Here is a 91,274-nt window from a genome sequence, read left to right as displayed (position 1 = left end):
GGCCGTCCACGTGAAGCACGCCGCCACATCGCGCGTGCCCACGGCGCGCATGATCTCGCCCATGTCGCTCACGTCGACCGAGCCGAGCAGGCGCTCCGCCACCTCGAGCGTGACCTTCCCCTCGCCGAACGCGATGAGCTGCTCGAGCGAGGTGAGCGCGTTGCGCATGCCGCCGTCGGCCCGATAGGCCACCAGCTCCAGCGCATCGCCTTCGAACTCCACGCCCTCGGCCACGCAGATGGCGCCGAGGCGCGAGACGATGGCCTCGTTCGAGATGCGGCGGAAATCGAAGCGCTGGCAGCGCGAGTGGATGGTTTCGGGCACCTTCTGCGGATCGGTGGTGCACAGGATGAACACCACGTGGTCAGGCGGCTCTTCCAGCGTCTTGAGCAGCGCGTTGAACGCCGCCGTAGACAGCATGTGGACCTCGTCGATGATATAGATCTTGTAGCGGCCGCGCGTGGGGGCGTACTGCACGCGCCCGATGATCTCCTCACGGACGTTTTCCACGCCGGTGCGGCTTGCGGCGTCCATCTCGTTCACATCGGGGTGCGTCCCGTCGGCGATGGCCAGGCACTGCTCGCACGTGCCGTCGGGCGAGGGCGTGGGGCCATGGTCGCACAGCAGCGCCTTGGCAAGCAGGCGCGCCGTAGTGGTCTTGCCCGTGCCGCGCGGACCGCAGAACAGATACGCGTGGCTCACCTTATCCGACTCGATGGCGTTTTTGAGCGTGCGTTCAATGTGGGTTTGCCCCACCACATCTTCGAACGTCTGCGGACGATATTTCCTATACAAAGCCTCGGACATGCATGCCACCTTTTCTTGCGTGCTCACAAGCAGAGACGATGCGCCGCAGGACCGCACCCCGTAACGTGCAAGCCCCTGCACCCGCAGGCGCACGCGCGCGAATCGTCTTTCAGACTATCCTTGTCATGGTACCGCACTCTCGCCCAACCGCCGCGCGCATTCCGCCTCGAAGCAGGGTTATTCCATCGCGCCGCCAATGGACCCGTCCGCCGCCACATTCAACCCCTCATTGAATCTGCCCCACTTCGACGGAGCATCAGCGGTTGATACTATATACATTGCGACATGCAGACCATCCTCTCGCACGAAAGGACCCCCCCCCCATGGACATTCAGAGCATCATCGGACAGGTGACCGAATCGCTGGGCGCTGCGCCCGAAAAGGCCCAGGACTTCCTGGCCGACCCCAAGGCCGCCATCGAAGAGCTCACCGGCCAGACGCTGGGCGAAGGAGACATCGCCGAAATCGTCAGCGGCGTGAAGGACAAGATTGCCGGCGGCGACCTTGACCTGGGCAGCATCGCCGAAGGCCTCGACCTCGGTTCCATCACCGAGAACCTGGGCGGCGTGCTGGAAAACACTCCGCTCGGCGGTATCGCCGAGGGCCTGGGCGGCCTGTTCGGCAAGAAGTAGGACATCCCACTTCGACAATTCACAACTCGAAGCACGACACAGGCCCCGATTCGCGCAGACGCATACGAATCGGGGCCATTTCGCATCCTTTTCCGCACCGCCGATGCAACAAATCGCGATACGGTGCAGTTTTTCAAAAGGCGCGCAAGAAGACCAGCAACATGAGCTTCGTTTTACCAGGACAGAGCGGCCCACTATTCTTGCCTACTCTGTCCCCCTCTTAAAAACTGCACCGTATCGCAATCTATTTCCAGCCAATCCGAGCCAGTAGCTATCCCGGTCCAGGCAAATGACTCACAACCGTCGTTACAGCCCCAGGCTCTCCACCCACTTTGCCACCGCGGCATCACTTGCGCCGTTGAGTACTTTGCCGTCGATCCAGTTGACGTCGACGGACGTAAGAGCTTGCAGGTCAGACGTGGTGCCGCCCATAGAGCTTCCGCCCGATGTGGCAAACGTCACCACGGTCTTGCCGGAAAGCCCCGCCTGTTCGACAAACGCCCAGATGATATGCGGCGCGGTATACCACCAGATAGGAAAGCCGATAAACACCGTATCGTAGCTGGACACGTCGGGCAGCTCCGCAATCTCGGGGCGCGAGGCGCGGTCGTTCATCTCCACGCTGCTGCGGCTTTTCACGTCATGCCAGTTCAAATCGGCCGACGTGTAGGGCGCCGAAGGGTGAATCTCAAACAGGTCGCCGCCCGTCGCCTTCGCAACCTTCTCTGCCAAACGCTCCGTGGTTCCCGTAGCGGAGAAATATGCAACCAGCGCTTTACTCATAATCGTTCCTTTCATTTGAGGAATGCGGCTCAATCTGGCGTCGCACACTAAAACTTGCGCGGTGGCAACCATCGCCCGAGAGAGCCGCCCTTGCTATTCCGTAGCCTTCGCCGCTGCATCGATGCACGCGAGCCCGTTCAAGCTGCGAGGATACCCGATATACGGCAGAATCTGGTGAATCACGGCATACAGGAATTCCTTGCTGTTGCCCATGCTCAGATTGCCGCCCGCATGCGCCGTGGCCTGCGGGTCGCAGCCGCCCTGCGCCACCAGGTAACACAGCGTAATCATCTCGCGCTCAGCAAGCGTGAGCCCCTCGCGTGTGTAATAGTCGCCGAAGCAGTTGGCCGCCAGCCAGCGATTCACTGTCGCACGCTCGGCCGGGCCATTCTTCCAGCTTTCGCGCATACCTTCGCCGAAAATCTCGATCTGGCAGGCGTTGCCCTTTTCAAGCCGGTCATCGGTAGTCACGGTCGCCCTCTTTGCGCCGCGATCAAGCGGAATGTCCGCCGCGTCAAACGCCCCGTTCATCGCAGCCACGAACGGGGCCACACGTCCAAGTCCTAAGTAGTCGGTAGCCTGATAGACCACCTCTTCCACCTCGGCTGGCGTCACGCCATCAACAAGGGCGTCCGCAACTTCCGCGCGAAACGCATCCACGCCCTGGCACCCCAGAAGTGCCGCCATAATCGCAAGATGACGCGTGCGTTCAGGCAGCCTCACCGTTTCCTCTTCCTTCGCCTCGTTGAGAAAAGACTCGACGATCGCAACGTATTCGGGATTTGTCACTTTGAACTCATCCGTAATGGGCATACCGAAAGCTCCTCTCGCCCGTGTGCACCTCGCGCCTGTGCATCCTTCGTGCGCAAGAAGTGCAAGCGGTCGATTCCACCAAACTACGGGACGACCGGCGCATCCCTTGCGCGAGGCGCGCAAAGCGGGCCCGCGAGAATTCTTTCCGCGGGCCCGCGCTTTTATCTTGATTTATTCCAGCGCACCGTATTGCGCATCGTCCACCGGCTCCAGCCATTCGTTCGTGGCGCCCTCAACCGGTTCCGAGAACGCGATATGGCTGAACCAGCTGTCGGCGGCGGCACCGTGCCAATGCTTGACCTCGGGCGGAATGTTCACCACATCACCCGGCTTGAGCTCCTGCGCGGGCTTGCCCCACTCCTGGTACCAGCCGCGACCGCCCACCACGATGAGAATTTGGCCTGCACCATGATGCACGTGCCAATTGTTGCGGCAGCCCGGCTCGAACGTCACGTTGGACACGAACACGCGCTCAGTGGTCAGCGGCGCCAGATAGCTTTGCCCGATGAAATACTGCGCATACGCATCGTTCGGCTCACCGATGGGAAACACCATTGACTCACCCAGGCTCGTCTTCGCCTCGGCAATCTTCTTTTCGTCCATATTCGCCCTCTTTCGTCGACGCTTTCCCTTTACGAAAGAGAGCATACTCCCTTGAGTGAACTCTAACTCAAGCAAAAATTTTCCGCGCTATTCATTTTTGACACACGAACGCACAGCAAAACGTTACTGAAGCACAATATGGCTGAAAGCCTCTTCGATGGGCGCGCCGCTCACGTACCGCCCCAGGCTATGCGTCCCGTCTTTGGGAATAGAGAGGCTTCCCGGATTGAACGCCCACACGCCAGGATGCGTCGGGGCGGCCTCGTTCACCTTTATATGAGTATGACCGAACACCACGGCAGACCCCTCGGGCAGCATCGGAAGCGCATCAACGCTGTTGTGGAAACCTGCACCATGAACATGTCCATGCGTGAAAAACAGCGTGCGACCCGCGTCATCCACAAGCTGTGCGAAGTCGGCCATACAAGGAAAGTTCAACACCATCTGATCGACTTCGGCATCGCAGTTGCCGCGCACGGCCAGCAAACGCCCCGATGCCGCCAGCCCATTGAGAATCTCGGCCACGCGCATGGGGTCATAGCCCTGCGGCAACGCATTGCGCGGACCATGGTAGAGAAGATCACCCAAAAGAACGATGCGATCAGGCCGCAGACGCTCCGCCTCGTCAGCCAAGCGTTGCGCCCAAGAAGCGGAGCCATGAATGTCAGATGCGATAAGAACCTTCATGGTCTATTTTGCATGCTTCCCGCGCGGAGCATCCTCGGCAGAATCGCTCGCCTTGCTTTTACGCGAAGCCATGGCCGCCTTCACGGCGCCGATGACCGCAGGCGCCACCGACACCGCCACGATGCCCAACACGATGACCTCGAAATGCTCCTGCACGAACGGGATGCCGCCGAAGAAGTAGCCCACGAACACGAACAGGCTCACCCACGAGATACCGCCGATGGCGTTGAACAGCGTGAACTTGGCGAAGTTCATATGGCCCGTGCCGGCGATGAACGGGGCAAATGTGCGGAAGAACGGCATGAAGCGCGTGATGACGATGGTCAAGCCGCCGTACTTCTCAAAGAAGTGGTCCAGCTTGGCCATACGCTCGGGCGTGAGCGCCTTCACTTTGCCGGAGTCTATGATGCGGCTGCCGAACAAGCGCGCGATCCAATAGTTGGACGTGTTGCCCAAAATGGCGGCGGCCACGAACACGAGCCAGGTCACGCCAACATGCAGCCCGCCGCCGGGCGCCGAGAACACGCCCGCCGCGAACAGCAGCGAATCGCCCGGCAAGAACGGAAAGAACACCAGGCCCGTTTCCACGAACACGATGAGGAACAGCGGCGTGTACACCCAGATGGGGCCTAGCGTCATGATCCATCCCGCGATAGCACCGCGCGGGTCGGAAAGAAGGTCGACGAAGAACTGAATGATTTCCAAAGCGGGCCTTTCTCGCAGCCAACCTGCAGCCGAATTGCGTGCATATATGCAACGCGCCGGCCAAAACGGTCGGCGCGAAAATGCCTTGAGTGGGATTGGGCGCTCGTCAGAGGCCCCTTATGGCTGCTACCTCCCGGTCCTGACCAGGTTCGGAACGTGGCGCCGCCCAAGCCCACTCAAGGCATTGGTAAATTGCAGCGGAAAGTATAGCGGACGCACGCGCGCATACGTGCCCTCGACGCCATCCGTAACCAAAAGCACACACGGCCGTGGCGTTTTCCATTGACACCGCACCTCCCTGACTTTACTATTCTCGGTGGGGGAAATACGTGAGCGGCATTCTCGCTCAGCAATCGTTTGCATACGGAACGAATCCGTCATGGATTCGCGGGCTTTTATGCCCTGGAACCGTACGACGATGCAGAGATGAGGTCGCGCCATATGGCACAGCACGATTCAACCGACTTCTTGATCGACGACTCCGATCTGGAGTCCTTCGACCCCCTAGCTGACTTCGAGGCAGACGAGGAAATCGACGACATCCCTATCGAAAGCGGTCTGTTCGACCCGCAGGATGCCGGATTCCCCGATGCCAAAACCCTTGCCGAAGACACCGAGAAAGCACAGCTGCAGCCTGCCGAGGTGCGCACCGCCGACCTCATGGACGCCATGAAGAACCAGCGCAGCGTGCTTCTGGGCATTCTCGATTTCGTCCAAGAGCTCCGCACCGATGAAGACACGGTCGCGCTCATCACAGAGTTCAAGAAGGACAATTACTCGGTGTATTCCCCCGACAACTTCTGCCTCCTGCTGCGTCGCGCGGGCGCCATCGAGCGCGTGACCGCCGACGGCACGAGCTTCGAGGGCGTCGTGCTCGAGCCCAACCGCGTCGTCATCGACGGCGCCGAATTCTGGGAGCCCGCCGATCAGCCCGAGCTTTTCTGGTCCATTACCCCAGTAGGCCAGGCGGCGCTGGACAGCTTCCAACCGCGTACCCTCATCCGCCAGGCACTCGAGGCCGAGCCCGAATACCGCAGCATCTACCGCACGATCATCGAGCGCATCGACTGCGAAGAAGGCGCCGACCAGAAGGCCCTTTCCAAGATGTATGACAACAAGCCCGTGGTGGAAAAGCCTCGCCTCTTTGTCGAGCGCTTCATCAACCACCTCTCCGAAGCGGGCGCAATCGCGTGGAAGGACAAGGCATGGAGGCTCACCGAGCCCGGCCGCGAGGCGTATGCGGTGCTCGACGAGCTTGATAAAGCCGCTTCCGACGAATAGCGCACGACCCTGATTCCAATAGAGGAGGCCACCATGGCTGAAGATATCATCGCAAACGAAGCGCCCGAGCTCGAAGAGCCCCTGAGCGAGGAAGAGGCGCTCAAGCAGAACCTGATCAACCTGTGCGAAAACCGCAGCGCAACCTACGGATTCCTCTCGCGCCTGTATCGCGTGGAAATCGACCAGGCGCTGCTGGACACCATGCACGCCACGCGCTACCCCGCCGCCACCGGCAACCCCGACGCCGACGAGGGCTACTATCTGATCGCCAAGTCGCTCAGCAACCTGACGCCCAGCGCCCTGACCGAGCTGGCGGTCGACTATTCGCGCACGTTCATCGGCAACTCCAACGACATGAGCGGCGCGGCGTTTCCGTACGAGTCGTTCTACACCTCGGAGAAGCACCTGCTCATGCAGGCGGCGCGCGACGAGGTGCTGGCGATCTACCGCGCATACGGCTACGACAAGAGCGAAACCTGGGCGGAATCCGAGGACCACGCCGCCGTGGAGCTCGAGTTCATGCAGCTCATGAGCCATCGCGTGGCCAACGCCGTGCGCAAAGACCGCCTCGATGCGGCATACAAGATGCTTGCGGTGCAGCAGGGTTTCTTGAGCGAGCACATGCTCACCTGGATACCCATGCTCACCAGCGATATGCAGAAGTTCACCAAGACCATGATGTACAAGGGCCTCGCCCTTCTGACCATCGGGTTCTTGGAGACCGAGCGTGAATTCCTGGACGACGTGCTGGCCGACGCGAACAAGGACGAATAGCCCGACCAGCTGACCGTAGCGTGAGCAAGGTACCAAGAGGACGAAAAGAGCAGCCATGTCACACGAAGAGAAGCACGGAGCATCATCGGAGAAAACCTACGCCGGTATGACGCGCCGCACGCTGTGCCTGGGCGCAGGAGGCGCCGCCGTCATGCTTGCGATCGGAGGCGTGGGAGCGATTCCCGCCCAGGCGGTGGTGAGACCGCCCGGCGGACAGGACGAGGGCGATTTCATATCGAAGTGCATTCGCTGCAACGAGTGCGCCGAGGTGTGCCCTCACCACATTATCAGGCCCGCCCATCTCGAAAGCGGCATCCTGAACTTCCGCGCGCCCACGCTGAACTTCGACAACGCCTATTGCGACTGGTGCGCCGAGGACAACGGCGGCGTACCCCTGTGCGTGGAGATGTGCCCCACGCAGGCGCTCATCACGCCCGAAGGCGCGACGTTCGAGAACACCATCCTCGGCGTGGCCGAAATCAACACCACCACGTGCCTCGCCTACCGCCTGACCGGATGCCGCGACTGCGTGGATGCCTGCCCCCTCGAGGCCATCTCGCTTGATTCCGAGAACCGCCCCGTGGTCGACACCGCCCTGTGCAACGGCTGTGGCGCCTGCGAGGCCGCATGCGTGTCGCTCCAGGCCGGCTCGGTGGTGAGCTCCACCGACGAACGCGCCATCAAAGTCCGCCCCGTCGCGAAGGAGGCGTAGCATGTCGAAGAAATTGCGCATCGCCATCCCCATCATCGTCATGGCCATGCTCGCCGTGGCCTACGCGCTCCATCTGCCCCTGGGATCGCTTTCCAACTTCGGATGGGAAACCATCTCGGTGCTGTGCCCGCTTGGCGCCCTCACCACGATGCTCGCGTCCAAGACGCTTATCCCGCACGCGTTGATCTCGCTGGTCATCGCGGTCGTGGCCATTCTGCTTTTGGGCCGCGCGTTCTGCGGATGGATTTGCCCTACGCCCGTTCTTTCGCGCCTGCGCTATGCGTTCACCAGCAAATCCAAGCTCAAGGCAAAGGAGGAGGTAGCTGCCGCGCAAGACAACGCCGGCCAATCCTCCGATAAGATCGAGCTCACCGATGCCGACCGCGCCCTGCTGAAGAGCGCCTGCCGCGGCCACGGCTCCTGTGCCTCCAAAGGCACGCTCGATTCGCGCCACCTGGTGCTGGGCGGCACGCTGCTTTCCGCGGCCATCTTCGGATTCCCGGTATTCTGCCTCATCTGCCCCATCGGCCTGACGTTCGCGACCATCGTGCTGCTGATGCTGCTGTTCGGCGTGGGCGATTTGACCCTCGGCGTCATCGTCGCGCCCATCATCCTGCTCATCGAGGTCGTGTTCTTCCGCAAGTGGTGCTCGCACATCTGCCCGCTGTCGGCCATCATGAGCCTGGTGGGCAAGGCCAACCGCACCTTCGTGCCCACCATCGACGACTCCAAGTGCCTCGAGACCAGCAAGGGCGTCGCATGCGGCAAGTGCAGCCAAGTGTGCGAAGTGAAAATCGACCCGCGCCATCCTGAACTCGGCTCGCACATGAGCGAATGCATCAAGTGCCGCGCCTGCGTGGAGGCCTGCCCCGGCCACGCCATCTCGATGCCGCTGATCGCCCGCGCAAAGAAGCTCGAAGCGGGCGACGTAACTGAGCAATAGCCGCTACCCCGGCGACCTGACCACCACCTGTCGGAACCGCCTCCTCCCTCCCTTTGGGCGGTTCCGACTCCTGGTGGAAGCCGGCTCATGCCAGCCGTTTTCCACCAGGAGATTCTTCAGGCAAGCACGACAACGAAAGGAACCTCCACCGTGACATTCGATTTTCCTCAGACCCCTCAGGCACGCATGATCTGCGGCGGCCCTCGTACCGGCAAGACGCATCGACTGGTCGAGCACGCAGCCAAGCTCGTCAGCGACGGGGTCTCTCCGCGTGACATCATCGTATTCGCGGCCACGCCCGATGCGGTCGACGCCATGCGTCGCAGGCTCGCCCGTGCGAACGAAGCGCTCACAGACGTCGACGTCATGACGGTGCGCGAATTCGTCATGGGCGTGCTCTCATCTCCCGAAGCACGCGAGCTCACGGGGCGCGAGCCGCGCGTGCTGGACGGCTACGAGGTCAGCTTCCTTTTGGAGGACATGAAGCGCACGGGCATTCGCCCCAAGCGCATCAAGGGCATGCTAGGCTTTTTCTATCGGTGCTATACCGAGCTTGAAAACATCATCGACCCCGAATGGCTTGAGCTCAAGGAGGAGGTCGAGGCGCATACCCGTCTGACCATGCTGCTGGACAGCCAGAAAGCCTACCTTGAAGCCGAGCTGTCCAACGCCGCCTATCGCACGCTGTCAAGCGACGAGAGCGTTCTGGCGAGCTTCAAGAAAGCCCACGTCATCGTCGACGACTACCAGACGCTGAGCAAAGCCTCCCAGGTGGTGGCCAACCTCATCGCATCCGAATCCATCTGCATCGCGGGCGACCCGGGCCCATGCGTCCAGGCATTCGAATCGTACCCGTACGTTGCCGGCATAGGGGAATTCGCAAATGCCCTGCCCCATGCGTCGCGCGAGAATCTTGACGAAGCGCACATGGGCGCCGACAGGCTTTCCGCCATCCAGACGCTTTACGGCCATGCCGAGCTCGCCCTCGAGAAGGACGGAGCGAAAGCATACGCACCCACCACGGCGCAGGGGAACGACGCCTTCGAAATCCGTGAATGCCTGAACCCCGATGACGAACTGACCCAGGTACGTGATTGGATCTGCGCTCAGATTGACGAAGGAACTGACGCGCAAGACATCGCCGTAATCGTTCCCGGCACCATTTGGGAGCGCCGCGTCGCGAAGGCGCTGTGCGAGGCGAACATCGCCACGCGTCCTCAGAGTGCAGCGTTCGCCACGGGCGGCGACATCCGCTACGAAGACGCCTGCCGTCCGGCGCGCGTGCTCTGCCTGCTTTCCCTCGCCGCGAACCCCGATGACGAGGCATCGCTGCGCGCTTGGTGCGGGTTCGGGGAATACACGGTCAACGCCCAGGTGTTCGACGAGATTCGCGAGATTTGCGCACGCGAGGGAAGCACCCTCCGCGAGACGCTCACCGCCATGGCACACGGCATGGTCGGCGCCGATTCGTTCCAATTCGCAAGCGAGGCCGAAACCGTAGTGCGTGCCTATGAAGAGCTGGGGCATCATCTGGAAACGCTTGCTGGACTCAAAGGCAAGGCCCTCGTCACTCGCGTTTTGGGGCTTATCTACCAGGAGGAACGCCCAAGCCTTCCCCTAAGCCTCGCCCATGCCCTCTCGCTTGCCAACGAAGACGACGATGCCGCTTCGCTGTACGCCAAAATCGCCCGCATGCGTCTGTTCCCACGCCTCCCTGAAGGAGACGGCGTGCGCATCATGCGCGCAGACGCCTGCTGCGGCGTGGAGGCGAAGGCGGTTGCCGTCATGGGCGTCGTGAACGGATTCACGCCGCCGCACAAGGCCTTCGACACCGTCGCCGTAGCGCCCGACCGCGCCGAGGCCATGCGCTCCCGTGCAGCACGCGAACTCATCGTTTCCATGGGCCTGGCGAGCGATGCCACGCTTGTCACCTACTTCACCGAAGTGCCCTACCGCGAAGCCGAGAAGCTCGACCTGAAGGTGGAGCGCATCTTCATCAAAGACGGCCTGCGCAGGGCGCGCGTGGCAAAGAGCATCTTGCTCGACTGATGCACCAAGCCTGCGTGCGAACGCCCCAAGGCGCCCCGCACGCAGCATGAGCCCTGTGGCTGCCGCCTCATGCGGTCGCAGGGCACCCCTCCCGAGGGACAAAAAAACGTCCTTCGAGGATGCGATTCGCCGTTTGCATACGGGGGTTGGGGGAAACGAGTCGCATCCTCGAAGGACGTTTTTCTTTTGCCGCCCTCATGCGAGGCGGCGTCCTGCGCCGACATGCGCCGGCGCAGGACTTGCGTTCATTAGTAGAACATGAACAGGTGCACGCCGGAGATGTAGAACACAACGCGCAGGCACACGACGCCGATGACGGCGGCGATGAGCGCTACGGCGGCCCACATCTTCCAGTTGCCCTTCTTGGTGCCCATGAAGCAGGCAACAATCGGAACCAGAATTCCGATAACGATGACGCCAATCCACATGATCATGGCCGCGTCACCCGTGAACGGGTTGATGTTGACGGCGGCGATGGACTGCGTGGGATGGGTCAGGTCGTACCATGCGCCCACCTGCGACAGGCTGTTGCTGGCGAACGTCACCGACACGGCGGCGGCAATCGAGCACACCGCGTTGACGATGGAGCCGATGAAGGCGAATCCGCCAGGCGCCTTGACCTCGTCGTCGGACTCGCCGGTCAGCGTCATGACGACGGCAACGGTGGCGGGTCCAAGGATGCAGGCCTCGCCCAGAAGGGCGATGGGCCACAGGAACGTGTTCCAAGCGGGAACGGCTTCCATCTGGTACGAATGGCCCGAGATCAGGACCAGCAGGATGGAGGCAACGATGCCGAGGACGGCAATCCACTTGGGAACCTGATTGTCGTTGCGGCGCAGCAGCGCCAGATACACCACGGCGATGATGGCCAGGACCACGATGATGATGAACTCCTGGGTGATGCCGGAGGTGATGTGGCCGAAGCCGTTGAAGATGCGCGTCCAGTGCTGCAGGTGCAGGAACACGGCGATGCCGCCGATGACCAGCAGGACCGCGGAAGTGATCCAGCAGGCCATCTGGGATTTAGCAGCCTTGCCCTGGAATGCGAGCACGCACTGGGTCGCAAACGTGCCGGCGCACCACGCCATGAAAGTGGTGAAAAGAATCAGTGGCCATTGAAGTTCCATTATTCCCCACCCTTCCATTCTCTATCGCGCAGCACGTACACGAAGCTCGGGTCGTTGCCGGCGTTGGGCAGGTGATGGACCTCGGTGTTGGGGTCGTACTCCTTGCCGAGCTCGCCGAACGTGATGCGGTTGCCGGTATACAGTTGGTCGTAGGACGCCTCAGCGTTGTCGCGGTTGGGGTCGTACTCGATATTGGGGGCCTCGAACGTCTCGATGCCCTTGTCCAAATCGCCGAAGAAACGGGCGCGACCGCCGCACTGGGCGACGCACTGGGGCAGGCCGCCCTGAGACGTGACCTGCTCGCAGAGGGTGCACTTCTCCACGACGCGTTCCTCTTCGTTGAGGTAGCGCACGCCGTAGGGGCACGCCATGACGCAGAACTGGCAGCCGATGCACTTGGACTTGTCAATCTGCACGGTGCCGTCTTCGGTGATGTGCGATGCCTGGGTGGGGCACACCTTGACGCATTCGGGGTTCTCGCAATGCTGGCACTGCGTGGGCAGGTAGTACATCGTCACGTCATTGGGGGTCTGGTAGTCGGCCTTCTTGAAGGGACCGATGCGCAGGACCTTGATCCAGTAGTTGCCGATGGGCACGTTGTTGATGGCCTTGCAGGAGACCATGCACGACATGCAGCCGACGCAGCGGTTCAGATCGGTCAGAATCGCGTAATGGGTCATCGCCTATTCCTCCTCTCGAATGTCGTAGTCGGGCAGCCATTCCTTCAGGCGAGGATCGGTGCAATCCCAGATGATCTCGGTGCCGTCCTCGGTAGCGCACGGGATGGGGTTACCGTTGGGGCTGTTCTCGGGAGTGGCCTTGTAGATCTTGCAGCGCACGCCGCGCATGTGGGTGGACGAGATGAACTTGTCGCCGCCCTCGGGATCCCACAGGCACTCGGCGTTGACCAGGTCGAAGCCGTGCGTCGGAGCGGGCAGCTCGGGGAACCACCAGCCGTGCTCGGCGTTCGCCCAGCCAGGAGCGATGCCTTCGTAGATGTCCACGCACTCGCGGATGGGCTTGCAGTACTTCTTGCCCAGCTCGGAGTGGGGCTCGACCTCGATCCAGGCCCAGTCGCCCTGCTTGAGGCCCAAGGCCTCGGCGTCGGCGGGGTTGAGCTCCAGGCGAGGAACCGGCCACAGCTCGCGGCACCACGGCAGCTGGCGATGCTCGGAGTGGAAGTACACGGGGATACGGCGTCCGGTGGTCAGAATGATCGGGTAATTCTGCTTGGACTCCTCGGAATCCCACTCGCCGCCGGGGGCGGTGCGGCAGGGCTCGAAGTTGGGCATCATTTCCTTGACGACGTCAAACTTGCCGGGCTCGAACTCGTTGGCCTTGTCGATGCAGTAGGTCTCGAACATCATCGGCCAGAACTCCACCAGGCCCGAAGGCGTGGGGCAGCCGAAGTTGGCGTCGGTGGGCTGACCCTTTTCATCGACCGACCACGGGGCGGCCGTGCAGGCGTCCTTGCCCATGCGCATCCAGCCGGTCTCGAAACGACGATAGGTGCCCCAGCGATTGGGCTCGAGAACCTTGGCGTTCCACCAGCCATGCTCCTGGAAGTCGTTGTAGAAGTCCTCCCAGTGCTCCCACTTGCATCCGGGGTAACGGGTGTTGAAGCCGTTGACCTCGTTATGAGCCTGGAACCAATCCTCGAGGCGCTCATCGGAGCTGTAGGCGCCGGGGGCGTCGCCGGCGATGTTGGTCCAGGTGCCGTTGATGTTGCCTTCCTTCTCGAAGGCCTCGAACAGCAGGCGGTTCACGTCGTAGTCGAACTTGACGTCCTTCGGCGGATCGACCGCGCGGCACGTGCATCCGATGCCGCCGGAAGCGCCCTGCGACACGCGGATGTTGTTGATCTCCAGCCAGTGCGCCACAGGCAGGCAGATGTCGGCTACCTCGGTGGAGGGATGATGGAACATGTTCAGGTCAACCCAGAAGTCCAGCGTCTTCAGAGCCTCCCACGCGAAGTTGGCGTTGCCCTCGTTCATGAACGAGCCAGCCTCGTTGATGCCGACGCGAATCGGGTAGGGATCGCCGTCGAGAATCGCGTTGTAGGTGCTTACGACGTCGCTCCATTCGTTGTACACGGAGAGGAGCGGGTACTTGTCGTTGCCCACCATGTTGTTGTAGCACTCGTACTGATCGGGGATGTTCGTGGGGTCGATCTCCTCGTCCGGATAGTACGGAAGCGGCGTGCCCAGACCCTTGAGCTGCTTCTTGACGCTCTGGGGCATGTTGGAGCCGGGAGCGGCGGTCGCCTGCTCGTCAACGGGGGTGCGGGACAGGCCGCGGTTGCCGGCGGGGCCGTCGAAGTTGCCCGTAGTGTAGGACAGGTTCAGGACCGCGCGCACCGTCTGGGTGCAGTTGCCTTCCTGGTCGGGCGACAGGTTCAGGTGAATGCCGCCGTTGCCGTAGTTCTGGCCCTCAGGACGGGTGGCCCACACGAGGCAGGCTTCCTCGATCATCTGCGGGTCGAGCTTGGTGATCTCGGCGCACCAATCAATGGTGCAATCCTTGACGGAGTCGACCAGGTACGACCACACGGGGCGAACCGTGTGCTTGGTGCCGTCGGCCAGCGTGACCTCGTGGCTGCCGGTCATATCGAAGTCGATGTCGGCTTCTTCCAGCTCATGATAGGAAATCGGAGGCAGGTAGCCTTCCTGCGAGGTGCCTTCGTAGACGACTTCCATCTCATCGCGCGAGGGAGCGGTGTGATGGCAGCCTTCCCACTGAGTGGTATCGGTATCCCAATACACCAGGCCGCCCTTGCCGTTGTTGGCCTTCTTGTTCCACGCATAGAACCTGCGGCAGCTGCCGCCTTCCTTCATGTCGCTTTCCTTGAGCAGGCGGGTCTTGAGCTTGTCGCCCGTCAGGTCAGGAGCGGCGTTGACCGGCGTGGAAAGCGTGAAGTAACGGCCGCCCGTGGGCTCCATGTCCTCGCACACGAGGATGGGAGCGTTGGTCCAGCGCTTGACGAACTCCCAGTCGACCAGATCGTTGTCGATGATGATCTTCTGCCAGCACAGCGCCAGCGCGCAGTCGGTGCCGGGCTCCAGGTTCAGCCAGTAGTCGGCTTCCTTGCCCGAGCCGGACAGACGCGGGTCGATGCAGATGTGCACATCGGCGGAGGTCATCTTGTCGACGATGTTGCGGCACGAGTCGTCGTAGTTTGAGTTCTCAGGCGCGGTGCCCCACTGCACGTACACGCGCGGGCCATCGCGGAGAGCGAACCACGGCGCGCCGTCGATGGAGGTGATCCAACCCATCAGACGACGTGGACCCTTGCAGATGGACGATGCCACGCGAGCGTTGGGGCTGTCGAACAGCCACTTATAGAACGCGTAGGGGCCGTACACCCACTGGCGCGAGGTACCGCACATGCCGAAGCAGCCCTGGCCGCCGTACTGCTGGATGGACTCGTTGAACTTCTTGCCGATGGTGGACATCGCCTCGTCCCAGGTGATGCGCTGCCAACCGGGATCCTCTCCCTTAGGATTGGTGCGCTTGACCGGGTGGTAGATGCGCGCAGGATGGTAGCAAGCCTGCAGCGACGCCTGGCCCTTGGAGCAATGGTTACCCGACGACTGGAACGACGACTGGTCGCCTTCGGTCCTGATGACGCGGCCGTCTTGGACGGTTACCCAAACGCCGCATTCCATCTTGCCGCAGCCGCGGCAGCAGGAACGGATTCGCTTGACTTCGCCGGCCTGCGCTACGGCTTCGCTCGTATCGGTCTCGGTCAGCGTGGAGCAGCCCGTCACTGCGCTGCTGAGCGCGGCGGCGGCAAGCGTCACGGCAGACAGCTTCGCGAACGAGCGACGCGTCATGGTACGTTTACCCATCATTCCCCCTTCACTTGTCTTAGAGCTCCTCTACTTTCCGGAGACGGAACCTCGAAGACCGCACGCCGCCTAAACGCAGGCGTTTTGCCCAAGAGCGCCGCACGCGATGGGTGACATGCCGATCGACGCTCCGTATCCCCCTGCCGATTGCGCGCGAGCAATGCGCGTAATCCAACGGTTCGATTGTGGAGGAATCAAGGAGGCAATCCATCATGCAATGTCTATGAAAGTTGTCCCAGAAGCAGAAAACCCGCATCATGCAAGTTGCACGATGCGGGCGTTTTGCCTGATAGATAAACGTTGCTTGCTATTCCTTGGGTCCGCGATTGCTCTCGATCAGCGCGATGAGCTCAGGGCGGGAATGCTGCCCGGTTTTCTCATAAATGTGGCGCAGATGCGTGGAGAACGTGCCGCGCGAGATGGAAAGCTCGTCCTGGATCTGAGTGCCCGTGAGTCCCTTGGCGTAGAGCTTCATCACCTCGGTTTCACGCGGCGTGAGCTCGCACTCCTGCGCGATAACGTCGCATGCGTCCATGAAGCGCACCCTGTGCGACACGGCGGGGCTTTCCGCTGCATCGGCCACCAAGGCCTCGGCAGGCGTGATGATGCGCGCCAAGTCGCTTTCCTTGAACACGAACAGATAAGACAGAAGAATCAGGCCCACCGATCCCGCCGCCTCGAGCGAAAGCATCTGCGCGTCGAAGGGCTCGAACGACGTGAGCAGGCGCCCCACCAGCGACCCGATCAGCACACCGAGCGACACCATGCCCCAGCCGATGCCGAACGTGACCATGGAATTGAGCGAATGCTTGTGTGCCATCTCGGCAAGGATGAGCCAGATGAGCACGTTGAACGTGCCGTACCCCATAAGCGCGAGCGTGCAGCCCACCATCGTATAGCCCTCGAGGATGGGCAGCATCATGTAGAACACGGCCATGATGAGCACCACGATCTTATACACCTTGCGCAGACCGCCGTCGGGCGTGCGGCTCAGCGCGATGTAGATGATGAGCGTGGTGAGCACGCCGGCGATCACCAGCGGGAACTGATAGAAGTCATGCACCGAAATCTGGTAGTGCGAGATGTAGACCGCGCGCACGGCGCCGTCGGCCACGCCCACGGCCATGGCGCAGGCGCCAATCTTGAGGGCGAATCGCATGAGATCGATATGCGCGTTCGCATCGCGCGGCTTGTCGCGGTCGGCCTTGAACGCCTCAAGGCGCGACGCCAGAATCCAACCCGAAATCATAGGCAGGACCGAGCAGATAAACGCGGAAGCGTAGCGATCGAGCGACACCACGAACGCGAACACGACAGCCGCGATGAGGAACGCGAACGGAACTTCGAGATTCGTTTTGTCCGAGCTTTCAATCTTGTAGAGCTGGCCGTATCCGACTTCGATAAGCGCCGAGCCGATACCTGTGAGGGCACCGCCGGCAAAGCAGAACACGGGCGCCGGAACGCCGTCAATCACGCTCGCGGCGATGCACAGCGTGCCAACCGTGGCAAGGATGGGAGCGAAATACCGGGTAGTGCGCCCAATCGCCCATCGTTCCGCCTGAGGGCGGAACAGCGCGCACGCGAACAGCACAAGGCACAGAAACACCGTGGACACGATGTAGGAGTTCTGCAGCCATTGATTGTTGTTGCCGGTGAGGAACGTCGCCGTGATATCGAGGAAGAGCAGATAGACCCAGGCGCGCATGAGCGCGAACCCGATGCAGCGGGCGTTCATGAGCCCTTCAAGACGCGAGCAGACGCGCGAAAGACCACGTTGGGAACCATCCCCAACGCCGTTTTCTATCGGATTGCTCATTGCTTTCGAGTCGATCATCGACGCTTCTCGTCCCATCTTCCTGACGCACAGCGGTCAGATGTAAGTTTATCATTATGGCGCACCGGGGCAGCATAAAGTTCCAAACCGTCACCATGGTTCATGGGTTTCATTGAGGCTCGGCGCCTCTCGGGCGGATCATCACGCGCCCTGGCCGCTTCGACGAAAATCGTGCCCGCCCCTCTTTTCGTTGACACCGCATCGCGCCCTCCTATAATGAATCCTTGGGGGTTGGGGCGATGAACGTTCCTTGGACAGTGGAAAGGCGTTTCATGGCTCCATTAGACAGCATGTTCGGCATGCTCGACAAAATCAAAAGCGCCGATATCTCGGTATACCAACAGCGCTGCGTTGCCGTGCGCAACCGCAATGCGTCGTGCATGCGGTGTGCGCAAGCGTGCACGTCAGGCGCCATCTCCTATGACGACAATCAGCTTATCATCGAGCCCGACAAGTGCATCGGCTGCGGCACGTGCGCAACCATGTGCCCCACCTGCGCGCTTGAAGCCCATAGACCCAACGATGCCGAGCTCCAGCGCGCGGTGCTTGCCGCGGCGCAGAAAAACGGCGGAGTCGCGGTTATCGCCTGCCGCCAGATCGTGGATGCCGCAGGCAATATGCTCGACGCCTCCAAGGTGGTGGCGGTCGAATGCCTGGGCCGCATCGAGGAATCCCTGATAACGGCATGCGCCGTGGCGGGCGTGTCCAAGGTGATGTTGGTGCAGGGCGCTTGCGCGGAATGCGATCACGCCGTGGGTCTGGAGACGGCGCAAGCGGTGTGCGATACCGCCAACGAGCTTCTGCGCGTATGGGATTGCCCCATGAGGGCCAAGATCGCCGACCGGTTCCCGCGCGACGTGCGCGCCCCCGAAGGCCGCGCCTATGACGAGGTGCGCCGCAACTTCTTCTTCAAGGTGAAAGACGAGAGCAAGCGCATCGCCTCTACCGTGGTCGATGAGACCCTCAAGGAAGAGCTGGGTGAGAAGGAGCCCGAAGAGCCGCGGTTCATCAAGGTCATGGACGACGGCACGCTCCCCCACTTCATTCCCGACCGTCGCGAGCGTCTGCTGGACAACCTGGCGGCGCTGGGCGAACCGAGCGACGAACTCATCGACGTGCGTCTGTGGGGCCACGTGGTAATCGATCCTGACATCTGCAACTCTTGCCGCATGTGCGCAACGTTCTGCCCCACCGGGGCTTTGCGCAAGTTCGACGAGGAAGACGGCACGTTCGGCGTGGACCACTATCCCGGCGACTGCGTGAAATGCCGCTGCTGCGAAGACATCTGCCCCACCAAGGCCCTCAAGGTGTACGATGAGGTGCTGACCGTGGACATCCTCAACGGCGGGGTCGAGCGCAACGAGATGCGCAAACCTGACATCAATTATGAGAGCCCGAAGAAGGGCATGTTCGCCATGCGCAAGCTGCTCGGCTTCGACGAAGTGTACGAACGGTAAGGCGGGCTTCATGGATACATATTCGAACATCACCGTGGTGCACGGCGGCGCTTCATCGGGCAAGACCACGTTTCTCATCTCCCACGTAAAGGAGCTCATAGACACCGGCATGGCACCGGAGAACATCCTGGTGGTAACGCCGTCTCTCACGGCCTGCCGCGCGTTTTCGCTTCGCCTCGCGCAAGAGGCGCCCGAAGTCGCCGAACGTGTTGCAGCGCGCACGGCGCAGGACGTGTGCCTGGACACGATTGCACAGGGCGGCGGAACCAGAACGCGACGCGCGATGGCGGCGGAATGGACGTTCGTCCTTGCCGACCTCCGCTCCCCAGGCGTTGGCGGCGCCACGACGAGGTGCTGCCTGGGCGAAACGTTCGCGCGCTGGCGACGGGGCGACTTTTCCCTCCCCGATGAGGGTCCCCATCGTCACGTGCGGGAGCGGCTGGAGAAATTGCTGGCCCAATATGGGCTCTTAGCTCCCCAAGAGATTGCACCGCGTGCTGCATGTGAGAGTATCACGGCAACGCATGCAGCGGTACTCGTAGACGACGCCCAGAATCTAAGCCGCGCAACGCTTGTTGCGCTCGAGGCGAGTGCGGCGCATGAATTCGTCGTGGCATGGAACGACCAGGTTTCCCTTAAGGGATTCGACGAATGCGCCGGCGACATTTCGCTGCAAGAATTCCTGGAAAAACACGGCAGCGCCAAGGTGGTCAGCCTGCCAGCATTCCTGGACGCGGCAGCGGAAAACCCCGCCACCGCGCCCGCCGACACGCATATCAAAGCGTTCGCCCACGCGGTGGCACACGCCGATTGCGCCGCTTATGACCGCCTCTGCGACGCAGGAGCAATCGCATTCGACGACGAGAGCGTCGTCCTGCTGAAATGGCGCACGCCCGACGACGAGCCCAACGGCATCGCCAAATTGATCCGCTCGATGGTCGACGAAGGCACGGCCCTTCCCGGCGAAATCTATGTGGCGGTTCCCAACCGCACATGGGGCATCGCGATGCGACGCGCCCTCACGCGACGCTGGCTGGATGCGACCATGGCGCTCGACGACGAACCCGTGCGCGGCAACCCCGCCAAACCCGCTGCAGCGGCCGCGTATCTCGCCTATGCAAAAGCGGCGTTGCTCGCCGATGCTCATGACGTCATGGCATGGCGCATCTGGTGGGGTGCCGGACAGCCCGACCTCGGCACCGGCCTATGGCGTGCATTCGAGGAATGGAGCAAATCGGAGAGCCTTTCGCTCGCCGAGGCAATCGAACGCATTGCCCAGGACATGACAGCCATCCCGGCTTCGTTGGCGCCGTTTGCTGCTCGCGTGCAGGAGGGAATGTCCTTCATCGAAAGAAACAGCGGGCTCAAGGGCTTCTCGCTTACGCAGACGGTCTTCAGCGGCCTTGCCGACGACCCGTTCGATCTGGACGACGTCCTTAACGGCACCGAGGACGCCGCCCAGCTGGTCACGATAATCCGCGAAGCCTCGTATTCACGCACGTTCGACTTTGATCCGAATCATGTGCTCGTAGGCTCGTACCGGGGCGTTGCGGGGCTGTCGCCGCGCGTCGTGGTGATGACGGGCGCCATGGACGGCTTCATCCCCTCGACGACATGCTTCGATTCGAATGGGGCAATCATTGAGGGAAGTGCGCTCGACAACCAACGCGCGATTTTCGCTGCAGCGGCATCGAAGGCACGCGGCAAGCTGGTCGTATCCACATTCCAGCGCGCCGATCAGGACCTCGCCTGCAAGCTGGGCCTGCGCGAACGCAGGTCGCGCGTCGACGCGGGCAAGCGTGTTTCCATGCTCTCACGCTCTCACTTCATCGAAGATGCAGGCAACGCCGCCCCCGGATCCCAAAGCGGCGAGCAGTACGTCCAATAAACGCGTCGCAGACAAAGGAAGGCCCGCCAAAGACGGGCCTTCCTTAACACATACTATCAATCTTGCTGCCATACTGCAGACTCGTCAGAATACTGTTCCGCTCGTTTGCGCTGACAGGCTTCTCATGCACCGAGCGACAATCCTGCCACCCGCAGCAATCAGTTCCTATCGCACTACAAATTTTCCCGGCTTGCGGGGTGCGGTGCGCCGATAGGCAACCGAGGGATAGCCCGCGAGCATGCAGCAGGCCACAGGTGCATCGCCCAGGCCAAGCCAGTCCCGCAGCGCAGGACTCGCCGACAGGATGCGCTTCATGTACCCGCTGTGCAGCACGCCGGCACCGTGCGCTGCGGCCACTATCTCCATATTCGCAGCCGCCAAGCCGGCATCCCACATATTCTCGGTCGAAATAACCACGAACGCGGGCGCATTGAACAGCAGGTTGTCTTTGCCTGCTTCATACGCCTGGATGAAGCCCTCGAATTTCCTAGCATACGCCGGAACTTCCGCTTCAATTGCCCGCACCACATTGGGCATCTCGTGCCAAAGCAACTCCCGAAATTCGGGCATCTCCCGCTGGATAATCGTGAAGCTCGTGCCCTGGAGGTTGCGCGCCGTGGGCGTATAGCGCCCCGCCTCGAGCATGGCGTGCACCACGTCATCGGAAAGCGGACGATTCTGGAACTGGCGAATGCTGCGGCGCGCCTTAATCGCATGCAGAGCCCGCGCAGAATCAAGCACGGCACCGTCGCATGACTCGACCTCGCCCATATCGAGCCCCTCGATACGCACGGCGTCCTGCGGGCAGACTGCCACACAGTGACCGCACTCCAAACAGGGAACGAGGCACTCAGCCACCCCATCTGCATTCAGATGCATCGTGCCCGGAAAACAATCCTCCACGCACGCGCCGCACCCGATGCACGCCTGCACGTCCACGACAACCGTCGAACCCGCCATGCAATCCCCCTCTATAATCAATCGACCCGCCGCTCATGCGACGGGTCGATTCTAACGCATGACCCTCGAGCATTCCATGAAGCTGAGGGCTGGATGCCTTCAGTCGCCTATCCGATACCGCCGAAGAAGATACCCAGCACGATAACCGCGGCGGTGATACCCACGAACAGGTACTTGGTCATGGGCTCGAACCAACGACCAATCTCCTTCTCGCGCCCAAGCTGAGCCTGCGCCTTGGCAAAGCCCTTGGGGCATACCCAGAAGAACATGACGGCAGCCATAAGCGCACCCACCGGCATTGCGTAGATGGAAACGGCATCCATCCAGTTACTCACCGCATCGCCGCTCTCGATGAACACGCCCACGGCAAGCGCCACCACGGCGGTGATCAGCACGGCGGCCCAGCGCGGCAGATGAGCCTGCTCCTGCAGCGCCTCGATTGGCGGCTCGAACAGGTTCACCAGGCTGGTGATGGCCGCACACACCACAGCCAGAAAGAACAGGAAACAGAACACGCCGCCCATAGGCATCTGCTGGAACACCTGCGGCAGCGCGATGAACAGCAGCGGCGGGCCGGACTGCGTGTCGATGCCGAAAGCGAACACGGCGGGCACCACCACGAGCGCCGAGAGCAGCGCCGCGATGGTGGAGAACACCACCACGTTCTTGGCGGCCGACACCACGTCCACGTCCTTCTTCAGGTAGCTGCCATACACCAGCGTGCCGCCGCCTGCAAGTGAGAGCCCGAAGAACGCCTGACCCAGCGCATACACCCAGGTCTTGGGGTCGCTCAACGCCTCCCAGCGTGGCACCAGCAGGTACTCGTAGCCCGCGAACGCTCCCGGCAACGTAGCCACGCGGATGCCAATGATCACGATAAGCACGAAGAACAGCGGCATCATGACCTTGTTCAGACGCTCAATGCCCTTGGAGATGCCGGCAAGCATGACCGCCAGCGTGAGCGCGAGCGCCGCCACATGCCACCCGATGTTACCGAAGTCGGTGGCGAGCTCGCCGAAGTAGACGCCCACATCGGGCACGTTCAGCAGCGAGCCCGTGAGAGCGGCAACGGTATACTTTAGAAACCATCCAAGCACGACCGTATAGCCGATGGCGATGCCCAGCGCCGCCACCGTGGGCACGAAGCCGAGCACCTTGCCGATAGCGGAGCCGTGCTTCACGCCGCGCATCTCCAGCGCTTTGGCGAACGCTCCCATAGGGCCGGTGCCCATCGCGCGGCCGAACGCCATCTCGCCGATGACGCCGGTAAGCCCCAGCAGCACCACGAAAATCAGATACGGAATCAGATACGCCGCGCCGCCCATCTCGGACACGCGGTACGGGAACAGCCAGATGCCGCTTAAGCCCACCGCCGAGCCGATGCATGAAATAATGAAAGCGGTCTTGCCGGTAAACGTGTCACGGGCTTTTCCGCCCTGCCCGGCACCGCCCGAAGCGTTTTCTGCCATTGCTTCTCTCTTTCTATCTCAAAGCGCCCCAAAATCGCAGCGCTTTTCATTCAGCATGCCGCCCGCAAGCTGCGGGCTGGGCGCCCACGGAGGAGTCGGATTTGCGCATCTGCCACTTCCCATGCAGCCTCGCGCACCCGCTGCCTCGCGAGGGTCGGCTACCTCATTGGCACCCCGCGTCGCTTAGGCTCGCACGCGGTTGCGACTGGCAACAAAAAGGCCCTCGGTCGAAACCGAGAGCCATGTCAGCCTTGATTCAGGTGCGTGACGAAGCTCACGATCGACCGACCGCGTGCGAGCAACGCCACCACCAACCCCTAGCGGGGTTCGCGGAGATGCGTGTGAGGTTGATGCCCATCGCGATCGCCCTTTCGTCTTGCCCTCTTTGGCACCTTGCTTCTGCCCGACGCTTTTGTTTCAACCTTGCGTCGCACTTCAGTGCCCTGCCCCGAAGCCTCGCCGGCCCCAGGTTTCACGTGCGGAACACTTTACCATAGCGAAGTGCCCTCTGGATTCAGAAATTGCAGGACGAATCACGTTTCTCTTCGATTTTGATTTAGTCGGACAGTTCGCCCTTTCTTGACAGCCTTCACACCGAAACGCCCACCATCAGCATCAATCGCGGCCAGCATGTGCCAAAAGTTACAGAACGGTACTGAATTAGCACTCTCCCTTGCAGAGTGCTAAAAAGCTCCTATACTGCAAATCGTAAGCAAAAGAGTTGCGAGGGTTTGAGACAGAAGCAAAGACGAGGTTCCCGAAGCGCACCCCCTTCCGCCAAGGGTAGCCCGTTAAGCCTCCTCGAAAGTCCCGCACGAAGACAGGAGATGACAATGATGCTGGTACCTGCACGTCGTAATGATTTCTTTAGTGACTTCCTGAGCGATCCGTTTGACCTGGGCTTCTTCGGTGGTCGTCCGCAGAAGCAGCCGATTCCCGCAATGATGAAGACCGACATCAAGGAAACCGACAAGGCTTACGAGCTTGAGATCGACCTGCCGGGCTTCAAGAAGGAAAACGTCCACGCCGAGCTCAAGGATGGCTACCTGACCGTGAACGCCTCCACCGAAAGCTCGACCGAGGACAAGTCCGAGGACGGCACCTACCTGCGCAAGGAGCGCTTCACCGGCAGCTGCAGCCGTAGCTTCTATGTGGGCGACGAGATTTCCGAGGATGACATCCGCGCGAAGTTCGAGGACGGCATCCTGAAGATCACCGTCCCCAAGAAGGAGCTGCCCGCCCCGGAGGAGACCAAGAAGCTGATTTCCATCGAAGGGTAATTAGCCCCGCAACAGGAATTCTCATTCCCCTCATTCCATATCTCCTAAAGGAAAAGGCCCTGCGGGGCCTTTTCCTTTATATGCCCGCTGCTCTTGTGCGACGGGTTTCTGTATTGTGGGTATCGTCGGATTCTGCCATCCATACGATGAGCCCTGCTTCTATCGCGTGACGGGCTTTTTGGCCGCGGGAGCCTTCTTTGCCACAGACTTTTTCGCCGCCTCAGCCGTCGCAGGCTTTTTGGCCGCCGACCGGCCCTCAACCCTTGCCGAGCCGCCACCCAGCATGCGCTCGATCAGGAAACCTTCGCGCACACCGTTCTCGCACACGTGGAGGGTCTGCGCATCGAAGCGCTCGAAAATCTCCAGCAGCACGGCAAGGCCGCACGAGATGGTGTGCAGACGCTCAGGCGAGGTGTGCAGCACGGCATCGATGAACGCGCGACGATTCTCGGTCACATCCACCGCCAGCGCCTCGGCATCGGCGCGCGAGATGTCGCTGTACGACGCCTCGGGGCGCAGCAGCGCATTCGTCTCCGCGATGGCGCGAATGCTGCCGCCCACGCCGAAGAGCTTCTTCACGCGATGCTCCACGATGCCACTGGGCTCGGCATCCAGCAGCGCAGCGGTATCGCGCTTGATAGCCTCCGCCTCCTGCGGCGTAGGCAGAATGTCAGCCACATGCTTCTTGTACGAAGAAAGCGATCCGATGGGCAGGCTCGCACGCATCACGTCATTGCCCGCCGCCACCAGCGTGACCTCGGCCGATCCGCCGCCGATATCCACCAGCACACCGTTGTCCAGCACATCCTCGTGGCACGCGCCCACAAATCCCAGATGTGCCTCATCCTCGTCGGAGAGCAGCGCGATGCTGCAGCCGGCGCCCTTCTCCACCGCGGACACCGCCTCGGCGCTGTTGGAGATGTTGCGCAATACGGCGGTAGCGAACACGTCAACGCGCGCCACGTCGAGCAACGCCGCGCGCTTGAGGCAGCGGCGCACGCTTTCGATGGCAACTTCGATGCCCTTATCCGAAAGCGCTCCGCCTTCGACGTACGATGCCAAACCTGCCGTGATCTTGCGGTTCACGATGGTCTTGAACTTTTTGCCGTCAGCCGACACGTCGTACACGCACAGGCGCACCGTGTTCGATCCAACGTCGATGACTCCATATTTCATAGATGCAATCCGTCCGGTCCCCTGGGATATATTATGCGCCCTCAGCCCAGCGGCACAACGTGCTCCAGCAGCTCGCTCGGATAATCCCAAGCAGAGCCGTCAGCAGGCTGCGCGCCCCAGGTGAAGGCATACGTCAAGCAGTATAGCGCCGCCGGAAAACCCGTTTGTAAAGCCGGTGTCAAATTAGCCGGTAAGGCCACGCAGCAGCTCGATTTCAGCGCCGACGCGCTACGTCCCCGTACTACCGCTCTGCCAGACCGCGCAGCAGCTCGATCTCGGCCGCATAACCGGGCAGCTCGTTGGGCGTTTCCAGGATGAACGGCAAGTCGCGCAGCTGCGGATGGCGCACAATGCGACCGAACGCCTCCAGCCCAATGAACCCGTTGCCGATGGTCTCGTGGCGATCTTTATGCGCGCCGCACGGATTCCTGCTGTCGTTGATATGGATGGCACGCAGGCGCTCGATGCCGATCACGCGGTCGAACTCCTCCAGCACGCCATCCAGATTGTTCACGATGTCGTAGCCCGCGTCGTGCGCGTGGCAGGTGTCCAGGCACACGCCCACATGATCGGAAAGCTCCACGCGCTCGACGATGGCGGCCAACTCCTCGAAACGCCCGCCCACCTCGGTGCCTTTGCCGGCCATAGTCTCCAGCAGCACGGTGGTCGACTGCTCCGGCGCCAACACCTCGTTGAGCAGGCCGGCAATCATCTCGATGCCCACGTCTGCGCCCTGCTTCACATGGCTACCGGGGTGAAAGTTGTAATAGTTGCCGGGCAGATACTCCATGCGCACCAGGTCATCCGCCATGGCCTCGCGCGCAAATTGGCGCGCGTGCTCCTTGTCCGAACAGGGGTTGAGCGTGTACGGCGCGTGCGCCACCAGTTTGCCGAAGCCCTCGACCTGCAAGAACGAACGCAGCTCGGCCGCATCCTCGGGGTCGATAGCCTTGGCCGATCCGCCGCGCGGGTTACGCGTGAAGAACGCGAAGGTTGTGGCGCCGATAGACTGAGCGGTTTTGCCCATAGCAAGAAAGCCCTTGGACGAGGAAAGATGGCAGCCAATAGTAAGCATAAATGTGCCTTTCGTGCGTGTGCTCCGATGCATTATCCCAATTCACATTGGTGAAGCAGTATACGCCACCGCTCCGTCGTGAGCGTCAGATGCAAAAAACGCCCCTACATCACGGTTTTGCGCGGAGGTTCCGAATAGACCATGGGGGCAAGCTCGCGTTTTGCCAGTTCGCAGGTATGCGATGCGAACGTCTGCTCTGCGGGCGCCCGCAAAACCGTAACGTAGAGGCATTTTTTCGCGGAGCCCGCCTGTGACCCACTAGTAACGCCCCTATGTGCGACGCTTTCTTTGCTTCCGAGCGACAACTTTCCTGCGGGATTCGACCTCTTCAGCGGTATACACGCCCTCATCGATGCAACGCTGCACGAGCAGACCGCCATCGTGCGCTAACTCGTCCTCTACCTTATGACGCAGCTCAACCCATTGGCGCAGCGACCGAAGAACCTTCTCCCGTGCAACGCCACCTGCATCTTTCGGATAGCATGCACGCGCGACGTCCTCCACCGACTCACCTTCCAGGAACCGCCTGCGCAGGCGCTCGTTGGCCGACCGCTGCCGTTCGTTTTTCGCCTTGGTCTTGCACGCCTCGCTGCAGAACCTCTTCGGAATGCCGCGATGCCCCGAAAGGGAAAACGGCCGACCGCATTGCTGGCAATACCCCACGCGAACCTGACCGAGCTTGCGGGCGAAGTCGTACCACAGAAACGCAAGTGCCGAATTGAACGCCAAAAAGCCCGTCGTCTCGTCCGATCGAAACAGGTCGACCGTCGCCCCCTGAACATGCAGCGACACGATGCCTTGAACGAGGCGCGCCAGTTTCGGCCTATCGCCTTCGTCAATCTCCTCTTCGCGCACAAAAAGCTCGCCGCCGTTCGCAAGCAGGCCGAGCACATCGCCCGCATCCAGGAACGCCCCTGAAAGCGCACTCCCGTCGCGCAAGCTGCCCAAAACCGAGCGGGCCGCTTCCTCGCCATCGCAGTAACAGAGAAGCATGGCGGCAAAATCCTCAGGTGCTATCTCCCGGGTGAAAGACAGCAGCACAACCGACAGAAACGCTCTTCCGCCCTCGTGGTCAATATTGACGAAAAGATAGTCGAAGCAGCCTGAGCCGGAGAATTTCTTGAACCACGGAAGCCTGGGCAGCATGGCCACGTATCCGCCCGCCCGCTCCGCATCAACGGCGAACGAGACGGCATACATGAGAAACTCCTCACCCGTCAAAGCACTCTGTACGCTCGTTTTTCCCACCAGGCATGCGCCGGACTCATCGGGTCCGATTCCGGCCTTCAAGACGAGGGGCGGCTTTGAGCCGTTCGCCACTTCCTGCATCATGATTGCCGCCCTTGCGATATTCGCGGCGCTCTGCCAGTCGAGCACCGATTCACGGGCGGACGCGCCAAACAACGGCCCCGTGGTTTTGGCAACCGAAAGCAGGGTGTCGCGACCCACAAACGCAACATCCTCGAGAACCGCCCTCATACGCGCAAGAATCGGGTTGCCCGCGATATCCTGCGGATTGGCAAACGAGAATTCGAGGACGGGCAAGCCGCCTTCGCCTGGCGAGCCGCCTTTGCCCTCCCGCCCCTCAGAGTTTGGCACAAGCGCAACGTTGCGCACAGGAAGACGGCCTTGAGGCGTTTTGATTTGATCGAGAATATCCATCTTGCGTCCCGCTCCAATCCTTCTTTGAGCAGCCCAACAGGCATCCTGCTCATTCGAAATCAGTGCCTCACCTGCTCATTCCGGCACGGCATTGCCTTGCCCGGATTCCATTCGCCCGAGGGTGCCCCCCCCTTGGCCCGCGACGTCCTCCATCTTTTGGCGATTGTAACAATATAAATTTACCCGGTCAAAATACCTTTTATTGAGATGTGCCAATGACTATTATCGCAGTGTGAAACAGCAGCAAGGAGGTTGCCATGCAGTGCCCGACATGCGGACAGACATTGCCCGAAGAAGCCCAGTTCTGCTAGAATTGCGGGACAAACCTACACCAAGTCGCAGACGACGGAGCCCCCTATGAGCCCGGCCAGAAAATCGCCGAAGCCCTGGCGGCTCACGTTGCCTCTATCGGCGCATCGCAGCAGCTCGCTGCCCCGGCCGCCCCTTCCGCCCCAATAAGCTCCTCCGCCAACGCTCCGCGCCATACCCTCTTCCCCAAAACGCTCCCGCCGGCATGCCGGTTTCGCCATATGGTCAGCCAACATCGCAGCATGCCCAGCTCGCTAGCGCCATCGTTGCCGCGCAGCAGGCAAGCGACATCGCCAACTTCGCAGAGGCCAAATATCAGCGCCTGTTGCACACACGACGCACGTGCTTCATCTGGGCAATCGTCATCGCCGTGCTCGGATTCCAGGCTTTGCTGGGCATGTTCATCAGCGCGCACCAGTCAAACCCCGACACTTTCACGGATATGGGACAGATTATTGGGGTCTGCATCTTTCTGACCTGCTGCTTCTTCTTTGTCCCTTTCGGGTTTGCGCCGCTTAAGCACTTCATAGACAACCACGGCTTTTTTATCGTGTTCAACCTAGTGTTCCTTTGCATAGCGGCAATGATCGCCCTCATGTTCTCAATTATCGTAGGGCCGATCTACCTCATTTATCTGATGGCCAAAATTCCCCAGGCACGCGAAGACGCCCTTCTTGCACGCCAGCACGCCCAAAGCCTTGGCGTATAGTGAAGGGTAAAAGCCAGAGACACGAGAAACTTCTCAATCGTAGTGCCTGGACTCTCCAACGTGCGCCAGGCACACAACCGCCCGCTGACGCGTCACAGCATCGCCGTGGCGCACATCGTGAGCTTCAACCCGAAAGAGAGAATTGCTATGTATTGCATGTATTGCGGAACCAAATTGGCGGACGATGCCAACTTCTGCACGAAATGCGGCAAGCCCGTTGTGCGGGAAGCAAAGGAGCCGCTTCCCGAAGCGCCCGACGAGACTGCCGCTTTGGACAATCGCGAGGCGCTCTCATCCGACAACCCGTCAACGGCATCCTCCACAATGGCCCAATCGAATCAGGCGGGCAAAACAGTCCCCTTGGTGCAGCCTGAGCAGACAAGCCAGCTAGACCAAACGAATTGGCAGAACCAAGCAGACCCTCAAGGTGACCAAAGCAATCAAGCCCATCAGCATCCCTTTGGAACATCCCTCAAAAACGCGATGGAGCAAACCAAGCAACGCAGCCGGCGCCGCATGCCGCTTGTAGTCATCGTGGCCCTGGCGCTTGCGCTAGCAGCGGGAACGGCGTTTGCTGCGCATTACGTGTACACGACCTTCGTTGCGCCGCACAATCAGCCGGCGCAGGAGCAACCGACGCAAGACGCTCAGCCCGAAAACGGCGCATTCGAGCAGGAGCAGCCGTCCAGCCAGGAGCAGGAGGCACCTTCCGAGGAGGACACGTTGGCCGCTGCCCAAGCGGAAGCCGCGCAGACATATGAGAACGTCTTGGATTCCTACCGCACGTACATCAAAGACGTCCAGTCCGCCCCAGACGATGAAGCCATGCTCATGCTGAGCGGCGATATAGACAACATGGAATACCCCAATGTATATGTAGGCGACTTTCTCATTGGGATCGACCCCAGCTCGATCGCGCTCGAATACGCCTACCAGGATATCGACGGCGATTCCATCGACGAGCTTTTCATTCGCCAATCAATCGACGACCCTTCGTATGACACGCCTATCATCTGCGCCTTCGATTTTAACGACGAGGGCTACATGAAGCGATTTGGAGAGTCCATCGTGCGAGGTGGCTACTACATCACCGAAGACGGCCAGCTTATCAACCGCGGGTCGGGCGGGTTTGACACCAACGCTTCAACGCTTTGCTCCTGGAACGGCGACAAGCTGATTAAGGAGGCGAGCGTGGGCTACACCTATGTTTCCGATGCGGACCGTGGCAATCCGGACAGCCCCTACGAGTTGACCACTCTTAAGGACGGCCACGAGCTCGAAGAAACCGTCACCTACAGCGAAGCCACCGAGGCCCTGCAAACGTTCAACGAGGAGCACCCCATCGCGGATGACATCTCCTGGAAGAAGCTTTAGGCTTCGCCCGACACGCCCGACATTCTGATAGAGGAATCCCGTCTTTTTGACATGAAAATCCCCCGCTCCAGCGATTTTTAGCGTCAAAAAGACGGGATTTGTTGGATGGATCTGCAAGGCAATGCGGCGAAAGCCACCGAGCAGCGCGTTTCAAGCATCCGCCGTTAAGCAACCTGACGATTTGTTGACGGCGGCGTGACGGGCTGCCAACGATTGACGGATGCGGGCCTATTGCGCCGCGCCGTATGGGATAGTAGTCGCGCAGGAAAAGGCAGGCAGGCAAATCTGCACCTCGCAATGCATGCGTCGCAGAGCGCCGCCGCCTGCCTCATCCCAAACCGTCGCAGCAAAGCGCCATGGCAGCGCGTTTCCACGAAACGCCGCCCGCGCAAGCGGAAAGGCACATCATGAGCAGCACCAACGCAGAAGCATACGTCATCAACGACGACGGCACCAAAACCGCCATTCCCGTTAACTTTGTCAATGACGGAGGCGCGTCCTCCACCGGCGGAAATGTTGCGGCGGAGTGCGTTGAATCTTTCAAGCGCGGATTCGCTCGCGGCAACGCCGGAAGCGTTCGCACCGATGCGGGCGAAGCCTCCCGGGCCGCTCAGTCATATACACGTTGGTACGCCAAGCGTGCCGAATGCAGATGCGCCGGCACCGGGACGAATGCCCATGGCTATGCGCCGCAGAGCCCCTTCACCACCGTTGATGCCACTACGGCAGCGCCCAAGCGCTCGCTTCATCTGGGGCGACGCATCGCGGGGCTCGGTATCGCGGCCATCGGCGTGCCGCTGCTCATCCTCCCCGGCCCCGGCTTAGCGCTCATCGGCCTCGGCCTCCTCATGGTGGTCATGCCGTAGGACAACAGGTCCTGTTGCGCGCATCCCCGCCTCACCTAAGGCTTTACAAAACCTTTGCTGACGGCTGATATAGTGTGGTCGGAAACGCTCAAAAGCCAAGACCACTAAGGAGTATCCATGGATTTAGCCGTATGGATAGCTTTGGCAACCGTCATGTTCTGCGTCATCTTCGCCGCCAGAGGCAAAGGAGACTGAAGCCGCAGCAAAAGCCCGCAACGCAAAAGCGCCCGGAGCCGTCTGGACTCCGGGCGCTTTGCCTATGAAGCAGATTTTGTTGCACCGCGTTCGCGCTTTACAGCGTGCGCAGCGAGACTTCTTTGAGCTGGCGCGTGGTCACCTCGGAAGGGGCGCCGGTCATCGGGTCGGACGCGCTGCTGGTCTTGGGGAATGCGATAACGTCGCGGATGGACTGCTTGCCCGCGAGCAGCATGACCAGGCGGTCCAGACCCAGCGCGATGCCGCCATGCGGGGGCGCGCCCAGCTCAAGCGCGTGGATCAGATGGCCGAACTTCTCGTCGATCTCCTCGTCAGTCAGGCCGCATACGCGCAGGATGCGACGCTGCAGCTCGGCGTTGTGGATACGAATCGTGCCGCCGCCGGCCTCGAAGCCGTCCATGACCAGGTCGTACGAGTAGCTGCCGCACTCCAACGGCGCCTCTTCGATCAGATGCTGCTGGTCGGGCGGCACCATGGTGAAGGGATGGTGCTCGGCGGCGTACTTCTTCTCCTGCTCGTCGTAGCGGAACATGGGGAAGTTCACCACCCACAGAAGCGCGTGGCCCTCGCGCGGGATATTGAGCGCCTCGGCCATGTGCATACGCAGCGCGGAGAGCACCGCGTTCGCAACGTCAGCCTGGTCGGCCGCGAACAGCACCAGGTCGCCCGGCTCCACGTTCAGGGCTTCCTTCATCTTGGCATAGGTCTCATCGTCGAAGAACTTGATGATGGGGCTCTTCTCCTTGCCGTCAGAGGTGTAGGCGATCCATGCCATGCCCTTCGCGCCGTTGTCGGAAGCGATGTGGCCCAGCTTGTCGATCTCGCCGCGGCTCCAGTCGCCTGCGCCCTTGGCGTTGATGGCCTTGACCACGCCGCCGGCCTCGACAGCCTTGGAGAACACGCCGAAGCCGCAGCCGCGCACGATCTCGGTCAGGTTGACGAGCTTCATGTCGAAGCGGATGTCGGGACGGTCGCAACCGTAGTACTCCATGGCGTCGGCATACTGCATGCGCTGCAGCGGGAAGGGATGCTCAACCCCGGCAGCCTCCAGCACCTCCGCCATGACGCCTTCCATCATGTCGATGACGTCTTCACCGTCGACGAAGCTCATCTCGATGTCCACCTGCGTGAACTCGGGCTGACGGTCGGCGCGCAGGTCCTCGTCGCGGAAGCAGCGGGCAATCTGGTAGTAGCGCTCGATGCCGCCGCACATGCGCATCTGTTTGAACTGCTGCGGGCTCTGCGGCAGCGCGTAGAACTTGCCCGGGTTGGGGCGGCTGGGCACGATGTAGTCGCGCGCACCCTCGGGCGTGGAGTTGGCAAGAATGGGCGTTTCCACCTCGATGAAACCGCGCTTGTTGAGCGCGGCGCGCATAGCCTGAGCCACGGTGTGACGCAGCTTGATGGTCTGGAACATCTCAGGACGACGCAGATCCATGTAGCGCCACTTCATGCGCGTAATCTCGTCGGTCTCAATGCCGTCCTCGATGGAGAACGGAGGGGTGACGGAGGTGTTCAGCACCACGAAGGAGCTGGCCAGAACTTCGATCTCGCCGGTCTCCATGTTGGGATTGACGGCATCCTCGCCGCGCAGACGCACGGTGCCCTCGACCTTGACCACGTACTCGCGGTGCGAGTGCTCGGCGGCGGTGAATTCGTCAGCCGTCACGCAATCGGGGTCTACCACCACCTGCGTGTAGCCCTCGCGGTCGCGCAGGTCGATGAAGATCAGGCCACCGTGGTCGCGATGGTGCCACACCCAACCGGTGAGCGTCACTTTCGTGCCGGCATCAGCCGCACGCAGCTGGCCGCACGTGTGGTCGTGCATGCAATACTCGTTCAAATAATCCGTCATGATATCCAATGCTCCTTATCTTTAAACGAAGCCGCTGATCAGGCGGTTCGTCATATCAACGAGAATTACGCGGACGCAGGTGGCCGCTATAAGCAAGCAGGCGGCTCATTCATGCATCCACGCCCAAACGCGGCAGCGCAATGCGGCCGCAGCGCCTTCGATGCGCGGAAGGCGCAGGAGGCGGCGCCGACAGCGAAACGTGCGTCCGAACCCGCAAGGCCCTTCAGCGACGTTCGCGCCGACGCCTACAGATTCTCGGATGAGAACAGCTCGTCGAGGGATACGGGCGTACTCGCCGCACCCATGGGCTGTCCGCCGAAGTGCGCCAAAAGCTTGCGCGCCGCAGCGATATCCACCAGGCGCTCCTCGTGCGAAGCCATGTTGCGCACGCGCGCCTTGCCTTGGGCCAACTCGTCAGGACCCAGCACGAATACGTGGCGCGCGCCCAGCTTGTCAGCCATCTTGAACTGGCTCTTCAGGCTCTTGCCCTGGTGGTCCATCTCCACGGTGAGGCCTGCATCGCGCGCCGCGCACAGCAGGTCGAACGCGGTAGGACGTACGGAGTCATCCACGCAGGCGATATAGCCGTCCACACGCTTGGGCGTGTCGGAAAGCGCACCTGCCGCTTCAAGCGCCAGAACCATGCGTTCGAAGCCCAGCGCAAAACCCAGGCCCGGCGTAGGACGGCCGCCCACAGCCTCGGCCAGCTTGTCGTAACGGCCGCCGCCGCCGATGGCGCTCTGCGAACCCATACCCTCGGTCACCTGGACCTCGAACACGGTGCGCGTGTAGTAGTCAAGGCCGCGCACCAACGTGGGGTCTTCGATGTATTTAATGCCAGCGGCATCCAGCAGGCTCTTCACGGCCTCATAGTGCTCGCGGCAATCGTCGCACAGATGGTCGGTAATCTTGGGGGCGCCCGCCATCACATGCGCGCACGTCTCGTTCTTGCAGTCGAACGCACGCAGCGGATTGGTATCGGCGCGGCGACGGCACTCCTCGCACATCTCACCCTCGTGGTTCAGAATGTACTGGCGCACGCTCTCGCGATAGGCGGGGCGGCAGTGTTCATCGCCCATGGAGTTAATCAGCAGCTGCATGGATTTCGCCGGCACGCCCATGCGCTCGAAGAAACGCATCAGCATGATGATCATCTCGGCATCGGCCGTGGGCTCGGTGGAGCCCAGGCACTCGGCGCCGATCTGATGGAACTGACGCAAGCGACCCTTCTGCGGGCGCTCGGCGCGGAACATCGGTCCGGCATAGAACAGCTTGGCGGGGGCAGCACCCTGCTCCACCAGGTTATGCTGTACCACAGCGCGCACCACGCCCGCCGTGCCCTCGGGGCGGAGCGACAGCTTCTGCTTGGACTTCAGGCCCGAATCGTCGCCGGCGGCAAGCGCGCGCTTGTAGTTCTCGCCGCTGCGCACCACGAACATCTCCTTGCCCACCACGTCGGTGGCCTCGCCGATGCCGCGGGTGAATACCTCGGTCAGCTCGAAAAGAGGCGTGTCGATGGGCTCGTATCCATACGTAGAAAAGAGTTTGGCAGCCGTGTCGGTGGTCTGTCGCCACAGTCGTGCGGCGGCAGGCAGCATATCGGCGGTACCCTCGGGTGCGTTGTAAGGCATGTGCGTCCTTCGTTTCTAGCGCGCGAATCACGCGTGACATGGCGTTATACGTAACGCGGTATTTTAACACCATGAATGCAAATTCCCGCAAAACAACAGAGAAGGTGCAGGATACGCCGCCGAGACGCCGCCCGCTTCCCTACATCACCTTGGTGCTTTCCACCTTCTCCACGAATTTGCCCACCAGCTTGATAAGCGGGTTGCGCAGCACCAGCCCCAGCACGATGAACGGCAGGGTGAACAGTGCGAGCGTGCCCAGCTGCACCCAGAAATCGCCCTGGTATACGCCGAACTGCGCGGCACGCATGGCGTTCACCGCGTGCGTGATGGGCAGATACGGGCTCACGTCCTGCACGAACTGCGGCAGCAGCTGCAGCGGATAACTTCCGCCGCCGCCCGACACCTGGATGATCAGCAAAAACACCGAAAGCGCCTTGCCGAAGTTGGCGAACGACGCCACCAGCGTATAGATGATGAACGCGAACACCAGCCCCGCCACCCAGAAGATGAGCAGGTACAAAAGCGGCTCGTTAGCCTGCACGCGCAGGAAGAACAGGTTGCCCAGACACACGCACGTGCTCTGCATGAGCGAGATGACGGCCACCACGCCGAAGCGGCCGATGAACAGCTGGCGCGGCGTGGGATTGTCGAGCCCCTCCAGCGTGCGTTGCGACGGGTTCACCTTGAGCGCCACCATGATGAGCAGCGCGCCGATCCACAGCGCAAGCGTGGTATAGAGCGGCGCCATGGCTGAACCGAAGTTCTCCACCGGGTAGACCGCATGCCGATCGAGCTGCACCGGAGCCGAAAGCGCCGTCGCGAGCGCCGAAGGGTCGCTGCCTATCACCTTGCGCAGCGCCTCAGTGTCGTTGGACGCCAAGGCCTTCGAGATATCCTGCGAGAGCTCGGTGAGCTTGGCGCCCGATTCTTCCATTTGGTCGGCGGCGTCATCGAGCCCCTGCTGCGCAGCATCCACCTTGCCCGCCACGGAATCGGTCGCGCCCGTCAGGTCGGACGCCGCAGCATCAAGCTGCGACCCTATTGCCGCCAGCGACGTGCTCGCATCCCCCACGTCGCTGGCCAGCTGCTGCAGCGTAGGCTTGAGGTTGGAATCATAATCGGCCTTCGCGCCCGCCAGGCTTTCCTGCGCCTGCGCCGCCAGCTGCTTGACCTCATCGCGCTTTGCCTGCGTGTCCGAGCTGCCCGCCTCGATGGAATCGGCGGCCGAATTCAGCGAATCGCGCAGCTGTCCCTGAAGCTCGATGGACGAATTCAGGCGCGTAATCACGGCATCGACCGCCGCCTGGTCCTCTTCGGGCAGGTTGGCCTTGATGGTCTCCAACTGCGCCGCTAGATCTTGATAATTCGCGATCTGGCTGTCGATTGCAGATGCCTGGGAGCGCAGCTGATCGGCGGAATCCGACGCAAGCGCGCCCGCAGAATCGAACGCCGCATCAACGGAATCGGCCACAGCCCCATACCCCGCCGAGCTTTGCTCGATTGCCGACGAAAGAGCGCCGGCGGCATCGTCCAGCGCACCCGTCACCGTTCCTGCAGCATCTTTGGCCTCTCCGGCTTCCGATGCCACATCGCCCGCCGAAACGCGCGCCTGAGCGATCAGGTCGCCGGAATCTTCCACCAGTGCACCCGCCGTGCCCATTACCTGGGAATACGTGCGCAAAACCTGCGACGCCTGCGTCATCTGCTCGCCTACCGACCCCACGCGATCACCCAGCTTCGCGATGGCGCCGCTTGCGCCGGCAGAATCCAAATAGTCCATCAGCGATGACGAGATTCCCAACGCTGCCTCGGAAAGCGTTTCGGCGAACACACGATTCACCTGGGTAGATATCTGGTCGGCCCCCTGGTCGGTCACCTTGGGCGCGATGGCGTTCTTCTTCTCGTTGGTGTAGTACACGATGCTCGCATGCTGCGCGTCGCCGGTGTAGAACGTCATCATGTCGCGGCTGAAGCTCTTGGGGATGACCACCGCCGCGTAGTATTTACCCGATTTGGCGCCGTCAATCGCGTCCTCTTCGTCAGTGAACTCCCATTTCATCTGGTCGTTCGCACGCAGAGCCGACACCACCTGGTCGCCGATGTTCACGCGGATGGGCACCAGATCGCTCTGATAACCTTCGTCGGAATTGGCCACGGCTACTGTCAGGTTGCCCGTGTTGTTGAACACATTCCAGCACGCGATGATGTTGTACCACGAGAATATGGACGGCAGCGCCACCAGGCCCAACACGATGATGACCGTGACCACGTTGCTGCCCATGCGTTTGAGATCGCCTACGAAGAGGCGCCAGATATTTTTCATCGCACGCCTCCTTTCGGCGGATTCTTCTGCCCGGCGGCATGCTTGCCGCGGGGAATTACCGGGTTCACCGTAGGACGCGCCATCGGCGAACCCGGTGCGTGCGCAGCGTGATGGGCAACCTTGGCCTCGCTGTCGTGCCAGCGCTCCACCTTGCTGCGATCGACGTACAGCGACAGCACCTCATCGTCGGTCATCGAATCAAGCGCCGCCTGCCTGACCAGGCTATCGCGCACGTATTCGACCACGATCAAGAAGCCCACCAGCAGCACGAACCACGCCAGCAGCACCGTGAGCATGACCACCTTCTCGGCCTGCGTGACCGCGAGCACCGTCATGGCGGCAACGGGAACCGCCACGCCCAGCACGAGCGCACCCGCCTTGAGGCGCGGATACATCTTCATGAAGCGGGTCGCACGCGCTTTGATGGCGTCGCGATATTCATCGCGGTCGGACAGCACGCGGATAAGCTGTGCAAGGCGATAGCGCCGCTCAGGCAGCTGCACGGCTTCGCTGTTAATCAGGTCGCTTTCCTCGAGCTGTCGCGCGAACAGGCGGTTGAGATTGGCTACATACGGGCGCGCGGCAAGGCCGATAGCCATGAACGCGACGAAGAACGCCGCCAGCACGCCCATGTCGTGCAGCCATGCCCCGTCGTAGAACCCGCCGATGACCTCACGCATGGCGTTGATGCCGTACGTGAACGGGAACGCCGGGTACACCGCCTGGAAGAATCCCGTGGTCATCTCGATGGGGTACAGACCCGTAGCCGCAGGGATCTGAATGAACACCAGGATGATGCAAAGGCCCATGCCCACATGCTGCAATGTGCCGGAAAGCGCATATTGGATGCTCAGATAGGCAAGCGACGCGCCGATGGCGGTCAGATAGAACGCCGGAACGCTCGCGGTTTGCACGCCAATCGCGAGGCAACCCGTCACGCACACGATGGCTTGAAGCGCCACCATGAACGCAAGCAACAGCCAACGCCCCAGATAGCGTTGCCACGCTTTGATGCCCGGCACGCCTTCGCCGTCCACCTCGATGCGCATGATCACCATCAGCATGAACGCACCAATCCACAGCGTCAGGTTGATGAACAGCGGCGCCATGGCCGAGCCGTACGCATTCAGCGGATAGAGTTTTTCCGTCTGCACAGTGGTGGGTGACATCATGAAGTCGGCCACCTTCTGCGGATCGAGGTCGCCGTCGAAAAGCTCCTGGATGGCGTTCGACGATCCGAGCGCTTTGATGTCGGTTGCGGCGGTATCAAAATCGGATTGGATGCCCGCCAGCAGATCGTCCGTCTGGGTAAGCGCGTCGGCGGATAGCTGAAGGGTTGATTTGAGCTCGTCGAGCGCCGAGGACGTCTGGTCGATGAGCACGACCTGACCCGACACCGTGGACGAAAGCCCGTTGGCGGCGGTGCCTATCTGGCCCAAGCCAGCGCTCAGCGACGGCACCGTATCGTTGGTCAGGGATGCTCGGAATCCATCCACGCTCTCAATGGTGCCCTGTACGGCGGAATCGACCGACCCCGACGCGCCCGAAACAGACGTTGCCGTGCCGGCAATGTCGGAAGACAGCGCAGAAAGCCCGTCGAGGGTCTGCTGGGCCTGGTCGTTCGCCCCCTGCAGAGAAGCTACCGCCTGAGCAAGCGCATCCTTTCCCTCCCCTTCGGGCAAGCCCGCTACTATGGCATCAAGCGCCTCCGCCATCTGGGCGTTTTCCTGGACCACCGCATTCGCCCGCGAAATCGCGGCATCCACATCGCCTTGCGCCGCCACGATGCCCGACGCCGTTTGGCCGATGGCGGCATTCGTTTGCGCCGATGATTGGGACAACAGAAGCGAGCCTTGGTCAAGCACGCTGCCCATTGAAGTTGAAAAGCTGACGATTCCCGACGTAGCCTCGCCCGTTAGCGCCGATACGTCGCCCAACGCAGAAGAAAGCAGTACGGCCTGCGCTTTTGCGTCGGCGAGCGTCTGCTTGGCGTCATCCGCCTTGCCTTGCGCCTCTTCGGCGGATGCCGCCAGCTCATCAAGGGCATCACGCGCGTCGGAGACATCGCCGCTCGCCGCATCAAGGCGGTCGATGGCGCCACCCTGCGCGGTTTCCAGGTCGGTTTTGGAATCGCCCAGCCATTCGTCGATGCCCTTTGCCACCGCCTCGCTCGCGGTGGATACAAAAGTATCGTTCACCGTGGTGTCAAGCGTGGTTGCGCCCGTATCGGTGATCTTGGGCGCCACGGGGCCGGTTTTCTCATTGACGTAGTATTCGAGCTTCGGCGCAGTGAAATCGCCCGTCAGAATCGTAGCCATGTCGGAGCTGAAATTCTGCGGTATCACGAATGCCGCGTACGCATCGCCCGATTCCACCGCTTGCATAGCTTGGTCGCGATCGACGAAATCCCATCCGAGTTGATCGTTGTCTTTGAGCTGATCGACAATCTGGGAGCCCAAATCAAGGTCGCCCAGCACCTCGTCATGCGTACCCACGTCCTCGTTCACCACGCAGATGCGCAAATTGCCCGTATTCTCGTAGGGGTTCCAGAACCCTATCACATTGAACCACGCATAGAGCGACGGCAGCACGATGAGGAACAGCGCCACGAGCCACGCCGCCGGCACCTTTGCCACGCGCTTCACATCGCGCGCGAATACGCGAAACACGTTGCCCATGAGCGCCTCCTTTCTTGTCGCATTGTCGCACTAAAAACCACGCGCCACCATGGCAGATGGACTTGTTTCCGCTCACGTCTTTCCTGTTTCGTGGCCAATTCGTTACTCAAATGAATAATCTGATTATATGAGAGCCGGCTACGAATTGCATTGTGGCCACGATAAAGCAACCTCAAAGCGTGATATACAATAACAATGTTCTTAGGAGAATGCCCATGAAACCCCTGACACTCGCATTCTGGATTATTCTCGTGATCGCGCCATTTGCGATTTCGCTCGCATTCTTTGCCGCAGCGCCCGACGTGGTGGCGATGCATTTTGGATTTAACGGACAGGTTGATAGATACGGCAGCAGGTTCGAGCTTCTCATTACAGGTGGCTTCATGTCTACGTGTAATGCGCTTTTCTTCTTGTTCTATGCCTTTTCCGATAAGCTCCACGCATACGGCTTCATCAAAACGAAAACGCCGCAAAGCGGACGGGTAGCGCTCGTTATCGTCGCGGTCCTATTCATCATCGTCACAATTCTGCTCCTAGCGCTTTCTCTCGCTTTTGCTCCGTAAAGCCAGAAGCAATCTCGTTCGCAACACCTGCGCAAATTATCCACTGACAGGCACGAGCAAAGTATGGTATAAAGCCAATGGTGGCAAGTATTGCTACCTCCAAGCGCCGGGGGCTTATCCCCCGGCATTTTCATATTCGGGAGGCTATATTGGCAAAGTTGGCAAGGGAACTTTCGATATTCGCTGACGAATCGGGAGGCCGAGGTGGAACCTCTCGCTATTACCTCCTCACCCTTGTTTTCCATAATCAAGCTGATTCCATTGCTGAGAAAATATCCGCTTACGAACAGTCTCTTCTCGCGGCGAATTTGCCCAACATTCCCTTCCATTCGGAGCCGCTCCTTAATGGGCACGGCCCCTATGAGCACCTTCCGCTTGAAAGTCGCAAAAAACTGTTGTACGCATTCAATATCCTGACGCAGCGACTTCCTATCGCATATCGAACATTCGTATACCGACGTCGCGAGTACGACAACCCTCTCGCGCTCTCTGCAAAAATGAAGCGCGATGTATCTAACTTGATGTTCGACAATTTGGCATTCTTCCAGTCATTTGATGATGTGAAAGTCTATTACGACCATGGGCAAGACATCGTGAAGCGGGCACTCGACCAATCCATCGGGTTCGTACTCTCAAAAAATGCTGTTGAACAAAGGCATACCTCCATGTCAGACTATCGCTTGGAACAGGTAGCTGACTACCTCTGCACTATTGAGCTTGCCGCAGTAAAATATGCCGCCAAAGAAAACGGCGGCACGTACGATAAGTTTTTCGGCAGCATAGGCGCATTCAAGAAAAACTGGCTCAAGCAGGCACGACGCAAACAAATGAATACGGCCTCTTTGGGGTAATTTGACCCGCCCCTGTCGGCCCCTCATTGCTTCTATACAGAAGAGCTCGGGAAGAAGCCGCGATGTCATGATGCCGCGTGGATAAAACGGGACGGAAGCTTAGTGCTCCCGTCCCGTTTTGGATAGGCTTTCCCTTTTGCAGCAAACCTTACCTAGAACAACTCCGTGACCTCGAGATCGACCGATTTCGCGGCGGAAATCAACTCTTTGCTGCCGAACACGCATACGTGACCGCTCTTCGCCACAGCATCGAGCGTCGGCGCGAAGCCGCGCAGTACTTCGGGCGTTGCCGCAAGAATCTGCTCGCGCGTCTTTTCACGCCAATCCACAGGCTTGCCCGTGAAGTAGGCACCGTCCTGGCGAAGCGCCGCCGCCTTGGGCTTGACCGGCGCATCATGCGTCGCCACCGTAGAAACGATGTAGCCTTCCATCTCGTCGGCATCGGGCTCAAAGGCGGCAAGCCACTCCCCCGCCGCGTCGAAACGTTTGATGGTGGGGTCGACCGCCGGATCGCGGAACGAATAGTAGCGCGCGAGCCCCGCCGCCACACGGCGGAACCCAACGCCGTATGCGCCGCCTTTCACGCGCACTTCGTTCCACAGGTAATCGAACGAAAGCGCGTTAGACGCAACCGACCATGCGCCATCGAACGCACCCATGCCGGACACGTCGGCGCCTTTCGCCACATACACCACATCGCCGGACACGACGAACGCCTCGTCTTTAGCCTGCGGCTCGGGTATGGCGATGCGCGAGCGTTCGACATCCTCTGCCGCCGACTCAGCCCCCAGCACGCATGCCGGGCCCTCCGCGGCAAAGCCGAGCGTTCCCGCAAGCTCCCAGAACTTCGCGCAGTCCTCGCGCGAGCCCACAAAGCTCGCCGTCACGCGCTCGCCCGAGAACACGCGCGCCCTCATATCTTCGAGACGCGCCTTGAGCTCGTCGAACCGCTCGTCGAAGTGCTCGATCAAATCCTTCAGGAACAAGTAGAAATCCACGCCGCTCATCTGCTCGCGCAGCACGCACGACTTGAAGAAATACGAGGTCATACGGCTAATGGCACGCGTATGCCCCTCGTTCATGAACGCCTGTTCCATGGCGATGCGGCGCTGCACCAGTACATCGCGAATCTTACCCGCGTCGTCAAAGCGCGTGGTCTCCCATATCTCGCGCGGAATGCTTGCCAGATGCTCAAGCTCCTCAGACAGAGCGCTTGCCGACACCACCATCTTGAGCGACAGATCATCAGGCGCCCCGTCAGGAGCATACACGTTCGCCGCAAACCTCAAGTTCCCCAGATGCGAGCGGGCATAGGTGTCCAAATCAGCCGCCGTATGCTGCGCGGTATCCAAACGGCACAGCAGCATGGACAAAATGGTCACGTACGGCAAGTCATCCCAGTTGAGGTGGTCGATATCGATATATAGACGCAGATAGTCGATATGGCGCGTGGGCATATCGTAGTGCAGGCACGTAAGAGGCGCGCCCTCGAAGCGCCGCGCCTGCGTATCGGGTCGCGCAGCCCCGATATCGCTCACATGCAGTTGCGGCAGCGTCGCCAGAGCCTCGGGCGAATCGGGCTCTTCCTGCAAACGACGCAGTTCAGCGACGTCCCCCTGCACGCGCTCTTTATCCTCGCTGCTCATTGAGGCGAGCTTCACCGCAAGTTCGGCGGCCTCTTCGGTCTCGCCGCCGGTCTCCTGAGGCACCACGTCCACGAGCGCCTTGTGACCGTTCGCCGGCAGAAGCGACGCCAAAACGTCCTCGAAATAGCGCCCGTCCAGACCGGCGCGCATATGCGCCAGCACATCTTCGTAGTGCAGATACGTGGTGGCCATATCGTCGCCATAAAGCCAACCGGCCAGCGCGTTCATGGCCAGCGGCACGCCGTCGGCCATACCGCGGTCGCGTTCACGCAGGTCAAACGCCATCTGCGAAAGTGACGCCTCGAGCAGATCGCGCGGGATGCCCTCTTCAGCAAGGCGTCGTGCCTCAGATTCGATAAGCTCCATGAACGCGCAAGCGACGCCCGGCTTCGCGCCCTTCAATTGGAACATGGCAACCGGCTGCGCCTGCGAATCCAACAGATACGCCGTAGCATCGCCACCCAAACCAGCATCAAGCACCGCACGCTTGATGGGCGATTCGTTGCCGCCCATGAGCGCATCCATCAGCACGTCCGCTGCCAGCACGCGCTCGAAATCACGCGCCTCGCCAATCACGTAGCCCACGCCCACCGTCGCGTTCTCGGGAGCGGTATCCATGGGCACCTCGACGTCCAGCGTCACGCGCGGCGCAGCGATGCCGATCTCATTAGGGGCGTCATCAGTGCGCGGCGCGCAATCCGCCGCGGAAAGGTAGCGCTCGTCCAAAAAGCCCAGTACGCGGTCAAGGTCGAGGTCGCCGTACAGCACGATATAAGAATTATCCAAACGGTAGTGGCGCGCATGCGTGTCCAAGTATCCCTCGTAGGTCAGCTGCGGGATGGCGCGCGGATGCCCGCCCGACTCGAACTCGTAGCACGTGCCCGGAAACAGCGCCGCGTTCACCGCGTGGTACAGCACGCTATCGGGGTCGGCCAAGGCGCCCTTCATCTCGTTGAACACCACGCCGTTATAGCGCAGCGCCTCGGGTGCGTCGCCCTCAGCCTCGTCCAGCTCAAAGTGCCAGCCCTCCTGTTCGAAGATGGCGCGCTTGCTGTAGATCATCGGATGCAGCACGGCGTCCATGTACACATCCATCAGGTTGAGCAAGTCCTGGTCGTTGGTGCTCGCCACCGGATACATGGTCTTATCGGGAAAGGTGAGCGCGTTCAGAAACGTCTGCATTGAGGTCTTGAGCAGGTTCACGAACGGCTCTTTGACCGGGAACTTGTCGGATCCGCACAGAACCGAGTGCTCAAGGATGTGGAACACGCCGGTGTCGTCGGCGGGCGGCGTCTTAAACGTGATGGAGAACGCCTTGTTCTCATCCTCGTTCTCCAAAAACAGCAGGCGGGCGCCGCTTTTTTCATGGCGCATCACGTGCGCCACGCCATCGATCTCGTTCAGCGGCTCGCTTTGCACCGGACCAAAGCCGTGAGCAGCGGCAATGACGCCAATCTGGTCGGAAGTGAGCATACATGCCTCCTCATAAGCCGCGGCAAAACGCGCAGCAACATCAATCCCATGCCGGCGCCGCAGGCTTCATCGTGTAACGCGAGGGATTATAGCGCAGCAGCCTCGCGAATAATTTGACGCCCTTCAAGACCTGCAAGCCCCGCAAAACACCAAGACCCCTTGAAAATCAGGGTTTTCGGATGTCTTGCTAAGTATCCAGAATTGAACACACATCTGACCTGGTGCGATGCTGCACAAACTCCGTTTCTACTCGAACAGGCACTCGAAAACCCTGATTTTCAAGGGGTTTCGCCTCAGAAAGCTTGGACCGCGAGCACATTTCAACGCCTCGGAAGTCCGCGAGTCGAGTTTTAGAAGCCCCAAACCTACATATAGGCCTCCGGCGTAGAGCTTTCTTTGAAAAGTCAGCGCATAATCGCATTTCTTCATTCGCTGCCAGTAGAATTGAAGCTATATCGGACATGCTGCTGGTTGCCCTTTCAGCCAGCTTGGCAAACGAATCGAGGTCCTATGGAAATCACGATGCCCCAGATGAATGATGCCGATGGAGAAAAGCCGTCCGACATGCCCATTGAATTCTCGGGCTCTCTCACTGCGGAAGAGGCTGCCGAGTTTGTACGAGGGGCGCATCGACGATTGGCAACCGTGCTGGGCACCGACGAAGCGGCCGCCCTCGAGAAGGCATGCTTCATGCTCACCGACATGGAAATGGGCGTGTTTTTGGAGGAAACCGTCAAGGCACGGGCAACCGACCACGCCATTCGCAAGCTTGGCCTGACATTTTTGCTGGAGCCGTCCACGCGCTCGACGCTGCCCTACCAAGAAGGCGCGCCCTATGCGTTCGAAACATCGCTCCACGCCATACCGCCCATGGAACTGGACCTGGAAACGCCCATCGAGCTCACTAAAGAACTACGCGCGGAGGTTGCCCCCCAAAAGGCAGAGCGCACCGATGCCAATAAGGACGCCGCAAGCCCCTCCCTGCCCTCAGTTTCGCCCAAACTCGAGAAGCACATCCTTCGCGCCCTGCGCGCACGTCTGACGGGCACCGTCTCTGCGACGCTCGAGAGCGCGGCATTCGCCCGCGAGAACAAGGCATTCCACGCCGCGCTTGAAGAAGACGGCGAAACCTATCGCGAATACCGCATCCGCACGGGTAAGAAACCGCAGGAGGTCGAGGCCGACCTGCGCCGCGGCGCCATGCGCCAGCTCTACGACGAGATAGCCCTGGAAACCATCTTCCGCGAACAGAACCTCGAGGTGACGCCCGAGGACGAAGCAGCCATCCTGCACGAAATGGCCCCCGGCCGCGAAGAGGCCCTGCGCCAGGAGCTCGATAACGCCGGCAAGCTCTGGATGCTCACCCAAAAGACCCGCCGCGCCAAGGCGCTTGTGTGGGCGGTCGACAACCTGATTCGATAGAAAAAGAAAGGGCCCTAGGGCCCTTTCTAGTTGCGTAATCATGTTTGTTGCGCAAGTGCTTCGGCTTGTCGCACGAGCGCTTCGGCTATGCGTTCTTCAGCATCACCATGCGCATCGTGTCAACCACGTGCTCGCAGGCGTCTGCCGTGTTCTCAAGGCGCTGGAACAGCTTGTCCCAGATGAATACGTCTGCCGGGCTTTCCTCGCTGCGCAGGTACAAATCGCGCATCACGTGGAAGAACAGATCGTCCGCTTCTTCCTCAACGTCAGAAACGCTTACCAGCAGCGCGCTGAGCTTCTTGGATTTCTTGAAATCGCGGAAGTCGCACATGGCGGCCTTGAGCGCCTGGCAGCTCTTCAGCAGCAGACGGGCGAATTCCACCGCGCGCGGGTGCATGGACGTCACGTTGTACATGTAGAAACGCTGAATGGTGCTCTCCATGTAGTCCACCACGTCATCGAGCCCCTGCGTGAGCGCGATCACGTCCTCGCGCTCGATGGGGGTGATGAAGTCGACCGCCAAAGCCTCGAATACCTCGTGGCACACCTCATCGCCCTCATGCTCGATGGCATGGGCGCGCGTGATTTCGGGGAGCACGGCATCGGACGTCGTGAAGTTCTCGATGATTTCAATCAGAAGCTCGGCCCCCTGACAGGCAAGGTCAACCTGCTTCTCGAACGCATCGAAGTAGTTGAAACGTGACTTAAGGCTCATGGCAATCCTCTCTTTGAAGCGCGCCGCGCACGGCCGTCGCGTCAGACCAAACTAACGGCGCCCGCTCGCATCGGAGCCCCTGCGCCGCGACATACGTCAGATGAACATCAGGAACAGCTCCGCCATCAAAAAGCCGATCAGGCCGCAACCCGGGAACGTAAGCACCCAGGTCTTAACCATATCGATCGCCACCTGCCATTTCACAGCGGTCTTGCGCTTGGCGGCGCCGACGCCCATGATGGCGGTGGTCTTGACATGCGTCGTGGAAACCGGCATGCCGGTGAAGGTCGCGAGAATCAGGCACAGCGTCGCGGAGAAGCTGGCGGAAAAGCCCTGATACACCTCGAGGTGCGTCATGTTCATGGCGACGTTTTTGATGATGTGCTCGCCGCCGATGGCGGTGCCCAGACCCATGTTGATAGCGCACAGCACCATAAGCCATATCGGCAGAGCAAGCTCGGCGGATTGACCGAGGCCCGCGGAAAGCGCGATGCCCAGCAGGAACACGCTCATGAACTTCTGGCCGTCCTGCGCGCCGTGCATGAACGCCACGCCAGCACCTGCGGCAATCTGGCACCAATGGAACACCTCGTTGGCTTTATGGCGGTTGACGCCCCTACACAGAAACGCGACCACCTTGGCGGTGAACCAACCCAGGCCAAAACCCAAAAACGTCGAAAGCAGAATGCCGTAGATGACCTTGATCCACTCGTTCCAGTTGATGGCATCCAGGCTGCCCATGGCGGCAATAGCCGCGCCCGTAAGGCCAGCGATCAGCGAATGGCTCTGCGACGTGGGAATGCCGAAGTACCATGCCGCACCGCCCCACACGATGATGGCCACCATGGCGGCGGCAAGAGCGGCGATGGCGACGGTGTTGTCGCCGCCGAAATTGACCATGTTGAAGATGGTGCTTGCCACGGCGCTGGTGAACATGGACACCACCAGAAGACCGAGGAAGTTGCATACCGCAGCAAGAATGATGGCAGGGCGCGGCTTCATAGAGCGCGTGGATACCACCGTGGCGATGGCGTTAGGAGCGTCGGTAGCGCCATTGACGATGATGACGCCCACGTTGAGAAGCGTGACGGCAACCATGAGAGGGTTGGTCATGAGATGGGCTATAAACGTCCCCAGTTCTACGCTCACGGCACCCTTCCCTTCGAAACGGCGAACGGCTCCGCAGCCGCGCCCTCGCAGAAATATGACCTGCATCAAGAGCGCACAACAAAAGAGGGCGCCCAAAACGTGCACCCTCTATGATACGCGTAATTTTACAAAAAATTGACTTAGATTTTACCTGTTAAGAAAATGCATCAACCTCAGAGTAGCTTAAGCAAGTTTATAGCTTGCGGAATCAGGACGAAACAGCGAAACGCGCTCTCGTGCCGGAGATTCGTGGGTTCTCGGAGGCGACGCGTACTTCGTACGCTAGCCTGCGAGAACGCGCGAAGATTCGGTGCGAGAGCGCGTTGCAGCGTCGTGGCGCTTATTCGTGCCGTTCCGCCGTTCGGCAGAACGGCGGAACAATTAGAACGCCTCGATTACGCGATGGCGTTCGATGCCGATCGTAGTCAGCCCCTCATGGCCGGGGAACACGATGGTGTCGTTGGGCAGAGGCGCCAGCTTGGTGCGCAGGCTCGCGCGCATCTCCTTCGCGCTGCCGCCTTCGAAGTCCACGCGGCCGGTAGCCCCACGGAACAGTGTGTCACCCGAGAACAGGATGCCCGGCTTGCCGCCGAAGCCCTCAAGGTACAGGCACATACCGCCCTTGGTGTGGCCCGGCGTGTGGATGACCTTGAACTCCAGCGACCCCAGCTTGATCGTGTCGCCGTCGTTCACCTTCACGTCGACATGCACCGGAGCGACGGAATCCCAGGCCCCGAAGTAACCGGGCTGGCCCGATTCGATGATGGCGCAATCGGCGGTATGGGCGACAACCTTGGCGCCCGTTGCCTCGACGAGCTCGGGCAGAGCGATCAGGTGGTCGTTGTGGTTGTGCGTGCATACGATGTACTCGAGCTTAAGCCAGCCGAGCGCCTTGATGATGGCCTGCGCATCGCCGGCAGGGTCGACCACCATGGCAGGTGCGCCTTCCTCGCGACCGTCAGACACAATCATGCAGTTGTTGTCCATCATGCCGATGGTCAGCACGGAAACGGGCACGCAGCCGTGGCCCTCGGTGATAATTCGCTTGCAATTCGCGCGCATGGGTTCTCCTATCGAGTCGTTCGCGGGTTCTAGTGCTTCTTCTTCCCGCCGCGTCCGGCGTGGGGATTGTTTCCTGGCAGCATACGACGCGCCTCGAACACGCCCTCGATATGCCGCAACGATTCCAGAATCTTTTCAATGTTAGAGAGCTGCGACACCTGGAACAGGTAGCGCATCTCCACGATGCCGTCGGAATGGCTCACGGTGTTGGACGAAAGCACGTTCACGCCGGTGTCCGAGATGGTGTTGATGATATCGCGCAGGAGGTTCAGGCGGTCGAGCGCCTCGATATATACCTCCACCTGGAACGATGCCGCGCTTTCGGCGGAATCCTCCCAATGCACCTCAATCAGGCGGCCCTTGTCGCGCATCAGGTCGTTGGCATTGGGGCAGTCGGCGCGATGGATGGACACGCCGCGACCACGCGTGACGAAGCCGATGATCTCGTCGCCGGGCACGGGGTTGCAGCAACGCGACAGGCGCACGAGCGCGTTGTCCAGGCCCGCCACCACGACGCCGTTGGAAGACTTGCCCTTGCGGGCGGCTGCGGCGGGACGCTTGGTCATGGTGAGCATGGGCGGCATGGTGCCCGTGGTCATGATGGTGGACACGGGGCGCGGCTCCGCCTCGGGCTCAGGCGCCAATGCCTTCACCAGGCGGTTGGCAACATGGAGCACCGTTTCCTTGCCGGCGCCCACCGCCACCATCATGTCGTCGGCGTCCTTGTAGCCCATCTGCTCGGCCACAGCCTTCTGCGCGCGGATGCTGGCAGTAGACCCCAGGCCCCGCCCGTGCTTCTTGAGCTCGCGGGCAAGCTTCTCGCGGCCGAGCGCCAGATCGTCGCTGCGGCTGACCTTGGAGAAATAGCTGCGTAGCTTGCTGCGGGCCGAAGGCGTCTTCACCATCTTGAGCCAGTCGCGCGAGGGCGTGGCGCTCTTCTGCGTGAGAATCTCCACGCGGTCGCCCGTCTGAAGCTCGTAGGAAAGCGGCACGATCGCGCCGTTCACCTTGGCGCCAACGCAGTGATTGCCCACCTCGGAATGCACGGCGTAGGCGAAATCCACCGGCGTCGATCCGGCGCGCAGGCTTTTCACGTCGCCCGTGGGCGTGAACACGAACACCTCGGTGGGCGCGAGGTCCATCTTGAGCTCGCTCATGAACTCACGCGAATCGTCCGTCTCCTCCATGCGCTCCACCACCTGGCGAAGCCACGCGATCTGCTTGTCGAATGCGGCGTCGGCCTTGCTGCCCTTCTCTTTGTAACGCCAGTGCGCGGCAACGCCGTACTCGCTCATGCGATGCATCTCTTCGGTGCGAATCTGCACCTCGAGCGGACGACCAGAGGGGCCGATGACCGTGGTGTGCAAGCTCTGGTACATGTTGAGCTTGGGCATGGCGATGTAGTCTTTGATGCGGCCCGGCATGGGGTGCCACAGTGAGTGCACCGCGCCCAGTGCCGAATAGCAGTCTTTCACCGACTCCACGATGGCGCGCACGGCAATCAGGTCGTAAATCTCGGAGAAACCCTTGCCGCGCTTGGTCATCTTCTGGTAGATGGAGTACAGGTGCTTGGGGCGCCCCGCGATGTGCGCCTTGATGCCCAGGCGCGTAAGCTCGGCGGAGAGCGTCTCAATCACGTTGGCCAGATAGCGCTCGCGCTCTTCGCGGCTCTCGGCCACCATGCGCGAGATCTGCTTGAACTTAGCGGGCTCCAGGTAGAAGAACGACAGGTCTTCGAGCTCCCACTTGATGGAGCCGATGCCCAGGCGATGGGCGATGGGCGCGTAAATCTCGAGCGTCTCGTGCGACTTGAAGATGCGGCGGTCCTCGGGAAGCGCCTGCAGCGTGCGCATATTATGCAGACGGTCGGCAAGCTTGATCACGATGACGCGAATGTCTTTGCTCATGGCCACGAACATCTTGCGGATGGTAGCCGCCTGCTCGTCGGTCAGGCTCTCCACGGCAATCTGCGTGATCTTGGTCACGCCCTGCACCAGCTGCGCGATTTCAGGATTGAAGTCCTCGGCCACCTGCTCGACGGTCACATCGGTGTCCTCCACCGTGTCATGGAGCAGTGCGGCGCACAGCGTGTCTACATCCATGCGCAGATCGGCGAGGATGAGCGCCACCTCGATGGGGTGCGCGATGAAAGGCTCGCCGCTTTTGCGCTGCTGGCCGGCATGGGCCTTGTCGGCGAAATGGTAGGCCTTGCGCAAGAGCTCCATGGCGTCCTCGGAGAGGTATGCCGACGCGCGTTTTTCGAGCTCAGCGAAGCGCGCATCAGGCGCCATATCCTCGCCCGCCGCGGCCGAAGGAGCGATGCCCCCGTCGTAGGAATCTATGGAGAGGGCGCCGATCGCATCGGCGAGCTCGGGCTCGACCGGCAATGCGATAACACTGTGAGCGTGGTTCTGTTCTGCCATGGCTACTCTCCCCCTTGCGGTTCATCCGACAGCATGGGGCGCACGATACGCCCGCGCAGCACGTCGGCAGGGCTGCGCATAACCCATTCCCTGAAGCGGGCGAACTCTTCCATGTCGCCCATCCCCTCGCGATACAGCACGCTGTCGGTCAGCTCGACCTTGCTCGCGCCCATGCACACGTGCACCGCATGCGCGCGCGAGGCGCATCCGCACGGATCGTACGTGCGCACCAGGCCCAGCTCCTCGAACACCGAAATGCCGCAGCTGCATGCCTGAGCATCTATGACGAAACGAGGCCGGCGCGCCATGCAGGCACCCGCCAAGTCTTCATCGGATATTGTAAAGAAAACCTCGCCCTCGTGCACCGAGGCCGCACCCGGACCCGACGGCTGGCCGCCATGCGCCAACGCGCCGGCGGCAACCTGCACCTCAGCCTCGCGCTGCAGGCGCTTGAGCTCGCGATAGATGCACGCCATGGCGTCGTGGTCGGGAGCGCTTCCCTGCAGGATGCCTTCGTTCTGCATGACATCGCGCTTGCCGAAGAGCACATGGATGCACGCGTCCTGGCCGCCTCGCCCGGCGCGCCCGCTGATCTGGTTGAATTCGATCTCGGAGAACGGCATGCCATAGAGCACCACGTGGCGGATGTCGGGGATATCAACCCCCTCGCCGAATGCCGACGTGCACACGAGCACGCGCAGCACGCCCTCGCGGAACAGGCGCTCAACGCGCTCGCGCTCCTCGCGCGAGAGGCCAGCGTTGTAGAAGCCAATCTGCATGGCCACCTGCGGCACCATGGTGCGCAGCGTGCGGGCAACGTCCACCGTGCCCAGGCGCGAATTCACGTACACCACGGTCTTCTCACCCGTGGCGATAATGCCTGCCACGTAGCTGTCTTTGTCGCGCATGCTGCGGCGATCATCGAGCCCCAGGTTGAAGCGCGCGTGGTCGTCGCGCACCACCTCTTCGATGCCCAGCGTCTGGCACACCGATTCCTCGACCTCGGCCGGAGCGGTGGCGGTCACGGCGAGCACCGTGGGGTTGCCGAGTTTGGACACCACGATGCCCAGGTTCAGATAGGCGGTACGGCGGCCGGCGCCCGATTGGAGCACATGATGGGCCTCGTCAACCACGAAGAAGCCCACGCGATGGCACGCGGCGATATCGTCCGCATGGAACGCTAGGTATTCGGGCGTGGTCAGCACCACATCCACACTGCCGTCGGCAAGACCGGCGTATACGCGGCGGCGCTCAGACAGGGGCGTCTCGCCCGAAAGCGCGGCCACGGCAAGCCCCAGGCTCTCGAAGGCCGAGGCGAGATGGAATCGCTGGTCAGCAAGGAGCGCGCGCAGCGGGTACACGAACACCGATGCTTTGCCCTGCGTGAGCGCGACACGTGCGGCATGCACCTGGAAGATGAGCGATTTGCCGCGCCCCGTGCCCATGACCGCGAGCGTGTTCTTGCCCTGCGCAAGCGCGTCGAGCGCGCGGCGCTGGGAGTCGTGGAGCGAGGCATCGCCGATGAACGCCGCAATCAGGCGGCGCGTAAATTCCTGGGGGTCCTCGCGGAAGAGCGTCTGCCAGCGCGCGCGGCAGTCGGCCTGGCCGCAGCCGCACGGGTCGTCGCCCGCCTCCTCAAGGTCGCGGTCGATGTCGTAAAGCTCGCTCACGAAGTCGATCTCTTCATCGGGCAGGCAGGCACGTAGCGCGGGGCAGGTGCTCGCCGGCTCGATGGCATCGAGCATGCACTTGACGGAACGGCGGCCGCGCCACTCGTCCACCTGGGCCTGGAACGCCGCATCCACTACGCAGCCGCAGGTCATGAGCGAGCTGATGCCGTCGCAGTGGAACATGATGCCGTCCACCGAGGTCACGCCATCGGTAAGCGAGCACGAGAGATGGTTCTTGTTCGCGCCCACCGCGCGGCAATTGGCCAGGCGAACGTTGTGCGCCAGGTAGCGCGGCGTGGGATTTTCCTGACCGAACGGAGCCAGGCGGTCGAGGCTCTCCACGGCGGGAAGCGTGAGCTCGGACAGGTCGATCACCGCGTCCACCTCGATAAGCGGGTGGAAGCTGTCTTCGGGGAGCGTGTCCATATAGGCGCACAGGCGCTCAGTGAATTCGGGGAGCTTGCCCACGGGAAGCGTCACGCCCACAGCGGCCTCGTGTCCACCGAAGCGCGTGAGGATGTCGGAGGTGGACTCCACGGCCTTGAACAGGTTCACGCTGCCCACGCTGCGACCGCTTCCACGCGCCTCGTCGCCGTCGATGGTGAAGAGCAACGCCGGAACGCCATAGGTGTTCACCAGGCGCGATGCGACGATGCCCTTGACGCCTTCGTGCCAGCCCTCACCCGCGACCACCAGCGCGCGCTCGCCGGAATATGACGCGGCGGCCTTCGCCTTGGCGGCCTCGGCGAGCTCAGCCTCGATGGCACGGCGCTCGCTGTTCACGCAGTCGAGCTCGGCGGCCTTTTGCTGGGCCTCTTCGAAATCGTCGGTCATCAGAAGATCGAGCGCCAAATCGGCGTTGCCCATGCGGCCCGCCGCATTGAGGCGCGGAATAAGCGAGAAGCTGAGATTCGTGGAAGAGAGGGGCTTGCCCGCCACATTGCACACGCCCACAAGGGCGGCGATGCAGGGGCGCGGGGTAGCATTCATGCGGGCGATGCCGTCGGCGACCAGAGCGCGGTTCTCGCCCGTCAGCGGCATGAGGTCGGCCACCGTTCCCAGCGTGGCAAAGTCAGTGTATTCGCGCCACAGATGCGGATGGCCCATGCGACCTCCCAACACCTGCACCATCTTAAGAGCCACGCCCACGCCGGCGAGAATGGAGCTTTCGCACGAGGGGTCGCATTTGGGATCTGCCACGGGCACGCCCTCGGGCACCATGGTGCCGGGCTCATGGTGGTCGGTCACCACCAGGTCGATGCCCGCATCCGTCACAAGAAGCGCTTCCTCTTTACACGAGATGCCGCAGTCAACCGTGACGATGAGGCTGGGTTCGTAGGCGCACGCGCGCTCGATTGCGGCGGGCGTCAGGCCATAACCTTCATCGAAACGCTTGGGGATGAACGGCACGGCGTCGCAACCCAGCTCGCGCAATCCGCGCGTGAGCACCGTGGTGGCCGAAATGCCGTCCAGGTCGAAGTCGCCGAACACCAGAACGCGCTCGCCGTCGCGAATCGCGCGCTCGATGCGATCGGCCGCCTCTTTCATCTGCGGAATCTCGTAGGGGTTGCGCCAGTCGCGCTCGATATCGGGCGAAAGGAACATGCGCGCCTCTTCGACGCTGCCCACGCCGTGTGCGACCATGGTTCGCGCAACGAAATGCGCGAGGCCGAATTCCTGTTGAATAAGCGAAACAAGCGCCGGGTCAGCCGGCGCGATCCTGAATTGCGCTGCCATAATGACGTGCCTGCCTTACATCGTGTCTTTCGCAGGCTATTTTCGCACACTTGGCGCAGGTTATGCACGAGGCGGGCCGTATTGTGCAAACAGGGTGAACCTGGGACGATGCATGATACGGCACCATCGCCCGCACCGCCGTAAAAACTGGACGCTGGAACAGCGAACTCAGCCAATTCACCGCCCTTCCCCACCTAAAAATTGCTCGTGCTGCAGTTTTTGACGCATATGGAAAATATACGCCTCACCCACCAAGGCTATGAACTGGGAAAACGCAGAAATGCAATCGAGGCTACTTTGCACACCCCGGATAAACTGCAGCATGAAGAGTCTCTCTCAGACTCATAGGGCAAAAAACAAAAAGATGGCGGCGAATCGCCGGCCATCTTTACATGAATTAACTCAGTTATTGCGCAACGCCTAGAGCAGCTATCGGGCAATCGCCTTGGTGTGGAACCGCAAGATCGCGGCGGCAAGCGCCGTCAGATTGGCGAAATAGCCCTCGGGAAACGTCTCGACGATGCGGGCATGGAATGTATCGATCCAGCTCAGGGGATGCGTCTCGATGAACGTGAACACAGAAGCATCGCTTTCGGAAGCACATGCTAAGTCTTCCGCGCCATCCGCGGGCTTGTCCGATGCCGAAGCGGCATCACGGCCACCCGCCTCCTGCATCGCGCGGCGACGGCATAGTTCGGAAAGGTACAAAAGCTCGATGCCCATATGGTCTTCGTACTGGTGGTTTTCGTTCTTCACCTCAAGACCGGCATTCTTGAGCAATGCCTTCATCTGGAAGGTCGCCTCGCCAAAACCCACATTAGTATCTGAACGATACATAGTTTCCCATGGAGCTGCTGAAGGCGAAGGCGGGCCGATGAACAGCTTGGTGTATTCGACGGAGGCATCCTGAACGACATTCGCACCCTCTTCGGCACGTGCAACAGCACCTTCGGCATAGCCAAGGCATCCAGCAGCCGCGTCAGACACGCCAGCATCGCCGAAATCGGGGAACGCCCGCCAAAACTCAGGGTCAAGCCCCACCGCAGACGTCTGGCTCATAGGAGCGAGCAGCGAGTTGCCCAGAAACGCATACGCCTCGGAAAGCGTTTGCCAAGGCATGGACTCTTTCGTCATGAAAGCACCTCCGTCGTGTACTAGCAAAATAAAGGGCCGCACGTTGGGGAGGGAGGTACGTGCGGCCCCAAGGAAGAGGCCGTTTGAGGCGCCGCGCTTTAAGGGATTGCCCCGTGGCGGTGCCCGCAGCGGCTATTCCGCGCGATTTAGGCGGCAGCACCCTCGGCGGCAGCATTCGCGCCATCCGCCTCGGCCGTCTTGGCGGCGGGCAGAAGCTTCTGGCACAACACCAGGAACGCCAGAGCGCCAAGCGAAATCACGCCGATCACGATGACGATCTCGACCCACGTAGGAGCATAGGTGCCCACAACGGCCCAAACGTCCATGCCGGTCGCATGCGCCGAAGCGCTGGAGCCACTGATGATACCCGGAGCGCCATACACGTTGGGCATGAAGAAGGAAGTGAACAGCAGCCAGATGCGCTTGCAGAACACGCCGATCACGATGCACACGCTCGCGAACATCACGAGCCCCATGTTCTCGCGGTTGCGAGCGAACACAAGGATGCAGAACGGAATCAGAAGACCCAGCAGGATCTCTGCCCAGAAGAACGGCGCGGTAACGCCGGACGCCATGATGGCGAGCGTCTCAGCTCCGGCAGCGCCGGGATAGACCATGGTCAGAATCTCGCAGCCAACCAGGAAGGCGTCGATTGCCACGCAGGTGGCAAGCAGGCCGGCAAGGCTGGACATGAGCTTCTTCTCGGTCTTGAACCAGCCGGACTTGTTGAGGCCGCCCAAGACCAGCATCAGCAGAGCGAGACCGGAATCCATGGCGGAGACGACGAACAGCGGAGCCATGATGGCGGAATACCAGCCCTCGCGAGAAAGCTGCAGGCCGAAAATCCATGTGGTCACGCTGTGAACCAGAATTGCCACAGGCAGAGCGAAACGGCTCACGATGGCAACCTTGCGGTCAGCGTCGTCCTTGTTGGAGGTCATGAACACCAGGTAGATGATGTTGATGACCAGATAGAGGCAGATCACGCAGATATCCCAGCACAGAGGCGAGGTGGGATTGAATCCGGTGATGATGCGCCACACACGCTGGATACCGCCCAGGTCAACCAGGACGAAAATACCAGCAACGCAGATGCATGCCGTGGACAGAATGACGGCGGGAAGCGCCACCTTCTTATACTCGGCCACGTGGAACACGCTCGCCGAAGAGGCCACAATCAGGCCGCCAGCGGAAAGGCCCACGAAGAACATGAAGCATCCGATGTAGAGGCCCCACGACGTGCCGTTGTTCATACCGGTCACGCCCAAGCCGCCCATCAACTGATAGATCCAGGCGGCGATGCCGGCGACGGTCAGAATGCCCAGCACGGCGTACGCGATTTTCGTCTTGCCAGAAGTCATGGTTGCACCCCCTCCTTATTCGAAGTAATGGACTTGCGGCTTGGTGCCCTGCTCCTCGAGCAGGACATAGGCATGGCGCTCAGCGATGAGCTTGGAAATCTCAGAATTGGGATCGTCCAGGTCGCCATAGGTGCGGGCCTTGGTGGGGCAGCACCTCACGCACATGGGCTCTTCGCCGCGATCGGTGCGCTCCTTGCACAGCGTGCACTTCTCGGCAACGCCCTTGGGGCGTACAGGAACTTCCTTGTCGCCGAAGTTGAAATCGGGCTTGCGAACCGGCTCGTTCCAGTTGAACACACGTGCGTTGTACGGGCACGCCGCCATGCACATGCGGCAACCGATGCACTTGTCGTAATCGATTTCGACGCGGCCCTTGTCGTCCTTATACGTAGCGCCCGTGGGGCATACGCGCTGGCACGCGGGGTTTTCGCAGTGCTGGCAGGCGATGGGCAGATACGAACGGCTCAGGTTGGGATACGTTCCGAGCGCACCGTCTTCGACATCGCAGCCCTCGGTGATGACCCTATTCCAACGCATGCCTTCAGGCACGTTGTTCTGCATCTTGCAGGCGAAAGCGCACGTCTGGCAACCGATGCAGCGCGTCTTATTGATAGCAATAGCTAGTCTCGTCATGACGCTTCACCTACGCTTTCTCAATCTGGACGAGAACATCGTTGTACGGAATCTGCGGACCGAAATACATGTCGTACTGACGATCTTCGCGATGAGAGTTCGTCACGTTCTGCAGGAAGCCCTCGTCGTAGTAGCGGGTGTACGTGGTCTCAGCCATGAAGAGCACGCCGGGCTGCAGGCTGCGGTTCACATGGACGCCGCACTTGAACTCGCCACGGTCGTTGAACACGCGCACGGTGTCGCCGGTCTGGATGCCGCGAGCCTCAGCGTCCTCGGGGCTGATGTTGACATACGGACCGAAGTTCTCCTGGAACCACTCGCATGCGGTGTAGTACGCATGGATGCGGTAGCGGCTCTTACCCTGCATGAAGTACAGCGGATACTGTTCCTTGATCGGGTTGGAGGCGTACGCTTCGTTCGCATCGGTGTACACCGGGAACTGATGACCCCAGTCAGTCAGATACTCGTAGTAGAGCTCCACCTTGCCGGAAGGCGTCGGCAGATTGTCGGCGGTACCGTCAGGGCGATAATCGGGACCGGTCTCAGGAAGCGCCATGCAGCCACCCTGCTGAAGGAGAGCGTCGTAGGTGATGCCCGCCATGCGGGGATCGAGCTCCTCAACTCCGTCGAGCATGAAGCGCGCCAGCTCCTCGTAGGTTTCGGGCAACGTGTCCTCGAGACCCCACTGAGCAGCAAGCAGGCGTTCGATCTGCAGGTCGGTCTTGGACTCAAACAGCGGCTTAATCAGGTTGTTTGCAAGCATGACATGACCGTAACTCGCACGAAGCGACTTCACGTTCTCCTCGGACTCGAACTTAGAGCATGCAGGCAGCACGATGTCGGCGTAGTCCACAGCAGAGGAGTGATAAATGTCGATGATGGCGAAGAAGTCGAGCGACTTCACCCAGTTCAGCATGTCATTCGCAGCAGCGGCCTCAAGCGTGAAGGCGTCGCCGAACGTAAGGGCAACATGAATCGGGTTCTCGTTGTACGGCATGTCGTACATGGCGGTGCCGCAGCTCGTGTAGCCGTAACCTTCGGGAAGCGTCCAGTAGTTCACCGTTGCGGCCGGATCGTCAACGCCTACGCCACCGAAGAAGCCCATGCCGGAGCCCTTGCGTCCATAGTTGCCGGTGATGGCGACCAGGATGGACGTGGAATGACCGAGCACGTCGGCGTTGGTGTACTTGTCGGGACCACCCAGGCCAAAGTCGATGATGGCGGGACCGTTGTTGGCATAGCGGTCGGCAAGAGCGATGATGGTCTCCTTGGCGATGCCGCAGGTCTCGGCAGCCCAGTCGACGGAATACTCAGAGATCCACTCCTTCAGGAGCGTCCATTCGGTGGTGTATTCCTTGCCGTTAATCGTCCACGTACCTTCGAGAGCAGGCTGGACGCCTTCCTCGTTGTACAGGCGTGCCTTGCCCTCGGCCTCATCCCACACATAGGGAGCGCCCACGGTCAGCATGCCCACGACCGTCGGGTTGGGGCACATGACGTCTTCGCTGCGATAGGTCTTGCCGGTCTCGCGATCGACCAGATACGGCAGCGACGTCTTGCTCTTGATGAACTCCTCGTCATACCAGCCCTCGTCGACGATAGCGCGAATCATGCCCTGGATCAGTGCAGCGTCGGTGCCGGGCAGCACGGGCAGCCATTCATTGGACTTGGATGCGGTGCCGGTGAAGCGCGGGTCGACGGTCACGATGTAGACGCCTGCCTCCTTAGCATCCATCAGAGCACGAGACCACACGATGCCGCTCTCGAGCGGGTTGTGGCCGAGCTCGATGATGGTGGACGCATCCGAGAACTCATGGATAGAACGATTCGGGCAGTAGCTGAATGCGCCGAACGCCGCAGCGGTGCCGTTCGGCTGGCCGCGGTCCAGGCCCCAGTTTCCGCCAGAATCGGCCTTCATCAGCTGACCAAAGAAGTCGAAGTCGATGCTCGCCTCGGTGGACTTACGGATGAATACCGAGCCCTCGCCATACTGCTCCTGAGCAGATTTGATGGCGTCGGCGATCGTTTGAATTGCCTCATCCCAGCTGATAGCCTCGAACTTGCCTTCGCCGCGCTCGCCCACGCGCTTGAGCGGAGTCTGGATGCGGTCGGCGGCATAGATGTGATCGACTTCGCCGATGCCGCGCAGACAGATGGTCTGATGGCTTTCCTCGGCGAGATCGCTGGGCTCAATGATGGAGACGCGCTCATCGCGGATGGTGCACTTCAGATTGCATCCCGTGAGGCAGTGGAATTGATGGCACAGATGCGCCACGCGCTCCTCGCCGTCGGCGTGCGCCTCGGCGGGTGCTAGCCAATTATCGGCGGTGGTCATGCTTGCAGCGCCGGCAAGGCCCAATGCGCCCGCCGCTACGCCTGCGGTTTTGAGAAAGTTCCTGCGCGTCATCCCGGCATGCGGGCTTGTAGCTCCTGACATTTCTCCCCCTTCGAAGATAGTCAGGATACCCCTCTAAATTGGTTCCCCCTGCGGCCCGTCGGCCGTATTGCTCGCGCTGCGTTTTACAGGTTTTGCCCTGGTCGCATCATGCGGGCATGGTTAGCTCAACTCTCGGGTATCCCCCAATACTCCTTCAGAATTGGCCAAATTCTTCTAGCTCGCACTATACGAACCTATCCTAGGATAATCAATACCTATCCTAGGATTATTTGTCCTAGGATTATTCTATTTTGTGATAAACCGCACTTTAGTGATTCTTATAGCTATCTATAATATATGCCACTATAATATAGCAAGACATAAGATTAACTCATAGGAGAGACCCATGTTCGTCGGACGCGAGAAAGAGCTCGCAGAGCTCAATAGGCTTTACGAAACAGACACCTTTGAAATGCCGGTCATCTATGGCCGCAGGCGCGTTGGGAAAACCCGACTCATTTCTGAATTCATCCGAGGCAAGCGAGCGATTTATGTTCAGGCCCGACGCACAAACGCGCAAGCAAATCTTCGCATGCTGAGCGATGCTATATTCGCGTTTTCCGAGGGGCCGTCAGGCGGCGCATTCGAAAGCTTTGATGATGCGTTCGACGCCCTTGCCCAGCTTTCTCAAGCACAGCGATTGGTGTTCGTCATCGACGAATACCCCTACCTTGCGCAATCATCCCCCGAGATTTCATCCCTTCTGCAAGAGAAAATCGACCACGTTTATAAGCAGAGCACCAAACTGAAACTCGTCCTATGCGGCTCATCCCTCTCCTTTATGGAGGAGCAAGTGCTTGGTTACGAAAGCCCGCTCTATGGACGACGTACTGCACAGTTCAAAATCAACCCCCTCGATTTTTTCACGGCCAAACATTGTTGGCCGCAGGCGAGCGAAACCGACGCAGCGGTGTACTACGGCATCACAGGCGGCATACCGGCCTATGCAGAAAAGATAGACTCCTCGTTAAGCCTCAAGCAGAATATCGAGCGCCTCTACCTCACACCCAGCGGATACCTTTTTGAGGAGCCGGGCAATCTTTTGTTGCAAGAATGCCGAAACCCTGCCCAATACGACAGCATCATCACAGCCGTGGCATCAGGGAAAACGCGACTGAACGAAATTGCAACTACGGCAAAAATCACCGAAAGCAATACGAGCACATACCTTGCTAAGCTTTCTTCGTTGGGCATCATTCGCAGAGAGCTCCCCTTTGGAGAGTCCAGCAATAAACGCGCCATCTATTGCGTCGACGATTCCATGTTTCGATTTTGGTATAAGTTCGTTCCCCAATCCATGGGGCTCATCCAAAACGAGATGGGCGATCTGGCCATGAAGCGAATTGAGCCTCACATTCCCGAATTCATGGGAGCCGTGTTCGAAAAAATCTGCTCGCAGTACATCTATCGCCTAGCACGCCTGGGCAAGGTGCCCGTCATGCCCATTCGCATGGGCAGATGGTGGGGCAGCGACCCGCGGACAAAAAGCCAGGAAGAAATAGACATCGTGTTCGATGATTCCGACGGAAACGCCTGCTTCGCTGAATGCAAATGGCGCAACGAGCAGGTGGGCAGCGATATTCTAGATACCCTTGTTTTCCGAAGCGAGCTGTTCCGTTACTCCAAAAGGCATTACATGGTTTTCAGCAAAAGCGGATTCACCGATGCATGCCATACCAAAGCTCAGGCGATGGACAATGTGACGCTGATATCGTTCAAGGATATGGTGAGGGAATAGGCGGCGTCCCTACTTCCCCGTCGCTAAATCTCGCAGAGCCTTTGCGGCAGCATCCTTGCCACCATCGCCCAGCACATCGCCAAAGCCCTCGCTGAAGCTCGAAGGCACCACCACGGTGCCGCCCGTCTCACGCACGCTCTCGTAGAGTAGATGCATCGCGCGCAGACGCATGGCCCCATCGTTGTTGCCGTACACCTCGCCCATCTCGTCATATGCCTGACAGATGTCCTGCTCCGCTTCGGTCAGGATGATGCGCGCTTTCTTGCGCTGCTCTGCCTGAGCCTCAAGCGACATCACATCCTGAAGCTCCTTGGGCACCAAGATATCGCGCACCTCCACCGAGAGAATGCTGATGCCCCACTGATCCGCCTTTTCTTCGAGAACGCGCTTGAGCTCGCGATCCAGCTGTTCGCGACGAATAGCAACCTCGGCGGCACCCGCGCGACCGATGGCATCGCGCAGCGCGGTCTGCGCCGCAAGCTCGACGGCATGCGTGAAATTACCCACTTCCAGGCACGCCGCTTTAGCATCCCACACCATCCAGAACAGCACGGCGTTCACATTGAGCGGAACCAAGTCGGCCGTGAGCGTTTCCTCAGCTCCGAACGTGGTCACGCGCATGCGGCCGTCCACACGCATCGTATTCTGCTCGATAAAGGGAATCGTCCAGAAGAGCCCCGGCCCGCTCACACGGTTGAATTTGCCGAAGCGCAGCACGATGACCTTCTCCCACTGCTGCGCGATATGAATCGCCATCGTGGCAAGCATCGCGATGATGGCGCTGACCAGTACCGCCACCAGACCAATCTCGCCCTGCACGGCCGCGAAAACGGCAGCTACCGCCGCGAATGTCACCACGAACACCATGGCGGAAAAGAGCCATACGCCCGCATTCGACGCGCGTTCGCCCTCCGCAAGCGTGGTGATTGCGTCGGGACGCACGGCAAAACGCTCCCGCGCCGACATCGAAGCCGCATCGGGGCGCACGCCCCAGTTTCCGCCCTCTCGTTTGCCCCTCATGCTACATCCGCCTTTCCTGCGCGGTTTCTTCTTCCTTCTTGAGCTTTTTGACCCTGCGGTTCACCCGCTGCTGAATGTCATCGAGCGAAAGACCTAGATCGCGACAGCCGGAAATGAAGTCGTCCAGCATTCGGTCGACCTCTTGCGTGCATTCGTTTCCCAACTCGGCGTCCAAGCTTCGCACGAATACGCCTTTGCCGCGAATGGACTCCAGGTAGCCATCGTTCGACAAGCTCAAATACGCCTTGTTCACGGTGTTGAAGTTAAGAGATATGTCTGACGCCAGTGCACGAACCGTAGGCAACTGATCGCCCGGTTTGAAGTACCCCGAGCTAATCAGGTACGCGATGCGCTGAGCAAGCTGCACCCATGGAGGCACATTGCTCGTCGTATCTACTTCAAAGGGAAACTCGGCCATTTAGTCACATCCGTCTTTCTCATCCAAGGAACATCATCGCAGACACCGCCACGGGGTGCAGGCCCGCCATGATGACGCAGTATCTCATTGCGAAACCGCCCAGCAAAACACAACATGCAATCACGCATGCAATTGCGGGCCTCTTGCGGGAGTCGTTCAAACTGATGCATTCGAGAATAAGCGGAATCACTAGGCCCGTCGCCACGAAGCACAGCCAGAACACCCATGCGTTTGCCCCGCACAATAGCTCGCCCGCCGAAGCGATTGCCGCCGCATCGGTGGGGTTATTCGCAAACCCCAGACCATTTGCGGCGTTCAGCGGCGAGACACCATGGAGCGAGGCCGCCACCAGTAGGATTGTCGCCAGCGCCTCAAGCGCAATGACCAGAATATCGGCGGTGAGAAGCCTGCGCATGACTGACTCGAAAGCCGAAAGCGCACCCGCCGCATAGGACGAGAGCAGCACCAACGCAACCCCGCACGAGACAGAGGAAAGCACGAAGAGAATGGGCAGCCAAGGCGTAGCCCACAGAGGCACCGCCGCAATCCCCTGCAGCAAAAGCCCCGTGTAGAGAATCACGCCCAGGCCCACGACGCACGACAGCGCCTGCACGATGCGCACGAGGGCAAAACGTGCGCCGTTTGCGGAGCCCCACATGAGAAGCGTGACGCACGTAAGCGATAGAGCGGCCACGAGAAGCCATGTGCCCATCGTAATGAAAGTCGGCGTAGGGCTGAGGAAAAGGAGCGCTACCCTATCCGAGCGTGCAAGATCGGCCACGAGACAGAACGCCCCAAGCGCAAGCGCGATAAGCGAAGCGGTGTGCCCGGAAACGAATAACCGACGATACATACCGACTGGTGCAAACCGCCACACGACAGGCTGGCAGCAGACGGAAGCGTTCGCGCGCAAACGCGCAGAGCCATCCGAAAAGGCGGCAGCATTGGCAAGTGCAGCGCCGCCTCGCGACGAGCAGGCAGCAGCAATCGCATCGCGTGGCGAAAGAAGCCCCAGAACGGACAGCACCATGCAGGCACCCCCACCGGCACCACCCAAGAACAGGTAGCACACGACCAGATTGCTCAGCATGCCTCCCGCCTTTCGCCGTTCCCGCCTTTAATAATCCTAGGACATTGTACGGCACCGTAAAGCAAATCGCCGGCATCTTTGCCGGCGATTTCGTTAGTTGAACTTCTGCTGCGTTTTCTCCAGACCGTTCTCCAGGAAAAACGGCGCCGCTTCGGCGGCAAGCTGCGTGCCCTGGACAAAATCGTCCCACGCCTCTTTCTTGGGCACGGAAAGCACCCAATCCACCACCGGCATGCGTCCCGGCGGACGACCGATGCCCACACGCACGCGTGTCCAATCCTTGGTCTGTAGCTTATCGGCGATCGATTTGAGACCGTTGTGCCCCGCAAGGCCGCCGCCAAACTTCACGCGAATCGTCCCGGGGTCGATATCGAGCTCGTCGTGAACCACCACGATGTCGGCCGGCGTAAGCTTATACGTCGAGCACAGCTGCTTGACCGGCCCGCCCGACGTGTTCATATAGCTCTGCGGCTTTGCCAGCAGCACCTCTTCGCCAGCGATTTTCACCTTCGCGGTCAGCGCGCCGCATTCGGTTTTCCAATAATTCGCGCGATACTCCTCGGCAATCAGGTCCACGGTGTCGAAACCGGCATTGTGCCTCGTATGCGCGTATTCATCGCCCGGATTGCCCAGGCCCACGATCATCTTCATCCAAATGCTCTTTCTTGCTCTATGAATTCGCCACGCCCCAAAGGCGTCACGGCATTGCGCTCATGTCTTCACGCGATTGTACGAAAAAACAAACAAAGCGGCAGTCATCGGGAAAGAAAACAGAACACACCCACCGTCCGATGAACCTGCGCCTGGTGCGCGATAGCCGAAACCGCCGTGCTATTCCTCCGTCTTAGGCCCCAAAACCTCGGATACGCCGCGGCGGAATATTTGGCTCAAGTCGCCGCCCACGTTCTTAAACACCACTTCAGACAGAGTGGCAGCCGCCCCGGTGAGCACGCCACGCGTCTTGCCACTCGCGTTGCGCGCCGCATCCATCAGGCCACCCACCATTTTGGCCCCGCCGCTGAACAGCTCGGAGAGGTTGGTGGTTCCCGACGCCTCGAACATCTCGAACAGGGCATCCACGATCACGCGCAGCTCCTCGTCGCTGTAACGCGAAAGCCACTCGTCAAACACGCGGTCCATGAACAGCGCACCGTCGGAAAGGCGTTCGTCGTACACGAAATCGCGCCCGTCCACCTGCCACGAAAAGGGATCGTGCTGCATGATGCCCTTGGCGGTGCTATGAACCACGCGATAATTCGCACGCGTTTCCATGAGCATGCCCACTACAGAATCCTGGGGCACGGTTTTATGCAAGAGCCCAACCGTACGCTTGACCTGGTCATCAGAAAACGTATCGCGCCTGAATCCCGGTCCGTCATGGCAATAAATCTTCTCGATGCGCGAGAACACCTTTTCCGACACGTTGGCGGCGGCATAAATCGCGAGGTTTCCGCCTTTGGAATGCCCGCCCACGATGAGCGAGCCCGGCACGTACGGGGCGATATCCTCCAGGTATTGCGCCGCGTACTCCTGCGCAGGAACCGACTGCATGTATGCCATGTCGAAATCCTCGCGCCAGCCCGCAAACGACGTATCGGTCCCGCGGAAACCTACATACGTGAATTGGTCCTTATAGGTGAACGCGTACGCGGCAAACTGCACCGGATCGTCATCGTCGAACACGCTTGCATAACGGGTGATGAGCATGTCGCGGAACCGCGGGCTGGCAGCAAGCGCCAACGCGAGTTCTTTGACCTTGGACGGGACCAAGCCCGTGAACATGTCGTCGTAGAATTCGGCACGAAGCGCGTCGCGGAACTGAGCGTGCTTCGCGGGAATGAAACGCTCCGAAAGACGACCGATAACCCCGGGGCGAACCCCCGTTTCGCTGGGCTCTAGCACCCCTTCCATCCGCACCATGCAAAACTCGGACAGAATGAGCGAGTCTACGGGATTGAACGGGACCTCTTCGAAGGTCGCAAACTCATGTTCGAGATAGTCGATAATGGTGGCCATGCGTCCTGCCTTTCCAGAAACGCATTTACTTTCGCACTAATCGCAACGCCGCGACGTCTCATGCCCACCGAATCCACGAACCCGCCACGCTTCTAGCAAAATCCGCCTCTGCGATTGAGAGGCTGGCAAAAAATGGGCGCCGCTGCTAACGACGCCCACACATATCAGATATGTTCGGATGCTCTTACGCGAACAGAGAAGCGACGGAGCCGTTCTCGTAAACGTTCTTGATGGTCTTGGCGAACAGCGGCGCCACAGACAGCACCTTGATCTTGCCAGTCTGGCGCTCCAGCGGCACGGGCACCGCGTTGGTCACCACGACCTCCTCGATGCAGGAATTCTCGATGCGCTCATACGCAGGGCCGCTGAACAGGCCATGCGTGGCGCATGCGTACACCTGCTTGGCGCCGCGAGCCTTGAGCGTAGCGGCGGCGGCAACCAGCGATCCGCCCGTATCGATCATGTCATCGTTGAGGATGCAGATCTTGTCGGTCACGTCGCCAATTAGCGCGGTAATCTCGGCCTGGTTATGCTTCGGACGATCCTTGTGCATGATGGCAATGTCGCAATCAAGCAGCATCTGGAACTTCTTGGCAGCCTTGGCGCGTCCCACGTCGGGGGAAACTACGCACACCTCTTCGAAGTTCAAGCCCTTGTTCTTGAAGTAATCCACGAAGATGGGCATGGCGGTCATGTGGTTGACCGGCATGTCGAAGAAGCCCTGGATGGCGTCCTGGTGCAGGTCGATGGTCACGATGTTGTCAACGCCGGAAGCGGTAATCAGATCGGCGACCAGCTTAGCCGTGATGGGCTCGCGCGGAGCTGCCTTGCGCTCCTGGCGGGCATAGCCGTAATGGGTGACCACGGCGGAAATGCTGCGGGCGGAGGCGCGTTTGGCGGCATCGGCCATGATGAGCAGTTCCATCAGCGCATCGTTGATGTGCGGGCCCGCGACGGACTGAATCAGGAACACGTCGGCGCCGCGCACGCTTTCCTGATAGCGAGCGTAGATTTCGCCGTTGGCGAACGTCTCGAGCTTGACGTTGCCCAAAGACATGCCAAGTTCCTTGGCAATCTGCTCGGCAAGCTCGGGGTTCACCGAACCGCTGAACAGCATCAGATTCTTCTCCATCTGGGTCATGTTCTACTCCTGCCCTGTCGCTTGGCACATCGTCGCACTGCTGCGCCATCCGTCTGCATACACAACTTTATTATTATCGCGCAATTTCCGTTAAAAACCGCAGCGAAATAGCAGCTGTCGCAAGAAAAGGCAGAAGGACGAAAAACGCCCGCGGCCAAAGAAACGGCTGCGGGCGTTTGCATGCAATCTTGATCGCTTGAGCGCACGGCGAGATTCCTGGTGCGCGACTACTGTGCTTTCTGCTCTTTGGCAGCCTTGAGCTTGGCCATATGCTTGGCAGCCCAGCCGGGAATCTCCTTCTGCTCGCTGCGTTCGAGCGCCAGAGCGTCGGGCGCCACATCGTGCGTGATGCAGGACGCCGCGCCGATGATGGCACCTTCGCCGATGGTCACCGGAGCTACCATCATGGTGTCGCTGCCCACGAACACGTTGTCGCCGATGACGGTCTTGTTCTTGTTCACGCCGTCGTAGTTGCAGGTGATCGAGCCGGCGCCGATATTCACGCCCGCGCCCATCTGGGTGTCGCCGATGTAGGAAAGATGCGGCACCTTGCTGCCTGCGCCGATGGTGGATTTCTTGATTTCCACGTGCGTGCCGGCCTTCGCGCCCTCGCACAGATGCGCGCCCGTGCGCAGATACGCGCGCGGACCGCTGGTGGCCTCGTCGTCGATCTGGGCGCCCTCGGCCACCGTCTCGTCCACGCGGCAGCCGCGGCCTACCACCGTGTCGGTCAGGCGCGTGTTGGGGCCGATCACGCTGTCACGTCCCACCGAGGTCTTGCCCAGAAGCATCACGTTAGGCAGAAGCTCGACGTCGTTTTCCAGCACGACGTCAGGACCGATCCACACCGTGGTCGGATCCCACATGGTGACGCCCGCCGCCATGTGGCGCTCATTGATGCGGCGCTGCATGGCACGCGTCGCCTGGGCCAGCTGGATGCGCGAATTCACGCCCATGGCCTCCTCGGCGTCGTCGGTCATAAGCGCCAGCACCTCGCGGCCGTCGTTGCGGCAAATTTCCAGCACGTCGGTGAGGTAGTACTCGCCCTGCGCGTTGTCGTTGGACACGCGGGTCAGCGCGTCGAACAGCGCCGGCGCGTCGAAGGCATAGAAGCCTGCGTTGCACTCGGTGATGGTGGCCTCTTCGGGCGAGGCGTCCTTCTGCTCCACGATGCGCGCCACCGCGTCGCCTTCGCCTTCGCGCACGATGCGGCCGTAGCCGAACGGATCGTCCATATGCATAGTGAGCACCACCACGGCGGCGTTCGTCTGCTCGCGCTTAGCCACCAGCGCGCGGATGGTTTCGGGAGTGATGAGCGGGCAGTCGCCGGAAAGCACCACGAGCGTGCCGGGGGCAATCGTGCCGTCCTCGCCGGTCATGGCCTCACGGGCGGCGTTCACAGCGTCGCCCGTGCCCAGCTGCTGGGTCTGCATGACGATGGTGGTATCGCCCTCCACCAGCGGAGACACCTTGTCGGCCATGTGGCCGAGCACGCTGATGACCTCGGACATGCCGGCATCGTGCGCAGCATCCACTACCCAGCGCACCAGCGGCTTGCCCAGAACCTCGTGGGCAACTTTGGGCTTTTCGGACTTCATGCGGGTGCCGGCACCCGCAGCAAGAATCAGGGCTTTCGCGTCCATGGCCTGGACCTCCGTCGCCTCATTCATCGTATTCGCTTCCACCAAGAACCTTCTTTCTCGATGCGTTCATGTGCGCAAAAGTATAGCAGCCTCGTGAACGACCGACGCAAACAGCGCCGCGACACCACGCAAGCAGCGCAGAAACGCACCCACCCGTGCATGCCTCGCCATCGCCCGAAGCGGTGATTGCCAGTCGCGGGACGTATAGCGCAGTCGCAAGCCGGCGTCAGCGGCAAAATCTACACCACCGGCGGGGTCCATTCGGAAAGCCCCTTTGCGCGGCGGTTGGCGCGGCGGCCGCGCATGTTGGCCACGCATCCCTGCATGCCGTGGGGGACATAATCTATATCCTCGATGCTTTCGGGCAGATAGCTCACCAGGCTCAAGGGCGCCGTCTGCTCCACATGCTCGGGCGCCGGCCCCGGCACCGCCTCGAACCCGCATACCGTGGCACCTTGGGCGGTCAGCTTGGACTCGTAGGCGCTCATCGGCTCATCGGGGAACATCGCGCGCACGTCATCGGTGTTCCACCGCAGGTCATAGCCCGCAAGTTCAAGCTGCGTAAGCGAGAAATCGCGAAACGGCATGCTGTCAGTGCGAAGCCTGATCGACGCTTCGGGCGCCAAAATCTCACGATATGCCATTAAGCGATCAAGGTACGTCAGTCGCAGATGTGCCTTTTTCTTCTTGTGAAACGGCGTGGGAAAGTTCATGAGAATGCCGTCCAACTCGCCGGGCGCGAATAGCTCACGCAAATCGGGGTCGTCGGCGTATACGAACACCACGTTGGACACGCCTTCCTCAACCGCAAGCTCGGCGGCGCGCATCACGCAGATTTCTTCCACGTCAAGACCGACGAACAACGTGGCCGGGTGCAGCTTGGCCACCGCCACCGTGTATTCGCCCTTGCCACAACCCAGATCGAGAACGACGCGCTCGTGTCGCGATTCGGAAGAAAACGCCCTTACGTGCTCAGCGGCGGCAGATGGCGTATCGCCCACCAAAGGGCCGAACGACCCGACGGCATCGTCCTGTGCCGAAGAAGCACGCATCCGCCTACCCGGAGCGCCACGCCTGGCGTCCGCCCATGCAGCGACGCCTTCCGCGCCCGATACGGATTCCGCAGGCGACCACGCATGCCAGTGGCCCCTGCTGGCTTCCGGATAAAACTCCACCGCCTGCGCGCATCCGGCAAGATGCTCCTCCAGCGAAAAGTCCTTGGGCAAACGGGAACGCGGCGTGCGCACGGTTATTCCTCCTAGCAAGCAAAACGACAATCGGACGCGACAGGGCGGCGAGCAACCGCAAGGAACGTCCAAAGTCTGCAAGTATATCAAGCATGCCAGCGCATCGCTCGCCTAATCCAGTTTCACCACACGCGTCGCCACGCGTTCCACGAGCGACGGCGAATGGCTCACCAGCACAAGTCCTATGCCATGCCGCTGCGTATAGTCCACGAGATAACGCCATATTTCCGCCTGCGCCACCGCGTCGAACATCGCCGTGGTCTCGTCGCAAATCAGGTATCGCGGATTGGCGGCCAGCGCGCGGGCGATGCAGAAACGCTGCAGCTCACCGCCGGAAAGCTCATGCGGATGGCGGCGCATCCACGCCTCGCGGATGCCCAGCCCCTGCACGATTTCATCGCTCACAAAGCCCGCCTCCTCCATAATCGCTCGCATGCGCATGCGCGGGTCGACCATGGTTTCCGGATGCTGACCGATAAGCTGGACAGGAAGCGCCCCTCGGTTGGGAAGCGGCTCGCCGTCAACCGTTACGCTGCCCCCAGCGGGCACAAGATACCCAGCAAGGATGCGACACAGTGTGGTTTTGCCGAATCCGCTCGGCGCGGTGAGCGCCACACGTTCCCCCGGCTCGACGCGAAGCTCAAGACCGTTGAACAACTGCCGTCCGCCCGGATAGGCGAACGAGATGTCACACGCTTCCAGGCATTGATCCGGTTCGTTTCTCGACCCTTGGCGGTCAGGGCGCAGAGCATCTTTGTCGTTTACGCGGTCCTTCTCGCCCGTACGCCCCCGCACATCGAAACGCCTCTCCGGCTTTGCCGAGCCCGAATTCGCTTCGCTTCCAAACACCGCATGCCAAAGCTCCCGCGAAAACGGGTGTCGCAGCGTCTCGGGCGACTCGAACGCAGCCACCGACGTCTCCTCCACCACCGTGCCGTCCTTGAACACGGCGATGCGGTCGGACACGCGCAAGGCGAGCTCGATATCGTGCGTGATAAGCAGCACGCCGCCGCCCTCATTGGCGAACGCCCGCAGGTCATCCAACGCTTTTACCGCCAGGTCGAGGTCAAGGCCAGGCGTCGGCTCATCCGCCACTATCAGGCGCGGCTCATCGATGAGGGCGCTGCACAGAAGCACACGCCGCGCCATGCCGCCTGAAAGCTCGAAGGGATACATCTCTTCCACTTCGGGCGCAAGGCCGTAGCGCTCGAACAGCTCGCGCTGTTTCCGCTCGCGCCTTTTCGCATCGGCGGCGTCACGCGCCACGCCCCGCACCTGCTTGCCCACCTTCATGAGCGGGTCGAGATGCGACACGCTCTGCGGCACAAGCGAGATGCCGCGCCCACGCAGGCGCGCCAAACTATCCGCACCGCAGTGTTCTCCATCGAACCACACGGTGCCTCGCGCCTCGGCATTGGGCTCGAACAGGGCGAATATCGCATCGGCAAGAAGCGTCTTGCCCGACCCGGAGGCACCCACAACCGCCATCACCTCGCCCGCATGCACCGACACGCTCAGGTCTTTAATGGCAGGCACAAGACGTTTTTTGGCGCGGAAGAAACGCGGCTCGTCGGGGTCGTACATCGAAAAACCCATGCTCAGGTTTTCCACCTGCAGCAAATGGTGCCCGCCAGCATGATGCGAAGCGGACGCATGGCTGTGATGATGGTGGAATTCCGCCGAAGCGTGGATCAAGCGCTCGTGATTGAGCGCGGCCTCGCGGCAATCGTGCTCGGCCGGCTTCGCCCCTTGCACCGTCAGCTCCCCCATGGCCGGACGGGAGGAAATATCGTCATGCTTCTCCTGCATATCCCCTCCTCTATTCCTGCGACCTATGCGGATCGATGAGCGCCCGAAGGCTCGAACCCGCGATGTCGAACACCAGCACCACCGCGATAAGCGCCAGCCCCGGAAACACCGCGAGCCACCACATGCCGGCCGAAAGATATGTCATCGACTCGCTGAGAATCACGCCGATAGCGGGCTGCTCGGGCGGCAAGCCGAACCCCAAAAACGTGATGGACGCCTCATGCAAAATCGCATGCGGAAACATGAGGATGAGCCCTACCAGGTACTGGGGAAATACGAACGGAATCATATGACGCACGGCGATGCTCACGCGGCTTTTGCCCAGCGCGCGCGCCGCCTGGATATAGGGCGCCTGGCGGCACTGCAGAATCTCGGCACGCACCACGCGGGCAAGGCTTGGCCAGTGCGTTATGGCGATGCCCACGGCCACGCCCCAAAATCCCTTGCCCAGCGCATAGGAAATAAGCACCAGCAGTACGATATGGGGAATGCCCAGCATGAGATCGATCATCCAATTGACCACGGCATCGACCTTGGGACCGCCCAACGCGGCCGCCGCACCCAGCACCACGGCAATGACCGACGAAACAACGGCGGCGGCAACGCCCAAAAGCACGCTTGTGGAAAGGCCGGCCAGCGTGCGCGCCAGCATGTCGCGCCCCATCCAATCGGTGCCGAACGGATGCGCCAAGCAGGGTGCGAGGTTCTTCGCCTCGAAATCCACCGCCGACGCGACGGGAGTCAGCGCGATGCCCGCGATCACGACGGCGACCAGCGCCAGCGCCGCCCCGATACAAGCCGCAAGAGCGACCAGGCGGTTAGAGCCCGATGACCGAGGAAGATGCAGCACGGCGCCCTGGGTGGCATACCCCTCCTGCCAGCTAGCCAACATGGGCGGCCTCCTTCGCATCGGAGGCATTCCCATGGCTACCGCGCCCGTCGGAAGCATCCTTGCGGAACGCGACGCGCATACGCGGGTCCACCGCGCCGTAGAGCAGATTGGCGATCAGGTTGCCGCCGAACACCAACGCAGCAGAAACCACCGCGATGCCCGCCAAAAGCGCCGCGTCGCCGCCGAGTCCCGCCGTGATGGCGGCCTGCCCCAGCCCCGGATATGAGAAGACCTGCTCCACCAGCACCGATCCGCCGAAAATCTCAGACAAGGATGCGAATTGGAGCGTTATCGCCGGCAGCAGCAGGTTGCGCAGCCCATGACGTCGCACGATAACGCCAAGCTTTTCGCCGCGCGCGCGGGCGAACCGAACATAGTCGGACTCTAAAACGTCTACCAGTTTCTCGCGCGTATGGAGTGCGATGTTCGCCACACCTGAAAGCGAGAGCACAAGGGCGGGCAGCACGATGTGGTAGGCCGCATCCGCAAGCGTCACCTCGGACGCAGCCACGCCAACCGGGGCCGAAAATCCCAAAGGGAACCATCCCAGCCATACCGAGAACACCATAAGCGCCACCAAGCCCAGCCAAAACGTGGGCGTCGAAGCGAGTAGGTAGCAATATCCTTTTACCAGTTTGTCGGGCCAGCGGCCACGAAACGCGCCCGCCACGATGCCCAGGGCAAGTCCCAGCACGCCGCTCGCAACCCACGCGATTGCCATGAGCGCAAGTGAGTTGAGAGCGCGGGTGGCTATGACATCGGCCACCCGCGCATTGAAGCGCAGCGATTCACCCATGTCACCCTGAACGAACGCACTCAGCCAATTCAAGTAGCGTTCCCAAAACGGCGCATCCGCCCCCCAATAGGCGGCAAGCTGCGCCTGCTTCTCGTCGGACATGCCGATGACGGCGGCCTGCCCCACGTTCGCCTGCACGGGATCGACAGGCGACGCGCTCACCAGGGCGAACACCACCAAGCTGACCGCCAGCATCAGCAGCACGAACCGAACGATCTGTCTGAGAACGAACTTGGGCACGAATTAGCTCCAGCTCCACTTGTCCACGTTATTTGCCAAGCTCCAGCCATGTCCGTGCGGATGCGGCTTCTGCTCTGCCACCTTGAGCCCATCGCGAACGAAATACAGATGATCTACGTTCACGAACCACACCCACGAGGCATCGCCCTGCGGCGCAAACCCCGCCTCTCCATCCCACTGGGCCTTCTTCCAGTAATCGTACGAGTCCTCTACGCGCGGCTGCGCGAGCGCCTCGTCAAAATAGTAATCCACCGATGCGTTGTCCAAGCAGGCGTAATTGCCCGAACCCTCGGAATAGTTGAGGTTGTACACCTCGATGGGAGAATTACTGCCCCATCCCCACACAATGGGGTCGCTGAACTGATGCTGGTAAAGCACGTCCCAGCTGTCGCCGATCACGTTTGCCTTGATGCCCAACTCAGCCATCTGGCTGGCAAACTCGTTGGCGATAGCCTGGCGCACCGAATCGCCGGCAGCGTAATACAGGTCGAATTCCGCACGCACGTCGCCCTTGACCAGTACGCCGTCATCGCCCATGGCCCAGCCCGCATCCGAGAGCAACGCCTGCGCCGCCGCCACGTCTCGTTCGCACTTCATATCGTCGCTCGACCACGGCATTCCGTCGCTTACGCTGTAGGCGACGCGCCCATAGCCGTTGAGCACATGGTCGGCTACCGCCTGGCGATCAACCGCGTAATTGATGGCGCGGCGCAGCGCCAGATCGCAGGTGACGGCGTTGCCCGTAGGATATTCGGCACCCTGGTGCTCCACCGTGCCACCCGGCTCGACCACCGGAAGCGAGATACCGCGCGAGTCGACCGAAGCGCAATCCATCAGGGAATAGCCTTGGGGCACACCGTTCGCGAGCGTCGCAGAGGTATAGGAAACGTCCGCCGTGCCCGCCTGCGCCGCAGCAAGCGATGCATCCTCTTCGACGAACAGCACCACCACGCGCTCCATGAGAGGTGCCTCGCCGTAATAATCGGGATTGGCGCGCAGAATCACCTGCTGGCCGCGGTCCCACTGCTCGAGCATGTAACGGCCCGAACCGATGGGGTTGGCGCCGTAATTCTCGTCATAGGCATGAGCAGGCACGATGCCCACCACGGCGAGCGTATACAGCAGGGCATTGAAAGGCTTGGCCATCTTGATGACCACCGTGGTGTCGTCTACCGCCACGGCCTCGTTCACCATGGTGAGGTCAGCCTGGGAAGCAGCGGAATCCTTGATGCCGTTGATGGTGAAAGCCACGTCCTCGGCGGTCAGGGGCTCGCCATCGGTGAATTTCACGTCGTCGCGAATGGTGAAGGTCCCCTCCATGCCGTCCTCGGAGCCTTTGTAGGACGTGGCCAGATCGTTCACGAATGCGAGGTTCGTGTCGGTGGTGATGAGCGTGGACTGAATGAGCGGCTCGTGCACATGCTCGCCACAGCCCCAGGAAATGAGGGGGTCGAATCCGGCCGCCGGCTCAGAGCTCGTCGTCATGGTGATAATCACCTGGGATTCGCCGTTGGGACCCGTGCCCGCCGATGCGCCCGTCGAACCCGACGCGCCGCTCGACCCTTGCGAGCCGCCCGAACATGCCGAAAGCATGCCGCCCAACGAAAGCGCCGCTGCACCCGTTGCTGCCACCTTCGCGAACCCGCGGCGGCTGATGCTTCTTGAAGAATGGTTCATGATCCCTCCCGTTCCGCAAATCAAACGAACGCGCCCGCTCTTCAAACGAGGGTCGCATGGCCGGGAGGCCCTGCCAACCATCCCAGTGTTACGAATTCGTAATTCGTAACACCATAATAATAAGGCGGTGTTACGAATTCAAGAATCGTAACACCGCCTTACTAAATTATCGACAAACGGCTTAGCAAAGCTCGCTTTCGACCACCTTGGCGATAGCCTTCGCATGGGCGTCGGCGGCCTCCTGCGTCTCGGCCTCCACCATTACGCGCACCACGGGCTCGGTGCCGCTCGTGCGCACCAGCACGCGGCCCGTATCGCCCATCTCGTCCTCGGCAGCATGCACGGAATCCCAGATGGAACCGTTGCCCTCAAGCGCATGCTTGTCTTTCACGCGCACGTTGATCAACGTCTGCGGGAACTTGGTCATCACCTTGATGGCCTCCTCGACCGGCTTGCCGCTGCGACGCACCGCCGCCAGGAACTGGCAGGCCGTCACCAGGCCGTCACCCGTGGAGTTGTACTCCAGCAGAATCATATGACCCGACTGCTCGCCGCCCACGGCGTAGCCGCCTTCGCGCATGGCCTCCAGCACGTAGCGATCGCCCACCTTGGTCTGGATGACCTCGATGCCCTCGCGCTCCATAGCGCGCACGAAGCCCAGGTTGGTCATCACGGTAGACACGGCCACATTGCCCGGCAGCGCATCGCGATGCTTGAGGTCGACCGCCAGCACCGCCTCGACGATATCGCCGTCGATCTCGGTGCCGTCGGCAGCCATCAGCATCACGCGGTCAGCGTCGCCGTCGTGCGCGATACCCACATCGGCGCCGCATTCCTTCATGAGATCGGCCAGCGGCCCCAGATGGGTGGAACCGCACCCCACGTTAATGTCGGTGCCGTCGAAGTCGTCGTTGATCACCGTGACCTCGGCGCCCAGACGACGCAGCGCCTCGGCGCTCGTCAGCGAAGACGCGCCATGGCCCGTATCAAGCGCCACATGCAGGCCCTCGAAGTCGATGCCCTGCGATTCGACGGTTTTCACCGCGTGGTCGATATAGATCTCGCAGGCGTCTTCCACCTCGATGGCAACGCCCACCTCGGGCCCCACCGGCATGGAGGCATCCTCGTCGCCCGCCTCTTTGGCGCGCGCCACCTGACCCTCAAGGCCACCGGCGTTGATGAATTCCTCGATCTCGTCCTCCACGGCGTCGGGCAGTTTATAGCCCTGCGCATCGAAGAACTTGATGCCGTTGTACTCCGGCGGATTATGCGATGCGGAAATCACGATGCCGCCATCGGCGTGCAGCTCGCGCACGAGCAGCGCCACGGCAGGTGTGGGGATGACGCCGGCCAGAAGCGCATCGCCGCCACCGCTTGTGATACCGGCCACCACGGCCGCCTCAAGCATGTCGCCGCTCTTGCGCGTATCCTTGCCCAACACGATGGTCTTGCCCATGAACGTGGCTGCCGCCTGACCCAGGCGATACGCCATCTCGCAGGTAAGCTCGGAGTTGGCGATGCCGCGCACGCCATCGGTTCCAAAAAGTCGAGCCATAGATGCTCCCATCTCCAATGCGCTCAAGCGGGTGCGCGGTCGCCTTTGCCCGTCGCTTGCGAACCAAGACCGTGTGTCAAACGCTCAAACGCATCTGACGCATCCGCCGCAGACACGCCCGTGCACGCCCGCGTTAATCCGGCCCCTGTTCATCCGCCGCTCTTCGCGCTAAGAATATGAACCCTCATATTTTATCATCGATTGCCGCTGGGGCGTTCAAGCGCCCCAAACCGCCACGCGCTACCCTTTTTTCGCCAGCAAAAACACCGTGGCCATGATGAATACGAAGCCCACGATATCAATCCACGAGAACGCCGTACCCAGCCACACGACTGCGAACAGCGTAGCGGAAACGGTCTCGACGCTGGCAATCAAACTCGCCTTGGACGCGCCAATCATGTTCACGCCCTGCAGGTAGAACGTGTACCCCACCGCCGTGCCTATGAGCACCAGGCCGCCCAAAAGCGCCAGCCATCCTGTGGCGTCGAGCGCAACCGGCACCGCCCACGCCTGCGTGCCCACGCACATGACGACGCCGCCCACAAGCATGGCGCTCCCCACCACCGGCACCGACCCGTAGCGCAGCATCAGGTTCACGGGGAGAAGCGAATACAGCGCCACGCCCAGCGCCGCGAGCAGGCCCCACGTAAGACCCGCGGGCGTCAGCACCATGGTCGCCGGGTTGCCATGCGTGGCAATAAGGAACGTGCCCACCACTACGCACGCAACGGCAGCCGCCTCACGCGGCGTAGGCAGCTTGCGCCCCCTAAAGCACGAGAACACAACGATAAGAACGGGGCCGATGTATTGGAGCACCGTCGCCGTACCCGCATTGGAATTCTCGATGGCAAGCAGATAGGCCGCCTGGCAAAACGCCAAGCCCGCCAGGGCGAACAGCACCAGGTGAGCAATATCGCGCGGACACGTCCACAGCGCGCGCAAGTCGCGGCGGAAGCGAACGGCGCACACGGCCATCAGAACCACGCCGGCGCCCAGAAGGCGCATGACCGTAGCCCAGAGCGTTTCCACCCCATATGCGCCGAACAAGAACTGGGCGCACGCCCCCGAAAAGCCCCAGCCGATGCCGCCGATGAGCGCGAACATGATGCCGCCAAGGTCGGATTTCCTTCCGCCAGCACCCTTGCTGGCCGCCCCGCCGGCACCCTTCGCAGCGCTCGTTTCTTGTATGTCCTTCGATTCAGTCATGCGGCATAGCTTAACAAATAGCGTATCATCTCACCAATGTAAAAAATGAATGCTCGCCACCGCTTCGACGCGCCATTCCGACATCGCAGCGGACGGCACACCGCTCAACTCGCAAAACGCCTCGCAAGGAAGGAACCCCATGGAACTCAAGCAGATCGCCAGCTTCCAGGTCGACCACACCAAGCTCGATCCCGGCATGTACACTTCGCGCATCGATGGCGATGTGGTCACGTACGATATTCGCATGGTCAAGCCCAACTGCGGCGAGTACCTACCCTATGCCGCCATCCACAGCTTCGAGCACCTGTTTGCCACCTATGTGCGCTCGGGCGAGCTGAGCGACCAGGTGATCTACGTTGGCCCCATGGGCTGCCGCACCGGCTTCTACTTCCTTGTGCGCGATTCCATGACGCCGGAGGTTGCTATCAAGCTGGTCAATGACATGCTGCAGTTCGTGGCGTCGTATGAGGGCCCCATCCCTGGCGCGACGGAGAAAGAATGCGGCAACTACCGCGAGCAGGACCTGGAAGGCGCCCATGCCATCGCGAACAAGATGATTCCCATCCTGCGCGATTGGACGCCCGAGAATCTGAAGTACGCTGAATAGACCTGAGGGCGGAGGGGCACGCAAAACACCCTCCGCCCCCAATCGCTTCGCTCTCTATGCGCCCCATTTCGGCTTTCCAGTTTTTATTTTACATATTTGAGAAAGCCGAGTGCTTTTGCGCGCCCCTCCGTCCCTCCCGGGCCCTCGAGCGCCTTTTCGCCCGATTGATGGCAAGTAGATTACCTTTTCATGTGCGCAGGCTTATCCTTTTGCGCAGACTTAGTACGCTTTTGAATCATCTTTTTCGCGCCCATAATTGCCCAATACGTTGCGCCGCCTAGGCAGTAGGCAAACACATCCCAGGGGTCGCTTACGCTATCGGGCACGAACAGCGGTGCCGCATATTCCCAGAAGAGACCGCAGCAGAAGATATAAGCTACCCCGATAAACGGGTTGCGTATGCGGAACCGGGGCTCAACGAGCGAAATAAGCAGGTTCGTGTACGCCATGAAGGCGAGTCCACCCAAAAAATCATTGAAGTGCCCCAGGATAATCAGTTCAACAAAAGAAAAGCCCGCCGCCGAGTCACCCTCCGCAAGCGAACCGTTCGCGGAAGCAGCGCCCAGCACGGCGGGCTTAACCAGATGCTCGTTAACGGCAAACAGCGCAAGCGCGGCCACAAACAGGCACGCGTCGAGCGCTCCGTATTTCTTTAACCGCAGAACGAGAAGATGCATAAGCCAAGGGCAATGCCCAACGCAATAATCAGAATAGACGCGCAGCACCCGCGTTCATTGCCAGCCATGAAAACCTCCCCTTAGTTGGAGCAGCAACCAATCGTTGTCTGTCAGTATATCGCAGCTTACGGCAGCGCCCTCCATTCGTAGCGCAACCGTCACCACCGCCGATAAGCCAGAGCCAAGCTTGCCCTAAGCGTAGCGATGGGCAAACGAAAAGAGGCCCACCGAAGTGGACCTCTCCATTGCAAAAAGTCTTCTCGACCTGCAGCCTAGCGCTTGCTGAACTGCGGACGACGACGGGCCTTCTTCAGACCGTACTTCTTGCGCTCGACCATACGAGCGTCGCGGGTCAGGAAGCCAGCCTTCTTCAGCTCGGGGCGATACTCGCCAGCCTGGAGCAGAGCGCGGCTGATGCCGTGGCGCAGAGCGCCAGCCTGACCGGAAACACCGCCGCCATTCAGGCGAGCGATGACGTCGAAGGCACCCACGGTGTCAGTGACCTTGAAGGGGGCGGAGGCGTAGTTCACCAGCGCCTCGCGGCCGAAGTACTCGTTGCCGTCACGGCCGTTGACGGTGATCTTGCCGGTGCCGGGAACCAGACGCACGCGGGCGATGGCGTTCTTGCGGCGGCCGGTGCCGTAGTAAACAGCTTCGTTAGCCATGATTACATCTCCTCAATCTTGAGCTCGCGGGGCTTCTGGGCGGCATGCGGGTGGTTGGGGCCCACATACACCTTCAGCTTCATACCCTGCTTGCGGCCGAGGGTGTTCTTCGGCAGCATGCCCTTGACGGCGTGCTCGATCACGCGCTCGGGATGCTTCTGCATGGCCTCGGTGAAGGTCTCCTGCTTCAGTCCGCCGGGGAATCCGGAGTGACGGGAGTACACCTTGTTCTGAGCCTTGGTGCCCGTAACGCGGATCTTGTCGGCGTTGACGATGATGACGAAGTCACCGGTGTCAACATGGGGAGTGTACTGGGGCTTGTGCTTGCCCTTCAGAATCTGGGCGGCCTTAGCGGCAACGCGACCCAGAACCTGGTCGGTGGCGTCGATGACGAACCACTCGCGCTCAACCTCATTCGGTTTTGCGTAATACGTCTTCACTGTGTCCTCCATACGGTTGGATGTTCAAGTCAAAAGTGCTGCCTCCAAAGCCGTTCGGTTTCCTACGCCGAACCGACATTCCGGGCCTGGACTCCCTTCCTGCCGTGCTTGGTGCGTGCAGCGTTTACGGGGCTTTTGAAGCGAACTTTTGCAGTATATAAAGGGCATTTAAGCCAGTCAATAAAGAATTTATGAAAATTCACACTGTTTTCGCCCTCTGACATGCGGTTTCTTTTTGATACCTAGCAAGCATGAAGAAGCCCGGCCTGCATGTGGCGCAGACCGGGCTTTCCTACTTATGTTAAGAGCAGCGTCTCTTACCAGTACATAACCTCGTCGTAGGTGTCGGGGCGACGGTCGCGCAGGTAGGGGCTGCTCATGCGGTTCTTGCGCACCTCGTCGAAGTCGATGTCGGCGTACAGGATGGCTTCGGCCTCTTCCTCCACGTAGGCGATGCGATGCCCGCGCGGCTCGCACACCATCGAGTGGCCCGGCATGTACAAGTCCTCGCCCTCGCGGCCGAAGCGGTTGACCGCCGCCACGAAGCACGTGTTCTCGAGCGCACGGCACGGCACGTTGGTGTGCCAGATATCCATATCCTCCACGCACCACGCGCTCGGGCACAGGATGAGCTCAGCACCGCGCAGCGCCAGGATGCGTGCGGCCTCCGGGAATCCCAGGTCGTAGCAGATTATGATACCCACCTTGCCGAATTCCGTCTCGAACACCGGGAACTCATCGCCGCTGCGGAAGTAGAAGCGCTCGAGCGCCCACAGATGCACCTTGTCGAAAGACCCCTGCACCTCGCCCGTGCGATCGATGAACACGGCGCTGTTGAACGGCACGCCCACCAGGCCGTGCAGCATCGCGATGCCGGCCACCACGTAGCAGTTGTTCTCGCGCGCGGCGACAGAAAGAGCCTCGATGGTGGATTCGTCCATAGCCGCATATTCGGTCATCTTCGGTCCAACAGTATCTAAATGATACCCAGTGCTAAAAAGTTCCGGGAACACGACCATGTCGGCGCCATTGCTCGCAGCCTCAGCGATCTGGCCTACCGCCTTGGCCACGTTGCCCTCGACATCGCCCAACACGCCCTCGAACTGAACCAGCGCGATACGCATCTTCTTCGTCGAATCTTCCATTGCGGCCCCCTTCGTTTTGCCCGCCTTTACTAAGGCCCTTATCACATGCCACCATGCTATCATGCGGATACGTGCGCAGATATATCAAACGAGAATTGAGACGAATTTGGCAGGATATGATGCAGGCAACGCCAAGCCCCTCACCTCGGGCGAAGACGCCGTACCGCAGAAGCCCCATATCCGCCATCTGCCAAAACAAATCGTCGAGGAGGACGACCGGATGCCAGCGAACCAACCGAAACCCATCATCGGAGCCGTCACCATCGGACAGGCGCCCCGCACCGACGTCACGCCCGACGTGCTGCCCCTGCTTGGCAATTCCTTCGAACTGATTCAGGCCGGCGCGCTCGACAGCGTGACCGATTTCGAGTCCATCGCGCCTGAACCCGGAGACTATGTCCTGGTTTCACGCCTGCGCGACGGACGCAGCGTCCCCATGGCCGAGCGTAAAATCATCCCGCACGTCCAACAGGCAATCGCGCGCCTCGAGGAACAAGGCGCCTCGAGCATCATGATGTGGTGCACGGGCGAATTCCCCATGCCGCTGCGCGCGAACGTCCCCGTGCTCTACCCCTCACGCCTCCTCTCGCGCACCGTAAGCGCCATCGCCCCGCGTCGCTTGGCCGTCGTGATTCCCGATGCATCCCAAATCGAACAGACGCGCGCCCAATGGCTCCATTCCGTTGATGACGTGTGCGTGTACGCGGCCAACCCCTACGACGAGCACGACTCCCTTGCCGCAGCCCTTGACCGTACGGCCGATGCGGCGCGCGAATTACAGGCCGACCTGGCCGTACTCGACTGCATCGGATTCTCGTTGGAGGGAAAGCGGCGATTCCGCGAAAGGTCGGGCATTCCCACGATTCTTCCGCGCACCCTTCTTGCGCGCGTCGTGCAGGAGCTCGCCTAGCCATGCCCAGCCGAAGCGCGTCCGGGGCACCTCCCGCATGTTGCATCTTCCAAGACATTGCGTCTTCGGTCTATCGCACCGCCTTTCTTCGCCGTACAATGGGCGCGGTATCCTTCGCCTGCGCTTTGCGGTTCCCATACCGCCGCTATCCAGACGACGCGCAGGCATGAGCACTAGGAGGCGGGCATGCTCTTCAAACATCTGATCGACCTGTACGAAATCCTCGACGCTCCCGATGCGTCGGGCGAGAAGGTGGCGGCGCATCTGCGCTCCATCGACCCCGAATGCGACGTGGAAACATATCCCATCGAGGGTTTTGCGGGAACCACCGACATGGTGCGCGTGCGCATCCCCGGCTCGCACGGCAAGGCATCCGGCGGAGACGCCCCCACCATCGGCCTTCTGGGTCGTCTGGGCGGCCTGGGAGCACGCCCTGAGCGCATCGGCTTCGTGTCCGACGGCGACGGCGCGCTCACCGCGCTCGCCATCGCGGCCAAGCTCATCGACATGCACAAGAAGGGCGACGTCCTCGACGGTGACGTGTTCATCTCCACCCATGTGTGCCCCGATTCGCCCACCAGCCCGCACGAGCCCGTGCCGTTCATGGGCTCGCCCGTAAGCACGGCGGACATTAATAAGCAGGAAGTGACCGACGACCTGGACGCCATCTTGGTCGTTGACACCACCAAGGGCAATCGCATCATCAATACGCGCAGCTTCGCCATCAGCCCCACTGTCAAGCAGGGCGTGGTGCTGAACACGAGCGAAGACCTGCTTGACCTCATGCAGATTGCCACCGGCCGTGCACCGCAGGTGTTCGCCATTTCCACGATGGACATCACGCCTTACGGTAACGGCCTGTACCATCTCAACAGCATCATGCAGCCGTGCACCTGCACCGATGCCCCCGTGGTGGGCGTGGCCATCGCCACCGAAACGCCCGTGCCGGGATGCGCGACCGGGGCCACCCGCCTGCCCGACCTCGACGAGGCCGGCACGTTCATGATCGAGGTGGCCAAGGCATACGGCCGCGGCCAGGTAAGCTTCTACAACCAGGCCGATTACGACCTGTTCGTTGCTCGCTACGGCGATATGTCCCGCCTCCAGGGCATGGGCAACCTCCCCGCCACCGATCCCAACGATTAAACCGCCAGCCCGACGGCTCAATCGTCCGAAAACACCCCGCTACGCAACGAGGCTCCAGCACATACGGGAGCCTCGTTTTTTCGAAAGGGGCAAGCCTTAAGGGGAGGGAGGTGCGGCTTGCCCCGCTTCGGCAGAACGGCGGAACTGCTTTACGCCTGAGCCAGGTCGCGACCCAGCAGGTAGCCGTAGGTGATGCAGCGGCCGTGGCTGTTGCCGGCGACGTTGATCGGGTAGTCAACCGCGGTGATGTCGCCCATGCAGTTGCCCAGGGCATACAGGCCCTCAATCGGCTCGCCGTCGGCGTTCAGGCACTGGAAGTCGATGTTGACCTTCAGGCCGCCGGTGATGCTCAGAATGGCGGGGCCAACCTTCAGCGCATAGAAGGGGCCTTCCTTGACGGGGGTCAGGAACACGGGCTTCTTGTAGTAGTCGGTGTCCTCGCCCTTCTCGCACAGCTCGTTGTAGCGGTCGACCGTCGCCTGCAGGGTCGCAGGATCGCAGCCGATGCTCTCGGCCAGCTCTTCGAGCGTGTCGCACTCGTACGCGTTGCCGGCCTCGATGTAGGTCGGGATCTGGGTCTCGAAGTACTCGGGAGCAAGCTCGAGGTCGCTGCCGTACGGACGGAAGCTATCCCAGAACATGCCGCCGCCGTAAGGCAGGCCGTTCACCAGGTCGGTCTTCAAGTTGGCGTCGAAGATGGACCACGCCTGGCCGTTGGGCTGACGGTTGATGGCCAGCGACTTGCCCTGTACCCAGGTGTCCTCGCACATGAAGCGCTCGCCGTTGTCGTTCACGAACAGGAAGGGTCCGTGGAACCAGCAGAACGCCTGCGGGTGCATCATCGTGGGCAGCGGCAAATCCTGCAGCTGGGCGCCTGCCCACATGCCCATCTTGTGGCCGTCGCCGGTGTTCACGCCCATCGGGGTGTACTGGCTGCGCGGCTGGCCGTACTCGACGCAGATGGGAGCGTAGGCCTTGCACATCTCGATGTCGCCGCTGATGTCACCGGTGCACAGCACCACGCCCTTGGCGGCGTTGTACTGCACGTAGCCGTCGGCGGTCTCGCAGATGCAGCCGGTCACCTTGCCGGAGTCATCCTGCACCAGCTGGACGGCGGGAGAATCAAACACGAACTCCGCGCCGGCGGCAACGGCGTCGTTGTAGCACAGTTCAGCGCCCGCAAAGCCCGTGGAGGTCAGACCGGCATCCTCGGGAATGATGAGCATGTGGTAGCCGGGCTGCTCAGCGTACACGTCGTCATGGCTGTAGAACGCGCCCACCATAGCAGAGCCGCCGATGGCCTCGCACTTGTCGAGCAGCCAGTTGGAGGCTTCCTCGGAGTTGTTCATGAACTTGACCAGCAGGTCCTCGTTGATACGGCTGGCGCACTGAGCGATCCAGTGCTGCTTGGCGTTCACCTTGTCAACCTTGATGTCCAACTCGTCCATGTAGCGGGAGTTGATGGCGCCGAATCCGCCGCCACGGCCGTTCCAGCTGCTGGTCTTCTCGACGACCGTCACCTTGCCGCCGTTCTCAGCCGCGGAGCATGCGCACGCGCAGCCGGCAAGGCCTGCACCGATCACCAGGATGTCGGTGTCGACCGTGTTGGCGATGTCGGTGATGGGCTCGGGCTTGACCTCCCAGGAGTACTGGGTGGACTGGCCGGACTCGGCGGAAGCAGCGTCGCTGCCGCCCTCGGTCGAGGTGGATGCCGCAGGGCTGCAGCCCGCGATGCCCAAGCTCGCCGCCGCGGCGCCCGCCAAAGCGGCACCGGTCAGGAAATTACGCCTGGAGATTCCCTTTTCCATGTTCCCTCCTCTTGGTTCTTGCGGGGATTACCTTGCCCCGCGCAAAACAGTATGCGCACACGTGCGCGATTTGACGCATCGGGCTTCCCTTGCCCAATGAGCCGCCGCAGCTACCCTTTTCGCTGCAACGATGTAGACTTTACCGAAGAATAAAGGCTCGATTCAATCGGCAGAACGGTTCATTTTGCCTATGGGCCGTTATGGCCCATATCTTCTGACCTGGTGCTATCGTGATTTCCTCATTCTTTTTACGATTAAGACGATAAACCCCCGGCCCTCTGGACTAAACCTTGCTCTTGACGCGTTTCCTCCCCCGGGGATGCGCTATCCTATGGCGCTAGGAGGGGAATCAATGGAAACATCCAAAACGCGCATCGCGCGCCATCATCTCATCGGCCTCGGCTTCTGGCAGGCATGGCAAATGGTTGTCCTTTGCACCGAAGTCATCGTCACGCCCGAAGCGGATCAGCAAGGTCTCACGCTTGCCATCATTCTCGCCACCACCGTTGGCTATCTCGTGATCATGGCAGCATCTCGCTTCACGGACCTCGTCCTGAAAAGCAGAGCGGCTATCCCGATGGCGGCCGCTTCTATGTCCGGCGGTACGTTCATCCTTATGCTGGCGTCGGCGATTCCCGACCCTTCGCTTTCCATAGTGGCGCTTGCCGTGGCGCTCATCGCCGTATCGTACGGCAATGCGGCTCTGCTCTTCATGTGGGGAGAACTCTGGTCCACGCTGGCGACCGGTCGTGTCGGACGCCATCTCTACCTTTCCTACGCGTTCGCGTTCATCCCGTTCTTCCTGTGCTACTTCCTGCCCTACCCCGCAGGCGGCGTCCTATGTTGCCTGTTCCCCATCGCCTCATGCGTCATCCTTGTCTCATGCGCCAGCGAGCCGCGCCGCAAACCTTCGAGCACACCATTCGCACTCGACCGAACGCTTGCCGCCAAGGCGATATGCTTCATCATCCTGCTAAGCATCATCTGGGGAAGCACCCAGCATATCGTTCCTCAGCTTTTCTCCTCGAACGAAACCTCTGAGTTCATAGCGCTCAGTATGCTCGTGGCAGGCGTCGCCCTGGGCGCATTTGCGCTCAGCCTGATGCTCTCCTCCCCCGAAAGCGAAACCGCCGCGCTTTATCGCCCTATCGTGCCCTGCATGGCGATAGGCATGACGACGTTTTTCTTATTCCCAGGTTCTTGGTCGTTCATAGGAAACGGATTACTCACCATCGGCATCTATTGCCTGGATATGCTCATCATGCTCGCATCGACCGACATCGCGTTCCGGGCGCGCATCGCATCGCCCCTAGCGTTCGGCATCGCGTTGGTTTCGTCCAGAATAGGCACGTTCCTCGGCTCGTTCGCCGTCTACATGCTGCCCCTCCCCCTTGTCGAAGCCGCGCCCTTCGATCGCACGTTCATCACAGTCGCAATGCTGAGCCTTGCGATACTGGTCATCGCAGGCATGATCGTGTTCACGCAGGCCGACCTTCAAAGCCTCTACGTAAGCCCTTACTCCCCCGAAGCGAGCGAGCCGCCCGCGCACGACACGTCGACGACAACGCAACGCTGCCAGATCGTCGCCGAAGCAGCCGGCCTCACCGCCCGCGAAACCGAAGTCCTCGAACTCCTCGTACGCGGACGCACCGTCCAAGGCCTGTGCGAAGAGCTCTCAATCGCGCAAGGCACCGCCAAACACCACGTGAGCAACATCTACCGCAAACTTGGCGTAGGCGACCGCCGCAGCGTTTTCGACATCGTGGAGCGAGCCAAGCCCTCAAACGAATAAAAAAGGCACCCGAAGGTGCCTAAAATCACCCAACGCCGCACCCTCGCGGGCAAGCGAAACCGACGCCCGCCGTGCGAGCCGCGAATAAAAAAGCTCGAGACGCTTGCTATTGTCTCGAGCTTTTCCATTGCTATAAACCACGGGCGAGCCGAAGGCGATGCCCATCGCGCGAAGCGCGAACCAACCATCGAGACACTTGGCAATGCCTCAAGCCCCACCGTCCCCACGAACCGCGGGCGAGCGAAAGCGATGCCCGCCATGTGGGCAACAAAGCCCCGATTGGCCGGTTTCCCATGCGCCCTGGAGCAGTAAACACGCCAGTGGCGTGTTTAGTCCCTGACTTCTGCGCGCGAGAGCGCGCCGGGGTTCAAGGGGGAGGGGGAAGGGGACACATCCCCTTCCCCCTCCCCCTTGGAAAGACTTACATGCGCTGCGGAGCAGAAATCCCCAGAATACCCAGCGTCGTCGCCATGACGATACGCGTGGCATCGCACAAAGCCAAACGAGCCTGCTTGAGCTCGGCGGTCTCGGCCTTGAGCACCGGGCAGTTCGTATAGAACTGATGGAACAGGCTTGCGAGCTCCTGGGCATAATGCGTCAGGCGGAACGGCGCACGGTCGCGCGCAGCAAGCGCGACCAGATCGCCGAATTCGCTCATCTTGCGCATCAGGGCGAACTCAGAGGGATCGGTAAGCACGCTCAGGTCGACATCGGCGGGGATGCACTCGGCGGCCACGGCGTCCATGTCGAGGTTCTCCTCGTCAGAACGGCCGGCCTCATCGCGCAGCATCTTGCAGATGCGCGCATGAGCATACTGATCGTAATACACCGGGTTGGAAGCATCCTGCTTCTTAGCCTCTTCGATATCGAAATCGATGGGCTGCTCGGTGGAGCGGCTCAGCATGTAATAGCGCGTCGCGTCGATGCCCACCTCGTCGATAAGTTCCTCGAACGTCACCATCTCGCCGGTGCGCTTGGACATGCGGACGGGCTTGCCGTTGCGGAACAGGTTGACCAGCTGGCCAAGAACAACCTCGAGGGCTCCAGGGTAACCCATAGCCGACAGCACGGCGGCAACGCGCGCGATGTAGCCATGGTGGTCAGCGCCCCAGATATCGATCAGAATATCGAAGCCGCGAAGTTTCTTCATGTAGTGGTAAGCAACGTCAGACGCGAAATACGTATAGGCGCCGTCGGCCTTGCGAATCACGCGATCCTTCTCATCGCCGTACTGCGACGAACGGAACCACACCGCATCGTCCTTCTCGTACAAATCGCCCTTGGCGCGCAGCTCGTCCATGCAGAACTCAAACGGGCTCTTGCCGTCGAACTCGTCGGAAGGTAGGTACATCTCGCGTTCGGACTGCCAACGCTCAAAATGGTTGCCAAAACGCGTCGTGATGTCGCGGAAGATGTTCATGATATAGGCGTAGCCGAATTCACGGAACTCAATCATGCGCTCATGCTCATCAGCGTTGAGCCACTTGTCGCCGTCGCGATCGATAATCGCCTTGGCGATATCATTGACGTACAGACCATGGTAGCCGCCCTCGGGAACCTCGGCGTCCTGACCAAGCTGCTGCAGGTAGCGAGCAGCAATGGAGTAGCCGAACTTGTCCATCTGTACGCCATGGTCGTTGACGTAGAACTCCTCGAACACGTCGTAACCCGCATGGCGCATCAGGTTCGCCATGGCAGAACCAAGCGCCGCCCAACGGCCATGACCCAAATGCATGGGGCCCGTGGGGTTGGCAGAAATGTATTCGATGTTCACCTTGACGGGGCCATCGGCGAGCGTGCCCTTGCCGTAATCGCCCTTCTGAGTGCGCACGGTGTTGATTACGTTTTGGAGGGCATCATTCTTCAGGTAGAAATTGATGAAGCCAGGACCGGCAACCTCGACCTTTTCCACGAAATCGCACGCAGGAAGCGCGGAAACGATGGCCTGTGCGATATCGCGGGGGTTCTTCTTGGCAGCCTTGGCGCATCGCATTGCAACCGTGCAGGCCCAATCGCCATGACCCTCGTCACGAGGACGCTCCAGCGTGATTTCGGGCTTCTGGTCCAAAGCAAAAGCACCGGTTTCCAATGCGGCGTCAAGCGCCTCCCCAATTAGCTCAGCCAGTTTCTCGCGAGATTGCATAGTTCCTTCCTTTACATATAGAGGCATGCGGCCTGAAAAAACTCAATGCGGGCAAGTATATCACGCCTCGTGAAGGCGCTTAGAAGCAAGAGAAAAGAGCGGCGAAAATGCCGCTCTTTTGAAAGTACGACCGAAGCGGAATCACAAGCCGTAAAGCTTGAAGAGAATTACTTCTCAAGAACATCCAACGCGTGACGGTAGCCACCGCTTCCATAGTTTAGCGCCTTGGATACGCGAGCAATAGTGGTAGCAGAAGCGCCAGTGGCTTCAGCGATGGCGGTATAAGGCTTGCCCTCGTCAAGCAGACGGGCGACAGACAAACGCTGCGAGGTCTCTTTGATTTCACGAATAGTGAAAAGGTCTTCGAAAAGAGCGTACAGAACGTCTTTATCGGTAATCGAAGAAAGTACATCAAGCAAGTCTTCGACCTCTGGCGTACGCAGATTGCTCATAATCACCCGCTTTCACTAAGGACAGACCACTATTGTACTCCACTTTGATGGAGTATGCAGACGAGAAAAAGGGCCGCCCGAAGGCGGCCCCTGCGCCCCCCGTCGGGGAGCGCCCCTCGCGAGCGCGGCGCCCTTATCTCCCGGGGCCTGGCGCCCCAGTACATCCGGCGATGGCGGGCTTAACTGCCGAGTTCGGAAT

The 91,274-nt window shown here is 60.8% G+C and carries 70 protein-coding genes and 1 other RNA gene; 20 read left to right on the top strand and 51 right to left on the bottom strand.

Annotated features, from left to right (window positions below; all coding sequences use genetic code 11):
- A partial coding sequence (gene dnaX / locus Q0J60_RS02005) for a DNA polymerase III subunit gamma/tau (RefSeq protein ID WP_294438531.1) occupies nt 1-807 on the bottom strand: 807 nt, incomplete at its 3' end.
- A 323-nt stretch (nt 808-1,130) separates the two neighbouring features.
- Here dnaX and Q0J60_RS02000 point away from each other — a divergent pair.
- On the top strand, nt 1,131-1,439 hold the full coding sequence (locus tag Q0J60_RS02000; protein ID WP_294438528.1) for a hypothetical protein: 309 nt from the start codon (nt 1,131-1,133) through the stop codon (nt 1,437-1,439).
- A gap of 306 nt (nt 1,440-1,745) precedes the next feature.
- Here the strand turns inward: Q0J60_RS02000 and Q0J60_RS01995 are convergent, their stop codons facing one another.
- The 6 genes from Q0J60_RS01995 to ffs all read right to left on the bottom strand — a co-directional run bounded on the left by Q0J60_RS01995 (nt 1,746) and on the right by ffs (nt 5,209).
- Complete coding sequence (locus Q0J60_RS01995) at nt 1,746-2,222, bottom strand: flavodoxin (protein ID WP_294438527.1); 477 nt, start codon at nt 2,220-2,222, stop codon at nt 1,746-1,748.
- 93 nt (nt 2,223-2,315) lie between these two features.
- Nucleotides 2,316-3,035, bottom strand: coding sequence for a carboxymuconolactone decarboxylase family protein (locus Q0J60_RS01990; protein WP_294438526.1), 720 nt, complete (start codon nt 3,033-3,035; stop codon nt 2,316-2,318).
- Nucleotides 3,036-3,206: 171 nt separating this feature from the next.
- Entirely contained in the window at nt 3,207-3,638 is a 432-nt protein-coding gene (locus tag Q0J60_RS01985; RefSeq protein WP_294438525.1) for a cupin domain-containing protein, read from the bottom strand.
- Nucleotides 3,639-3,761: 123 nt separating this feature from the next.
- Nucleotides 3,762-4,325: a phosphodiesterase gene (gene yfcE, locus Q0J60_RS01980; RefSeq protein WP_294438523.1), complete on the bottom strand. Its 564-nt coding sequence runs from the start codon at nt 4,323-4,325 to the stop codon at nt 3,762-3,764.
- 3 nt (nt 4,326-4,328) lie between these two features.
- Nucleotides 4,329-5,030 (bottom strand): VTT domain-containing protein, encoded by a 702-nt coding sequence (locus Q0J60_RS01975; RefSeq protein WP_294438521.1) that lies wholly within the window; start codon nt 5,028-5,030, stop codon nt 4,329-4,331.
- Nucleotides 5,031-5,113: 83 nt separating this feature from the next.
- Nucleotides 5,114-5,209: signal recognition particle sRNA small type (gene ffs / locus Q0J60_RS01970), an RNA gene on the bottom strand.
- A 262-nt stretch (nt 5,210-5,471) separates the two neighbouring features.
- On the opposite strand from ffs, the gene Q0J60_RS01965 reads away from it, so the two are divergent.
- From Q0J60_RS01965 to Q0J60_RS01945, 5 genes are all read left to right on the top strand, one after another.
- On the top strand, nt 5,472-6,311 hold the full coding sequence (locus Q0J60_RS01965) for a hypothetical protein (protein ID WP_294438519.1): 840 nt from the start codon (nt 5,472-5,474) through the stop codon (nt 6,309-6,311).
- 33 nt (nt 6,312-6,344) lie between these two features.
- On the top strand, nt 6,345-7,085 hold the full coding sequence (locus tag Q0J60_RS01960; RefSeq protein ID WP_294438518.1) for a molecular chaperone: 741 nt from the start codon (nt 6,345-6,347) through the stop codon (nt 7,083-7,085).
- Nucleotides 7,086-7,140: 55 nt separating this feature from the next.
- Nucleotides 7,141-7,797, top strand: a complete 657-nt coding sequence (locus tag Q0J60_RS01955) for a 4Fe-4S dicluster domain-containing protein (RefSeq protein ID WP_294438517.1) — start codon at nt 7,141-7,143, stop codon at nt 7,795-7,797.
- A 1-nt stretch (nt 7,798) separates the two neighbouring features.
- Nucleotides 7,799-8,740: a 4Fe-4S binding protein gene (locus Q0J60_RS01950; RefSeq protein WP_294438516.1), complete on the top strand. Its 942-nt coding sequence runs from the start codon at nt 7,799-7,801 to the stop codon at nt 8,738-8,740.
- 150 nt (nt 8,741-8,890) lie between these two features.
- On the top strand, nt 8,891-10,789 hold the full coding sequence (locus tag Q0J60_RS01945) for a UvrD-helicase domain-containing protein (protein ID WP_294438515.1): 1,899 nt from the start codon (nt 8,891-8,893) through the stop codon (nt 10,787-10,789).
- A gap of 248 nt (nt 10,790-11,037) precedes the next feature.
- Here Q0J60_RS01945 and Q0J60_RS01940 read toward each other — a convergent pair whose 3' ends face one another.
- The 4 genes from Q0J60_RS01940 to Q0J60_RS01925 all read right to left on the bottom strand — a co-directional run bounded on the left by Q0J60_RS01940 (nt 11,038) and on the right by Q0J60_RS01925 (nt 17,598).
- Nucleotides 11,038-11,916, bottom strand: a complete 879-nt coding sequence (locus Q0J60_RS01940) for a DmsC/YnfH family molybdoenzyme membrane anchor subunit (protein ID WP_294438514.1) — start codon at nt 11,914-11,916, stop codon at nt 11,038-11,040.
- Nucleotides 11,916-12,596: a 4Fe-4S dicluster domain-containing protein gene (locus Q0J60_RS01935; protein ID WP_123207998.1), complete on the bottom strand. Its 681-nt coding sequence runs from the start codon at nt 12,594-12,596 to the stop codon at nt 11,916-11,918. The genes Q0J60_RS01940 and Q0J60_RS01935 overlap by 1 nt, the downstream gene beginning before the upstream one ends.
- 3 nt (nt 12,597-12,599) lie before the next feature.
- Nucleotides 12,600-15,764: a molybdopterin-dependent oxidoreductase gene (locus tag Q0J60_RS01930; protein WP_294438513.1), complete on the bottom strand. Its 3,165-nt coding sequence runs from the start codon at nt 15,762-15,764 to the stop codon at nt 12,600-12,602.
- Between the two features lie 307 nt (nt 15,765-16,071).
- Complete coding sequence (locus Q0J60_RS01925; protein WP_294438512.1) at nt 16,072-17,598, bottom strand: helix-turn-helix transcriptional regulator; 1,527 nt, start codon at nt 17,596-17,598, stop codon at nt 16,072-16,074.
- Nucleotides 17,599-17,870: 272 nt separating this feature from the next.
- Here Q0J60_RS01925 and Q0J60_RS01920 point away from each other — a divergent pair, with 272 nt between their 5' ends.
- Nucleotides 17,871-19,055: a 4Fe-4S binding protein gene (locus tag Q0J60_RS01920; protein WP_294438511.1), complete on the top strand. Its 1,185-nt coding sequence runs from the start codon at nt 17,871-17,873 to the stop codon at nt 19,053-19,055.
- A gap of 10 nt (nt 19,056-19,065) precedes the next feature.
- On the top strand, nt 19,066-20,943 hold the full coding sequence (locus tag Q0J60_RS01915; RefSeq protein WP_294438510.1) for a UvrD-helicase domain-containing protein: 1,878 nt from the start codon (nt 19,066-19,068) through the stop codon (nt 20,941-20,943).
- A gap of 165 nt (nt 20,944-21,108) precedes the next feature.
- Here the strand turns inward: Q0J60_RS01915 and Q0J60_RS01910 are convergent, their stop codons facing one another.
- Together Q0J60_RS01910 and Q0J60_RS01905 are read right to left on the bottom strand one after the other, a co-directional pair.
- Nucleotides 21,109-21,903, bottom strand: a complete 795-nt coding sequence (locus tag Q0J60_RS01910; protein ID WP_294438509.1) for a nitroreductase family protein — start codon at nt 21,901-21,903, stop codon at nt 21,109-21,111.
- A gap of 107 nt (nt 21,904-22,010) precedes the next feature.
- A complete protein-coding gene (locus tag Q0J60_RS01905) occupies nt 22,011-23,372 on the bottom strand; it encodes a sodium-dependent transporter (RefSeq protein WP_294438508.1) in 1,362 nt (453 codons plus the stop codon).
- 833 nt (nt 23,373-24,205) lie between these two features.
- On the opposite strand from Q0J60_RS01905, the gene Q0J60_RS01900 reads away from it, so the two are divergent.
- On the top strand, nt 24,206-24,652 hold the full coding sequence (locus Q0J60_RS01900; RefSeq protein ID WP_294438507.1) for an Hsp20/alpha crystallin family protein: 447 nt from the start codon (nt 24,206-24,208) through the stop codon (nt 24,650-24,652).
- A 159-nt stretch (nt 24,653-24,811) separates the two neighbouring features.
- Here the strand turns inward: Q0J60_RS01900 and Q0J60_RS01895 are convergent, their stop codons facing one another.
- The 3 genes from Q0J60_RS01895 to Q0J60_RS01885 form a co-directional block, all read right to left on the bottom strand.
- On the bottom strand, nt 24,812-25,828 hold the full coding sequence (locus Q0J60_RS01895; protein ID WP_294438506.1) for an exopolyphosphatase: 1,017 nt from the start codon (nt 25,826-25,828) through the stop codon (nt 24,812-24,814).
- A 241-nt stretch (nt 25,829-26,069) separates the two neighbouring features.
- Nucleotides 26,070-26,903, bottom strand: coding sequence for a deoxyribonuclease IV (locus tag Q0J60_RS01890; RefSeq protein ID WP_294438505.1), 834 nt, complete (start codon nt 26,901-26,903; stop codon nt 26,070-26,072).
- Nucleotides 26,904-27,173: 270 nt separating this feature from the next.
- Nucleotides 27,174-28,448, bottom strand: coding sequence for a hypothetical protein (locus tag Q0J60_RS01885; protein ID WP_294438504.1), 1,275 nt, complete (start codon nt 28,446-28,448; stop codon nt 27,174-27,176).
- A gap of 631 nt (nt 28,449-29,079) precedes the next feature.
- On the opposite strand from Q0J60_RS01885, the gene Q0J60_RS01880 reads away from it, so the two are divergent.
- The 3 genes from Q0J60_RS01880 (at nt 29,080) to Q0J60_RS01870 (ending at nt 31,823) form a co-directional block, all read left to right on the top strand.
- Entirely contained in the window at nt 29,080-29,583 is a 504-nt protein-coding gene (locus Q0J60_RS01880; RefSeq protein WP_294438503.1) for a hypothetical protein, read from the top strand.
- 42 nt (nt 29,584-29,625) lie between these two features.
- Nucleotides 29,626-30,957 carry a zinc ribbon domain-containing protein gene (locus Q0J60_RS01875; protein ID WP_294438502.1) on the top strand — a complete coding sequence of 444 codons (1,332 nt, stop codon included), beginning with the start codon at nt 29,626-29,628 and terminating at the stop codon, nt 30,955-30,957.
- A gap of 407 nt (nt 30,958-31,364) precedes the next feature.
- Nucleotides 31,365-31,823, top strand: coding sequence for a hypothetical protein (locus Q0J60_RS01870; RefSeq protein ID WP_294438501.1), 459 nt, complete (start codon nt 31,365-31,367; stop codon nt 31,821-31,823).
- 292 nt (nt 31,824-32,115) lie between these two features.
- On the opposite strand, the gene aspS is transcribed toward Q0J60_RS01870, so the two are convergent.
- The 4 genes from aspS to Q0J60_RS01850 form a co-directional block, all read right to left on the bottom strand.
- Nucleotides 32,116-33,894: an aspartate--tRNA ligase gene (gene aspS / locus Q0J60_RS01865; protein ID WP_294438500.1), complete on the bottom strand. Its 1,779-nt coding sequence runs from the start codon at nt 33,892-33,894 to the stop codon at nt 32,116-32,118.
- 245 nt (nt 33,895-34,139) lie between these two features.
- Complete coding sequence (hisS, locus tag Q0J60_RS01860) at nt 34,140-35,525, bottom strand: histidine--tRNA ligase (RefSeq protein ID WP_294438499.1); 1,386 nt, start codon at nt 35,523-35,525, stop codon at nt 34,140-34,142.
- A 139-nt stretch (nt 35,526-35,664) separates the two neighbouring features.
- On the bottom strand, nt 35,665-37,848 hold the full coding sequence (locus Q0J60_RS01855; RefSeq protein ID WP_294438498.1) for a YhgE/Pip domain-containing protein: 2,184 nt from the start codon (nt 37,846-37,848) through the stop codon (nt 35,665-35,667).
- Nucleotides 37,845-40,526: a YhgE/Pip domain-containing protein gene (locus Q0J60_RS01850; protein ID WP_294438497.1), complete on the bottom strand. Its 2,682-nt coding sequence runs from the start codon at nt 40,524-40,526 to the stop codon at nt 37,845-37,847. Before Q0J60_RS01850 ends, Q0J60_RS01855 begins: the two co-directional genes overlap by 4 nt.
- A 215-nt stretch (nt 40,527-40,741) precedes the next feature.
- On the opposite strand from Q0J60_RS01850, the gene Q0J60_RS01845 reads away from it, so the two are divergent.
- Both Q0J60_RS01845 and Q0J60_RS01840 read left to right on the top strand, forming a co-directional pair.
- Complete coding sequence (locus Q0J60_RS01845; protein ID WP_294438496.1) at nt 40,742-41,089, top strand: DUF1648 domain-containing protein; 348 nt, start codon at nt 40,742-40,744, stop codon at nt 41,087-41,089.
- A gap of 77 nt (nt 41,090-41,166) precedes the next feature.
- Complete coding sequence (locus Q0J60_RS01840) at nt 41,167-41,940, top strand: DUF3800 domain-containing protein (protein WP_294438495.1); 774 nt, start codon at nt 41,167-41,169, stop codon at nt 41,938-41,940.
- Between the two features lie 152 nt (nt 41,941-42,092).
- On the opposite strand, the gene Q0J60_RS01835 is transcribed toward Q0J60_RS01840, so the two are convergent.
- Nucleotides 42,093-45,059, bottom strand: coding sequence for an insulinase family protein (locus Q0J60_RS01835; protein ID WP_294438494.1), 2,967 nt, complete (start codon nt 45,057-45,059; stop codon nt 42,093-42,095).
- Between the two features lie 510 nt (nt 45,060-45,569).
- Here Q0J60_RS01835 and Q0J60_RS01830 point away from each other — a divergent pair.
- Nucleotides 45,570-46,481 (top strand): hypothetical protein, encoded by a 912-nt coding sequence (locus tag Q0J60_RS01830; RefSeq protein WP_294438493.1) that lies wholly within the window; start codon nt 45,570-45,572, stop codon nt 46,479-46,481.
- An 85-nt stretch (nt 46,482-46,566) separates the two neighbouring features.
- Here Q0J60_RS01830 and Q0J60_RS01825 read toward each other — a convergent pair whose 3' ends face one another.
- The 9 genes from Q0J60_RS01825 to Q0J60_RS01785 all read right to left on the bottom strand — a co-directional run bounded on the left by Q0J60_RS01825 (nt 46,567) and on the right by Q0J60_RS01785 (nt 60,802).
- Nucleotides 46,567-47,196, bottom strand: coding sequence for a DUF47 domain-containing protein (locus Q0J60_RS01825; protein WP_294438492.1), 630 nt, complete (start codon nt 47,194-47,196; stop codon nt 46,567-46,569).
- A gap of 96 nt (nt 47,197-47,292) precedes the next feature.
- A complete protein-coding gene (locus Q0J60_RS01820; protein WP_294438491.1) occupies nt 47,293-48,345 on the bottom strand; it encodes an inorganic phosphate transporter in 1,053 nt (350 codons plus the stop codon).
- Between the two features lie 381 nt (nt 48,346-48,726).
- Nucleotides 48,727-49,407 carry an MBL fold metallo-hydrolase gene (locus Q0J60_RS01815; RefSeq protein WP_294438490.1) on the bottom strand — a complete coding sequence of 227 codons (681 nt, stop codon included), beginning with the start codon at nt 49,405-49,407 and terminating at the stop codon, nt 48,727-48,729.
- A 29-nt stretch (nt 49,408-49,436) separates the two neighbouring features.
- Entirely contained in the window at nt 49,437-51,830 is a 2,394-nt protein-coding gene (locus Q0J60_RS01810) for a bifunctional (p)ppGpp synthetase/guanosine-3',5'-bis(diphosphate) 3'-pyrophosphohydrolase (RefSeq protein WP_294438489.1), read from the bottom strand.
- A 2-nt stretch (nt 51,831-51,832) separates the two neighbouring features.
- Nucleotides 51,833-55,237, bottom strand: coding sequence for a single-stranded-DNA-specific exonuclease RecJ (recJ, locus tag Q0J60_RS01805; protein ID WP_294438488.1), 3,405 nt, complete (start codon nt 55,235-55,237; stop codon nt 51,833-51,835).
- A gap of 429 nt (nt 55,238-55,666) precedes the next feature.
- On the bottom strand, nt 55,667-56,371 hold the full coding sequence (locus Q0J60_RS01800; RefSeq protein WP_294438487.1) for a molecular chaperone: 705 nt from the start codon (nt 56,369-56,371) through the stop codon (nt 55,667-55,669).
- A 146-nt stretch (nt 56,372-56,517) separates the two neighbouring features.
- Entirely contained in the window at nt 56,518-57,732 is a 1,215-nt protein-coding gene (nrfD, locus tag Q0J60_RS01795) for an NrfD/PsrC family molybdoenzyme membrane anchor subunit (RefSeq protein ID WP_294438486.1), read from the bottom strand.
- Nucleotides 57,733-57,747: 15 nt separating this feature from the next.
- Entirely contained in the window at nt 57,748-58,365 is a 618-nt protein-coding gene (locus tag Q0J60_RS01790; protein ID WP_294438485.1) for a 4Fe-4S dicluster domain-containing protein, read from the bottom strand.
- Nucleotides 58,366-58,375: 10 nt separating this feature from the next.
- Nucleotides 58,376-60,802 carry a molybdopterin-dependent oxidoreductase gene (locus tag Q0J60_RS01785; protein ID WP_294438484.1) on the bottom strand — a complete coding sequence of 809 codons (2,427 nt, stop codon included), beginning with the start codon at nt 60,800-60,802 and terminating at the stop codon, nt 58,376-58,378.
- 346 nt (nt 60,803-61,148) lie between these two features.
- Here Q0J60_RS01785 and Q0J60_RS01780 point away from each other — a divergent pair, with 346 nt between their 5' ends.
- Nucleotides 61,149-62,540, top strand: a complete 1,392-nt coding sequence (locus Q0J60_RS01780) for an ATP-binding protein (protein WP_294438483.1) — start codon at nt 61,149-61,151, stop codon at nt 62,538-62,540.
- A 9-nt stretch (nt 62,541-62,549) separates the two neighbouring features.
- Here the strand turns inward: Q0J60_RS01780 and Q0J60_RS01775 are convergent, their stop codons facing one another.
- The 14 genes from Q0J60_RS01775 to Q0J60_RS01710 all read right to left on the bottom strand — a co-directional run bounded on the left by Q0J60_RS01775 (nt 62,550) and on the right by Q0J60_RS01710 (nt 79,290).
- Nucleotides 62,550-63,560, bottom strand: coding sequence for a slipin family protein (locus tag Q0J60_RS01775; protein ID WP_294438482.1), 1,011 nt, complete (start codon nt 63,558-63,560; stop codon nt 62,550-62,552).
- Between the two features lies 1 nt (nt 63,561).
- Nucleotides 63,562-63,978, bottom strand: a complete 417-nt coding sequence (locus Q0J60_RS01770; protein ID WP_294438481.1) for a GntR family transcriptional regulator — start codon at nt 63,976-63,978, stop codon at nt 63,562-63,564.
- A gap of 19 nt (nt 63,979-63,997) precedes the next feature.
- Entirely contained in the window at nt 63,998-65,068 is a 1,071-nt protein-coding gene (gene nrfD / locus Q0J60_RS01765) for an NrfD/PsrC family molybdoenzyme membrane anchor subunit (RefSeq protein ID WP_294438480.1), read from the bottom strand.
- A 93-nt stretch (nt 65,069-65,161) separates the two neighbouring features.
- The gene (pth, locus tag Q0J60_RS01760) at nt 65,162-65,719 is read right to left on the bottom strand and encodes an aminoacyl-tRNA hydrolase (protein ID WP_294438479.1); all 558 of its coding nucleotides are present in this window, start codon (nt 65,717-65,719) and stop codon (nt 65,162-65,164) included.
- Between the two features lie 180 nt (nt 65,720-65,899).
- On the bottom strand, nt 65,900-67,084 hold the full coding sequence (locus Q0J60_RS01755) for an Mbeg1-like protein (RefSeq protein ID WP_294438478.1): 1,185 nt from the start codon (nt 67,082-67,084) through the stop codon (nt 65,900-65,902).
- A 184-nt stretch (nt 67,085-67,268) separates the two neighbouring features.
- Nucleotides 67,269-68,225 carry a ribose-phosphate pyrophosphokinase gene (locus Q0J60_RS01750; protein WP_294438477.1) on the bottom strand — a complete coding sequence of 319 codons (957 nt, stop codon included), beginning with the start codon at nt 68,223-68,225 and terminating at the stop codon, nt 67,269-67,271.
- A gap of 227 nt (nt 68,226-68,452) precedes the next feature.
- Entirely contained in the window at nt 68,453-69,868 is a 1,416-nt protein-coding gene (gene glmU / locus Q0J60_RS01745) for a bifunctional UDP-N-acetylglucosamine diphosphorylase/glucosamine-1-phosphate N-acetyltransferase GlmU (protein ID WP_294438532.1), read from the bottom strand.
- A gap of 239 nt (nt 69,869-70,107) precedes the next feature.
- A complete protein-coding gene (locus Q0J60_RS01740) occupies nt 70,108-71,115 on the bottom strand; it encodes a tRNA (guanosine(46)-N(7))-methyltransferase TrmB (RefSeq protein WP_294438476.1) in 1,008 nt (335 codons plus the stop codon).
- Between the two features lie 111 nt (nt 71,116-71,226).
- Entirely contained in the window at nt 71,227-72,924 is a 1,698-nt protein-coding gene (locus Q0J60_RS01735) for an ABC transporter ATP-binding protein (RefSeq protein ID WP_294438475.1), read from the bottom strand.
- 10 nt (nt 72,925-72,934) lie between these two features.
- On the bottom strand, nt 72,935-73,816 hold the full coding sequence (locus Q0J60_RS01730) for an ABC transporter permease (RefSeq protein WP_294438474.1): 882 nt from the start codon (nt 73,814-73,816) through the stop codon (nt 72,935-72,937).
- A complete protein-coding gene (locus Q0J60_RS01725) occupies nt 73,806-74,852 on the bottom strand; it encodes an ABC transporter permease (RefSeq protein ID WP_294438472.1) in 1,047 nt (348 codons plus the stop codon). The genes Q0J60_RS01730 and Q0J60_RS01725 overlap by 11 nt, the downstream gene beginning before the upstream one ends.
- Nucleotides 74,853-74,855: 3 nt before the next feature.
- Nucleotides 74,856-76,529: an ABC transporter substrate-binding protein gene (locus tag Q0J60_RS01720; protein ID WP_294438471.1), complete on the bottom strand. Its 1,674-nt coding sequence runs from the start codon at nt 76,527-76,529 to the stop codon at nt 74,856-74,858.
- A 181-nt stretch (nt 76,530-76,710) separates the two neighbouring features.
- Nucleotides 76,711-78,084 carry a phosphoglucosamine mutase gene (gene glmM / locus Q0J60_RS01715; protein WP_294438470.1) on the bottom strand — a complete coding sequence of 458 codons (1,374 nt, stop codon included), beginning with the start codon at nt 78,082-78,084 and terminating at the stop codon, nt 76,711-76,713.
- Between the two features lie 240 nt (nt 78,085-78,324).
- Nucleotides 78,325-79,290: a DMT family transporter gene (locus Q0J60_RS01710; RefSeq protein ID WP_294438469.1), complete on the bottom strand. Its 966-nt coding sequence runs from the start codon at nt 79,288-79,290 to the stop codon at nt 78,325-78,327.
- A 139-nt stretch (nt 79,291-79,429) separates the two neighbouring features.
- On the opposite strand from Q0J60_RS01710, the gene Q0J60_RS01705 reads away from it, so the two are divergent.
- On the top strand, nt 79,430-79,897 hold the full coding sequence (locus tag Q0J60_RS01705) for an S-ribosylhomocysteine lyase (RefSeq protein WP_294438468.1): 468 nt from the start codon (nt 79,430-79,432) through the stop codon (nt 79,895-79,897).
- A gap of 179 nt (nt 79,898-80,076) precedes the next feature.
- On the opposite strand, the gene Q0J60_RS01700 is transcribed toward Q0J60_RS01705, so the two are convergent.
- The 4 genes from Q0J60_RS01700 to Q0J60_RS01685 form a co-directional block, all read right to left on the bottom strand.
- Nucleotides 80,077-80,574 carry a hypothetical protein gene (locus tag Q0J60_RS01700; RefSeq protein WP_294438467.1) on the bottom strand — a complete coding sequence of 166 codons (498 nt, stop codon included), beginning with the start codon at nt 80,572-80,574 and terminating at the stop codon, nt 80,077-80,079.
- 272 nt (nt 80,575-80,846) lie between these two features.
- Nucleotides 80,847-81,239, bottom strand: a complete 393-nt coding sequence (gene rpsI / locus Q0J60_RS01695) for a 30S ribosomal protein S9 (RefSeq protein WP_294438466.1) — start codon at nt 81,237-81,239, stop codon at nt 80,847-80,849.
- A 2-nt stretch (nt 81,240-81,241) separates the two neighbouring features.
- Nucleotides 81,242-81,679 carry a 50S ribosomal protein L13 gene (rplM, locus tag Q0J60_RS01690; RefSeq protein WP_367178763.1) on the bottom strand — a complete coding sequence of 146 codons (438 nt, stop codon included), beginning with the start codon at nt 81,677-81,679 and terminating at the stop codon, nt 81,242-81,244.
- Between the two features lie 317 nt (nt 81,680-81,996).
- On the bottom strand, nt 81,997-82,824 hold the full coding sequence (locus Q0J60_RS01685) for a nitrilase-related carbon-nitrogen hydrolase (protein ID WP_294438464.1): 828 nt from the start codon (nt 82,822-82,824) through the stop codon (nt 81,997-81,999).
- A gap of 220 nt (nt 82,825-83,044) precedes the next feature.
- On the opposite strand from Q0J60_RS01685, the gene Q0J60_RS01680 reads away from it, so the two are divergent.
- Both Q0J60_RS01680 and Q0J60_RS01675 read left to right on the top strand, forming a co-directional pair.
- Nucleotides 83,045-83,734 carry an AroM family protein gene (locus Q0J60_RS01680; RefSeq protein WP_294438463.1) on the top strand — a complete coding sequence of 230 codons (690 nt, stop codon included), beginning with the start codon at nt 83,045-83,047 and terminating at the stop codon, nt 83,732-83,734.
- 186 nt (nt 83,735-83,920) lie between these two features.
- Complete coding sequence (locus tag Q0J60_RS01675) at nt 83,921-84,880, top strand: DUF1177 domain-containing protein (RefSeq protein WP_294438462.1); 960 nt, start codon at nt 83,921-83,923, stop codon at nt 84,878-84,880.
- A gap of 149 nt (nt 84,881-85,029) precedes the next feature.
- Here the strand turns inward: Q0J60_RS01675 and Q0J60_RS01670 are convergent, their stop codons facing one another.
- A complete protein-coding gene (locus tag Q0J60_RS01670) occupies nt 85,030-86,688 on the bottom strand; it encodes an FAD-dependent oxidoreductase (protein ID WP_294438461.1) in 1,659 nt (552 codons plus the stop codon).
- 352 nt (nt 86,689-87,040) lie between these two features.
- On the opposite strand from Q0J60_RS01670, the gene Q0J60_RS01665 reads away from it, so the two are divergent.
- The gene (locus Q0J60_RS01665; protein ID WP_294438460.1) at nt 87,041-88,480 is read left to right on the top strand and encodes a helix-turn-helix transcriptional regulator; all 1,440 of its coding nucleotides are present in this window, start codon (nt 87,041-87,043) and stop codon (nt 88,478-88,480) included.
- 421 nt (nt 88,481-88,901) lie between these two features.
- Here Q0J60_RS01665 and argS read toward each other — a convergent pair whose 3' ends face one another.
- Both argS and Q0J60_RS01655 read right to left on the bottom strand, forming a co-directional pair.
- A complete protein-coding gene (gene argS / locus Q0J60_RS01660; RefSeq protein ID WP_294438459.1) occupies nt 88,902-90,623 on the bottom strand; it encodes an arginine--tRNA ligase in 1,722 nt (573 codons plus the stop codon).
- A gap of 167 nt (nt 90,624-90,790) precedes the next feature.
- A complete protein-coding gene (locus Q0J60_RS01655) occupies nt 90,791-91,075 on the bottom strand; it encodes a YerC/YecD family TrpR-related protein (RefSeq protein WP_294438458.1) in 285 nt (94 codons plus the stop codon).
- Nucleotides 91,076-91,274 lie beyond the last annotated feature (199 nt).

The sequence above is a fragment of the uncultured Slackia sp. genome, from assembly GCF_944321625.1.
Lineage (GTDB): Bacteria > Actinomycetota > Coriobacteriia > Coriobacteriales > Eggerthellaceae > Slackia.
This window is presented reverse-complemented; position numbering and strand designations above follow the sequence as displayed.

Coding starts and splice junctions, on each gene's coding strand:
- Q0J60_RS02000 (WP_294438528.1), top strand. CDS start 1,131: ATGGACATTCAGAGCATCATCGGACAGGTGACCGAATCGCTGGGCGCT.
- Q0J60_RS01995 (WP_294438527.1), bottom strand. CDS start 2,222: ATGAGTAAAGCGCTGGTTGCATATTTCTCCGCTACGGGAACCACGGAG.
- Q0J60_RS01990 (WP_294438526.1), bottom strand. CDS start 3,035: ATGCCCATTACGGATGAGTTCAAAGTGACAAATCCCGAATACGTTGCG.
- Q0J60_RS01985 (WP_294438525.1), bottom strand. CDS start 3,638: ATGGACGAAAAGAAGATTGCCGAGGCGAAGACGAGCCTGGGTGAGTCA.
- yfcE (WP_294438523.1), bottom strand. CDS start 4,325: ATGAAGGTTCTTATCGCATCTGACATTCATGGCTCCGCTTCTTGGGCG.
- Q0J60_RS01965 (WP_294438519.1), top strand. CDS start 5,472: ATGGCACAGCACGATTCAACCGACTTCTTGATCGACGACTCCGATCTG.
- Q0J60_RS01960 (WP_294438518.1), top strand. CDS start 6,345: ATGGCTGAAGATATCATCGCAAACGAAGCGCCCGAGCTCGAAGAGCCC.
- Q0J60_RS01955 (WP_294438517.1), top strand. CDS start 7,141: ATGTCACACGAAGAGAAGCACGGAGCATCATCGGAGAAAACCTACGCC.
- Q0J60_RS01950 (WP_294438516.1), top strand. CDS start 7,799: ATGTCGAAGAAATTGCGCATCGCCATCCCCATCATCGTCATGGCCATG.
- Q0J60_RS01940 (WP_294438514.1), bottom strand. CDS start 11,916: ATGGAACTTCAATGGCCACTGATTCTTTTCACCACTTTCATGGCGTGG.
- Q0J60_RS01935 (WP_123207998.1), bottom strand. CDS start 12,596: ATGACCCATTACGCGATTCTGACCGATCTGAACCGCTGCGTCGGCTGC.
- Q0J60_RS01930 (WP_294438513.1), bottom strand. CDS start 15,764: ATGGGTAAACGTACCATGACGCGTCGCTCGTTCGCGAAGCTGTCTGCC.
- Q0J60_RS01925 (WP_294438512.1), bottom strand. CDS start 17,598: ATGATCGACTCGAAAGCAATGAGCAATCCGATAGAAAACGGCGTTGGG.
- Q0J60_RS01920 (WP_294438511.1), top strand. CDS start 17,871: ATGGCTCCATTAGACAGCATGTTCGGCATGCTCGACAAAATCAAAAGC.
- Q0J60_RS01915 (WP_294438510.1), top strand. CDS start 19,066: ATGGATACATATTCGAACATCACCGTGGTGCACGGCGGCGCTTCATCG.
- Q0J60_RS01910 (WP_294438509.1), bottom strand. CDS start 21,903: ATGGCGGGTTCGACGGTTGTCGTGGACGTGCAGGCGTGCATCGGGTGC.
- Q0J60_RS01905 (WP_294438508.1), bottom strand. CDS start 23,372: ATGGCAGAAAACGCTTCGGGCGGTGCCGGGCAGGGCGGAAAAGCCCGT.
- Q0J60_RS01900 (WP_294438507.1), top strand. CDS start 24,206: ATGATGCTGGTACCTGCACGTCGTAATGATTTCTTTAGTGACTTCCTG.
- Q0J60_RS01895 (WP_294438506.1), bottom strand. CDS start 25,828: ATGAAATATGGAGTCATCGACGTTGGATCGAACACGGTGCGCCTGTGC.
- Q0J60_RS01890 (WP_294438505.1), bottom strand. CDS start 26,903: ATGCTTACTATTGGCTGCCATCTTTCCTCGTCCAAGGGCTTTCTTGCT.
- Q0J60_RS01880 (WP_294438503.1), top strand. CDS start 29,080: ATGCCGGTTTCGCCATATGGTCAGCCAACATCGCAGCATGCCCAGCTC.
- Q0J60_RS01870 (WP_294438501.1), top strand. CDS start 31,365: ATGAGCAGCACCAACGCAGAAGCATACGTCATCAACGACGACGGCACC.
- aspS (WP_294438500.1), bottom strand. CDS start 33,894: ATGACGGATTATTTGAACGAGTATTGCATGCACGACCACACGTGCGGC.
- hisS (WP_294438499.1), bottom strand. CDS start 35,525: ATGCCTTACAACGCACCCGAGGGTACCGCCGATATGCTGCCTGCCGCC.
- Q0J60_RS01855 (WP_294438498.1), bottom strand. CDS start 37,848: ATGAAAAATATCTGGCGCCTCTTCGTAGGCGATCTCAAACGCATGGGC.
- Q0J60_RS01850 (WP_294438497.1), bottom strand. CDS start 40,526: ATGGGCAACGTGTTTCGCGTATTCGCGCGCGATGTGAAGCGCGTGGCA.
- Q0J60_RS01845 (WP_294438496.1), top strand. CDS start 40,742: ATGAAACCCCTGACACTCGCATTCTGGATTATTCTCGTGATCGCGCCA.
- Q0J60_RS01840 (WP_294438495.1), top strand. CDS start 41,167: ATGGTGGCAAGTATTGCTACCTCCAAGCGCCGGGGGCTTATCCCCCGG.
- Q0J60_RS01835 (WP_294438494.1), bottom strand. CDS start 45,059: ATGCTCACTTCCGACCAGATTGGCGTCATTGCCGCTGCTCACGGCTTT.
- Q0J60_RS01830 (WP_294438493.1), top strand. CDS start 45,570: ATGGAAATCACGATGCCCCAGATGAATGATGCCGATGGAGAAAAGCCG.
- Q0J60_RS01825 (WP_294438492.1), bottom strand. CDS start 47,196: ATGAGCCTTAAGTCACGTTTCAACTACTTCGATGCGTTCGAGAAGCAG.
- Q0J60_RS01815 (WP_294438490.1), bottom strand. CDS start 49,407: ATGCGCGCGAATTGCAAGCGAATTATCACCGAGGGCCACGGCTGCGTG.
- Q0J60_RS01810 (WP_294438489.1), bottom strand. CDS start 51,830: ATGGCAGAACAGAACCACGCTCACAGTGTTATCGCATTGCCGGTCGAG.
- recJ (WP_294438488.1), bottom strand. CDS start 55,237: ATGGCAGCGCAATTCAGGATCGCGCCGGCTGACCCGGCGCTTGTTTCG.
- Q0J60_RS01800 (WP_294438487.1), bottom strand. CDS start 56,371: ATGACGAAAGAGTCCATGCCTTGGCAAACGCTTTCCGAGGCGTATGCG.
- nrfD (WP_294438486.1), bottom strand. CDS start 57,732: ATGACTTCTGGCAAGACGAAAATCGCGTACGCCGTGCTGGGCATTCTG.
- Q0J60_RS01790 (WP_294438485.1), bottom strand. CDS start 58,365: ATGACGAGACTAGCTATTGCTATCAATAAGACGCGCTGCATCGGTTGC.
- Q0J60_RS01785 (WP_294438484.1), bottom strand. CDS start 60,802: ATGTCAGGAGCTACAAGCCCGCATGCCGGGATGACGCGCAGGAACTTT.
- Q0J60_RS01780 (WP_294438483.1), top strand. CDS start 61,149: ATGTTCGTCGGACGCGAGAAAGAGCTCGCAGAGCTCAATAGGCTTTAC.
- Q0J60_RS01775 (WP_294438482.1), bottom strand. CDS start 63,560: ATGAGGGGCAAACGAGAGGGCGGAAACTGGGGCGTGCGCCCCGATGCG.
- Q0J60_RS01770 (WP_294438481.1), bottom strand. CDS start 63,978: ATGGCCGAGTTTCCCTTTGAAGTAGATACGACGAGCAATGTGCCTCCA.
- nrfD (WP_294438480.1), bottom strand. CDS start 65,068: ATGCTGAGCAATCTGGTCGTGTGCTACCTGTTCTTGGGTGGTGCCGGT.
- pth (WP_294438479.1), bottom strand. CDS start 65,719: ATGAAGATGATCGTGGGCCTGGGCAATCCGGGCGATGAATACGCGCAT.
- Q0J60_RS01755 (WP_294438478.1), bottom strand. CDS start 67,084: ATGGCCACCATTATCGACTATCTCGAACATGAGTTTGCGACCTTCGAA.
- Q0J60_RS01750 (WP_294438477.1), bottom strand. CDS start 68,225: ATGACCCAGATGGAGAAGAATCTGATGCTGTTCAGCGGTTCGGTGAAC.
- glmU (WP_294438532.1), bottom strand. CDS start 69,868: ATGGACGCGAAAGCCCTGATTCTTGCTGCGGGTGCCGGCACCCGCATG.
- Q0J60_RS01735 (WP_294438475.1), bottom strand. CDS start 72,924: ATGCAGGAGAAGCATGACGATATTTCCTCCCGTCCGGCCATGGGGGAG.
- Q0J60_RS01730 (WP_294438474.1), bottom strand. CDS start 73,816: ATGTTGGCTAGCTGGCAGGAGGGGTATGCCACCCAGGGCGCCGTGCTG.
- Q0J60_RS01720 (WP_294438471.1), bottom strand. CDS start 76,529: ATGAACCATTCTTCAAGAAGCATCAGCCGCCGCGGGTTCGCGAAGGTG.
- glmM (WP_294438470.1), bottom strand. CDS start 78,084: ATGGCTCGACTTTTTGGAACCGATGGCGTGCGCGGCATCGCCAACTCC.
- Q0J60_RS01710 (WP_294438469.1), bottom strand. CDS start 79,290: ATGACTGAATCGAAGGACATACAAGAAACGAGCGCTGCGAAGGGTGCC.
- Q0J60_RS01705 (WP_294438468.1), top strand. CDS start 79,430: ATGGAACTCAAGCAGATCGCCAGCTTCCAGGTCGACCACACCAAGCTC.
- Q0J60_RS01700 (WP_294438467.1), bottom strand. CDS start 80,574: ATGCATCTTCTCGTTCTGCGGTTAAAGAAATACGGAGCGCTCGACGCG.
- rpsI (WP_294438466.1), bottom strand. CDS start 81,239: ATGGCTAACGAAGCTGTTTACTACGGCACCGGCCGCCGCAAGAACGCC.
- Q0J60_RS01685 (WP_294438464.1), bottom strand. CDS start 82,824: ATGGAAGATTCGACGAAGAAGATGCGTATCGCGCTGGTTCAGTTCGAG.
- Q0J60_RS01680 (WP_294438463.1), top strand. CDS start 83,045: ATGCCAGCGAACCAACCGAAACCCATCATCGGAGCCGTCACCATCGGA.
- Q0J60_RS01675 (WP_294438462.1), top strand. CDS start 83,921: ATGCTCTTCAAACATCTGATCGACCTGTACGAAATCCTCGACGCTCCC.
- Q0J60_RS01670 (WP_294438461.1), bottom strand. CDS start 86,688: ATGGAAAAGGGAATCTCCAGGCGTAATTTCCTGACCGGTGCCGCTTTG.
- Q0J60_RS01665 (WP_294438460.1), top strand. CDS start 87,041: ATGGAAACATCCAAAACGCGCATCGCGCGCCATCATCTCATCGGCCTC.
- argS (WP_294438459.1), bottom strand. CDS start 90,623: ATGCAATCTCGCGAGAAACTGGCTGAGCTAATTGGGGAGGCGCTTGAC.
- Q0J60_RS01655 (WP_294438458.1), bottom strand. CDS start 91,075: ATGAGCAATCTGCGTACGCCAGAGGTCGAAGACTTGCTTGATGTACTT.